Source organism: Albimonas donghaensis, assembly GCF_900106695.1.
GTDB lineage: Bacteria > Pseudomonadota > Alphaproteobacteria > Rhodobacterales > Rhodobacteraceae > Albimonas > Albimonas donghaensis.
The window spans coordinates 738701-852600 of sequence record NZ_FNMZ01000001.1; the positions used below are offsets into that span (position 1 = coordinate 738701).

96 protein-coding genes, 1 tRNA gene and 1 pseudogene (1 of these 98 cut by a window edge) are annotated in these 113900 nt (G+C 71.7%); 68 read left to right on the forward strand and 30 right to left on the reverse strand.

The annotated features are described in order from the left end of the window. Positions 1 to 12: 12 nt before the first annotated feature. Positions 13 to 2151, reverse strand: coding sequence for a tetratricopeptide repeat protein (locus BLV24_RS03080; RefSeq protein WP_176954600.1), 2139 nt, complete (start codon positions 2149 to 2151; stop codon positions 13 to 15). Between the two features lie 285 nt (positions 2152 to 2436). Here BLV24_RS03080 and BLV24_RS03085 point away from each other — a divergent pair, with 285 nt between their 5' ends. After that, entirely contained in the window at positions 2437 to 4500 is a 2064-nt protein-coding gene (locus BLV24_RS03085; protein WP_092679651.1) for a M3 family metallopeptidase, read from the forward strand. Positions 4501 to 4659: 159 nt separating this feature from the next. Here BLV24_RS03085 and BLV24_RS03090 read toward each other — a convergent pair whose 3' ends face one another. Beyond that, the gene (locus BLV24_RS03090; protein ID WP_092679652.1) at positions 4660 to 5931 is read right to left on the reverse strand and encodes an MFS transporter; all 1272 of its coding nucleotides are present in this window, start codon (positions 5929 to 5931) and stop codon (positions 4660 to 4662) included. 362 nt (positions 5932 to 6293) lie between these two features. On the opposite strand from BLV24_RS03090, the gene rpiA reads away from it, so the two are divergent. The 7 genes from rpiA (at position 6294) to BLV24_RS03125 (ending at position 14609) form a co-directional block, all read left to right on the forward strand. Beyond that, entirely contained in the window at positions 6294 to 7040 is a 747-nt protein-coding gene (gene rpiA, locus BLV24_RS03095) for a ribose-5-phosphate isomerase RpiA (RefSeq protein WP_092679653.1), read from the forward strand. Positions 7041 to 7321: 281 nt separating this feature from the next. Further along, positions 7322 to 8713 carry a glutathione-disulfide reductase gene (gene gor, locus BLV24_RS03100; RefSeq protein ID WP_092679654.1) on the forward strand — a complete coding sequence of 464 codons (1392 nt, stop codon included), beginning with the start codon at positions 7322 to 7324 and terminating at the stop codon, positions 8711 to 8713. Between the two features lie 216 nt (positions 8714 to 8929). Further along, positions 8930 to 10129, forward strand: a complete 1200-nt coding sequence (hflK, locus tag BLV24_RS03105; protein WP_092679655.1) for an FtsH protease activity modulator HflK — start codon at positions 8930 to 8932, stop codon at positions 10127 to 10129. Continuing rightward, the gene (gene hflC / locus BLV24_RS03110; protein ID WP_092679656.1) at positions 10129 to 11022 is read left to right on the forward strand and encodes a protease modulator HflC; all 894 of its coding nucleotides are present in this window, start codon (positions 10129 to 10131) and stop codon (positions 11020 to 11022) included. Before hflK ends, hflC begins: the two co-directional genes overlap by 1 nt. A 15-nt stretch (positions 11023 to 11037) precedes the next feature. Next, positions 11038 to 11220, forward strand: coding sequence for a DUF2065 domain-containing protein (locus BLV24_RS03115; protein WP_092679657.1), 183 nt, complete (start codon positions 11038 to 11040; stop codon positions 11218 to 11220). 309 nt (positions 11221 to 11529) lie between these two features. Further along, a complete protein-coding gene (locus BLV24_RS03120) occupies positions 11530 to 13065 on the forward strand; it encodes a DegQ family serine endoprotease (protein WP_245710356.1) in 1536 nt (511 codons plus the stop codon). Between the two features lie 158 nt (positions 13066 to 13223). Then, the gene (locus tag BLV24_RS03125; protein WP_092679658.1) at positions 13224 to 14609 is read left to right on the forward strand and encodes a CoA transferase; all 1386 of its coding nucleotides are present in this window, start codon (positions 13224 to 13226) and stop codon (positions 14607 to 14609) included. Positions 14610 to 14784: 175 nt separating this feature from the next. On the opposite strand, the gene accC is transcribed toward BLV24_RS03125, so the two are convergent. The 4 genes from accC to BLV24_RS03145 form a co-directional block, all read right to left on the reverse strand. Further along, on the reverse strand, positions 14785 to 16131 hold the full coding sequence (gene accC / locus BLV24_RS03130; protein WP_092679659.1) for an acetyl-CoA carboxylase biotin carboxylase subunit: 1347 nt from the start codon (positions 16129 to 16131) through the stop codon (positions 14785 to 14787). Positions 16132 to 16170: 39 nt separating this feature from the next. Next, positions 16171 to 16662 (reverse strand): acetyl-CoA carboxylase biotin carboxyl carrier protein, encoded by a 492-nt coding sequence (gene accB / locus BLV24_RS03135; RefSeq protein ID WP_092679660.1) that lies wholly within the window; start codon positions 16660 to 16662, stop codon positions 16171 to 16173. 187 nt (positions 16663 to 16849) lie between these two features. Then, on the reverse strand, positions 16850 to 17686 hold the full coding sequence (locus BLV24_RS03140) for a DsbA family protein (protein WP_176954601.1): 837 nt from the start codon (positions 17684 to 17686) through the stop codon (positions 16850 to 16852). Positions 17687 to 17853: 167 nt separating this feature from the next. Continuing rightward, the gene (locus tag BLV24_RS03145; protein ID WP_092679662.1) at positions 17854 to 19326 is read right to left on the reverse strand and encodes a M48 family metalloprotease; all 1473 of its coding nucleotides are present in this window, start codon (positions 19324 to 19326) and stop codon (positions 17854 to 17856) included. Between the two features lie 286 nt (positions 19327 to 19612). On the opposite strand from BLV24_RS03145, the gene BLV24_RS03150 reads away from it, so the two are divergent. Then, positions 19613 to 20767 (forward strand): pyridoxal phosphate-dependent aminotransferase, encoded by a 1155-nt coding sequence (locus BLV24_RS03150; protein ID WP_092679663.1) that lies wholly within the window; start codon positions 19613 to 19615, stop codon positions 20765 to 20767. A 95-nt stretch (positions 20768 to 20862) separates the two neighbouring features. Continuing rightward, positions 20863 to 21633: a choice-of-anchor E domain-containing protein gene (locus BLV24_RS03155; protein WP_094030688.1), complete on the forward strand. Its 771-nt coding sequence runs from the start codon at positions 20863 to 20865 to the stop codon at positions 21631 to 21633. Positions 21634 to 22048: 415 nt separating this feature from the next. Here the strand turns inward: BLV24_RS03155 and BLV24_RS03160 are convergent, their stop codons facing one another. Further along, complete coding sequence (locus BLV24_RS03160; RefSeq protein WP_245710357.1) at positions 22049 to 25624, reverse strand: Rne/Rng family ribonuclease; 3576 nt, start codon at positions 25622 to 25624, stop codon at positions 22049 to 22051. Between the two features lie 534 nt (positions 25625 to 26158). Here BLV24_RS03160 and BLV24_RS03170 point away from each other — a divergent pair. From BLV24_RS03170 to BLV24_RS03185, 4 genes are all read left to right on the forward strand, one after another. Then, a complete protein-coding gene (locus BLV24_RS03170; protein ID WP_143040198.1) occupies positions 26159 to 27649 on the forward strand; it encodes an N-acetylmuramoyl-L-alanine amidase in 1491 nt (496 codons plus the stop codon). Positions 27650 to 27942: 293 nt separating this feature from the next. Beyond that, complete coding sequence (locus BLV24_RS03175) at positions 27943 to 30579, forward strand: penicillin-binding protein 1A (protein WP_245710358.1); 2637 nt, start codon at positions 27943 to 27945, stop codon at positions 30577 to 30579. Positions 30580 to 30761: 182 nt separating this feature from the next. Next, positions 30762 to 31889, forward strand: coding sequence for a peptide chain release factor 2 (gene prfB / locus BLV24_RS03180; protein WP_092679666.1), 1128 nt, complete (start codon positions 30762 to 30764; stop codon positions 31887 to 31889). 304 nt (positions 31890 to 32193) lie between these two features. After that, complete coding sequence (locus tag BLV24_RS03185; RefSeq protein WP_092679667.1) at positions 32194 to 32529, forward strand: hypothetical protein; 336 nt, start codon at positions 32194 to 32196, stop codon at positions 32527 to 32529. A 306-nt stretch (positions 32530 to 32835) separates the two neighbouring features. On the opposite strand, the gene BLV24_RS03190 is transcribed toward BLV24_RS03185, so the two are convergent. The 3 genes from BLV24_RS03190 to bcp all read right to left on the reverse strand — a co-directional run bounded on the left by BLV24_RS03190 (position 32836) and on the right by bcp (position 35692). Beyond that, on the reverse strand, positions 32836 to 33357 hold the full coding sequence (locus BLV24_RS03190; protein WP_092679668.1) for a bactofilin family protein: 522 nt from the start codon (positions 33355 to 33357) through the stop codon (positions 32836 to 32838). Next, positions 33347 to 34738, reverse strand: a complete 1392-nt coding sequence (locus BLV24_RS03195) for a M23 family metallopeptidase (protein ID WP_092679669.1) — start codon at positions 34736 to 34738, stop codon at positions 33347 to 33349. The genes BLV24_RS03190 and BLV24_RS03195 overlap by 11 nt, the downstream gene beginning before the upstream one ends. A 465-nt stretch (positions 34739 to 35203) precedes the next feature. Then, positions 35204 to 35692, reverse strand: a complete 489-nt coding sequence (bcp, locus tag BLV24_RS03200; RefSeq protein WP_092679670.1) for a thioredoxin-dependent thiol peroxidase — start codon at positions 35690 to 35692, stop codon at positions 35204 to 35206. Between the two features lie 312 nt (positions 35693 to 36004). Between bcp and BLV24_RS22755 the strand changes: the two genes are divergently transcribed. Beyond that, positions 36005 to 40006 (forward strand): AsmA-like C-terminal region-containing protein, encoded by a 4002-nt coding sequence (locus tag BLV24_RS22755; protein WP_092679671.1) that lies wholly within the window; start codon positions 36005 to 36007, stop codon positions 40004 to 40006. A gap of 136 nt (positions 40007 to 40142) precedes the next feature. Here BLV24_RS22755 and tyrS read toward each other — a convergent pair whose 3' ends face one another. After that, a complete protein-coding gene (gene tyrS, locus BLV24_RS03210; protein ID WP_092679672.1) occupies positions 40143 to 41396 on the reverse strand; it encodes a tyrosine--tRNA ligase in 1254 nt (417 codons plus the stop codon). A gap of 195 nt (positions 41397 to 41591) precedes the next feature. On the opposite strand from tyrS, the gene BLV24_RS03215 reads away from it, so the two are divergent. After that, on the forward strand, positions 41592 to 42722 hold the full coding sequence (locus BLV24_RS03215) for an anhydro-N-acetylmuramic acid kinase (protein ID WP_245710359.1): 1131 nt from the start codon (positions 41592 to 41594) through the stop codon (positions 42720 to 42722). On the opposite strand, the gene map is transcribed toward BLV24_RS03215, so the two are convergent. Beyond that, positions 42719 to 43465 (reverse strand): type I methionyl aminopeptidase, encoded by a 747-nt coding sequence (gene map, locus BLV24_RS03220; protein ID WP_092679674.1) that lies wholly within the window; start codon positions 43463 to 43465, stop codon positions 42719 to 42721. The genes BLV24_RS03215 and map overlap by 4 nt on opposite strands. Next, the gene (locus BLV24_RS03225) at positions 43462 to 44115 is read right to left on the reverse strand and encodes an alpha/beta hydrolase (protein WP_092679675.1); all 654 of its coding nucleotides are present in this window, start codon (positions 44113 to 44115) and stop codon (positions 43462 to 43464) included. The genes map and BLV24_RS03225 overlap by 4 nt, the downstream gene beginning before the upstream one ends. A 408-nt stretch (positions 44116 to 44523) precedes the next feature. Between BLV24_RS03225 and BLV24_RS03230 the strand changes: the two genes are divergently transcribed. The 11 genes from BLV24_RS03230 (at position 44524) to BLV24_RS03280 (ending at position 53634) form a co-directional block, all read left to right on the forward strand. Beyond that, entirely contained in the window at positions 44524 to 44997 is a 474-nt protein-coding gene (locus BLV24_RS03230; protein WP_092679676.1) for an Rrf2 family transcriptional regulator, read from the forward strand. Continuing rightward, positions 44994 to 46061, forward strand: coding sequence for a cysteine desulfurase family protein (locus BLV24_RS03235; protein ID WP_092679677.1), 1068 nt, complete (start codon positions 44994 to 44996; stop codon positions 46059 to 46061). The genes BLV24_RS03230 and BLV24_RS03235 overlap by 4 nt, the downstream gene beginning before the upstream one ends. A 49-nt stretch (positions 46062 to 46110) precedes the next feature. Further along, entirely contained in the window at positions 46111 to 47646 is a 1536-nt protein-coding gene (sufB, locus tag BLV24_RS03240; protein ID WP_092679678.1) for a Fe-S cluster assembly protein SufB, read from the forward strand. Positions 47647 to 47683: 37 nt separating this feature from the next. Continuing rightward, the gene (locus BLV24_RS03245) at positions 47684 to 48010 is read left to right on the forward strand and encodes a heavy metal-binding domain-containing protein (protein ID WP_092679679.1); all 327 of its coding nucleotides are present in this window, start codon (positions 47684 to 47686) and stop codon (positions 48008 to 48010) included. A gap of 111 nt (positions 48011 to 48121) precedes the next feature. Beyond that, on the forward strand, positions 48122 to 48877 hold the full coding sequence (sufC, locus tag BLV24_RS03250) for a Fe-S cluster assembly ATPase SufC (RefSeq protein ID WP_092679680.1): 756 nt from the start codon (positions 48122 to 48124) through the stop codon (positions 48875 to 48877). Then, positions 48878 to 50155 carry a SufB/SufD family protein gene (locus BLV24_RS03255; RefSeq protein ID WP_092679681.1) on the forward strand — a complete coding sequence of 426 codons (1278 nt, stop codon included), beginning with the start codon at positions 48878 to 48880 and terminating at the stop codon, positions 50153 to 50155. It abuts the gene before it with no gap. Between the two features lie 74 nt (positions 50156 to 50229). Then, positions 50230 to 50769, forward strand: coding sequence for a YIP1 family protein (locus BLV24_RS03260; RefSeq protein ID WP_092679682.1), 540 nt, complete (start codon positions 50230 to 50232; stop codon positions 50767 to 50769). Between the two features lie 87 nt (positions 50770 to 50856). Further along, positions 50857 to 51489 carry a hypothetical protein gene (locus BLV24_RS03265; RefSeq protein WP_143040199.1) on the forward strand — a complete coding sequence of 211 codons (633 nt, stop codon included), beginning with the start codon at positions 50857 to 50859 and terminating at the stop codon, positions 51487 to 51489. A 67-nt stretch (positions 51490 to 51556) separates the two neighbouring features. Then, on the forward strand, positions 51557 to 52153 hold the full coding sequence (locus tag BLV24_RS03270; RefSeq protein ID WP_092679684.1) for a YIP1 family protein: 597 nt from the start codon (positions 51557 to 51559) through the stop codon (positions 52151 to 52153). A 40-nt stretch (positions 52154 to 52193) separates the two neighbouring features. Then, entirely contained in the window at positions 52194 to 53414 is a 1221-nt protein-coding gene (locus tag BLV24_RS03275) for a cysteine desulfurase (RefSeq protein WP_092679685.1), read from the forward strand. Between the two features lie 37 nt (positions 53415 to 53451). Beyond that, the gene (locus BLV24_RS03280; RefSeq protein WP_092679686.1) at positions 53452 to 53634 is read left to right on the forward strand and encodes a hypothetical protein; all 183 of its coding nucleotides are present in this window, start codon (positions 53452 to 53454) and stop codon (positions 53632 to 53634) included. A gap of 146 nt (positions 53635 to 53780) precedes the next feature. On the opposite strand, the gene BLV24_RS03285 is transcribed toward BLV24_RS03280, so the two are convergent. Continuing rightward, positions 53781 to 54311 carry a MarR family winged helix-turn-helix transcriptional regulator gene (locus BLV24_RS03285; RefSeq protein WP_218133329.1) on the reverse strand — a complete coding sequence of 177 codons (531 nt, stop codon included), beginning with the start codon at positions 54309 to 54311 and terminating at the stop codon, positions 53781 to 53783. Positions 54312 to 54725: 414 nt separating this feature from the next. On the opposite strand from BLV24_RS03285, the gene BLV24_RS03290 reads away from it, so the two are divergent. From BLV24_RS03290 to BLV24_RS03310, 5 genes are all read left to right on the forward strand, one after another. Further along, on the forward strand, positions 54726 to 55922 hold the full coding sequence (locus tag BLV24_RS03290; RefSeq protein WP_092679687.1) for an ABC transporter substrate-binding protein: 1197 nt from the start codon (positions 54726 to 54728) through the stop codon (positions 55920 to 55922). A gap of 107 nt (positions 55923 to 56029) precedes the next feature. Then, complete coding sequence (locus BLV24_RS03295) at positions 56030 to 56818, forward strand: ABC transporter ATP-binding protein (RefSeq protein ID WP_092679688.1); 789 nt, start codon at positions 56030 to 56032, stop codon at positions 56816 to 56818. Continuing rightward, positions 56815 to 57540 carry an ABC transporter ATP-binding protein gene (locus BLV24_RS03300; RefSeq protein WP_092679689.1) on the forward strand — a complete coding sequence of 242 codons (726 nt, stop codon included), beginning with the start codon at positions 56815 to 56817 and terminating at the stop codon, positions 57538 to 57540. The genes BLV24_RS03295 and BLV24_RS03300 overlap by 4 nt, the downstream gene beginning before the upstream one ends. 4 nt (positions 57541 to 57544) lie before the next feature. Further along, positions 57545 to 58558, forward strand: coding sequence for a branched-chain amino acid ABC transporter permease (locus tag BLV24_RS03305; RefSeq protein ID WP_092679690.1), 1014 nt, complete (start codon positions 57545 to 57547; stop codon positions 58556 to 58558). A 65-nt stretch (positions 58559 to 58623) separates the two neighbouring features. Beyond that, entirely contained in the window at positions 58624 to 59898 is a 1275-nt protein-coding gene (locus tag BLV24_RS03310; protein WP_092680250.1) for a branched-chain amino acid ABC transporter permease, read from the forward strand. 28 nt (positions 59899 to 59926) lie between these two features. Here BLV24_RS03310 and BLV24_RS03315 read toward each other — a convergent pair whose 3' ends face one another. Then, positions 59927 to 60799 (reverse strand): methyltransferase domain-containing protein, encoded by an 873-nt coding sequence (locus BLV24_RS03315; RefSeq protein WP_092679691.1) that lies wholly within the window; start codon positions 60797 to 60799, stop codon positions 59927 to 59929. Positions 60800 to 61591: 792 nt separating this feature from the next. Here BLV24_RS03315 and BLV24_RS22345 point away from each other — a divergent pair. The 15 genes from BLV24_RS22345 to BLV24_RS03390 all read left to right on the forward strand — a co-directional run bounded on the left by BLV24_RS22345 (position 61592) and on the right by BLV24_RS03390 (position 76491). Continuing rightward, the gene (locus BLV24_RS22345) at positions 61592 to 62674 is read left to right on the forward strand and encodes a ComF family protein (protein ID WP_245710361.1); all 1083 of its coding nucleotides are present in this window, start codon (positions 61592 to 61594) and stop codon (positions 62672 to 62674) included. Then, a complete protein-coding gene (gene grxC / locus BLV24_RS03330; protein WP_092679693.1) occupies positions 62674 to 62931 on the forward strand; it encodes a glutaredoxin 3 in 258 nt (85 codons plus the stop codon). The genes BLV24_RS22345 and grxC overlap by 1 nt, the downstream gene beginning before the upstream one ends. Positions 62932 to 62936: 5 nt before the next feature. After that, positions 62937 to 63788, forward strand: a complete 852-nt coding sequence (locus tag BLV24_RS03335) for a carbon-nitrogen hydrolase family protein (protein WP_092680252.1) — start codon at positions 62937 to 62939, stop codon at positions 63786 to 63788. Between the two features lie 507 nt (positions 63789 to 64295). Then, positions 64296 to 66788 (forward strand): heavy metal translocating P-type ATPase, encoded by a 2493-nt coding sequence (locus BLV24_RS03340; protein ID WP_245710363.1) that lies wholly within the window; start codon positions 64296 to 64298, stop codon positions 66786 to 66788. Continuing rightward, positions 66785 to 67186: a Cu(I)-responsive transcriptional regulator gene (cueR, locus tag BLV24_RS03345; protein WP_092679695.1), complete on the forward strand. Its 402-nt coding sequence runs from the start codon at positions 66785 to 66787 to the stop codon at positions 67184 to 67186. Before BLV24_RS03340 ends, cueR begins: the two co-directional genes overlap by 4 nt. A gap of 222 nt (positions 67187 to 67408) precedes the next feature. Further along, positions 67409 to 68896 (forward strand): alkaline phosphatase, encoded by a 1488-nt coding sequence (locus BLV24_RS03350; RefSeq protein ID WP_092679696.1) that lies wholly within the window; start codon positions 67409 to 67411, stop codon positions 68894 to 68896. An 85-nt stretch (positions 68897 to 68981) separates the two neighbouring features. Beyond that, a complete protein-coding gene (locus BLV24_RS03355) occupies positions 68982 to 69410 on the forward strand; it encodes a hypothetical protein (RefSeq protein WP_092679697.1) in 429 nt (142 codons plus the stop codon). Continuing rightward, on the forward strand, positions 69407 to 70123 hold the full coding sequence (locus BLV24_RS03360; protein ID WP_092679698.1) for an ABC transporter ATP-binding protein: 717 nt from the start codon (positions 69407 to 69409) through the stop codon (positions 70121 to 70123). The genes BLV24_RS03355 and BLV24_RS03360 overlap by 4 nt, the downstream gene beginning before the upstream one ends. After that, complete coding sequence (locus tag BLV24_RS03365) at positions 70120 to 71442, forward strand: ABC transporter permease (RefSeq protein WP_176954602.1); 1323 nt, start codon at positions 70120 to 70122, stop codon at positions 71440 to 71442. Before BLV24_RS03360 ends, BLV24_RS03365 begins: the two co-directional genes overlap by 4 nt. 230 nt (positions 71443 to 71672) lie before the next feature. Further along, positions 71673 to 72761, forward strand: a complete 1089-nt coding sequence (gene hemH / locus BLV24_RS03370) for a ferrochelatase (protein ID WP_092679699.1) — start codon at positions 71673 to 71675, stop codon at positions 72759 to 72761. 341 nt (positions 72762 to 73102) lie between these two features. Next, on the forward strand, positions 73103 to 73270 hold the full coding sequence (locus BLV24_RS21870; protein ID WP_176954603.1) for a hypothetical protein: 168 nt from the start codon (positions 73103 to 73105) through the stop codon (positions 73268 to 73270). Positions 73271 to 73440: 170 nt separating this feature from the next. Beyond that, positions 73441 to 73860, forward strand: a complete 420-nt coding sequence (locus BLV24_RS03375) for an MAPEG family protein (protein WP_092679700.1) — start codon at positions 73441 to 73443, stop codon at positions 73858 to 73860. Between the two features lie 8 nt (positions 73861 to 73868). Continuing rightward, positions 73869 to 75236, forward strand: a complete 1368-nt coding sequence (locus BLV24_RS03380) for a TldD/PmbA family protein (protein WP_092679701.1) — start codon at positions 73869 to 73871, stop codon at positions 75234 to 75236. Then, on the forward strand, positions 75223 to 76062 hold the full coding sequence (locus tag BLV24_RS03385) for a 3'(2'),5'-bisphosphate nucleotidase CysQ (RefSeq protein ID WP_281242869.1): 840 nt from the start codon (positions 75223 to 75225) through the stop codon (positions 76060 to 76062). The genes BLV24_RS03380 and BLV24_RS03385 overlap by 14 nt, the downstream gene beginning before the upstream one ends. A gap of 114 nt (positions 76063 to 76176) precedes the next feature. Beyond that, positions 76177 to 76491: a hypothetical protein gene (locus BLV24_RS03390; RefSeq protein ID WP_092679702.1), complete on the forward strand. Its 315-nt coding sequence runs from the start codon at positions 76177 to 76179 to the stop codon at positions 76489 to 76491. A gap of 335 nt (positions 76492 to 76826) precedes the next feature. On the opposite strand, the gene BLV24_RS03395 is transcribed toward BLV24_RS03390, so the two are convergent. Both BLV24_RS03395 and BLV24_RS03400 read right to left on the reverse strand, forming a co-directional pair. Then, a complete protein-coding gene (locus BLV24_RS03395) occupies positions 76827 to 78236 on the reverse strand; it encodes a M20/M25/M40 family metallo-hydrolase (RefSeq protein WP_092679703.1) in 1410 nt (469 codons plus the stop codon). A 459-nt stretch (positions 78237 to 78695) separates the two neighbouring features. Next, on the reverse strand, positions 78696 to 79136 hold the full coding sequence (locus BLV24_RS03400; RefSeq protein WP_092679704.1) for a tellurite resistance TerB family protein: 441 nt from the start codon (positions 79134 to 79136) through the stop codon (positions 78696 to 78698). A 256-nt stretch (positions 79137 to 79392) separates the two neighbouring features. On the opposite strand from BLV24_RS03400, the gene BLV24_RS03405 reads away from it, so the two are divergent. From BLV24_RS03405 to BLV24_RS03505, 21 genes and pseudogenes are all read left to right on the forward strand, one after another. Beyond that, a tRNA-Asp gene (locus tag BLV24_RS03405) sits at positions 79393 to 79469 on the forward strand. A 703-nt stretch (positions 79470 to 80172) separates the two neighbouring features. Then, entirely contained in the window at positions 80173 to 80538 is a 366-nt protein-coding gene (locus tag BLV24_RS03410; protein ID WP_092679705.1) for an NADH-quinone oxidoreductase subunit A, read from the forward strand. 50 nt (positions 80539 to 80588) lie between these two features. Continuing rightward, positions 80589 to 81149, forward strand: a complete 561-nt coding sequence (locus tag BLV24_RS03415) for a NuoB/complex I 20 kDa subunit family protein (RefSeq protein ID WP_092680255.1) — start codon at positions 80589 to 80591, stop codon at positions 81147 to 81149. Positions 81150 to 81187: 38 nt separating this feature from the next. Beyond that, positions 81188 to 81793 (forward strand): NADH-quinone oxidoreductase subunit C, encoded by a 606-nt coding sequence (locus BLV24_RS03420; protein WP_092679706.1) that lies wholly within the window; start codon positions 81188 to 81190, stop codon positions 81791 to 81793. Beyond that, the gene (locus tag BLV24_RS03425; RefSeq protein WP_092679707.1) at positions 81793 to 82998 is read left to right on the forward strand and encodes an NADH-quinone oxidoreductase subunit D; all 1206 of its coding nucleotides are present in this window, start codon (positions 81793 to 81795) and stop codon (positions 82996 to 82998) included. Before BLV24_RS03420 ends, BLV24_RS03425 begins: the two co-directional genes overlap by 1 nt. Continuing rightward, positions 82998 to 83672, forward strand: a pseudogene (gene nuoE, locus BLV24_RS03430) (NADH-quinone oxidoreductase subunit NuoE); the annotation flags it as partial. The gene BLV24_RS03425 and the pseudogene nuoE, both read left to right, overlap by 1 nt. A 77-nt stretch (positions 83673 to 83749) precedes the next feature. After that, positions 83750 to 83962 (forward strand): DUF5337 family protein, encoded by a 213-nt coding sequence (locus BLV24_RS03435; protein ID WP_245710365.1) that lies wholly within the window; start codon positions 83750 to 83752, stop codon positions 83960 to 83962. A 5-nt stretch (positions 83963 to 83967) separates the two neighbouring features. Then, positions 83968 to 85266: an NADH-quinone oxidoreductase subunit NuoF gene (nuoF, locus tag BLV24_RS03440; protein WP_092679710.1), complete on the forward strand. Its 1299-nt coding sequence runs from the start codon at positions 83968 to 83970 to the stop codon at positions 85264 to 85266. Next, positions 85263 to 85769, forward strand: a complete 507-nt coding sequence (locus tag BLV24_RS03445; protein WP_092679711.1) for a DUF3291 domain-containing protein — start codon at positions 85263 to 85265, stop codon at positions 85767 to 85769. The genes nuoF and BLV24_RS03445 overlap by 4 nt, the downstream gene beginning before the upstream one ends. 2 nt (positions 85770 to 85771) lie before the next feature. After that, the gene (nuoG, locus tag BLV24_RS03450) at positions 85772 to 87796 is read left to right on the forward strand and encodes an NADH-quinone oxidoreductase subunit NuoG (protein ID WP_092679712.1); all 2025 of its coding nucleotides are present in this window, start codon (positions 85772 to 85774) and stop codon (positions 87794 to 87796) included. Positions 87797 to 87801: 5 nt separating this feature from the next. Continuing rightward, positions 87802 to 88824 carry an NADH-quinone oxidoreductase subunit NuoH gene (gene nuoH, locus BLV24_RS03455; RefSeq protein ID WP_092679713.1) on the forward strand — a complete coding sequence of 341 codons (1023 nt, stop codon included), beginning with the start codon at positions 87802 to 87804 and terminating at the stop codon, positions 88822 to 88824. Between the two features lie 12 nt (positions 88825 to 88836). Next, the gene (gene nuoI, locus BLV24_RS03460; protein ID WP_092679714.1) at positions 88837 to 89328 is read left to right on the forward strand and encodes an NADH-quinone oxidoreductase subunit NuoI; all 492 of its coding nucleotides are present in this window, start codon (positions 88837 to 88839) and stop codon (positions 89326 to 89328) included. A gap of 76 nt (positions 89329 to 89404) precedes the next feature. Next, positions 89405 to 89827 carry a hypothetical protein gene (locus BLV24_RS03465; RefSeq protein WP_092679715.1) on the forward strand — a complete coding sequence of 141 codons (423 nt, stop codon included), beginning with the start codon at positions 89405 to 89407 and terminating at the stop codon, positions 89825 to 89827. A 34-nt stretch (positions 89828 to 89861) separates the two neighbouring features. Further along, a complete protein-coding gene (locus BLV24_RS03470) occupies positions 89862 to 90476 on the forward strand; it encodes an NADH-quinone oxidoreductase subunit J (protein ID WP_092679716.1) in 615 nt (204 codons plus the stop codon). Between the two features lie 22 nt (positions 90477 to 90498). Beyond that, positions 90499 to 90819: an NADH-quinone oxidoreductase subunit NuoK gene (gene nuoK, locus BLV24_RS03475; protein ID WP_092679717.1), complete on the forward strand. Its 321-nt coding sequence runs from the start codon at positions 90499 to 90501 to the stop codon at positions 90817 to 90819. A 4-nt stretch (positions 90820 to 90823) separates the two neighbouring features. After that, entirely contained in the window at positions 90824 to 92800 is a 1977-nt protein-coding gene (gene nuoL / locus BLV24_RS03480; RefSeq protein WP_092679718.1) for an NADH-quinone oxidoreductase subunit L, read from the forward strand. Beyond that, positions 92800 to 94371 (forward strand): NADH-quinone oxidoreductase subunit M, encoded by a 1572-nt coding sequence (locus BLV24_RS03485; protein WP_092679719.1) that lies wholly within the window; start codon positions 92800 to 92802, stop codon positions 94369 to 94371. The genes nuoL and BLV24_RS03485 overlap by 1 nt, the downstream gene beginning before the upstream one ends. Before the next feature lies 1 nt (position 94372). Further along, positions 94373 to 95815, forward strand: a complete 1443-nt coding sequence (gene nuoN / locus BLV24_RS03490; RefSeq protein WP_092679720.1) for an NADH-quinone oxidoreductase subunit NuoN — start codon at positions 94373 to 94375, stop codon at positions 95813 to 95815. A gap of 5 nt (positions 95816 to 95820) precedes the next feature. Next, positions 95821 to 96582, forward strand: a complete 762-nt coding sequence (locus BLV24_RS03495) for a biotin--[acetyl-CoA-carboxylase] ligase (RefSeq protein ID WP_092679721.1) — start codon at positions 95821 to 95823, stop codon at positions 96580 to 96582. Positions 96583 to 96615: 33 nt separating this feature from the next. Then, positions 96616 to 97395, forward strand: coding sequence for a type III pantothenate kinase (locus BLV24_RS03500; RefSeq protein ID WP_092679722.1), 780 nt, complete (start codon positions 96616 to 96618; stop codon positions 97393 to 97395). 5 nt (positions 97396 to 97400) lie between these two features. Beyond that, positions 97401 to 99086 carry a ribonuclease J gene (locus BLV24_RS03505; protein WP_092679723.1) on the forward strand — a complete coding sequence of 562 codons (1686 nt, stop codon included), beginning with the start codon at positions 97401 to 97403 and terminating at the stop codon, positions 99084 to 99086. A 109-nt stretch (positions 99087 to 99195) separates the two neighbouring features. On the opposite strand, the gene BLV24_RS03510 is transcribed toward BLV24_RS03505, so the two are convergent. The 13 genes from BLV24_RS03510 to ribD all read right to left on the reverse strand — a co-directional run. Continuing rightward, the gene (locus BLV24_RS03510) at positions 99196 to 99987 is read right to left on the reverse strand and encodes a hydroxypyruvate isomerase family protein (protein ID WP_092679724.1); all 792 of its coding nucleotides are present in this window, start codon (positions 99985 to 99987) and stop codon (positions 99196 to 99198) included. 20 nt (positions 99988 to 100007) lie between these two features. Further along, positions 100008 to 101297 (reverse strand): guanine deaminase, encoded by a 1290-nt coding sequence (gene guaD, locus BLV24_RS03515; RefSeq protein WP_092679725.1) that lies wholly within the window; start codon positions 101295 to 101297, stop codon positions 100008 to 100010. 513 nt (positions 101298 to 101810) lie between these two features. Beyond that, positions 101811 to 102881 (reverse strand): BMP family ABC transporter substrate-binding protein, encoded by a 1071-nt coding sequence (locus tag BLV24_RS03520; protein WP_092679726.1) that lies wholly within the window; start codon positions 102879 to 102881, stop codon positions 101811 to 101813. 132 nt (positions 102882 to 103013) lie between these two features. Next, positions 103014 to 103946 carry an ABC transporter permease gene (locus BLV24_RS03525; protein WP_092679727.1) on the reverse strand — a complete coding sequence of 311 codons (933 nt, stop codon included), beginning with the start codon at positions 103944 to 103946 and terminating at the stop codon, positions 103014 to 103016. After that, positions 103946 to 105037 carry an ABC transporter permease gene (locus BLV24_RS03530; RefSeq protein WP_092679728.1) on the reverse strand — a complete coding sequence of 364 codons (1092 nt, stop codon included), beginning with the start codon at positions 105035 to 105037 and terminating at the stop codon, positions 103946 to 103948. Before BLV24_RS03530 ends, BLV24_RS03525 begins: the two co-directional genes overlap by 1 nt. Then, positions 105024 to 106529 carry an ABC transporter ATP-binding protein gene (locus BLV24_RS03535; RefSeq protein ID WP_092679729.1) on the reverse strand — a complete coding sequence of 502 codons (1506 nt, stop codon included), beginning with the start codon at positions 106527 to 106529 and terminating at the stop codon, positions 105024 to 105026. The genes BLV24_RS03530 and BLV24_RS03535 overlap by 14 nt, the downstream gene beginning before the upstream one ends. Continuing rightward, positions 106526 to 107497: a xanthine dehydrogenase accessory protein XdhC gene (gene xdhC, locus BLV24_RS03540; protein ID WP_092679730.1), complete on the reverse strand. Its 972-nt coding sequence runs from the start codon at positions 107495 to 107497 to the stop codon at positions 106526 to 106528. The genes BLV24_RS03535 and xdhC overlap by 4 nt, the downstream gene beginning before the upstream one ends. Beyond that, positions 107494 to 109824: a xanthine dehydrogenase molybdopterin binding subunit gene (xdhB, locus tag BLV24_RS03545; protein ID WP_092679731.1), complete on the reverse strand. Its 2331-nt coding sequence runs from the start codon at positions 109822 to 109824 to the stop codon at positions 107494 to 107496. Before xdhB ends, xdhC begins: the two co-directional genes overlap by 4 nt. After that, positions 109821 to 111260 carry a xanthine dehydrogenase small subunit gene (gene xdhA, locus BLV24_RS03550; protein ID WP_092679732.1) on the reverse strand — a complete coding sequence of 480 codons (1440 nt, stop codon included), beginning with the start codon at positions 111258 to 111260 and terminating at the stop codon, positions 109821 to 109823. The genes xdhB and xdhA overlap by 4 nt, the downstream gene beginning before the upstream one ends. Then, positions 111260 to 111628: a hydroxyisourate hydrolase gene (gene uraH, locus BLV24_RS03555; RefSeq protein ID WP_245710367.1), complete on the reverse strand. Its 369-nt coding sequence runs from the start codon at positions 111626 to 111628 to the stop codon at positions 111260 to 111262. The genes xdhA and uraH overlap by 1 nt, the downstream gene beginning before the upstream one ends. A 136-nt stretch (positions 111629 to 111764) precedes the next feature. Beyond that, entirely contained in the window at positions 111765 to 112112 is a 348-nt protein-coding gene (locus BLV24_RS03560) for a lipid-A-disaccharide synthase N-terminal domain-containing protein (protein ID WP_092679734.1), read from the reverse strand. After that, entirely contained in the window at positions 112112 to 112843 is a 732-nt protein-coding gene (locus BLV24_RS03565) for a glycosyltransferase family 2 protein (RefSeq protein WP_092679735.1), read from the reverse strand. The genes BLV24_RS03560 and BLV24_RS03565 overlap by 1 nt, the downstream gene beginning before the upstream one ends. Before the next feature lie 71 nt (positions 112844 to 112914). Then, positions 112915 to 113900 carry the 3' portion of a bifunctional diaminohydroxyphosphoribosylaminopyrimidine deaminase/5-amino-6-(5-phosphoribosylamino)uracil reductase RibD gene (gene ribD / locus BLV24_RS03570; protein WP_245710368.1) on the reverse strand. Its footprint extends 127 nt past the window's final position, so 986 of the gene's 1113 nt are visible here — the last part of the coding sequence; its start codon lies beyond the right edge, outside the window — the gene reads right to left on this strand; the stop codon is at positions 112915 to 112917.

Here is a 113900-nt window from a genome sequence, read left to right on the forward strand (position 1 = left end):
CCGAAAGCCGGATCAGGCCCCCGCGGTCAGCTCCGCGAACGGGGCGAGGATCGCCTCGGTCAACGAGGGGTCGTCGAAGGCGTGAACCAGGCGCGCCGACTCGGGAGACATCCGCGACAGGGTGGGGGAGAGGGGGGCGAGGGTCGCCTCCGCCTCCGCCCCTCGTCCCAGCGCGCGCAGGCAGGCCGCGCGCAGCAGCCGCGTATGCGCCCAGTCGGGGCGGGCGGCGAGCGCGCGGTCGCAGGCCGCCAGCGCCGCCGCGGGCTGGCCCTGCGCGAACCGGGCCAGCGCCGGCGCCAGCAGCCATTGCGCCGCCTCCGCCGCGCCGGGGGCGGTGGCCAGCGCCCGTTCGGCCCAGGCCACGGCCTCCTCCGCGTCGCCGGACAGGGCCAGCAGGCGGGCCATCTCGCCCAGGGCCGGGGCGAAGCCGGGGGCGAGGGTCAGGGCGCGCAGCTGGTGGGCGCGGGCGGCGGCGGGGTCCTCCATCAACGCCGCGGCGATGCCCAGCGCGTGCTGGGCCCAGGCGTCGCCCGGGGCGCGGCGCAGGGCGCGCAGGGCGAGCTCGCGGCCCCGGAACAGCGCCTCGCGCGGGGCGGGGGACCAGCCGGACCAGCCTTCTTCGAGATGCGAGAAGGCCAGCACCACCAGCTCCGCCGCATCGGCGTCGCCGGCGCGGGCCAGCGGCTCCAGCAGGGCGCGCGCGGCCTCCGCCGCCGCGGGGCCGCCCTGCATGACCAGGCCGCGGGCGCGCATCAGGCGGGTCCAGGAACAGGGCGGCGGGGCGCCCTTGCGGGGGGGCGCGGCGGGCTCCGTCCGGGGCAGGGCGAGGGCGCGGGCGGTCTCGGCCTCCATCAGGTCGGAGGCGAGCGCGCCGGCGAGCATCCGGCCCAGCCCCGCGGCGCGCCCGATCTCTCCGCCCTCCGGCCAGGCGAGCCGGCGCGTGGCGATGGCGGCGGCGTCGCCGGAGCGGGCGGCGGTGACGATCTCGGCGCAGGCGTCGGGGCCGGTCTCTGCGCGCAGGGTGACGGCGTAGTCGGCGGCGCGGGTGAGGGCGGAGAGCCCGATGCCCGCGGCCTCCAGCGCCGCGGGGCCCTGCACGCGCATCCAGCCGATGCGGGCGAATTGCGCGATGGCGGCGTCGGCGGCGGCCTCGGCCAGCGCGCGCGCGGCCGGGTCGGCGCCGTAGGGCACGATGGCGACCAGCGGGCGCGGGTCAGGAGCGGGCGCGCGGGCGACGGTTGCCGGGGGGCGCGCGGCGGAGGGGCGGGGCGCGGCGCCGGGCCTGGCCCGCGCGGCGGGGGCCGAGGGGGCGGGGCCAGTCGGGACGGGGCCAGTCGGGGCGGGGCCGGGCGCCTCGGCCGCGGCCGCCAGGGAGGCCGCGGCGGCGCGGCGGGCCGGGATCAGCGCGTCGAGATCGGTCTCCGGCGGCTCGCCCAGTTCCGCGATGAAGACCGCGCGGGCGGCGTCGGCCTGCCGCTGGGCCTGCGGAACGCGCCCGCCCGCCACATGGATGCGGATCAGGGAGGCGTGCACGTCCTCCTGCAACGGATCGATATCCAGCAGCTTGCGGGCCGCCGCCGCCGCCCGGTCGAGCCGCCCGGCGCTTTCGTCCAGCAGCATCAGGCGCAGCAGGCCGTCGGTGACGGTGGCTTCCAGCTGCGAGTTGCGCGCCGCGATCCAGTCCTGGAAAGGCGCCTCGGCCACGGCCAGAGGGGCCAGCAGGGCGCCTCCGTAGCAGTCCAGCAGGGCCGAGAGCCCGACCGTCTCGCGCGCCGCGCAGGCCGCGTCGACCTGCTCCGCATCGGTGATCACGGCGCCCGGGCGAAGGGCGATCTGGCCGCCCGGCGTCTCCACCGCCGCCTCGAACAGCGGGCCCATCGCGCGCTTCATGCGCCGCAGCTCCTGGCGCAGGGAGGCGCGCCCCTGGTCGGGCGAGCCCTGGGACCACAGCAGGTCCACCAGCACGTCGCGGGTGGCCGTGCGGCCGGGCTGAAGCGCCACGAAGGCCAGCAGCGCCATGCCCTTGGCGCCCAGCGCGGTCAGCGCGGCGCCGCCGGGCGGGCGGGCCAGCGCCGCGCCCAGCATGCGCAGTTCCAGCACCGGCCCGGCCGGGACGGCGGCCGTCTTCGCGTTCTTCCCGTCGCCACCCACGCCTACCGTCCCCATTCCCGTTCGCCCCGCCGCGGCAATGCCGCGCGGTCTTCCGTTTCGCCCGTCGCGCGCCCCGGTTCCAGGTCTCCGCGGCGCGGGTCATCTGGTCGGCCCGGCGCCGAAAGGCTATATGCAGCCGGAGCCCGGAACGCCGACCGCGTTCCCGCACGACATTCCGCGGCGCGCGACGGCTTGGCAAGGCCCAGCTGCGCCCGCGCCGCTCCCGCTTCGACGCCGCTCCGCCGCCCTCCGCCACGGCCCGCGCGTCTTTCGAAAGGACCCTTCATGACCCAGACCGCCGCGACCGAGACCGCGCTCGACGCGCCCTGGACCGGGGCCTGGGGCCTGCCGCCCTTCGCCGCCGCGACGCCCGAGGCGATCCGCGCCGGCTTCGACCGGGCGCTGGCGGCCAACCTGGCCGAGATCGCGGCGATCCGGGACGCCGACGCCGCGCCGACCTTCGCCAACACCGTCGAGGCGCTGGAAGCCGCGGGCCGGGCCATCGGCCGGGTGGCGACGGTGTTCTACACGCTGGCCTCCACCAATTCCGACGACGCCATAAGGGGGATCGAGCGCGAGATGGCCCCGCGCCTCGCCCGCCATTCCGCCGCCGTGTGGATGGACCCCGCGCTCGCCGCCCGGGTCGACGCGGTTCCGACCGAGGGCCTGAGCCCGGAGGAGGCCCGCCTGCTGGAGCAGCTGCTGCGCGCCTTCGAACGCTCCGGCGCGCGCCTCGCGCCCGAGGGCCGCGCCCGGATGGCGGAGATCATGGAGGCGCTGTCGAATCTCTCCACCGCCTTCTCCCAGAACGTGCTCGCGGATGAGAGCGGCTGGACCCTGCCGCTGGACGAAGGCGACCTCGCCGACCTGCCCGAAAGCCTGGTCGCCTCCGCCGCCCGCGCCGCCGCCGACCGGGGCGCGGAGGGGCATCTGGTGACGCTGGCCCGGTCCTCGGTCGAGCCCTTCCTGCGGCTCTGCCCGCGCCGCGACCTGCGGGAGAAGGCCTGGCGGGCCTGGACCGCGCGCGGCGCCAATGGCGGCGACACCGACAACCGCGCCCTGATCGCGCGCATCGTGGCGCTGCGGATCGAGCGGGCGAACCTGCTGGGCCACGCGACCTTCGCCGACTTCAAGCTGGCCCCGGAGATGGCCAAGACGCCCGATGCCGTGCGCGACCTGCTGCTGCGGGTCTGGACGCCGGCCAGGGCGAAGGCGGAGGCCGAGGCCGCGCGCCTGCTGGCCGAGGCGACCGCCGCCGGGGAGGCCGGGGCCAACGACGTGCTGGAGCCCTGGGACTGGCGCTACTGGGCCGAGAAGGTCCGCGCCCGCGACCACGCCGTGTCCGACGCCGAGCTGAAGCCCTATTTCCCGCTGGAGAACATGATCGAGGCGGCCTTCGACTGCGCGCACCGCCTGTTCGGGCTGGAATTCCGGGAGGTCGAGGGCCTGGACCTGCACCATCCCGACGCCCGCGCCTGGGAAGTGACCCGGGGCGGGGCGCCGGTGGCGCTGTTCATCGGGGACTATTTCGCGCGGGCCTCCAAGCGTTCGGGCGCGTGGATGAGCCAGATGATCTCGCAGGAGGATTTCGACCCGGCGGTGGGCGCGGTGCGCCCGGTGATCCTCAACGTGATGAACTTCGCGCAGGGGGCCGGGCGGGGCGACACGCTGCTGAGTTTCGACGACGCGGCGACCCTGTTCCACGAATTCGGCCACGCCCTTCACGGGATGCTGTCGAAGGTGCGCTATCCGTCGCTGGCCGGAACCTCGGTGGCGCGGGACTTCGTGGAACTGCCCTCGCAGCTTTACGAGCACTGGCTGGAAGCGCCGGAGGTGCTGGGCAAGCACGCCCGCCACTACCAGACCGGCGCGCCCATCCCGGCGGCGCTGATGGAGAAGATGCTCGCGGCCCGCAATTTCGGGCAGGGGTTCTCGACGGCCGAATACATCGGCTCCGCGCTGACCGATCACGAACTGCACCGTCTGACCGAAACCGCGGCGGATTTCGACGCGGTGGCCTTCGAGGCGGCGCTGCTGGCGCGGATCGGGATGCCGCACGCGATCCGGGCCAGGCATTCCGCCCCGCATTTCCTGCACGTCTTCTCGGGCGACGGCTACTCGGCGGGCTATTACAGCTACATGTGGTCCGAGGTGATGGACGCCGACGCCTTCGCCGCCTTCGAGGAGACCGGCGACGTCTTCGACCCGGGCGTCGCGGCGCGGCTGGAGGAGACCATCCTTTCGGCCGGCGGGCGCGAGGACGCGATGGAGGCCTGGCTGGGTTTCCGCGGCCGCGCGCCCGATCCGCAGGCGTTGCTGAAGGGCCGGGGGCTCGACGCGGCGGTCTGATCCGGGGGCGTCGCAGGGGTCTCCGGGCGAAGGCCGCCCGGAGACCTGCTTCAAATGAAATCACATTCCGGGGCGGGGCCGGTGCGAATCCGGCCCCGGAACGGGCGGGAACCCGTCATTTCGTCGTTCGATCGCTTTTGAAACCGTTCGCGCGCCGGCTTATTTCCGGCGGAACAGCGGGACCAGCAGCGTCGCCCCGAGGGCGGGCAGGCAGGCGGCGGCGAGCAGGGTGATCTCGGGCCCCGCCAACGCCCGCAGGCCGGCCCCCAGCGCGGGGGCGACCGCCATGCCCAGCATCAGCACCATGGCCACGGCGCCCGAAACCGCGCCGAAATCCTCGGTGCCGGCGGCCTCGACCAGCGTCGTGGGGCGCAGGATGGTCATGGCGCCGACCGCGCCGCCCTGCAGGAACACGAAGCCCGCGGCGGCCCATGGTCCGGCGGCGACGAAGATCAGGGCCGTGGCGGCCAGCGCCATCATCGACAGCGTCACGCAGGACAGCGCCGCCGCCGGCCAACGCGAGGGCGCGAGCGTCAGCGCGATGCGCGAGACCACCTGCATCGGCCCCATGGCCGAGGCCGCGGCGATGGCCACGGACTCGGCCGCGCCCAGTTCGGTCATCAGCGGCAGGACGTTGGAGGCGATCAGCCCGTGACAGATCGAGGCCCCCCCGAAGGCGACCGCCACCCGCGCGGCGCCCGGCCGGCGCAGGGCGGCGCGGAAGCTCGGGCCGCGGCGGCGGGGGCCGGGGGGACGGGGCGGGGCCTCGGCCTCGGCCATGCGGGCGCCGAAGGCGAGCAGGGGGGCGGAGACCAGCCCGGCCAGCGCCGCCATGCCCAGCGTCGCGCCGCGCCAGCCGAAGGCCGCGTCCAGCGCGGACACGGTGGGGAAGGCGACCAGCGTGGCGAAGCCCGCGACCAGCGTCACCGCGGTGATCGCCTTGCGCGCGCCCATGCCGCGGGCGCGGGTCAGCAGGGCGAAGCAGGGCTCGTAGAGGCAGAAGGACGAGGCCGCGCCGACCAGCGCCCAGAGCGCGAAAAAGCTCCACAGGTTCTCGACCCGGCTCAGCATCGCCAGCGCCGCCGCGCCGACCAGCGCGCCGGCGGGCATCATCCAGGGCGCGCGGCCCCGGTCGATCCAGGCGCCCGAGGTCGGCGCGCAGAGCGCGGTGGCGGCGAGGCACAGGCTCAGCCCCAGCGCCGGCGAGGGGCCCTGGCCGGCGAAGGCGTCCTCGTAGCGGGCGAGCTGGGCGGGGAAGGTGTAGAACAGCGCCGACCAGCCCGCGACCTGCCCGAAGGCCAGCAGCATCACCGAGCGGAACCGCGGCGGCCGGCCGGAGGGCGGGCCGGAAGCCGGCGCGGAAGCCGGGTTGGGGGAGGGGTTGGCGGACGGGATGGGGGACGGGCCCGCCGCGGGCGGCGATCCGGTCATGTGCGCGCGCCCGAAGCGCAGGGCGCCCGCCCCGCCCGCCCCGTCCGCCCCGCCCGCCCCGTCCGCCCGGCCTGCGCAGCCTCCGCCGCCGCGCCGACGCGCCCGCGCGCCCGTTTCCGGTGATGCCCGACATCCATGATCCGCGTCCCTCCCGACCGCGCCGCTCTCCGGCGTCTTCGCGCCGTGCGCCCCCCTGCTTGTCCGGGGGCGGCGGCGTGGCGCGGACGGTGGTCTCGCGCTCCGAACCGTATTAAACGGAACCCGAGTCGGCCAAGGGCCGCTCCCGCCCCCGGACCGGTCCGCGCTGTCGCGCCCCGGACCGCACCGCCAGGGCGGCGCGAGGCGTCAGGAGGAGCCCGGCCATGAGTCTCGATCGCAAGGAAATCGCCAAGCGCGCGGCCGCCGCGGCCGCCGTGGCGCTGGTGGAGGACGGCCACCGGCTGGGCCTCGGCACCGGCTCCACCGCCAAGTGGTTCGTCGAACTGCTGGCCGAGCGCGCCAAGGCCGAGGGGCTGGACCTGGTCTGCGTGCCGACCTCGCTGCGCACCGCGCGCCAGGCGCAGGCGGCGGGCCTCAAGGTGGTGACGCTGGACGAGGCCGGCTGGCTCGACCTCACCATCGACGGCGCCGACGAATTCGACCCCGACCTGAACCTGATCAAGGGCGGCGGCGGCGCGCTCCTGCAGGAGAAGATCGTGGCCACCGCCTCGGACCGGATGGTGGTGATCTCCGACGCCTCCAAGCAGGTCGAGCATCTGGGCGTGTTCCCGCTGCCGGTGGAGATCGCGACCTTCGGCTGGGAGACCACCAAGGCCATCGTCGAGGAAACGCTCGAGGACATGGACGTGGAGGGCAAGATCGCCACCCTGCGCATGGACAAGGACGAGCCCTACATCACCGATAACGGTAATTTCATCATCGACTGCCACCTGCGTCGTCTCGGCGATGCGGAGGAGCTGGCGCTGGCGCTGAACATGATCCCCGGCGTGGTGGAGACGGGGCTGTTCGTCGACATCGCCGACAGCGTGATCATAGGCTACGAGGATGGAACCACGGAAATCCTGTCGCTGGACGACGAGGATGACGAGGACGAGGCCGGCTTCGACTGAGGCCTCCCCTGGGCGGGCCGGGGGCGGGCCGGGCGCCCGCCCCCGGCCGCAGAAGCGGGCGCCAAGACGGCGCGTCGGCGCCGAAATCGCGGCGCCTCGGGTGACAATCGCGGCCCCGCGCCCCATGTGGGACGGGAGACGCGCTCCCCCCGATCGCGCAGGCCCCCGCGCGGGTCCACGGGTTCGGGAGCCGGGGTTCCGGGGCCGGGGTCTCGGGCTCCGGGCCGCAGGGCGCGAGGTTGAGGGGAGCCGCCCCGCAAGCCGCCAACAGGAGAGGGCGCATGACCTACGACTACGACCTTTTCGTGATCGGCGGAGGCTCCGGCGGGGTCCGCGCCGCGCGCATGGCCGCCCAGACCGGCGCCCGGGTGGCCTCGGCCGAGGAGCACCGCTTCGGCGGCACCTGCGTGATCCGCGGCTGCGTGCCGAAAAAGCTGATGGTCTACGCCTCGGCCTTCTCCGAGGCCTTCGAGGACGCCGCCGGCTTCGGCTGGACGGTGGGCGAGCGGTCCTTCGACTGGTCCGCCTTCATGGCCGCCAAGAACGCCGAGATCGCCCGGCTGGAGGGCATCTACGCCCGTAACCTGGAGGGCGCGGGGGTCGAGCTGCACCGCACCCGCGCCACCGTCGCCGGCCCGCATTCGGTGCGGCTGGAGGATCACGGCCGGGAGGTCACCGCGAAGCACATCCTGATCGCGGTCGGCGGCGCGCCCTTCGTGCCGGATTTCCCCGGCTCCCAGCACGCCATCACCTCGAACGAGCTGTTCGAGCTTCAGACCATGCCCCGACGGGTGGTGATCGTGGGCGGCGGCTACATCGCCTCCGAGTTCGCCGGCATCCTCAACGGGCTGGGCGCGCAGGTCACCCAGCTTTACCGCGGCGCGCGCATCCTGCGCGGCTTCGACGGGGAGACCGCGCAGTTCGTCCAGGACGAGATGATCCGCAAGGGCGTGGAGATCCGGCTCAACGCCGATGTCGCCGCCATTGAAAAGCCCGAGGTCGGCGGCCTGGTCGCGCTGCTCGACAGCGGCGAGCGGATCGAGGCCGACGCCGTGCTCTACGCCACCGGGCGCTGGCCCAACACCACGGGCCTGGGGCTGGAGACGGCGGGGGTCGAGCTCGGCCCCAAGGGCGAGGTGAAGGTGGACCGGTATTCGGCCACGTCCTGCCCCTCGATCCACGCGGTGGGCGACGTGACCGACCGGGTGGCGCTGACCCCCGTGGCGATCCGCGAGGGCGCGGCCTTCGTGCGCACGGTGTTCGAGGGCGAGCCGACCGCGGCGGACCATGAGCAGATCCCCACGGCGGTGTTCACCCAGCCCGAGATCGGCACCTGCGGCGAGAGCGAGGAAGCGGCCGCGGCGCGCGAGACGGTGGAGATCTACCGCGCCGCCTTCCGCCCGACCCTGCACACCCTGTCGGGCCGGGACGAGAAGATGCTGATGAAGCTCGTGGTCTCCAAGTCGAGCCGCAAGGTGCTGGGCTGCCATGTCGTGGGGCACGCGGCGGGGGAGATGATCCAGCTCGCCGGCGTGGCCATCAAGATGGGCGCGACCAAGGAGGATTTCGACCGCACCGTCGCCGTCCATCCCACCGCGGCGGAGGAGCTGGTGACGATGCGCGAGCCGTCGCGCACGGTCGGGCCCAGGGCCTCGATGGCCGCCGGGTCTTGACCGCGGCGCCCTGACGCGCATGGTTCGTAGGCCGCCGACGCCCGAGGGCGCAGGCGCTGAATTTCCGGGGGCGCGGGACGCGCCGCCGACGAGATGAGGTCCGGGGGCGCACGCGCCGCGGACCAGGGAACGTCCGGCGGCGCGCGGCGCCCCGGACAAGCGATGATCGGCGGCGCTTCGCGCGGTCGAGACCAATCCGGGAGGACGATCAAAGATATGCCCTTCAGCAACAACTCCGGCGGCCCGTGGGGCGGTGGGGGCAAGGACAAGAATTCGGGCTCGGGCGACCGCGGTCCCTGGGGCGGCGGCGGCAGAGGCGGCGGCGGCGGCGGGAATGGCGGCGGCGATCAGGGTCCGGACATGGACGAGCTCCTGCGCCAGGGCCGCGATCGGCTGAAGGTCATCTTCGGCGGCGGCGGTCAGGGCGGCGGCGGCAATCGCGGCGGCGGCGGGGGCTCCGGCCTTCCCGAGGGCATCGGCCGCGGCGGCTGGATCATCGCGATCATCGCCGCCACCGGCGCCTGGCTCGCGGCCTCGCTCTACACCGTCGACACCTCCGAGCAGTCGGTGGAGCTGCGGCTCGGCGAATTCGCCGGGATCGGGAACGAGGGCCTGAACCTCGCGCCCTGGCCGCTCTATACCTACGAAGTCCTGCCGGTCACCCGCGAGAACGTCATCAACATCGGCCAGAACGCGGTCCGCTCCTCCGGCGGGTCCCGGCAGTCCGACATGGGGCTGATGCTGACGGGCGACGAGAACATCGTCGACGTCGACTACCAGGTGGTGTGGAACATTGCGGACCCCGCGCGGTTCCTGTTCAACCTGGCCGAGCCTGAGGCGACCATCCGCGCGGTGTCGGAAGCGGCGATGCGCGAGGTCATCGGCAAGTCCGAGCTCGCGCCCATCCTCAACCGCGACCGCGCCATCGTCTCCCAGGACGTGCAGGCGCTGATCCAGTCGACGCTGGAAGGCTACGAGGCCGGCGTGAACATCGTCCGGGTCAACTTCGACAAGGCCGACCCCCCGCGTGAGGTCATCGACGCCTTCCGCGACGTGCAGGCGGCGGGGCAGGACCGGGTCCGGTCCGAGAACACCGCCGAGGCCTACGCCAACCGCGCGCTGGCCGAGGCCCGCGGCCAGTCGGCCCAGCTGGTGCAGGAGGCCGAGGCCTACAACGCCCAGACCGTCAACGACGCGCAGGGCGACGCGGCCCGCTTCCTCGCCATCCTGGCCGAGTACCGCAACGCCGAGGACGTGACCCGCAAGCGTCTCTATCTCGAAACCATGGAGAAGGTGCTGGGCGACGTCGACAAGATCGTGATCGAGGACGGCGTGTCCGGCTCGGGCTCCGGCGGGGGAGGCGGCGTGCTGCCCTATCTGCCGCTCGACCAGCTTCGCAAGGGAGGGAACCAGTGATGCGGAAACTTCCGATCCTGCTCGTCGCCCTCGCGGTGGCGATCTTCGTGCTGATCAATTCGGTGTTCATCGTCGACGAACGTCAGCAGGCCCTGAAGCTCCAGTTCGGCCAGGTGGTCGGCGAGACGCAGGGCTACCGGGAACCCGGGCTCTACTTCAAGATCCCGCTGGTCCAGAACGTGACCTACTACGAGGACCGCATCCTGCCGCTGGAAGGCGGGGAGCTCGAGATCACGCCGATCGACGACCGCCGTCTGGTGGTCGACGCCTTCGCGCGCTGGCGGATCACCGATCCGGTCCGCTTCCGCCAGGCGGTGTCGAACGAGCTGGCCGCGCTGCCGCGGCTGGAGCGCGTGCTCAACGCCTCGCTGCGCGAGGTTCTGGGCTCGGTCACGTCGGACACCATCCTGTCGGACGAGCGTTCCGACCTGATGACCCGGATCCGCGACACGGCGCGGGCGCAGACCCTGAACCTGGGCGTTCAGATCGTCGACGTGCGTCTTCGCCGGGTGGACCTGCCGCAGCAGAACCTGCAGGCCACCTTCCAGCGGATGCAGGCCGAGCGTGAGCGCGAAGCCGCGGACGAGCGGGCCCGAGGCGAGGAAGCCGGCCAGCGGATCCGCGCCAACGCCGACCGTCAGGCGATCGAGCTGGTCTCCCAGGCCCGCAAGGAGAGCGAGATCATCCGAGGCGAGGCCGACGCGGAGCGCAACAAGGTCTTCGCCGAGGCCTTCGGGCAGGACGAGGAGTTCTTCGCCTTCTACCGGAGCCTCCGGGCCTATGAGAGCGCGATGAAGGGGACGAACACCTCGCTGGTGATCTCTCCCAACAGCGAGTTCTTCCGCTACTTCCTGCCCGGCGGCGCCGACGCGCCGGCGGCGGGCGACCAGTAAGGAGGGCGCGCAGGAATGCGCGACCTCATCTTCGCCCTCGGCGCCATCCTGGCCGCCGAGGGCTTTCTGCTCGCCATCGCGCCGGACCGGATGGAACGGCTGATGGAGACCATGCGCCTGATGGGGCCGGAGCGGCTGCGCTATGCGGGCCTGCTCGCCGCGGCGCTCGGCGTCGGGCTGCTCGCCCTGGCGCACTGAGGCTTCGGCCCGCCCCGCGCTCGCCTCCTCCGGCTCGCTCGCGTCGATGTCCCGTCGGTCTCCGGGGGGGATTCCCGGGGGGGTGTTTGCGGGCCGCGCCGCGCCCGACGCGAAAATTCCCATCCCCGCGCTCTCGACGTTGTGACGGCGCTGAAGCGCGCTATGGTTGCGTGGTGGCGAAAACACCACATCTACGGCGCGGACCTGATCGACCGGACGCGCCCCGCGCCCCGCCCCGCCCCCCTCGCGCGTTGCGCGCAGGGACAGGGGCCGCGCAGAGGCCGCCGGACCAGCTGGAGGACCGAAGACTTGCAGATCCAACCCCACACGGACCGCCGGCGCCCGCTGACCGCGACGCTCGCCATGGCCGCCGTCGCGGCGGGCGCCTTGCTCGCGTTTCAGCCGGCGCCGCAGGCCAACGCCCAGCAGGCGCAGCCGCCCTCGACCGGCCAGCAGCTCGGCGGCCCGCAGCCCGCCGGCGCGCCCACCAGCTTCGCCGACCTGGCGGAGCGGCTGAGCCCGGCGGTGGTCAACATCTCGACCACCACCAAGGTCGCCCAGCCCGACCGTCCGCGCGGCCCGAACCTGCCCGAGAACTCGCCGTTCCGCGAACTGTTCCCCGAGCTCTTCGGCGAGAACGGCCCCGGCGGCGGCGGCGGTCCCGCGCGGCCCCGCGGTTCGCTCGGGTCGGGCTTCGTGATCTCGGCGGACGGCTACCTGGTCACCAACAACCACGTCATCGACGGCGCCGACGAGATCAAGGCCAACTTCTCCGACGGCCGCTCGCTGACCGCGGAGCTGATCGGCACCGACCCCAAGACCGACGTCGCCCTGCTGAAGGTCGAGCCCGACCACCCGCTGGATTTCGTGGATTTCGGCGACAGCGACGGCATCCGCGTCGGCGACTGGGTGCTGGCCATCGGCAACCCGTTCGGCCTGGGCGGCTCGGTTTCCGCCGGCATCATCTCGGCGCGCAACCGCGACATCAACGCCGGGCCCTATGACGACTTCCTGCAGACCGACGCCGCCATCAACCGCGGCAATTCGGGCGGGCCGCTGTTCGACATGGCGGGCAACGTGATCGGGGTGAACACCGCGATCATCTCGCCGTCGGGCGGGTCCATCGGCATCGGTTTCGCGGTGCCCTCCACCATCGTCGAGAACGTGGTGGACCAGCTCCGCGAATTTGGCACCACCAAGCGCGGCTGGCTGGGCGTCTCCATCCAGGAGGTCACGCCGGACATCGCCGAGGGGCTGGGGCTCGACAAGCCGGCCGGCGCCCTGATCTCCACCGTCATCGACGAAGGCCCGGCCAAGAAGAGCGGCCTGCGGAACGGCGACGTGATCCTGCGCTTCGACGGCCAGGTGGTGGAGCAGATGCGCGATCTGCCCCGCATGGTCGCCGAGACCAAGGCCGGCAAGGTCGTGCCGGTGGAGGTCTGGCGCAAGGGCGACATCGAGACGGTGGACGTGACGCTGGGCCTGCTGGAGGAGGACGCGCCGGTCATCAACGCCTCCGCCGACGCGCCGTCCGACCCGTCGCCGGCGGCCGAGGCCCTGGGCATGACCCTCAAGGCGATCGATCCGCAGGCGCGCGCCGAATACAGCCTCGGCGATGAGGTCGAGGGCGTGCTGGTCGAAAGCGTCGACGCCGCCGGTCCCGCCGCCGAGAAGGGCATGCGCCCGGGCGACGTGATCGTCGAGGTGGCGCAGGAGAGCGTCTCCACCCCCGCCGAGGTCAAGGACCGGGTGGAAAAGGCCGGCGAGCAGGGCCGCAAGTCGGTGCTGCTGCTGGTCTCGTCGCGCGGGGAGCTGCGTTTCATCGCGGTGAGCCTCGAAGAGTGACGCCCGCCTGAGCCGCCGGGCGCGCCCGGCCCCGCCGCAACGCCGTCCCCGGTCCGCCGGGGGCGGCGTTTCGCGTTCGGGGTGCGTGGCGGCCTGCTTGCCCGGGGCGCGTGTCCGGGGGATGCTCCGCGCCTGACGGACGCAGGGGAGGGGCGGGGATGGCTGGAACGGATGCGGGCGCGCGGGGGTTTCTCCAGGCGATCCGGGCGGCGCTGGGGGGCGACCCGGATGCCGACGCGGCGGTGACGTTCGAGGGGGAAGGGGCGCTGCGCTCCTGCCTTCCGGTGACGGATCTCGCGGCGGGGTCGGTGGCGGCGGCGTGCCTGGCGGCGGCGGAGTATCGCGCAGCTTCGGGCGGGCCCCCGCCGGCGGTCCGGGTGGATCGGCGGCTGGCCTCGCTGTGGTTCCGCGCCTCGGTCCGGCCGGGATGGGATGCGCCGCCGGCCTGGGATTCGCTGGCGGGCGACTACGCGACGGCCGATGGCTGGATCAAGCTGCACACCAACGCCCCCCATCACCGCGCCGCCGCCCTGCGCGCCCTCGGGCTCGGGTCGGAGGGCACGCGCGAGGCGGTGGCGGAGGCGGTCGCCGGCTGGCGGGCCGAGGCGCTGGAGGCGGCGGTGGTCGGGCAGGGCGGCTGCGCGGCGGAGATGCGTGGACTGGAGGCCTGGCGCGCCCATCCGCAGGGCGCGGCGGTGCGGGCCGCGCCGCTGGTCCTGCTGGACCGGGGCGAGGCCGGCCCCGCCTTGCCGCCCATGGCAGACGCCGCGCGCCCGCTGGCGGGGCTGCGGGTGCTGGACCTGACGCGCATTCTCGCCGGTCCGGTCGCCACCCGCTTCCTCGCCGGGCTGGGCGCGGAGGTCCTGCGCATCGATCCGCCGGACTGGGAGGAGCCGTCGCTGGAACCCGAAGTGACGCTGGGCAAGCGCTGCGCCCGGCTCGATCTGCGGACGGAGCCGGGGCGGGCGCGGTTCCTCGCGCTGTTGTCCGGCGCGGACATGATCCTTCACGGCTACCGCCCCGGCGCGCTGGAGGGGCTGGGGCTGGGGCCCGAGGTCCGCGCCGCCGCGCGGCCGGGTCTGGTGGACGTCTCGCTGTGCGCCTACGGGTTTTCCGGGCCCTGGGCGGGGCGGCGGGGCTTCGACAGCCTTGTGCAGCTTTCCTCCGGAATCGCCGCGCTGGAGATGGCGGCGGCGGGGCTGGAGCGGCCCGGCGCGCTTCCGGTGCAGGCGCTGGACCATGCCGCCGGCTATATCCTCGCCGCCGCCGCGCTGCGCGGGCTGACGGGGCGGCGGACGGATGGACGGAGGATGCGGGCGCGGACCTCGCTGGCCCGCTGCGCGGCGCTGCTGACCGAGGGCGGGGCGGGGCCGGTGCGCGGCGACCTGGGCGCGGCGGAGGCGGCGGACCACGCCCCCGCGCCCGAGCGCACGGTCTGGGGAGAGGCCCTGCGTCTGCGCCCGCCGGCCTTGATCGAGGGCGCGCCCCTGGCCTGGGACCGGCCGGCGGGGCCGTTGGGGACGTCGCCGGCCGCATGGCTTTGAGCGCGACGGCGCGGCGCGGATCCAGGGACGGCTAAGCGCCCGGACGCACGACCCGTGGGCTCGCCCTGCGCCTGCGCGGAGCGGGCCAGCGGCCTGAATGTTCGGGGGCGGAGGGAATGTGCGGGGGCGGCGGGAATGGGCGGGCTCCCGTCGCGAGGGACGGAAGCCCGGTCGGTCAGCGCGCGGCGCCGGCCAGCCATTTCTCCAGCCAGTGGATGTCGTAATTCCCGGCTTCCACGTCCGGGTCGCGGGTCAGCGCGTCGAACAGGGGCAGCGTGGTGTCGATGCCGTCCACGATCATCTCCGACAACGCGCGGCGCAGGCGGGCGATGGCGGTGGGACGGTCCTCGGCATGCACGATCAGCTTGCCGATCAGGCTGTCATAGTAAGGCGGGATCCGGTAGCCGCGATAGATGGCGCTGTCCATGCGCACGCCCAGCCCGCCGGGGGCGTGATAGGCGGTGATCTCACCCGGGCAGGGGGCGAAGTCGGGCAGACGCTCGGCGTTCAGGCGGCATTCGATGGCGTGGCCTTCGGGGCGCAGCGTGGCCTGGTCGAAGGACATGGGCAGGCCGGCGGCGACGCGGATCTGCTCCTTCACCAGGTCGACGCGCCAGACGGCCTCGGTCACCGGGTGCTCGACCTGAAGGCGGGTGTTCATTTCGATGAAATAGAACTCCCCGTTCTCCCACAGGAATTCGATGGTGCCGGCGCCGCGGTAGTTCATCGCCGCGATGGCCTCGGCGCAGGTGGCGCCGATGCGGGCGCGGTCGGCCTCCAGCAGCACCGGAGAGGGGCATTCCTCGAACACCTTCTGGTGGCGGCGCTGGAGGGAGCAGTCGCGTTCGCCAAGATGCACCGCGCGGCCCTTGCCGTCGCCGAACACCTGGATCTCGATATGCCGGGGCGCGCCCAGGTATTTCTCCAGGTAGACGGCGTCGTCGCCGAAGGCGGCCCGCGCCTCGGAGCGGGCGGAAGCGAAGGCGTTGGGCAGTTCGGCGGCGGTGCGCGCCACCTTCATGCCGCGGCCGCCGCCCCCCGCGCTGGCCTTGACCAGCACCGGAAAGCCGATGTCGGCGGCGACGTCCATCGCCTCCTCGGCCGTGGTCACGGCGCCGTCGGAGCCGGGCACGCAGGGCACGCCCAGGGCCTTCATGGTGTCCTTGGCGGCGATCTTGTCGCCCATCACCCGGATATGCTCGGCGGTCGGGCCGATGAAGGCGAGCCCGTGATCCTCCACCACCTGCACGAAGGTGGCGTTCTCGGAGAGGAAGCCGTAGCCGGGATGGATCGCCTCTGCCCCGGTGATCTCGCAGGCCGAGATCAGGGCGGGCATGTTGAGATAGGATTGCGTCGCCGAGGGCGGGCCGATGCACACGCTCTCATCGGCCATGCGGACATGCATGGCGTCGGCGTCGGCGGTGGAATGCACCGCGACGGTGGCGATGCCCAGCTCGCGGCACGCGCGGTGGATCCGCAGCGCGATCTCGCCGCGATTGGCGATCAGGACCTTGTTGAACATCCGATTATCCCCGGACCAGCCTTGCAGAGACCCGGCGGGTCACTCGATGATCATCATCGGCGCGCCGAATTCGACCGGCGAGCCGTCTTCGACCAGGATCCGCTTCACCGTCCCGGCCCGCGGGCTGGGGATCTGGTTCATGGTCTTCATCGCCTCGATGATCAGCAGGGTCTGCCCCTCCGTCACCGCGTCGCCGACCTTGACGAAGGCGGGCGAGCCGGGTTCGGCCTGGAGGTAGACGGTGCCGACCATGGGCGAGGCCACCGCGCCGGGATGGCGGGCCAGCGCGTCGGCGGCGTCGCCGGCGTCGGCCTCGGCCGTCGGCATGGCGACGGGGGCCGCGGCGGGGGCGGCGTAGGTCACGGGCGCGGGCGGCGGCGTCGGGGCGGCGAGCTGACGGGTGACGCGCACGCGCAGCTGGTCGTCCTCGCCATATTCGCGCGCGACCTCGATCTCGCTGAGCTCGGTCTCCCGAAGCAGTTCGGCGAGCTGGCGGATGAAGGCGATGTCGGCGTCGTGATGCTTGGTCATTCGGGGTCGCTGCTCTTGCGAGGCCTGACGGTCGCGGCCGATCTGACGGCGCGGGGCCCCCGGGTGCGTCATCGGGGCGTTTACACGTGCGAGGGGGGCGTTGCCAAGGGGCGTCTGCCACGCCGCCGGGTCGGGAGCGTGACAGGAGGCGCGGCAAGCGGGCGGGGAGCGGTCCCCCCGCGCCGGATCAGCCCTTGCGTTCGCGGGTTTCGGCCACGGTTTCGCGCAGACGGTCGAGCGGCACATAGCCCCGCACGATGCTGTCGCCGATCACGAAGGTCGGCGTGCCCTCGATCTTGAGCACCTTGGCCAGCGAATAGGTGGCCTCGATGGCGCGCTGGATGTCGGGGTCCTTCGAATCCGCCTTGAGCCGGGCGATATCCAGCCCGGCCTCGGCGGCCAGCGCCCAGACGTCGCCGTCCGAGAGCCCGCCCTTGTGATTCATCAGCGCGTCGTTGAAGGCCATGTAGCGCCGGCCCTCGTCCTGTTCGCGCGCCGCCAGCGCGGCCCGCGCGGCGGTGACCGAGCTCGGCCCGAGGATCGGGAATTCCTTGACCACGTAGCGCAGGCCGGGATCGGTCTCCACCAGCTTGCGCACGTCGTCATGGGCCTTCTTGCAGTAGCCGCAGTTGTAATCGATGAACTCGACCACGGTCACGTCGCCGTCGGGATTGCCGGCGACATGGGAATAGCCGTCCTCGAACAGCGCCGCGGCGTTGCGGGCCACCAGGTCGCGGCCTTCGGATTCGGAGGCGATGCGGCGGCGATCCTCGAGCACCTGGATCGCCTCCATGATCACCTCGGGATTGTCGAGCAGGTAGCTCCGGATCTCGGCGCGCAGCGCGGCGCGGTCCTCGGGGCTGAACGCGGACGAGGGCGCGGAGAGCGGCGCGGCGGTCTGGGCCGGGGAGGGCGCCGGGATCAGCGCGGGCAGGGCGGCCAGCGCCAGCGCCGGCAGCAGCGCGCGCAGGGCGGCGCGCAGCGGGCGGGCGGCGAGAGGGGCGGGCTGGGGAATCGCGGTCATGTGCGTCTGGGCTCCGTGGTGTGGGGCGCGGGTGTAAGGGGCGCGGGCGCGGAGGCCGTGCCGGGCAAGCGAGGCGCGCGCGGACCCGTCGGGCGCGCGCGGGTTCGAGGCGGACGCGGCGCAGGCGGGGGCGGATGCGGCGCAGGCCGGGGCGGGGGCGGCGCGGGTCATCGCAGGGCCGCCTCGACGCTGGCCACGATGTCGTCGGCGCGCAGCCATTCGGGGCTGCCATGGGGCAGCAGGTCCTTGGCGCGTTCGGCCATGCGGCGGGCGTCGCGGCCCTGGCCGGTCATCGCCAGACGCTCGGCCGTGGTCAGGGCGGCGCGTCCCTCCTGGCCGGTGCGGGCATAGGCGAAGGCGAGGTCGCGCAGCAGGCCCGGGCCGCCGCCGCGGGAATCGCGCGCGCCCCGCTCCAGCGCCGCCAGCGCCTCGCGGTCGCTCTGCGGCGTGCCGATCGACAGCAGCGCCCGCCCCAGCCCGCCGAGGATCAGCGGCTCGTCCGGGGCCAGCGCCACCGCGCGGCGATAGGGGGCCACCGCCTGCGCGCCGCGCCCGCTCTCCAGCAGGATCTGGCCCTTGAGCTCCTCGTAATAGGGGTCGTCGGGGCGGATCGCGAGCAGCCGGTCCACCTCCTTCACCGCCCGGTCCGGATCGGGCGACAGATGCAGCGCCACCGCCCGGCGCAGGGTGGTCAGCTCGGAATGGTCGTCGGGATCGAGCCGGCTCAGCGTGGCCGAGGGCGTGTCGATGAACGCTTCCAGCTTGGCCTTCATCCGCTCGGTCCAGTAGACCAGCTCCCGCTCCGGCCCCTTGCCGAGCGCGGGCGATTTCGCCGCCCGCCGCTCCATCGCCGAGAGCCGGTCCGCCGACATCGGGTGGGTCAGCGTGTAGGGGTCGCGATAGCGGTCGGAGAACACCTCCTGCCCGCGGAACCCCTCCAGCACCCGGCGCATGCCGCTGGGATCGATGCCGGCGCGTTCCAGATAGGTCAGCCCGGCCTGGTCGGCGGCGGATTCCTCGGCGCGGTTGTAGGTGAGGAAGGCGCGCGAGATCGCGCTCTGCCCGCCGATGGCGATCCCCGTGCCCAGCCCCGCCCCGGCGGAGGAGCCCGCGGCCCCGGCGGCGGCGGCGGCGGCGATGCCCAGGATCAGGGCCGCGATGGCCGGGCCCTGCAGGTTGCCGGCCGCGATCTCGCGCCGGGCGAGGTGCCCGCCGGTGATATGGCCTGTCTCATGGGCGATCACGCCGCGCAGTTCGTCGGGCTTGGCGTAGCGGCGCAGCATCCCGGTGGAGAACACCATGTTGCGCCCCGCGAAGACGAAGGCGTTCGGGGCCGGCTGGTCGAGGATCATGATGTTCACGCTGTCGGGCGCGATGCCCGCGGCGCGGAAGATAGGGTTGGAGAGCTTGGCGAGCACGTGCTCGATCTCCGCGTCGCGCACGAAGCCGGCGGCGGCGGCGGGCAGGGGGACGGCCAGGGCCGCGGCCAGCGCCAGCGCGCGGGGGACGAGCGCGAGCGCGCGGCCAAGGGGCGACCGCCCCATGCGGCCCGGCGCAGGCGCGCGGCCCGGCGCCGACATGTCGGGGGCGGCCGCGGAAACGGCGCGGCGGGCGGAGCGGAGGGCGGTTCGCAGGGTCACGGCTGGGATCTCGGCTCGGCTTTCGCAGGGCGCGGCGGGGGCCGCTGTTGCAGGCTCGCGGCCGGGGCCGCTCGATCCGGACGCCCCGCGCCCGGTTCGGAGCGCAGGACGCGAAAGGCGCGGCGCGGACCGGCCGCAAGGTGAGCGCCGCGACGCCCGGGCGCAAGGCCCGTCGGCGCAAGCGCCGCATGGGGGCGCCCGCGCCCGCGCCGGCCTGGCCGCTTGACCGACCGCCGCCCAGCCCCGAGGGTCGCGATCCTCAGCCCCCCGATAGGAGCCGGAACCGATGAAAACTTCAAGGCGAAGCGCCGTCGATCCTTTCATCGTGATGGACGTGATGGAGGCCGCCCGCACGGCCGAGGCCGAGGGCCGCGACATCATTCACATGGAGGTCGGCCAGCCCGCGACCTCCGCCCCCGCCCGCGCGCTGGAGGCCGCCTCCCGCGCCATGCGGGAGGGGCCGATGGGCTACACGGTGGCGCTCGGCCTGCCGGAACTGCGCGAGGGCATCGCCGATCTCTATCGCCGGCGTCACGGGCTGTCGCTGGATCCGCGGCGGGTGGTGGTGACGGCCGGGTCGTCGGGCGCGTTCACGCTGGCTTTCCTCGCCACGCTGGAGGCGGGGGAGCGGATGGCGCTCGGCGATCCCAGCTACCCGTCCTATCGCAACATCCTCAAGGCGCTCGGCGTGGAGACCCTGCGCCTGGAGACCGGGGAGGCGGATCGCTGGCAGCCGACCGCAGCCGCGCTGACCGCGCCGGGAACGCCGGACTGGGGGGCGCTGCTGGTCGCCTCTCCGGCCAATCCCACGGGAGCGATGCTGGACCGCGCCCGGCTGGCGGACCTGGCCGCCGCGTGCCGGAGCCGGGAGGCGTGGCTGATCTCCGACGAGATCTATCACGGCCTGACCTATGGCGCGCCCGCGGTCTCGGCGCTGGAAGTCGATGACGAGGCCATCGTGATCAACTCCTTCTCCAAGTATTGGTCGATGACCGGATGGCGGATCGGCTGGATGGTCGTGCCCGAGCGGATGATCCGCGTAATTGAACGGCTCGCTCAGAACATGTTCATTTGTCCGCCGCATGTGAGCCAGGTCGCGGCGCTGGCCGCATTGGGGGCGGAGGAGGAATGCGAGGCGAATCGTCTTCGATTCGAACGGAACCGCGAAATTCTGCTCGACGCGCTGCCTCGCGCCGGCTTCGACAGGCTCGCGCCGCCGGACGGGGCCTTCTATCTTTACGCGGACGTTGCGGAATTCACCGATGACAGCCGGAATTTCTGCGCCCGGATGCTGTCCGAAGCCGGGGTCGCCGCCACGCCCGGCGTGGATTTCGACCCGGTTCGTGGGGACAATACGGTGCGTTTCAGCTTCGCGAGGTCTGAATCGGAGATTATCGAAGGCGCCCGGCGGCTTGCCGCCTGGGCCGGGGCGGGTATGTGACGCCGCCGGTTCGCCCCAGTGGTGCGTTGCGGAATTTAGTTGGCCGAATGTGAACGTCGCTGTTCCAAACTCTGAAGAAACGCGTTACAAAGAACATGAACGAGATTGACGGGGCGACTCGGGTTCGCCTGCCTTCCGCTTTCGCGGGGCTCCGGTATCTCGGAAATGGGGAAACGAATCTGGAGATGGATATGTTTAGGGTTACATTCGGATCGCTGGCGGCATTGGCGCTGACGACGGTCGCAGCCAGCGCCGCGACGTTCAACGCGGTGGGCACCTCCAGCGGCGCGATCAGTGGCGATGGGACCGTCACTGTCACCGTCTCTGAGTTCGACCCGTCGTGGGGCACGCTGGACAGCGTGTCGCTCCTGGTCTTCTCGACGGCCTCGACCGCGTCGATCGTGATCACGAACAACGGCGGGACCACCGAAACGTCGACCGTGAAGCTCAACAGCTCGCTGACGATCGCCGACAATGACGGCCTGATCGACTCGATCTTCCCGGCCTCGCCGTATGCCTCGTCCGACTCCACCGGTGCGGTTGAGCTCGATCCGAGCGAAAGCTCGGGCTCGCTGCCGCTGTCGACCGCCTCGTCGGTCGGGTCGTCCTACCTCATCTCGCTGGTGGACGAGTCGAACTTCGTGGGCGTCGGCACCTACAGCTTCGGGTTCACCTTCGACACCGGCTTCGAGACTGAGACCGGTTCGAACTTCACCGTCGCCGGTAGCTCGCTGAGCGATGCGAACGTCACGGTGCAGTACAACTACACCGCGCCGCCGTCGGCCGTGCCTGTTCCGGCCGCTCTGCCGCTGCTCGGTGGTGGTCTGGCGCTGATGGGCTTCGTCGCCCGTCGTCGTCGCGGCTGAGACCACTCGGTCAGATCTGAATTCGGGCGGCCTTCGGGCCGCCCTTTTTCGTTTAAGGGGGGGCGTGCGCTTTCGTGGCCCGGACGCTGGCGGGGCTCGGGGCGAGGGGGGCGTGGGGCCTGTCCAGCCATTCGGGTCAGCCAGGCGCCCTCCGGTGTGGTTTTTAAGGGGAAGGGGCGGGTCGAAGCTCGCCGCGATGCGGCGCCGAGGCGACCGCCCGTCAGGTCCGCGGCGTCGGTAGGCCGAGCTTCCCGCCGGAGTAGGCCAGGGCCGTGGCCGCGACGAGATCGTGTCGGTGGCTGAGACGCCGCGCATGGCGGCGACGCAGCTCCGCGGACGAGGTGTCGGCACGGGAATGAAAAAGGCCCCGGACCTTGCGGTCCGGGGCCTTTTCTTCAGGCGAAGTCGCCGCGCGTCAGCGGCTGAAAGCCCACCATCCGCGCTTCTTCGGACGGCCCTCTTCGCCGCTCTGCGGGGTTGCCGCAGGCTGCTCGGCCATCGCGGGGCTGGTCGCGGCCTCCGGCTCGGGCTCGGGTTCCGGCTGAGGCTCGGGTTCCGGCTGCGGGGCAGGGGTCTCGGCCAGCTCGGGCGCCGGTTCGGGCGCGGCCTCGACGGTCGCCTCCGGCTCGGGCTCGGGCTCCGGCTCGGGCTGGGGCGTCGGGACCTCCGCGGCGGCTTCCGGCTCCGGCGCGGGCTCGACGACGGGCGCTTCGGGCGCCGAAACCGGTTCGGCTTCGGGCGTCGCCTGGGCGGCGTCCGCATCCTCGGCCCGCGGCTTGCGCCGGCGGCGGGTGCGCTTGGGCGCGGGGATCGCGGCGTCGACTTCAGGGGAGGCGTCAGCCGTCGCGACGGGCGCCTCCGCTTCCGGAGCCTCCGCCGTCACGGCCTCGGCCTGGCCCTGCTCATCGCCGGCCGCGGCCTCGTCATCCCGTCCGCCTCGCCGGCGGCGACGACCGCCGCGGCGACCGCGACGACGGCGCGACGCGTCGTCGTCATCCTCGGCCCCGTCATCGGGCGCGGCCGCACGGGCGCGCGGCGCGGGCTTTTCGGCCGCCTCCGGGGACGCCGACGCTTCCGCCACGGCGGCGGGCGTCTCCGCCACCGGCTCGATCACCTCGGCCTCTTCGACCTGATCGTAGTCCTCCAGATCCGGCGGCGCGACCGACAGCGCGGTCACCGCGGCCACCTGGGCCGGCCGGCGGGTCTGGGTCTTCACCTTCTCGATATGGAATTCGGGCGAGAACAGCGCCGGGTCGGGCTGCACCCGCACCACCACGTCATGCTGCGCCTCGATCGCCGAGAGGTGATCCCGCTTGTCGTTGAGCAGGTAGGCCGCGGCCCCCATCGGAGCGTGGATCAGCAGCTCCGGCGCGCGGGCGCGGGCCGCCTCGCCTTCCAGCTGACGCAGGATGGCCAGGGCCAGGGAGGAATCCGCCCGCACGATGCCGGTGCCGTGGCAATGGGCGCAGGGGGCGGTCGTCGCCTCCAGCACGCCGGGACGCAGGCGCTGGCGCGACATCTCCATCAGCCCGAAGGCCGAGATGCGGCCGACCTGGATCCGCGCCCGGTCGATCTTCAGCTTCTCCTTCATCCGCTTCTCGACGGCCCGGTTGTTGCGCGGGTCCTCCATGTCGATGAAGTCGATGACGATCAGCCCGGCGAGGTCGCGCAGACGCAGCTGGCGCGAGATCTCGTCCGCCGCCTCCAGGTTGGTCTTCAGGGCGGTGTCCTCGATGGACCCTTCCTTGGTCGACTTGCCGGAGTTGATGTCGATGGCCACCAGCGCCTCGGTGATGCCGATGACGATGTAGCCGCCGGATTTCAGCTGGACCACCGGGTGGATCAGCGAGGTCAGCTCCTGCTCCACGCCATGCTTGGCGAAGAGCGGCGCGCCGCCCTCATGCAGCACCACGTTGCGGGCATGGCCCGGCATCAGCATGGAGATGTAGTCGCGGGCCTCGCGCCAGCCCTCTTCGCCGGCGACGACGATCTGGTCGATGCCGGTGGCGTAGAGGTCGCGGATCACCCGTTTGATGAGCGAACCTTCCTCGTAGATCAGGCTGGGCGCCACCGACTTGAGGGTGATGGAGCGCACCTGCTCCCACTGGCGCAGGAGGTATTCGTAGTCGCGCTCGATCTCCGCGCGGGTGCGCTTGGCGCCGGCGGTGCGGATGATCAGGCCCATGCCCTTGGGCACCTCGAACTCCGAGGCGATGTCCTTGAGCTTCTTGCGATCCGCCGCGTTGGTGATCTTGCGGGAGATGCCGCCGCCGCGGGCGGTGTTGGGCATCAGCACGCAGTAGCGGCCGGCGAGGGAGAGATAGGTGGTCAGCGCGGCGCCCTTGTTGCCGCGCTCCTCCTTAACGACCTGGACCAGCAGGATCTGCCGGACCTTGATCACTTCCTGGATCTTGTAGCGGCGCTGGAAGATGCGACGGACCGAGATTTCGGCCATCTCGTCGCCGCCATCGCCCTGGTCGTCGTCGACATCGCCCGAGACGGTCTCGGCCTGCGGCGCGTCCTCGTCCGACGCGTCCCGGGTGCGGGAGCGCGAGCGGCGGGCGCGACGGGGCCGGGGCTCGGCCTCGGCGTCCGCTTCGGGCTCGGCCGGGTCGGCTTCGGCGGTGGCGTCGCCCTCGGTCTCGGTCTCGTCGGCGCGGGCGCGGCCGCGGCGGGACCGGCGGGACCGGCCGCCGCGACGGGAGCGGCGGCGGCGGCGGTCGCCGTCCTCTTCGCTCTCCTCGGCGGTCGAGTCGCCTTCGGAGGCGGCGTCGCCCTCGGCGGTCGCCGTTTCGGCGGAGGCGGCGTCGGTCGCCTCGGCGGTGGTTTCCGTGGTGGTTTCGGCGCTCGCTTCCGCATTCGCGTCGGAGGCGGCGTCCGTCGCGGTTTCAGCGGGGGCCTCGGCTTCGGAAGCTTCGGTCGCCGGAGCGTCGGTCACGGCCGGCTCGGCGGCCGGGGTTTCGGCGGCGGCTTCCGTCTCCGACGGGGCCTCCGCTTCCGCTTCGGGGGCAGGGGTCTCGGCCTCGGTCACGGTTTCCGCGGTCTCGACTTCCGCGGGGGCGTCGGCTTCGGCCGGGGTTTCGGCGACCGGCTCGGCCTCGGTCCCGGCGTCCGCAGCGGCCTCGGGGGCCGGTTCGGGCGCGGGCTCGGCGGAGGTCTCGTCCTCCTCCCGCTTGCGCTCGGCGGCGGGGGCGTAGTCTTCCTCAACCCGGTCGTCGTCGCCGGTCCCGGCGCTCTCGGCGATGGAGCTCGGCGGCTTGGCGTCGGGATCGACCTCTTCGATATCGGGGTCGGCCGACGGGGCGGCGTCCGTCTCCTCAGGGGTCTTGGCGGTCGTTTCGGCGGGGGTTTCGGGCGCGGCCTCGGCCGTTTCCGGCGCGGTTTCGGTCTCGGCTTCGGGGGCCGCGGCCTGTTCGATCGCGGGGGCGGCTTCGGCTTCGACCTTCTCCGCGTCCGGCTCGGCTTCGGCGGTGTCCGCCGTCGAGGTTTCGCCATCGGCCGCGTCGCTGTCGGCTTCGTCGCCGTCATTGTCGGAGTCGGAATCGTCGACATCCTCGACCATCATCGAGTCGTCGTCGTTCTCCTGATCCTCGTCGCCGGTCTCCTGGTCGTCCTCGACCTCGGCCTCCTCGGCGGCGCGGCGCGCGCCCCGGCCCTTGCGACGGCCACGGCCGCCGTCCTCGGCCGCGGCGCGCTTGCGGGCCTCGGCTTCCTCCTCGGCCATCAGCGCCTCACGGTCGGCCCGCGGGATCTGGTAATAGTCGGGATGGATCTCGGAGAAGGCGAGAAATCCGTGCCGGTTGCCGCCGTATTCGACAAAGGCGGCCTGCAGCGACGGCTCAACGCGCGTCACCTTGGCGAGATAGATGTTGCCGGCGATCTGCTTCTTGGCGATCGACTCGAAATCGAAGTCGTCTACCTTGTTTCCGTCCGCGACGACGACCCGGGTTTCTTCCGGGTGGGTCGCGTCGATGAGCATCTTCTTGGCCATGGTCTCCTGACCCGGCGCGCCGCCTCCGGCGCCGACCGACCCGGAGGGGCGGGCGGATGAAGACGCGCGTCGGTTGATACTGGGGCGAGTGCCGCCGCGGTCCGGGCGCGCGGAAGGGCCGGCGCCGTGGCGCGGTCTCCTTCGTCGCTGAACCGGGTGTGGGCGCGCATCGCGTTCTGATCTCCTGGCAGGTCCGGCGAAGGGCGCCGTCCGGCCGCAGTCGGGGAGGGGCGAGGGCACGTGAGCCTGGCCCCGATCTCGGCGCCGCGCCGGCGGACGAGATCGCTGCACGGGGCGGGCCTTGGCCCTGTCCGCTGCGAGGTCGTCCCTTGGATCCGGGGCGTCGTCCGAAAAACTTTCGGTTCGTCGCTGCGCCGTGGCTCGTGCGCGCAGGGCGCGTCCCGAACTGGCGGCAGCCTTGACACTATAGCCGTCGGGGCGGCCTGTTGACAATCGCTATCGCACTTGCGCGTCGCAATGTATTCGCGCCCGCAGCGACAGGGCGAAACGACAGGGAAACAAGGGGTTATGCGGATGGCCTGGCGGAGCGGCGCGGTGGGGGCCCATGCAATTCGCGGCATTCGCCGGGCGGCCGGCGCGGCGGTGCTGGTCGCGGCGGGGGCCGGCGCGGCGCTGGGGCCGGGGGCGGGGGGCGCGGCGACGCCGCCGCCCGCGCCCCGATCGTCGCCGCCCGGCGTCGATGCGCCGCCGGCGCGCCCGCAGCCGATCTCGCAACTGGACGAGGCCGCCGCCGCCCTGGCGTTGGCCGGCGAGGCCCGTCTGATCGGGATGCGCCACCATGACGGCCGCACCCGGCTGGCGCTGTCGCTGCCCGGGCCGGGGCCGTGGCGGGTGTTCGCGCTGGACGGGCCGCCGCGGCTGATCGTGGACGTCGCGGCCGGAGGCTGGACCGGGCGCCGGGCGCCGCCGCCGCCCGACGGGCTGATCGCGGGCCTGCGCGCCGGGATGGCCGAGGCCGGCCGCGCCCGGCTGGCGCTCGACCTGGCCGGCCCCGCCCGGCTGGAGGAGGCGGTGATGACCCCGCTGGAGGGCGGCGGCGCCCGGTTGCGGGTGATCCTCGGCCCGGAAACGCAGGCGCGCTTCGCCGAGACCGCCGGCTGGCCGCCCGGCGCGCGGGCCTCGGGCGGGCCGGGGCGGTTCTCGGTGGATCTGCGCGGCGCTCCGGACCCGCGGGCCGAAACCCGGCCGCTGGTGATGGTCGACGCCGGTCATGGCGGCTTCGACCCCGGCGCCATCCGCGGCGATGCGGTGGAGAAGACGCTGGCGCTCGACTTCGCCCGCGACCTCGCCCGCGCCTTGCAGGAGACCGGGCGCTGGCGGGCTGAGCTGACCCGCACCGACGACCGCTACCTGGGGCTGGACGCGCGGGTGGAGCTGGCCGAGGCCGCCGGCGCTTCGGCTTTCGTCTCGATCCACGCCAACACCGTGGCGCGGGGGGAGGCGCTGGGGGCCTCGGTGTTCAGCCTCGCCTCGCGCGCCACCGACGCCGAGACCGGGGCGCTCGCCAGTTCCGAGAACCAGGCCGACCTGCGCGGCCCCGAGGGCCATGACGGCGACGCCGATGGGGATGCCGGAGCGGTCGGCGCGGGCCTGCGCGGCGGCGACGACATCGCCGCCATCATCGAGCAGATCGGGCGCGGCCCCGCGACGCTCGCCTCCCGCGGGCTGGCGGAGGCGCTGGCCGACAATCTCGACGCTGTGACGCCGATGCTGCGCGGGCGGGCCCATGCCCAGGCCCGGTTCCGGGTGCTGCGCTCGACCCGCATGGCCTCGACGCTGGTGGAGCTGGGGTTCCTGTCCAACCCCGCCGACCTCGCCCGGATGCGCGACCCGGCCTGGCGGCGGCTGGCGGCGCGGGCGCTGGCCGCGGGGCTCGACGAATGGCGGGAGGCGGGGGCGGCGCGGGCCTACGCCTCGGCGCCGGAGCCGGGATCTGGCGGCGGTCTCCCCTCCGGACCGGATTCGCGCGGACCGGCGCCGGCGTCGGCGTCGGCGGAGAACTGACGGCGCGGGCTCCCGGGATCGCGCCGCGCGGCGCCGGGCGCGGCATGTCGCGCATCCGGATCGGCCTTGTTCATCAGGCGGATGAACGGCTTCGCGCGCGCGCCTGCGCCGGTCCGCGGAGGCGCCGCTTGGGCGCAACGTCGCGGCCTTCGTCGCATTCCGCCGCAAGCTTGCCCTGTCCGCGCCAAGCGCGCCGCACTATGTAGGCGCTCAGGACCGGGATCACCGACCGGCCCGATACCCGGCGCCCCGCCTGCGGGCGCATATTGCACGCAACGGAGCGACCCTACGGCATGATGCGATTTCTCGCCTGGATGTTCAGCATCGCCTCCATCGGCGCGATCTTCGGGCTCGGCGCCATGGCGGCGCTGGTCTGGCATTACGGGCGCGACCTTCCCGATTACGACGCGCTGAAAAGCTACCAGCCGGCGACCATCTCGCGCGTTTACGACCGCGACGGCGCGATCATGGCCGAATACCTGACCGAGCGCCGGGTCTTCGCCCCGATCGACGAGGTGCCGGACCTGGTGAAGAACGCCTTCATCGCCGCCGAGGACCGCAATTTCTACGAACATGCCGGCTTCGACGCGCTGGGCATCGTCGGCGCGGTGGTGGACTACGCCCGCGGCGGGCGGCTGCGCGGGGCCTCGACCATCACCCAGCAGGTGATGAAGAACTTCCTGCTGACCAACGAACGGTCCTTCGAGCGCAAGTTCAAGGAGATCATCCTGGCCACCCGCCTCGAGCAGGTGCTGACCAAGGACCAGATCCTCGAACTCTATCTCAACGAGATCTATCTCGGCGCGCGGGCCTACGGGGTGGCGGCGGCGGCCGACAACTATTTCGGCAAGGCGCTGGAGAACCTGACGCCGGCCGAGGCCGCCTATCTCGCGGCGCTGCCCAAGGCGCCCTCCAACCTGCACCCGGTGCGCGACCACGACATCGCCGTGGCGCGGCGCGGCTACGTGCTGGATCAGATGCTGCGGGCGGGGTTCCTGACCCAGGCCGAGTTCGAGGAGGCCGACGCGGCTCCGCTGGCCACGGTGCTCGACGGCTCGGTGGAGCCGGAGCTGCCGCCGGTGCCGCCGCGGGACTATTTCTCCGAGGAGATCCGCCGCCAGCTGGTCGGCCAGTTCGGTGAAGAGGCGGTCGAAGGCGGGGGGCTGACCATCCGCGCGACGCTCGACCCCGAGCTGCAGCGCGCGGCCGGCGACGCCCTGCGCGCCCGGCTGGTGAAGTGGGACAAGGAGCGTCAGGGCTGGCGCGGACCTCTCACGCGTATAGAGCCGGCGGCGCTGACCGGCGACGACGGGGCCCCGAGCGAGGACGCCTGGCGCGAGGCGCTGGCCGCCACCCGCGCGCCCGGCGACATTCCCGGCTGGCGCCCGGCCGTGGTGCTGAAGGTCGGCGATACGACCGCGCGCATCGGCATCCAGGGCGTGCCCGAGGACGCGGACGGCCATTACATCGGCGTGGGCGACGCCGGCTGGGCCAAGCCCGAGCTGGAGCGCGGCGGCGTCGGGCGCGCCCCGCGCAAGCCCGCCGACATCTTCGCCGTGGGCGACGTGATCATGGTCGCCGGCGAAACCGAGGACGGGTCCGAAATCCGCGATGTCCCCGGCGACGCGCTCGTCGACGCGGGGCTGGCGCGCTGGTCGCTTCGCCAGATCCCCGAATTGCAGGGCGCCTTCATGGCCATGGACCCGGTCACCGGCCGCGTGCTGGCGATGCAGGGCGGCTTCAGCTTCGAGACCTCGGTGTTCAACCGCGCGACCCAGGCCAAACGCCAGCCGGGCTCGGCCTTCAAGCCCTTCGTCTACGCCGCGGCGCTGGACAACGGCTACACGCCCTCCACCGTGATCCTCGACGCCCCGATCTCCATCGACACCGGCGCGGCGGAGCTGTGGCGGCCCACCAACTCGTCCAACAGGTTCTACGGCCCCTCGCCCATGCGGGTCGGCATCGAGCAGTCGCGCAACGTGATGACCGTGCGGCTCGCGCAGGATGTGGGCATGGACCTGGTCGCGGAATACGCCGAGCGCTTCGGGGTCTATTCCGACATGCCGCACCATCTCAGCTACGCGCTGGGGGCGGGAGAGACGACGCTCTACCAGATGGTCGGGGCCTACGCGATGTTCGCCAATGGCGGCTGGCGGGTGTCGCCGACGCTGGTCGACCGGGTGCAGGACCGCTGGGGCGAGACCATTTTCCGCCAGGACGACCGGCTGTGCCCCGACTGCCGCCAGGACTGGCGGTCGGGGGAGCTGGAGCCGGTGCTGCAGCCCAATTCGCAGCTGATCATGGACCCGGTGACGGCGTTCCAGCTGACCTCGATGATGCGCGGCGTGGTGGAGCGGGGGACCGCGACCCGGCTGCAGAGCCTCGGGTTGCCGCTGGCCGGCAAGACCGGCACCACCAACGAGGCCAAGGACGCCTGGTTCATCGGCTTCACCCCCAACATGGTGGCGGGCTGCTTCATCGGCTACGACAACCCGCGCCCGATGGGGCGGGGGGCCTTCGGCGGCACGCTTTGCGCGCCGGTCTTCGAGGACTTCATGGAGATCGCCATGAAGGACCGTCCGAAGCTGGACTTCCCGTTCCCGCCGCATGCGGTGATGGCCAAGATCGACCGCTCCACCGGGCGGCGGCTGTCGGACGACGCGTCGGGCGCCGGCGTGGCGCTTGAGGCGTTCCGCCTGGGCGAGGCGCCGGCCGTCGGCGAATATTCCGGCGGCGCGGTCATCGAAGGCCGGTTCGACATGTTCGCCGGCGGCGATCTGCCGATGCGGCTGGAGCAGGACGAGCCCTCGTCCGGCCCCGCGTCCGGCCCCGCGTCTGGCGGCGCGCCCGCGGATGGCGGGGGGGGAGGCGGCCAGGCCCCGGCCCCGCCCTCGCCTTCGGGCGGCTTCGGGTCCGGCGGACTTTACTGATCCGACGGGGCGGTACGGGGGGCGCGGGGGCCTTCGGACTCCCGCCGCCCCCCGCCGCCGCATCCCTGCTGCGTTCCATCACTTGAGCCGCGCGCCGCGCCGGTCTATGTCCCCCGGATGCGGTTTCGCGCCCCTTCCGGGCGCGTGCGGCCCCCAGACCCGACCAAGGAGCTCCTCGTCCCATGCGTGCGGAGACCCAGAACCTCATCGCCGAAATCGAGAAGTCGGTGACCCTGCTGCGCCAGCGCGTGGGCTGGGAGACCGCGGAGCACCGGTTGGAGGAGCTCAACGCCCGGGTCGAGGACCCGACGCTGTGGGACGACTCCGTCCAGGCGCAGAAGGTGATGCGCGACCGCCAGCAGCTCGCCGACAAATACGAGCAGGCCAAGTCGCTGGGCCAGGAGCTGACCGACAATATCGAGCTGATCGAGATGGGCGAGGCCGAGGGAGACGCCGAGGTGGTGTCCGAGGCCGAGGCCGCGCTGTCGGCCCTGCGCGACCGCGCCGCCCAGGCCGAGATCGAGGCGCTGCTGGACGGGGAGGCCGACGGCTCGGACACCTTCCTGGAGATCAACGCCGGCGCCGGCGGCACCGAGTCCTGCGACTGGGCCCAGATGCTGGCGCGCATGTATACCCGCTGGGCCGAGGCCAAGGGCTACAAGGTCGAGCTGATGTCCGAGAGCGCCGGCGAAGAGGCGGGCATCAAGTCGGCCTCCTACAAGATCACCGGGCCGAACGCCTACGGCTGGCTGAAATCGGAATCGGGCGTGCACCGGCTGGTGCGCATCTCGCCCTTCGACAGCGCGGCGCGGCGGCAGACCTCGTTCTCCTCGGTCTGGGTCTATCCGGTGGTGGATGACTCGATCGAGATCGAGATCAAGCCGAACGAGATCCGGGTGGACACCTACCGGTCCTCGGGCGCGGGCGGGCAGCACGTCAACACCACCGACTCGGCCGTGCGGATCACCCATATCCCGACCAATATCGTGGTGACGTCCTCGGAGAAGTCGCAGCATCAGAACCGGGCCAACGCTATGGCGGCGCTGAAGTCGCGGCTCTACGAGATCGAGCTGCGCAAGCGCACCCAGGCCATCCAGGACGCCCATGACGCCAAGGGCGAGATCGGCTGGGGCAACCAGATCCGCTCCTACGTCCTGCAGCCCTACCAGATGGTCAAGGATCTGCGCACCAACGTGGAGACCTCGGACACCGGCGGCGTGCTGGACGGGGATCTGGACCGGTTCATGGCCGCGGCGCTGGCGATGGAGGTCACCGGCAAGACCCGGGCCGAGGCGATGGCCGAGGACTGATCGCGGGCCCTGCGACGGGGCTTTTCAGGCGACCATGACCAGGACCAGGACCGAAACCGCCGGGCGCAGCGATGCGCCCGGCGGTTCGCGTTCGGGCGCCCGCCGCGCCGCGCTTCCCCCCCCCGCAAGCGGGGAGGGGGGGCGCCCCGAGCCCCGCGCCGGGGGACTATCCTTTCGGATAGGTCGCCGCGCCATCCGCGCCGGCGAACCCGCCCTTCGCTATGTCGCGCGGCGGCTCGGATTTTCGTAGAACTCTCCCTGCAAGCAACGAGGCGCGAAACGGCGCCGCACAGGAGAGCCCGCCATGACCGCCATCGAGATCCACCGGAACGCCCCGTCCCGCGACGACGCCCCCCGCGCCGGTTTCCCGATGGCGCTGCTGTTCTGGGCTCATGCGGCGGGGGTCTCCGCGGGGATCGCGGCCGGGGTCGGGGGGGGCTTCGGCGTCTTCGCCTCGCTGGGCATCGCCTGGGCGACCGCCGTGGCGCTGACCCTGACCCTGCCGTTCCTGCCGCTGATCGGCGCCGGGTTCCGCAACGCCGCCGGCGCGAAGGACGTGGACGCCGACCTGGCCGCCTGGGCCGAGGACCTGGAGGCCGAGCGCGCCGCCGCCGAGGCCCGCAACCGCCGCGCGGCCTGAGATCGCGCCGCTCCTCCCGCCGGAGCGGCGCCCCGAGACGGCCCCGGCCGCGTTGCGGCCGCCCCCTTCGTTCTCACCCCCGAAGCCGGGGCGACGACGACGGCCGGGGCCGGTTCAGGGCGGAGAGGCGACGCCCGCCGACATCGCCGTCGCCCCGAGCGCCCCGGAGCCCCGCTCCGGGGCGTTTCGCATTGCGGAGGCGGGCCGGGCGCCCCCGGAGACGCGAAACGCGGGCCCCGTCGCCGGGACCCGCGTTTCGAATGTCAGGCATGACGGCGGATGGGCCGCCCTGCGCAGGAGGAAAGCTCAGCCCTCGGAGCCGTTGGTGGAACCGGCGGGGGGCGAGGAGATCACCGGGGCCGACTTGCCGCCATCCGACAGCGGGTCGTCGTTGCGCTGGACCGAACCCTCGAAATGGGCGCCGCTCTCGATCGCGATGGTCTTGTGGATGATGTCGCCCTCGACCTTCGCGGAGGAGGTCAGGCGCACCTTCACGCCGCGGACCCGGCCGACGACCCGGCCGTTGACCACCACGTCGTCGGCGACGATTTCGCCGCGGATCGTGGCGCTTTCGCCCACGGTCAGCAGGTGGGCGCGGATGTCGCCGTCCACGGCGCCCTCGACCTGGATGTCGCCGGTGGTCCGCAGGTTGCCGGTCACCGTGAGGTCGGAGCTGAGGATCGACGGCGGCGCCTTGGGCTTCGCAGGGGCCGACGGCGAAGGCGAACCGGTGCGCGGCGGCGCGGCCGGCGCCGGCGCGGCGGGCCGCGACCCGGAGTCTTCGGCCTTGGTGTCGATCGGATCGTTGATCTTCGACTTAGAGAACATTGCGCGCGGCCTCGATGTACTTCATGGGGTTGAGCGGCTTCCCGTTCAGGCGGATCTCGTAGTGGAGATGCGACCCGGTCGAGCGTCCCGAGTTACCCATATCGCCGATCCGGTCATTGCGCGCAACCCGCTGCCCCACCTTGACGCGGGTGGCGTTGAGATGCGCGTAGACCGTCTCGAAGCCGAAGGCGTGGCGGATCTTGATGACCCGGCCGTAGCCCGACTGCCAGCCGGCGAAGGTCACGACCCCGTCGGCGGTGGTGTGGATCGGCGTGCCGCGGGCGGCGGCGAAGTCGGTGCCCGCATGCATGCGCGAGCGGCCGTTCTTGGGATCGCGCCGGACCCCGAAGCCGGAGGTGAAGCGGAAGGCCGCGTGCACCGGCTTGGCCAGCGGCAGCTTGGCGGCGGCGACCTGCATCAGGCTCGCCCGCTCCAGCCCGCCGAGCAGGTTGGCCACCCGCTCCGCATCCTCGGAGACCAGCAGCGGCGAGGCGCTCTCATCCACCGGCAGGAAGGGTCCGCCCTCGCCCGAATAGTCGCGGCGCAGTTCGGCGACGACCTGGTCGGGGTTCACGCCGGCGGCGTCGAGCGCCTTCTCCAGCCCGCCGAGCCCGGCGTCGACCGCGTCCTCAAGCTGGGAGAACAGGCGGGCGCGGGCCTCGGCGGCGCGGCCGCGCTCTGATTCCAGCGTCTCCAGCCGGTCGGCCAGGGCGGCCTGCATCATCACCGCGGCGTCGCGTTCGCGGGTGGTGTCCTCCAGCGCGGCGGTGACGCCTTCGATGGCGGAGGTCCACTCGTCCTCGGCCGCGTCGGCGGCGGCATGGTCGGCGTTCAGCGCCTCCGCCCGGGCGGCGAGCGCCATGCGGGCGCGCTCCGCCTCGTCGCGGGCGGCGACGGCGTCGGCCAGCTTGGCGCGCAGGCTTTCGAGCGCGAGCGTCAGTTCGGATTCCGCGTCCGCGGCCGCGACCAGCGAGGCCTGGCGACGGGCGAGCTCACGGCTCATGACGTCGAGCCGGGCCAGCGCGTCGGAGGCCTGTTCGGCGGCGAGGTCCCGCTGCGCCTCCAGCGCCGCGACCTCGGCGTCGCGGTCCTCGGTCAGCGCGGCGAGCCGGGCGTCGCGATCGGCCTCCAGCGCGGCGAGGTCGGCGACGCGGCGCGCCTCGGCCTCGGCCACCGCGTCGGCGGATCCGCTCTCATAGGCCGCGACGCGGGCGGCGAGCGCCTCGCGTTCGGCATGGTTCAGAAGCAGCGATACCGTGGCGAAGCCGGTCCAGCCCAGGAGGGCCGTGACGCAGGCCGCCGCGAGAAGACCGCCGCGCGTGGAGACGCGGATATGCCGCGCATCGTCGCCTTTCCGGATGGTGAGCCGCCAATCAGGCAAACCACCAACGGCACGCGGTTCCTCCGCGCGGCCATTCGGGCTTGTCATCCGTGTCCCTCGGTGCCTTGCGTCGGGATGTCCTGTCCCTTCGCGTTTTTCGCGTCTTGTTGTGTTTCTGCATCGTTACCCGATGCGCTGCCCGGTGATCAACACGTTTCGAACGGCGGTGATACAGCTGCCCATCGGCAGCCCTGGGCCGAAACGGTCCTGAGGCGACCCCTGCGAGTGGAATCACCCGCTTCTGGAGTGATCGCCGGCTAGAGCCTAAATGGGGAAAGATTAAGGCGGGATTAGCGCGCATCCGGGCCGAGGCGTATCCGCCGTTGGGGAAAGCCGCGCGCTCCGCGTCGCCGCGCCGCGCGGCGATGCTGCGTCAGCGCGCCGCAGACAGGTTCCCGCGTCGCGGGCCGGGGATCGGCGCGCCCCGCCAGGGACTTCGACGGGGCGCGCCGACCGGTCGCAGGATCAGGCGATCTCGCGCAGGGCGGCGAGGACGTCGTCGGCATGGCCCTTCACCTTGACCTTGCGCCATATCCGAACCAGCCGCCCGTCCGCCCCGATCAGGAAGGTGGAGCGGTCGATGCCCATGTATTTCTTGCCGTACATGCTCTTCTCCACCCAGGCGCCGTAGGCCTGGCAGACCGCGCAGTCCTCGTCCGACAGCAGGGTCACGCCGAGATCATGCTTGGCCTTGAACTTGTCGTGGCTGGCGGGGGTGTCCTTGGAGACGCCCAGCACCACGGCCCCGGCGGCGGCGAACTCGGCGCCCAGCGCGGTGAAGTCCAGCGCCTCGGTGGTGCAGCCGGGCGTGTCGTCGCGCGGGTAGAAATAGAGCACGACCGGCTTGCCCTTCAGCTCGGACAGCGACAGCGCGCCGCCGCCGTCGCGGGGGAGGGAGAAGTCGGGGGCCGGGTCGCCGACGGAGATCTCGGGGGCGGTTGCGGGGTCGGTCATGGGCGCGCGTCTCCTGCGAAGTGGAAGGGGGCTGGGGAACGGTCTAGTTTCATCGCGACCGAGGGCAAGTCCGAAACCCGGCCGGGCCCGTCGAAGGACGCCGTGTCGGGGCGCCGTGCCGGGCGCCGTGCCGGGGCGACGTGACGGGCGCCATCACGGGGCGCCCCGCGCCATCGCGCGGCATGGCGGCGGCGGGGCGCCGCGGGGCAAGGTCCGAGGCGGAAGGCGCGCCGGTCGGGCGAGCGACGTTGGCCCGCGGCGGAACGCGGGCGGGGGCAGGGCCTGGCCGGGCGCGACGGGCACGGGAGCGACATGCATCGCAGGCATCTGCACCACCAGCGCGAAGCGGCCGCCGGCCGTCGACGCCACGCGCGCCGCGACGCGCGGCGCGGCGGCGCGGCGGCGCGGCATCTCAACCGGCTGGGCTCGGTCATCGCGGGGGCGCTGCTGCTGACCCTCGCGGCGCTGGCCGTGGGCCATCAGCGCCTGCGCGAGGGGCCGGTGTCGCTCGGGCCCCTGACCACGGTGATCGCGGACCGGCTGGCCGCGGCCTCGGACGGGCTGCGCTTTTCGATCGGGCAGGCGGTGTTCGCGCTGGGCGAGCCGGGGGAGGTCTCGGGCCTGCGGCTGGGCGACGTGCGGGTGGTCGACGCCGAGGGGCTGGAGATCGCGGCGGCGCCCGAGCTGTCCATGCGCTTCCATCTGTGGGACCTGGCCTTCGGGCTGCTGGCCCCGACCGAGATCCACGCGGCCGGCATCTCGGCCGTGATCGAGCGCGACGCGCAGGGCCGCCTGCGGCTGCCGGGCGCGGCGCGGCCGGAAGAGGCGCGGGCGGCGGCCACCCCGGCGGAGCTCGCGGCCCAGGCCAGCGTGAGCCAGAGCGACGCGGCCTCGGCGCTGGTGGCGCTGCTGGCGGGGCAGGGGCCGGGCGACGGCCCGCTGGGCCGCCTGCGCAAGGTCACCGCCGAGAATGTGGACGTCTCCTACCGCGATCATTTCACCGGCCAGAACTGGCGGCTGATCGACGCCGAGCTTTCGGTCGAGCGGCTGGAGGATCGCGATGTGGGCCGGCTCGCCGGTCGGGTGGCGCCGCCGCCGCGGGCGGTGGGCGCGCTGGCCGATCCGGGAGGGGAGCTGGAGGACTGGTCGAATGACGCGGCGGGCCGCGCCGACGACCCGGGCCAGGCGGCCGAGGACTTCGCCGGCCCCGACCTGCTGGCCCTGGAGGCGGAGGGCGACGGCCCCGCCGAGGCGCGCTTCGCGGCGGAGGGCGAGCGGCGCCATGACGACGGCGAGGTGTCGTTCCGCGCCCGGCTCGGCGGCCTGCCGATCGCGCATCTGGCGCTCGCCGCCGGGGCGCCCCTGTCGGAGGCCGCGACTTTCGGCGACCTGCGCGCCGGCGTGCGGGCCCGGGCGAGGCTGTCACGAGAAGGGGCGCCGATCTCCTTCCGCGGCAGCGTGCGCGTCGGCCCCGGCACGCTGGCCGGCGTGCCCGACCCCTTCGGTCGGATCGAGCGGCTGGACCTGCGGCTCGAGGGCGACGAGGGGGCGCCGGGCCAGGTCCGGGTGCGGGGGCTGCGGCTGACCGGCCCGGCGGGCGCGTTGCAGGCCGCCGGCGTGCTGGAGCGGTGGCGGTCGGGGGAGGGCATGTCCCTGTCGCTCGACCTCGACCGGGTGGAGATCAGTCCCGAAGCCGGGTTCGCCAGCGCGCAGACCTATGACGACGGCCGCCTGAGGGCGCATTTCATCCCCGGCGCCGGGCGGATCGAGCTGGAGACGATCCAGCTGGAGAGCGAGGCCGTGACGCTGGCCGCGCAGGGGGCGGCGGAATGGGGGCCGGAGGGGCCGGAACTGGCGGTCGGCTTCGCCACCGGGCCGATGTCGCTGGCCACGCTCCTGGCCGCCTGGCCGGTGACGGCGGGGCCCAACGCCCGGACCTGGGTGGCCGAACATCTGTCGGTTCCTCCGGACCCCGCGGCGGCGGCGGCCGAAGATCAGCCCGATGACGGGGCGGAGGCGGCGGCTCCCGCCGACAGGGGCGTCGAGACGGATCGCGAGGCCCCGGCCGGCGCCGAGGCCGCGCGGGCGGTGGAGGCGTCGCTGGCGCGGGCCGCGTCGCGGGCCGCCGCGGCGAGCAGGGGGACGGGTGGGGAGACGGCCGGCGAGACGGGCGGGGGCGCGGGCGGCGCGTCCGAGGTCGCCGCCGCCTCCGCCATGCCGGGGATCACCGCGGCGCGCGGCCGGTTCTGGACCGCCCCGGGCCAGCCGCCGGAGCTGACCCTCGACTTCGCCTTCCAGGGCCTGCGGGGCGAGGTGCTGGCCGGCATGCCCGCGATCACCGGCGCCGCCGGGCGCGGGCGGGTCGGGCTGGACCGCTTCGACGTGGCGCTGACCCGGGGCGTGACGACGCCGCCCGGAGGGCGGGCCATCGACCTCGCCGGCTCCAGCTTCTCCGCGCCCGACCTGACCGCGAAGATCCCCCACGGCATTCCGGTGGTGCGGGCCGAGGGTCGGGTTTCGGACGTGCTGGCCGTGCTCGACCAGCCGCCGCTGGAGCTGATCCGGAAATTCTCCATGGACCTCAGCTCCGTCACCGGCGAGGCCAGCACCGTGGCGCGCCTGTCCTTCCCGCTGATCCGGGGCCTGCGGCTGGACCAGCTGCAGGTCGGGGCGCGCTCGACGATCCGCGGGGCCTCGGCCCCGGCGCCGGGCGGGCATGGGCGGGTCACCGCGGACAGCCTGTCGCTGGAAGTCGACGCGACCGGCCTGCGCCTCAGCGGGGCGGCCCGGATCGACGGGACCCCGGCGCGGATCTCGTGGCGGGAGCGGTTCGCGGGCGGTGACGCCGCCGATCCGCGCCGGGCGGTGGAGCTGCGCGGGGCGCTGGACGCGGCCATGCTGGAGAAATTCGGCGTCGCCGGCATCGAGATCGGAGAGGCCGCGGCCCCGCTGCGCCTCAGTCTCGGCGCGCAGGGGCCGAACGACCCCGACCGGTTCACGCTCACCGCCGATCTGGGGCCGGCGGCTTTGTCGCTGCCGATCTTCCAGTGGTCCAAGCCGGCGGGATCGCCCGGCGGGATCGAGGTCTCGGGCCGGTTCGCCGATAACGGCGCCATCGAGGTGGAGCGGATGAGCGGCGAGGCCGGGGACCTGTCCTTCGCCGGCGCCGCCCGGATCGGGCCGGAGGGCGACCTGCGCCGCCTCAAGCTCGACCGTCTGGTGCTGGGCGACCTGCTGGATGTCGGCGTGGAGCTGCGCGACCTGCGGGAGGGGCGGATCGTGGCCTCGGTGGAGGGCGCCTTCATCGATCTGGGCGAGCTTTGGCGCCGCGCCGAGGAGGCGGGCGAGGGCGATGACGCGGGGCTGCTGGCCGCTGTCAACGGCGCGGACGACGAGGATGAGGCGCCGGCGCCGGCCGGCGACCCCGCGGGGCCCGGCGGCGCGAGCCGGGACGTGGACCAGAGCCGCGCCTTCGCGCTGGACGTCAAGCTGGCGCAGGCGAGGCTGGTCGACGGGATCGAGCTGACCGCGGTCAACGGGCGCGCCACCCGCGGCGACGGCATCACCCGGGCGACGCTGTCGGGCGAGGTCAATGGCGGGCAGCGGGCCGATCTGCGCTATCGCCGCGGCCGGAGGGGCGGCGGGGGGCTGACGCTGGACAGCGCCGATGCGGGGGCGCTGATCCGCGACCTGGGCCTGTCGGACGAGGTGTCGGGCGGGGTGCTGAAGGTCCGCGGGCGGCTGCCGCCGGGCTCGGACGCGCTGGTCGGCGTGGCCGAAGCCGACGGCATCCGGGTCGGCGGGCGCGAGGCGCTGTCGGGCGTGCTGGACCGCGCCGCGCGCCGCGGGCTGCTCGCCAATCCCGACCCCGCGCGTCCGGGCGTCGAGGGCGCCCCGGCGGTCGAGGGCGGCTATGTCTTCGACACCGTGCGCGCGCCGTTCCGTTACGAGGGGCGGCGGATCCGGCTGACCGATGCGCTCGCCACCGGGCCGATGCTGGCGCTGAAGGTGTCGGGGGACTATGATTTCGGAGCCGGCGCGCTGGACCTGGACGGCGTGCTGACGCCGGCCTACGCGATCAACGGCATCCTCAACGACCTGCCCCTGGTCGGCTTCCTGCTGGGGGGCGAGGGCGAGGGGCTGCTGGCGATGAATTTCTCGGTCGCCGGGAACGCCTCGGACCCGGAAATCTCGATCAATCCGTTCTCGATCCTGACGCCGGGGATCCTGCGGGACCTGTTCTCGGGCTTCGAGTCGCGGGGCGACGCGGCCCCGATCCCGCCGAGCGACCGGCCGGAGGAGCCGGGGCGCTGAGGGGGACTGAGGGGCGCGGGGGGGGGCGCGGGGCGATCCCCGTGGCCCCGCATCCCGACCCCCGCCGCCTGAAACGCGGAAGGGGAGCGGCGCGCCGCTCCCCTTCCCGACTGTCGGCGATGACGGCGGGCCGGGCTCAGCCCAGCCGCACCAGCGCGTGCCGCTTCTTGCCTGCCGAGAGCTTCACGGGACCGCCGGCGAAAGCGTCGGCCCCGATCATCTGGCCCGCATCCGTCACCGGCGCGTCGGCGAGCCGGGCGCCCCCCTCCGCGATCAGCCGCTTGGCGTCCTTGCCGGATTTCGCCAGCCCGGCCCGCACGAATAGCTGGGCGACGGAGACGCCGGCGCCGACTTCCTCGGCGGTGAGGTCGAAACCGGGCAGGTCCTCCCCGGCGCCGCCCTGCTCGAACACCTCGCGGGCGGTGGCCTCGGCCGCCTCGGCGGCGGCGCGGCCGCGGGCGAGCGCGGTGACCTCATTGGCCAGGATGATCTTGGCGGCGTTGACCTCCGACCCCTCCAGCGCGCCGAGCCGCTCGCATTCGTCCAGCGGCAGCTCGGTGAACAGCTTGAGGAACCGGCCCACGTCGGCGTCGGGCACGTTGCGCCAGAACTGCCAGAACTCGAACGCGCCGAGCCGCGCCTCGTTCAGCCACACCGCGCCCGCCGCCGTCTTGCCCATCTTGGAGCCGTCGGCCTTGGTGATCAGCGGCGTGGTGAGCCCGTAGACCTCCTTGCCATGCAGGCGGCGGGTCAGGTCGATGCCGTTGACGATGTTGCCCCACTGGTCGGAGCCGCCCATCTGCAGGCGCACGCCGTGCCGGCCGAACAGCTCCTGGAAGTCATAGGCCTGGAGCAGCATGTAGTTGAATTCGAGGAAGGTCAGCGGCTGCTCGCGGTCAAGCCGCAGGCGCACCGAATCAAAGGTCAGCATCCGGTTGATGGTGAAATGCCGGCCGATGTCGCGCAGGAAGTCGATGTAGCTGAGCGCGTCGAGCCACTCGGCGTTGTTGGGCTGAAGCGCGTCGGTCGGGCCGTCGCCGAAGGTCAGGTAGGCGTCGAAGACGCTGCGGATGCCGGCCATGTTGGCCCCGATGATCTCGGGCGTCAGCAACTGGCGGGCCTCGTCCTTGCCGGACGGGTCGCCGATGCGGGTGGTGCCGCCGCCCATCAGGGCCACGGGCTTGTGCCCGGTCTTCTGCAGCCAGCGCAGCATCATGATCTGGACGAGGCTGCCGACATGCAGGCTGTCCGCCGTGCAGTCGAAGCCGATATAGCCCGGCACGACCCCCGCCATGAGAGCGTCGTCGAGACCCTCCAGGTCGGTGCAGTCCTGCATGAAGCCGCGGGCGATCATGGTGTGCAGGAACTCGGATTTGGGCGCGTAGGTCATGTCCGTGTCCTTGGGCGAGTTTGGTCGGGGCTCTATGCCGCGGGCGGGCGCGGAAGGGAAGGGCGGGGGAGGGATTCGGCGCCCGCGCGGCGGGCATTCCCTCGTCTCCGGGCGCTGGCGCGCCCTTCGCGCCGCCCTTGACCCGGGAGAGCGCGCCCGCCCTGATGCGCGGCGTCTGGCGGAAGGAGCATGCGGATGGAGCCGGTCTGGGCCCTGGGGCTGATGTCGGGGACCTCGTTCGACGGGGTGGACGCGGCATGTCTGCTGACCGATGGGGAGACGGTGTCGGGCTTCGGCCCCGGCGCCGAGTTCCCCTATGCGCCGGGAGAGATGGACGCCGCCCGCGCGGTGCATCGCGACTGGCGGCCGTATCGGGCCGGAACGGGGGAGGCCGCGGCGCTGCTGGCCCGCGCCGAGGCCGAGGTGACCGAGGCCCATGCCGCCGCCGCCGCCCGCCTGCTGGCCCGGGAAGGCGCGCCCGCGGTGGAGATCGCGGGATTTCACGGCCAGACGGTCGCCCATGCGCCGGAGGCGGGCTGGACCTGGCAGCTTGGCCGCGGCGATCTGCTGGCCCGGGGGCTGGGGCGCGAGGTCGCCTGGGACTTCCGCAGCGCCGACATGAAGGCCGGCGGGCAGGGCGCGCCGCTGGTCCCATTCTTCCATCACGCGCTGGCGCGGGGAATGGCGGATGCGGACGGGCCTGTATGCTTTCTCAATCTCGGCGGCGTGGGGAATGTGAGCTGGGTGGACCCCGCGTCCGAGCGCCCCGAGACGCCGGGAACGCTGGTCGGCTTCGACACCGGCCCGGCCAATGCGCCGATCGACGACTGGATGCAGGCGAAGTTCGGGAAGTCCTGCGATTTCAACGGCGAAGCGGCGGCGGCTGGGCGCGTGCATGAAGATCTGCTGGCGCGCAACTCGGTCGCCGAATGGATCTCAAGAAAGCCGCCCAAGTCCCTGGACCGGAACGATTTCGCGCAGGTTTTGGCGGGGATGGAGGGGCTGTCGCCCGAAGACGGCGCGGCGACCCTGACCGCGCTCGCGGCGCGCTGCGCGGCGGGGGCGGCGGCGCATCTGCCCCGGCCCGCGGCGCGCTGGATCCTGTGCGGGGGCGGGCGGCGCAACCCGACGCTCGCGCGCATGATCGCGGAGCGGGTCGAGGCGGAGGTGATCCCGGCCGAGGCCGCCGGGCTCGACGGCGGCCTGATGGAGGCGCAGGCCTTCGCCTGGCTGGCGGTGCGGGTGAAACGGGGGCTGCCGCTGACCTCGCCCGAGACCACGGGCTGCCATGCGCCGACGCCGGGCGGGCGGCTCAGCCGGCCTTAGCCGGGCAGGGTGAGCACTTCGGCCCCGCGGGCGGTGGCGACCACGGTATGTTCGAACTGCACCACCGGGGCGGCGGGAGCGGCGTAGAGGGTCCAGCCGTCGTCGCCTTCCTCGGCCAGGCGGCCGCCGAGCGACAGGAACGGCTCCACCGTCAGGACCAGGCCCTTCTCGATCCGCCGCCGGTCCCGGTTGGGCCAGGTCGCGATCTCCTCGGGATATTCGTGGAGCGAGCGGCCGACGCCGTGGCTGGCGAGGTTCTCGATCAGGGTGTAGCCGCGTTTCGCGGCGAACCGCCCCACCGCCTGTCCGATGCCCGCCAGCGGCCGTCCGGCCGCGACCTGCGCCACGCCGATCCGCGCCGCCTTCTCGCCATCCGCCAGCAGGCGCGCGACCGAGGGCGCGACGGGCCCGAGCCGGAAGCTCGCGCCGGTATCCGCGAAGAAGCCGTTCTTCGACGCCGACACGTCGATATTCACCAGATCGCCCTCCGCCAGCACCCGCGCGCCGGGGATGCCGTGGGCGATCTCCTCGTTCACGGAAATGCAGGTGGCGCCGGGGAAGTCGTAGCAGCTGCGGGGGGCGGAGACCGCGCCCTCGCGCGCCAGCAGCGACTCGCCCAGCGCGTCGAGCTCGGCGGTGGTCATCCCGGGCGCCATGGCCCGGGACATGGCCTGCACGACATTGGCGACGATGCGCCCGATGTCGCGCATCGCCTCCAGCTCGGATTGCCGGGTAAGCGTCAGGACGCGTCCTCGACCGCAGTGCGCGACTGCACGTAGCGCTCCACCTTGCCGGTCATCTCCTCGAGCTGCTTGTCGAAGAAATGGCCCGCGCCGGGGATCACGTCATGGGTGATCTCGATCCCGCGCTGGGTCTTGAGCTTGTCCACCAGCTTGAGCACGTCCGACGGGGGCGCGACGCGGTCGGCCTCGCCGTTGATGACCAGCCCCGAGGACGGGCAGGGCGCGAGGAAGGAGAAGTCATACATGTTGGCCGGCGGGGCGACCGAGACGAAGCCCGAGATCTCCGGCCGCCGCATCAGCAGCTGCATCCCGATCCAGGCCCCGAAGGAGAAGCCGGCCACCCAGCTCTGCCGCGCGTTCGGGTTGAGCACCTGGAGATAGTCGAGCGCCGCGGCGGCGTCCGAAAGCTCCCCGATGCCCTGGTCGAACTCGCCCTGGGAGCGGCCGACGCCGCGGAAGTTGAAGCGCAGCACCGCGAAGCCCAGACGATGAAAGGCGTAGTGCAGGTTATACACCACCTTGTTGTTCATCGTCCCCCCGAACTGGGGGTGAGGGTGCAGGATCAGCGCCAGCGGCGCGTCCTTGGCCTTCTGCGGATGGTAGCGACCTTCCAGACGTCCGTCCGGTCCGGGAAAGATCACTTCTGGCATTCGGGGGGCCCTCGCGCTGGTCGACACAGGCCCGGGATGAGCGGCCGGCGCGTCTTCCCTTCGCAGGGGCGGCCAAGCTTGACTCAATTCCTCGGGCAATCTAGAACTGTTCTAAACTTGCTTCCGGCCGCGGCCGGTTGCGTTGCAGGTAGTCGCCGACAGGTCCCGCGTCAACCGACGGCGGGCGTTTCGCGACGAACGGATGTCCCGAAGGGTCCTCCGTCTCCGCTTTCGGGCGGCCGCCACGACCTCTCGGCAGGTCGCAGCTCCAGGGTTTCGCCGGCCGCGCGTGCGCGGGCGCGGAGCAAGCAGCACCGGGAGGCCGGAGGAGCGGAAGGGACCGCGCCGCCGCTCAGCCCCCCGATCAGGACCATGCAGGCGCATCGCGCGACCGAGGGAGACGAAGGCATGAAGCTCAGCACCAAGGGGCGCTACGCGGTGACCGCGCTGGCCGACATCGCGTTGCAGCCGCGCGAGGCGCTGGTCTCGCTGTCCGAGATCGCCGAGCGTCAGGACATCTCGCTGGCCTATCTGGAGCAGCTCTTCGCCCGCCTGCGCCGCGCCGGACTGGTGGAGAGCGTGCGCGGCCCCGGCGGCGGCTACCGCCTGGCCCGCGCCCCGAGCGAGGTGCCCATCGCCGAGATCATGGCCGCCGTCGACGAACGGCTCAACGCCATGGGCTGCGGCGGGGAGAAGGAGAAGGGCTGCGGCGGCTCCCAGGCGCATTGCCTGACGCATAACCTGTGGGAGCAGCTCTCGGCCCATGTCCACGTGTTCCTCAGCCGGACCACGCTGGCCGACGTGGTGGCCGACAAGATGGTGCCGTGCCCGGCGGTCCCCGATTTCGCGCAGCTTCTGGACGAGGACGCCGCCAGCGCATGAGCCCGCGCCCCAGCGCATATTCGCAGAAGCGCCCCCGCGCCTATCTGGACTGGAACGCCTCGGCCCCCCTGCGGGCGGAGGCGCGCTCCGCCGCGCTCGCGGCGCTGGACCTGGGCGGCAACCCGTCCTCGGTCCATGCCGAAGGGCGGGCGGCGCGGGCGATGCTGGAGCGCGCGCGGGCGCAGGTCGCGGCGCTGGTCGGCTGCGCGGCGGAGGAAGTGGTCTTCGCCTCCGGCGCCACGGAGGCGGCGGGGATCCTCGCGCAGCTGCCCGAAGGGGTGGTGGAGGTCGAGCCGGGTTCGCATCCCTGCCTGCTCGAACAGGCGCGGACGGGCGAGGCGCCGGGGCGGGTGCTGGCCATGACCCCGGGCAACAACGAGACCGGGATGCTGACCCCGATCCCCGCCGCGGCGCCCGGAACCCGGGTGCTGGCCGACGTGACCCAGCTGGTCGGGCGCGCGGAGTTCGACTTCGCCGCCAGCGGCGCGGATTTCGCGATCCTGTCGGGCCACAAGATCGGCGGCCCCAAGGGCGTCGGCGCGCTGATCGTGCGGGGCGCGAGCCTCGACGGCGCCGTGCTCGCCCCCGGCGGCGGGCAGGAGACGCGCCGGCGGGCGGGCACCGAGAACCTGCCCGGCATCGCCGGTTTCGGCGCGGCGGCGGAAGCCGCGGCCGCCGAGCGCGAGGCGGGGGCATGGGACCGGGTCGCCATCCTGCGGGATCGGCTGGAGGGGCGCCTTGAAAGCCTCCCCCATGCGCCCGAGATCGTGGGGCGGGGCGCCCCGCGCCTGCCCAACACCACGCTGATCCTCGCCCGCGGCTGGCGGGGCGAGACGCAGGCCATGCAGATGGACCTCGCCGGCTACGCGGTCAGCTCCGGCTCCGCCTGCGCGTCCGGCAAGACGGCGCCGAGCACCGTGCTCGCCGCGCTGGGTTATTCGCCCGAGGACGCGGCCTGCGGGCTGCGCGTCTCGATCGGGCCCGCGACGACGGAGGCCGAGATCGACGGCTTCGCCGACGCCTGGGCCGAGAAACACGCCCGCGCCACCGCGCGGGCCGCCTGAACCCCCTTCGCGCCGCCCAACGGGGCGCGCGCGCGACAAGGAGACCGACATGGCCGCTCTGGACCACACCGCCCCCGAACTCGTCGCCAAGGACGGGGTGGAGCAGGATACCGTCGACGCCGTCCGCTCGCTGAGCGGGGAATACAAGCACGGCTGGTCGTCCGACATCGAGATGGACTACGCCCCCAAGGGCCTGTCGGAGGACATCGTCCGCCTGATCTCGGCCAAGAAGGACGAGCCGGAATGGCTGCTGGAATGGCGGCTGGCCGCCTACAAGCGCTGGCTGAGCATGGACGAGCCCGAATGGGCCATGGTCCACTACCCCAAGATCGACTTCCAGGATCAGTATTACTACGCGCAGCCCAAGTCCTTCGCCACCAAGCCCAAGTCGCTGGACGAGGTCGACCCGGAGCTGCTGCGCACCTATGAGAAGCTCGGCATTCCGCTGCGCGAGCAGATGATCCTCGCCGGCGTCGAGGGCGCCGACGCCGCCCCCGGGGATGGGCGCAAGGTGGCGGTTGACGCGGTGTTCGACTCGGTCTCCGTGGGCACGACCTTCAAGGATGAGCTGGCCAAGGCCGGCGTCATCTTCTGCTCGATCTCCGAAGCGGTGCAGGAGCATCCGGAGCTGGTGAAGAAGTATCTGGGTTCGGTCGTGCCGTCCTCGGACAACTTCTACGCCACGCTGAACTCGGCGGTCTTCTCGGACGGGTCCTTCGTCTACATCCCCGAGGGCGTGCGCTGCCCGATGGAGCTGTCGACCTATTTCCGCATCAACGCCGAGAACACCGGCCAGTTCGAGCGGACGCTGATCATCGCCGACAAGGGCTCCTACGTGTCCTACCTGGAGGGCTGCACCGCCCCCAAGCGCGACACCAACCAGCTGCACGCCGCGGTGGTGGAGATCGTCGCCCTGGACGACGCGGAGGTGAAATACTCCACCGTCCAGAACTGGTTCCCCGGCGACGCCGAGGGCAAGGGCGGCATCTACAACTTCGTCACCAAGCGCGCCGACTGCCGCGGCGACCGCTCCAAGGTGATGTGGACGCAGGTGGAGACGGGCTCGGCCGTCACCTGGAAATACCCCTCCTGCATCCTGCGCGGCGATGAGAGCCAGGGCGAGTTCTACTCCATCGCCATCGCCAACAACATGCAGCAGGCCGACACCGGCACCAAGATGATCCATCTGGGCAAGAACACCCGCTCGCGCATCGTGTCCAAGGGCATTTCGGCGGGCCGGGCGCAAAACACCTATCGCGGGCTGGTGTCGATGCACCCCAAGGCCACCGACAGCCGCAACTACACCCAGTGCGACAGCCTGCTGATCGGCGACAAGTGCGGGGCGCATACCGTTCCGTATATCGAGGTGAAGAACCACTCCTCGAAGGTCGAACACGAGGCCACCACCTCCAAGATCGCCGACGATCAGCTGTTCTACTGCCGGTCGCGCGGCATGTCCGAAGAGGACGCGGTGGCGCTGGTGGTCAACGGCTTCTGCAAGGAGGTCCTGCAGGCCCTGCCGATGGAATTCGCCATGGAGGCGCAGAGCCTGGTGGCGATCTCCCTCGAAGGCTCGGTGGGCTGAGGCGGGCATGAACCCCTGGGATCGGAAAGGCGCCGGAATGATCGTGAGCACCACCAACAGCCTCGAAGGCCATCGCATCTCCGCCTATCGCGGGGTGGTGGTCGGGGAGGCGATCATGGGCGCGAATTTCGTGCGCGATATCTTCGCCTCGATCACCGACATCGTCGGCGGCCGTTCGGGCGCCTATGAGAGCAAGCTCGCCGACGCCCGCGAGGTCGCCTTCCGCGAGCTGGAGGAGAACGCCGCCCGGCTCGGGGCCAACGCGGTGGTCGGCGTCGACATCGACTATGAGGTCGTGGGCAAGGACGGATCCATGCTCATGGTCTCGGTCTCGGGCACCGCGGTGGTGGTCGAGCAGGGCTGACCCCCAACAATTCCCGGCGCTTGCGCGCCGAACTTCAGACACTGGCGCAACGGCGCCGGACCCGGAACAACGCGGCCGCGCCCGGCGCGCCGCAGAGACAGGAGCCACGACATGCTTGCGATCAAGAACCTCCATGTGAAGCTTGAGGAAGAGGACAAGGTCATCCTCAAGGGCGTCGACCTGACCGTGGAAGCGGGCAAGGTGCACGCCATCATGGGGCCCAACGGCTCGGGCAAGTCCACGCTGAGCTACGTGCTCTCGGGCCGCGACGGCTACGAGGTGACGGAGGGCGAGGCCAGCCTCGACGGCGAGGACCTGCTGGACATGGACCCCGAGGACCGCGCCGCCGCCGGTCTGTTCCTGGCCTTCCAGTATCCGGTGGAGATCCCCGGCGTCGGCAACATGACCTTCCTGCGCACCGCGCTGAACGCCCAGCGCAAGGCGCGCGGCGAGGCGGAGATGTCGGCCGCCGAATTCCTCAAGTTCGTCCGTGAGAAAGCGGCCGATCTCGAGATCTCCCCGGAGATGTTGAAGCGCTCGGTCAACGTCGGCTTCTCGGGCGGTGAGAAGAAGCGCAACGAGATCCTCCAGATGGCGGTTCTGGCGCCGAAAATGTGCATCCTGGACGAGACCGACTCGGGTCTCGACGTGGACGCGATGAAGCTGGTCGCCGATGGCGTGAACGCGCTGCGCGACGCGGGCCGGGGCTTCCTGGTCATCACCCACTATCAGCGCCTGCTGGACCATATCAAACCGGACGTGGTGCACATCATGGCCGATGGCCGGATCATCAAGACCGGCGGTCCCGAGCTCGCCCTGGAAGTTGAGAAGAACGGCTATGCCGACCTTCTCAAGGAGGCCGTGTAAATGGCGGTTCCCGCTCGCAAGATCGACATGGCCGAGGCGCTGCTGGCGGCGCATCCGGCCCCTGGGGGAGAGGCCGGCTGGGCCGCTTCCGCCCGCGCCGCCGCGGCGTCGCGCCTGCGCGCCTCGGGCGCGCCGGTTCGCCGGGACGAATACTGGCGCTGGACCGACCCCGCCTCGCTGACCGCCCCCGCGCCGACCCCCGCGCCGCTGCCCGAGGCGACCGCCCCGGTCTTCGCCGGCGTCGACGCGCTGGAGGTGGTGATCGAGGATGGCCGCATCGTCTCCGCCCCCGAGGGGATGGAGGGCGTGGAGATCGCGACCCTGGCCGACGCCATGTCCAGGGATATCCACTGGGCCAAGGACTTGTTCGGCGTTCTTGAGGCGAACGGGCAGGTTCCGGTGACCCGTCCGCTGGCCGCGCTGAACACCGCCGTGGCCACCGAGGGGCTCGCCATCCGGGTGACCGGCAAGGCCCCGCGCCCGATCCTGCTGCGCGGCCGGCGCAAGAGCGACTCCGCCGACGCGGTGCTGCACCATGTGATCCGGCTGGAGCCCGGCGCCGAGCTGACGGTGCTGGAGGACGGCGGCCCCGGCGCGCGGGTCAACGCGCTGATCGAGGCCGATGTGGCCGACGACGCCGCCCTGCACCTGATCCGCGCCAGCGGACCGGAGGCCGAGCGGCGCGGCGTGTGGCAGCTCTTCGCCCGTCTGGGACGTGAGAGCGCGCTGAAGGCCTTCGCCATCGCCGCCGGCGGCCGGCTGACCCGCACCGAGCAGGTGGTGGAGCTGACCGGCGACGACGCCGCCGTGCATCTCGCGGGCGCCTGCCTGGGCGACGGCGACGACTTCACCCATGACGACACCGTCTTCGTGATCCATGACGCGGAGCGCTGCGAATCCCGCCAGGTGTTCAAGAAGGTGCTGCGCGGGACCGCCAAGGGCGTCTTTCAGGGCAAGATCCTGGTGAAGGAGGGCGCGCAGAAGACCGACGGCTACCAGATCTCCCAGGGTCTGCTGCTGGACGAGCGCGCCGAGTTCCTCGCCAAGCCGGAGCTGGAGATCTACGCCGACGACGTGATCTGCTCGCATGGGTCGACCTGCGGGGCGGCGGACGAGAACGCGCTCTACTACCTGCGCGCCCGCGGCATCCCCAAGCGGGAGGCCGAGTCGCTGCTGGTCCTGTCCTTCCTCGGCGAAGCGATCGAGGAGATCGAGGACGAGGACCTGGCCGAGATCCTGCGCGAGCAGACCGCCGCCTGGGTGAAGGCCGGCGCGTGACGGCCCCCTCGGCCCCTGAAGGCGCGGCGTCCGGCCGTGCGGAGGCCAGCCCTCCGCGCGGCCTGATCGCCCGCATGGCCGAGGCCTACCGGGCCGGCCCGCGGGCCTCGGCGGCGCGGGAGCTGGCCTCGGACGCGCCCGAGAGCCGGATCCTCGCCTACGGGGTCGGGGCCTGCATGGTTCAGGGTCTGGTGACCGCGGCCGGCGACCCGGAGAAGTTCGGGGGCGAGGACGCGGCGGGGCAGGTGGCGGGCGCCATCGTCGCCTCGGTGTTCTTCGCGCCGCTGTTCCTTTACGGCGTCGCGGCGCTGCTGCGGATCGTCCTGCGCGCCGTGGGCGGGACCGGCGGCTGGAAGGCCACGCGGCATGTGGTGTTCTGGGCCTCCTTCGCCGCCACGCCGGTCTACCTGCTGGCCGCGGTCGTCGAGGCCTGGCGCGGCGCCGCCGGGCTGACGGCGATTCCGCCCGGGGCCGCGGGCCTGGCGGCGGGCGCCGTGGCGCTGTGGTTCTGGTGCGGCGGCCTGGCCGAGGCGCATGGCTTCCGCCGGGCCTGGCCGGGCTTCGCGCTCGCCGTGGCGGTGGGGGCGCTGCTGTCGCTCGGAGGCGCGGTATGACCCCGAACCTCCTTCCGCGAAACATCTTGTTCACATTCGCTTCATCCTCCCCTATCCTCTCCCGGATTGCGAGTGGAGTGCAGGCGTATGGCGTATGTTACCGGGTCGAGACTGGACGAGGATCTTCCTCCGTCACTGGGGGAGCGGGTGCTCGAAGGCTGGCGCGACATGCGCGCCTCCACGAAGCGGCTGATCGCCGAGGCCCCGTCGGAGGGGCGCCTGCTGTTCTACGTCGTGATCTCGGACATGGTGTTCTTCCTGTCCTGGACCATGAAGACCGTGCTCGCGCCCACCGCGGCGGCCCAGGGGCAGATGCCGCTGGAGATGGGCGCCTATATGGTGATCGCCTTCCTGATGCGCACCGCCGTGCTCTACGTCTTCGCGGCCGGGGCCTATGCGCTCTGCGCGCTCGTCGGCGGATCGGGAAGCTGGAAGGACACGCGCATCGCGATTTTCTGGGGCACGCTGGTTTCGGCCCCGTTCGGGCTGCTGGCGGCGTCCCTGACCGTGGGGCTCAGCCTGGGCGAGCGGTCGATCCCGGCGCTCGGCGATCCGATTCTGGCGCTGCCGACCTATTACGTGGGGCTGGTGCCGTTCCTGTGGTTCATCTCGGCGGGGCTGGCCGCGGCGCATGGCTGGGTCAAAACCTCGTGGCCCTTCCTGGCGTTGAGCGCGGGGACGGTGGCGTTGAGCGTTCTGGCCGTCTATCTCTCCGCCTGACGGCGTTCCGGCGCGCGCACGGGGCGCGGGCCGCGCGGCGCGCGTCCGACGCCGGAGAGCGCCGCGCATGATCCGCGCCTTCTTGCAGAACCTGGCGGAGGCCTACACGGTCCCCCGTCAGTCGGCCCGCCGCATCCTGGCGGCCGATCCTTCCATGTCCGACTGCGCGCTTATGGTGGTGCTGTCCTTCCTGGTTCAGTCCTGTTTCGGCGTCGCCGCGGGACTGATCGCGGGGGATGTCGCGGGGTTCGCGGCGCTCGGCGCCCGGCTCAGCGAACTGGCCCTGCAATTCGTGCTGTTCGCCGCCCTGACCGCGGGCGCCTTCGCCATCGGCAAGCGGTTCGGCGGCCGGGCCTCGCCCCAGCAGATGGCGCAGGTGATCGGCTGGCACTATCTCGCCACCGCCTTCCTCGCGCCGGCCAACCTGATCGGCGCCTCCTCCATGGGCGACATGACCACGGGCGAGGGGCCGGGGGGGCTGTTCCTGCTGATTCCCCTGTCGCTGGGCGTGTCGATCTGGATGTTCGCCGCCTTCGTGGCCGAGGCCCACGGCTTCAAGCGCATGGGCGGCGTGGTTGCGGCCTCGGTCGCCGGTTTCCTGGCGCTGGGGATGCTGACCATGATCCTGGTCGCCGCCTTCTCGCTGGGGCCGGCGCCCGTTTGATCCGGGCCTGACCCCGTCTCCGCCCTTTGGGAGAGCTCCGATGTACGACGTGATGAAGGTGCGCGAGGATTTCCCCATTCTCTCGCGCGAGGTGAACGGCAAGCCGCTGGTCTACCTGGACAACGGCGCCTCGGCCCAGAAGCCGCAGGCGGTGATCGACGCCGTGACCCGCGCCTACGCCCATGAATACGCCAACGTGCATCGGGGGCTGCACTACCTCTCCAACCTCGCGACCGACCGTTACGAGGCGGTGCGCGAGACGCTGCGCGGCTTCCTGGGCGCGGCGAAGGAGGAGGAGATCCTGTTCACCACCGGCTCCACCCAGGCCTTCAATCTGGTGAGCTACGGCTGGGCCGCCCCGCGGCTGGAGGCGGGGGACGAGATCGTGCTCTCGGTCATGGAGCATCACGCCAACATCGTGCCGTGGCATTTCCTGCGCGAGCGTCAGGGCGTCGTGCTGAAATGGGTGGAGACGGCGGCGGACGGCTCCCTCGACCCGCAGGCGGTGATCGACGCGATGGGGCCGAGGACCCGGCTGGTCGCGGTCACGCACATGTCCAACGTGCTGGGCACGGTGGTGGACGTGAAGACCATCTGCGAGGCCGCCCGCGCGCGCGGGATCGCCACGATGATCGACGGCTCCCAGTCGGCGGTGCACATGCCGGTGAACGTGGCCGATATCGGCTGCGATTTCTACGCGGTGACCGGGCACAAGCTCTACGGCCCGTCGGCCTCCGGCGCGCTTTATGTCCGGGCCGAGCGCTATGCCGAGATGCGCCCCTTCATGGGCGGCGGCGACATGATCCGCGAGGTCGGGCGCGACGTGGTGACCTATAACGACGCCCCCCACAAGTTCGAGGCCGGCACGCCGGGCATCGTGCAGATGATCGGGCTGGGCGCGGCCGTCGAATACATGCAGGGCCTGGGGATGGAGAACATCGCCGCCCATGAGGCCGATCTGCGCGACTACGCGCAGGCGAAGCTGGGCGGGCTCAATTGGCTCGACATCCAGGGGAACGCGCCGGGCAAGGGGGCGATCTTCTCCTTCACGCTGGAGGGGGCGGGGCATCCGCACGACATCTCCACGGTCGTGGACCGCAAGGGCGTGGCGGTGCGCGCCGGGCACCATTGCGCCCAGCCGTTGATGGAGCATCTGGGGGTTTCGGCCACCTGCCGGGCGTCCTTCGGGCTCTACAACACGCGCGAGGAAGTCGACGTCCTGGTTGACGCTCTGGAAACCTGCCACAAGTTATTCGGCTGACAGGTTCGATTTCCGAAGCGATCCGGGGGATGACAGGATGGACGAACGCACGCAGCCGGGGCGCGAGGCGCCGCGCGCCGACGTATTCGGGTTCTCGGCCGGGCATGTCTCGGGGCAGGGGATGCGCAACCTGATGGCGATGATGACGCTGCCCTGGGCGATGATCTGGATGATCCAGTCCGAGATGGTCGCCGAGACCCTGCGCCGGTTCGGCGACTGAGCCGCCGGCCGCCGGGCCCGCGCAGGGCGGCGGCGGTGGGACCGCCGCATGAAAAAGGCCGGGACATGCGTCCCGGCCTTTTTCGTCGCCTGCTTCGGCCCGCAGGTCGCGATCCCGTCGCGCCCTCCGCCCGAGGGCGCGGGGGATCAGCCGTCGCGGCGGGCGTCGGCGAGATTGTCGTGCAGATGCTCCAGCACCCGGCGGAAAGCCAGCACGTCGGCCTCCGACAGGCCTTCGAGCGCCTTGTTGATCGTGTGCCGGGCCATCGGCATGATCGTGCCGATCGCGGCCTCGGCGTCCGGAGTGGGCATGATCCGCTTGGCGCGCTTGTCGTCCGGATGCGGCTGGCGCGACACGAGGCCCCGCTTCTCCAGCCGGTCGACATAGCCGCACAGGGTCATCGGCTCGACGCCCATGCGCTCGGCGATCTCGGTCTGGCGCGCGCCGGCGGCGGCGACGGCGTGGACCAGGGCCCGGGCCTCGCCGGTGGTCAGCTCCAGCCCGGCCTGCGCCACGCGCTTGCCGAATTCGGAGCGCAGAAGCCGGGCGGTGTCCTGCATCAGGAAGCCGAGCGAACGCACGTTCACGCTGGCGTCGTCCGCGGTCGGCGCGCTGTAGGCGGGGGCGTCCCCCTCGCCTGCGGCCGACGGCGACATCGCGCTGTTCGGTCGGTTCATCTGTGCTCCCTCCGCTGATCTGTGATCATGCTTATCATGGGGAGACAGTAAGGGAATCTGATTGATAAGGAAACCCAGTCTCGTTCCGCCACGCGGACCCGGAGACCGCTGTTTTCACCCGGCGCCGGCAGGGGGCGGTCCACCCCGTGTCGAGAGCGCGGGGGCGGCGCGGGGACCGGGCGGGGGCCGCGCCGGGGCGACGCGGATCGCGGGCCATGACGGGCTCCGACGCACTCTTGCACGCCGCGCGCGCGATTGACAGGCCGGGCGTCAGCGGACACGGATAGATCGGGTCGCGCCGGGCGGGCGGCCGCGCCATCCATCCCGGGGCCCATGGCCTCGCGGGGCCTCTCCCATCGAGGCGGATCGGCGCGCATGTCCCCGGCGGCGACTCGGACCGACAGGGAGACGACCATGAGACGAACCCTTCTCGCCTCCGCCGCCATGGCGCTGGGGCTCGCCGCCGCCGCCACCGCAGCCAGGGCCGACGAGATCAAGATCGGCGTGCTGCTGGGCTATACCGGGCCCATCGAGTCGCTGACCCCCGGCATGGCCGACAGCGCCGAACTGGCCATGTCCGAGGTCAACGCCGCGGGCGGCGTGCTGGGCGGCGCCACGCTTACCGGCGTGCGGGCGGATTCGACCTGCGTCGACGCCGCCGCCGCCACCGCCGCCGCCGAGCGGCTGGTGACCTCCGAGGGCGTCGCCGCGATCATGGGCGCCGACTGCTCGGGCGTGACCATCGCCACGCTCAACAACGTCGCCGTGCCCAACGGGCTGGTGATGATCTCGCCCTCGGCGACCTCTCCGGCGCTGACCGACATCGAGGACCAGGGGCTGTTCTTCCGCACCGCCCCCTCCGACGCCCGCCAGGGCGAGGTGCTCGCCTCCATTCTCGCGGACCGGGGCGTGACCGAGATCGCGGTCACCTACACCAACAACGACTATGGCAAGGGCCTGTCCGACAGCTTCCAGGCGGCCTTCGAGGCCAAGGGCGGCGCGGTCCTGATCTCCGCCGCGCATGAGGACGGCAAGGCCGACTATTCGGCCGAGGTCGCGGCGCTGTCGGCCTCGGGCGCCGAGTGGCTGGCGGTGCTGGGCTATGCCGACCAGGGCGGCGTGGGCGTCATCCGCGCCGCGGTCGACACCGGCGGCTTCGAGAAGTTCGCGCTGGGCGACGGCATGTTCGCCGAGAGCCTGATCGACGCCATCGGCTCCGACCTGAACGGGACCGTCGGCTCGGTGCCGTGGTCCGAGGGCGAGGGCGCCGACGCCTTCGTGAAGCTGGCCGAGGATTCGGGCGTGGATCCCGACGGCTCCTTCCGCCGTGAGAGCTACGACGCCGCCGCCCTGATCGCGCTGGCGATCCAGGCCGCGGGCTCGGCCGATCCGGCGGAGTTCAAGGCCAAGGTGCTGGATGTGGCCAACGCGCCGGGCGAGAAGATCCTGCCGGGCGAGCTGGGCAAGGCGCTCAAGATCCTCGCGGATGGCGGCGACGTCGATTATGTCGGCGCCACCAACGTGGAGCTGATCGGCCCGGGCGAGGCCGCCGGCACCTATCGCGAATACGAGGTCAAGGACGGCGCCTACGAGACCGTGACCTTCCGCTGACCCACGCGCCTTCGCGGCCCGGCGCAACCCTTGCGCCGGGCCGTTTTTCGTTTATGCCGCGCGTCGATCGCCATCCCACAGCCCCCTGAACGCCGGAGCCTCCGCGCTTGATCCGAGTCGAGCATCTGACCAAGACCTTCGGGGGCGTGACCGCCGTCGACGATGTCAGCCTGCATCTGCGCGAGGGCGCGATCACCGGGCTGATCGGTCCCAACGGCGCGGGCAAGACCACGCTGTTCAACACCATCGCCGGCGCCTTCGCCCCCGATGCGGGCCGGGTGACGCTGGCGGGCGAGGACATCACCGGCCTGCCGCCGCATGTCCTGTTCTCCCGCGGGGTGCTGCGGACCTTCCAGATCGCCCATGAATTCTCCTCGCTCACCGTGCGGGAGAACCTGATGGCCGTGCCCCCCGACCAGTCGGGGGAGCGCATCTGGAACGCCTGGATCCGTCCCGCCCGCATCCGTGAGGAGGAGGCCGCCAACCGCGCCCGCGCGGAAGAGGTCATCGACTTTCTCCAGATCGGCCACGTGGCGGATGAGCTGGCGGGCAACCTCTCGGGCGGGCAGAAGAAGCTGCTGGAACTGGGCCGCACCATGATGACCGAGGCGCGGATGGTGTTCCTGGACGAGGTCGGCGCCGGGGTGAACCGCACGCTGCTCAACACCATCGGCGACGCGATCCTGCGCCTGAACCGGGAACGCGGCTACACTTTCTGCATGATCGAGCACGACATGGATTTCATCGGCCGGCTCTGCGATCCGGTGATCGTGATGGCCGAGGGCAGGGTGCTGGTCGAGGGCTCGGCCGAGACCGTGAAGAACGACGAGCGGGTGATCGAGGCCTATCTGGGCCGCGGCCTGAAATCCCGTCCCGGGCGGGAGCGCCGGGCATGAGCGGGCAGGACACGGGCGGCCCCCTCCTGTCGGGGCGCGGCATGATCGGCGGCTATGGCGGCGCCGACATCCTGCATGGCGTGAATATCGAGGCCCATGCCGGCGAGATCGTGGTGATCGTCGGCCCCAACGGCGCGGGCAAGTCCACCGCCATGAAGGCGCTGTTCGGCATGATGCCCCTGCGCGAGGGGCGCGTGACCCTGCGCGGCGCGGACATCACCGCGCTGTCTCCGCAGGACCGGGTCAAGGCGGGCATGGGCTTCGTGCCCCAGACCGGCAACGTCTTCGCCTCCATGTCGGTGGAGGAGAACCTGGAGATGGGCGGCTTCCTGCGCGAGGACGACGTGTCGGAGACCATGGAGATGGTGTTCTCCCTGTTCCCGATCCTGAAGGAAAAGCGCCGCCAGCCCGCGGGCGAGCTGTCCGGGGGCCAGCGCCAGCAGGTCGCCGTGGGGCGCGCGCTGATGACCCGGCCCGAGGCGCTGATGCTGGACGAGCCCACGGCGGGGGTCTCTCCGATCGTGATGGACGAGCTGTTCGACAAGATCCTCGACATCGCCGCCACCGGCCCGGCCATCCTGATGGTCGAGCAAAACGCCCGCCAGGCGCTCAACATCGCCGATCGCGGCTATGTGCTGGCGCAGGGCGAAAACCGCTACGAGGGCACGGGGGCCGATCTGATGGCCGACCCGGAGGTCCGCCGATCCTTCCTGGGGGGCTGAGGCGATGACCGACATCCTCAACGCGCTCGTGCTGTTCATGAACTTCGTCGGCGTGCCGGCGCTGGCCTACGGGTCGCAACTGGCGCTGGGGGCGCTGGGGGTGACGCTGATCTTCGGCGTGCTGCGCTTCGCCTTCTTCGCCCATGGCGACCTGATGGCGTTCGGGACCATGGTCACGATCCTCGCCACCTGGGGGCTGCAGGCGATGGGGGTGAGCCTGGGCGTGCTGCCCACCGCGCTGCTGGCGCTGCCCTTCGGGGCCGCCGCCGCGGTGCTGGCGGCGCTGAGCGCGGACAAGGCGGTGTTCGCCTTCTACCGCAAGCAACGCGCGAAGCCGGTCGTGTTCTTCATCGCTTCGGTCGGGGTCATGTTCGTGCTCAACGGGCTGGTGCGCATCATCATAGGGCCCGATGACCAGCGCTTCGCCGACGGGGGGCGGTTCCTGTTCAAGGTCGGCGAGTTCCGCGACTGGTCGGGCCTGTCCGAGGGGCTGGCGATCCGCACCACGCAGGCGTTGACGGTGGTGGCGGCGCTGATCGTCATGGTGGCGCTGTTCCGCTTTCTGGAGCGGACCAAGATGGGCAAGGCCATGCGCGCCTATTCCGACAACGAGGACCTGGCGCTGCTGTCGGGCGTGGACCCGGCGCGGGTGGTGCGCTGGACCTGGGTGATCGCGGCGGTGCTGGCGACGCTGGCCGGCGTGCTCTACGGGCTCGACAAATCCTTCAAGCCCTTCACCTATTTCCAGCTTCTGCTGCCGATCTTCGCCGCCGCGATCCTGGGCGGCATCGGCTCTCCCAAGGGCGCGGTGGTCGGGGCTTACATCGTGGCCTTCTCGGAGGTCATGGTGACCTACGCCTATCGCAAGTTCGCCATGTATCTCGGCCCGCAGGACTGGGCGCCGGAGGGGCTGCTGCAACTGCTGTCCACGGAATACAAGTTCTCGGTCAGCTTCCTGATCCTGGTCGCCGTGCTGGTGACGCGCCCCACGGGCCTGTTCAAGGGGAAGGTGTTTTGAGCGCGGGAACCAGAATCGCCGCCGCCCCGGCCTCTCTCTGGCGGGGGCCGCTGCTTTACGCCGGCATGGCGGCGCTGCTGATCGGCGTGGGCGTGCTGCAGGGCTGGAACGTGGCCCTGTCGATCCTGTGCTTCGGGCTGATCTCGGCGATCATGGCGCTGGGGGTGAACATCGCCTGGGGCTATGCGGGGATCTTCAATGTCGGGGTGATGGGCTTCGCCGCGCTCGGCGGGCTGGCCGCGGTGCTGGTCGCCCAGCCGCCGGTGGCCGAGGCCTGGGCGGCCGGCGGCGCGGGGCTCGGCCTCAGCCTTCTGGCCGTGGCGGTCACGGTCGCGATCATCGTGCTGGTCCGCGCCCGCATGGCGCGGGGCGCGGCGCGGGGCTGGGTGACCGCGGCGCTGATCGGGGCGGGCTACGCCGCCGCGCGCGCGGCCTTCGACCCGGCCGTGGACGCGATCGAGGCGGTGAACCCCGCCTCTCAGGGCTATCTGGGCGGGCTGGCGGCTCCCATCGTGCTGGCCTGGCCGGCGGGCGGGCTGCTCGCGGCCCTCGCCGCCTGGGGGATCGGCAAGACCGCGCTCGGCCTGCGCTCGGACTATCTCGCCATCGCCACGCTGGGGATCTCGGAGATCGTCATCGCGGTCCTGAAGAACGAGGACTGGCTGAGCCGCGGCGTGAAGAACGTCACCGGCCTGCCGCGGCCGGTTCCCTACGAGATCGACCTCCAGGCCTCCGCCGACTTCGTGGCGCGCGCCGCGGCGCTGGGGCTGGACCCGGGCGAGGCTTCGGGGATCGCGGTCAAGGGGCTGTACGCGCTGATGTTCGCCGTTGTGCTGGGCGTGCTGATCTGGCTGGCGGAGCGGGCGCTGAACTCGCCCTGGGGCCGGATGATGCGCGCGATCCGCGATAACGAGACCGCGGCGGCGGCGATGGGCAAGAACATCACCCGCCGGCATCTGGAGACCTTCGTGCTCGGCTCCGCCCTGGTGGGGATCGCCGGGGCGATGATGGTGACCTTCGACGGTCAGTTCACGCCGGCGAGCTACAACCCGCTGCGCTTCACCTTCCTGATCTGGGTGATGGTGATCGTGGGCGGCTCTGGGTCCAACTGGGGCTCGGTGCTGGGCGGGTTCCTGATCTGGTTCGCCTGGGTGGAGGCCGAGCCGCTGGGCCTGTGGCTGGCCGGCGGCGTGGTGGCGCTGCTGCCCGAGGGCTCGGCCGCCGCCGATCACGTGCAGGCGGGCGCGCCGCATATGCGGATGATCTTCATGGGGGTGATCCTGCTGACCGCCATGCGTTTCGCCCCGCGCGGGCTGATCCCCGAACGCACGGGACGCTGAGCGGACGGGACGCCGAGCGGGCGGGCGCCTACTCGCCCGCCTTCTCCCCGGCCCGCAGTTCCGGCACCCCCAGCGCATCGGCGAGCCGCGTGGTGGCCGAGCCCGGTCGCTTGGGCTGCGGCTGGTCGGGGCCGGGCGACCAGCCGGTCAGGGTCACGATTTCGAAGGTCGCGCTGATGCGCTCGGGGTCTCCGGGGGCCGGGAAGCGCGCGGCGTAGATCTCGCAGGCCCGCGCGAGGGTGGCGCGGCGCAGCGGCGTGCGGCGGCGCTGCGCGAGGGCGTTGGTCTCGCCCATGGCGCGCAGGTCGCGCATCAGCGCCAGCGGATCGGCGTAGGTCACTTCCAGACGATCCGAATCGACCACCGGCAGCGCCAGCCCGGCGCGCTGCGCGAGCCCGCCGAGCGCCCGGATCTCGCCCATCGGGGAGACGCGGGGCGACAGCCCTCCCTCCACCTCCGCCTCGGCCTCGGCGAAGGCGGCGCGGAGTTCGGCCAGCGTCTCTCCGCCGAAGCCGCAGGCGATCAGCAGCCCGTCGGGGCGCAGCGCCCGGCGCATCTGGATCAGGGCGCCCACGGGGTCGTCCACCCAGTGCAGGGTCAGGCCGAGGATGGCGAGGTCATGGGCTCCGGGCGCGGCGTCGAGGGTCTCGTCCACGGGGGGCGCGATCTCGGTCAGCCGGCCGATCTTGGGATGGGCGGCGAGGGTCTCGGCCCAGTCCGGCGCGCCGGGCCAGACGAGCAGCGCGTCGGGGAAGTCGCGGGCGACGGCGTCCAGGCGCTCCGCCACGGCCTCGGCGGCGGCGGCGTGCAGGAAGCGGGCGTCGGGCGCGGGCAGCGCGCGGCGGGCGCGACGGGAGAGCCAGAGCGCGCGGTCGAAAAGGCGCGGGGGGGCGTCGGTCATCGGCGGGGCCTCGGCTGGCGGGGGCGTGCGGGCGGAACATCGGGGCGCATCGCGGCGCTGGCGCGGGAGCGCGGGGCCTGTATAGTCGGGGGCGGGACACAGGGGAAGGAGGCCGGCTTTGACCGCGACCCGCATCCTGTTGTCCGTTTGCATCCCGTTTTTCATCCGCCGTTGCGGTTTCCCACCCGCCGCGCCTGCGGGCCGGTCGGAGGCGCCGCGTCGAGGGCGCGAGGGCGGCGCGGTTCCGCCCGCGGCGCGCGGCGATGGCGTGCGGGTGGCCCCGGCCGCCCGGGGGACGGCGCGGGCGGAATTGGCGGGCGGGGCGCGGGCGGAGGCCGTCGGGCCGGGCCTGCGTCAGCGTGAGGCGCGGGAAGCAGGCCGGCGCGCGCAGCTTCCGCGGCCCCGCGCCGCGCCGGAGCGCGAAGACGTCCCGCGGCGCCCATGGAGCGGCGATGCGGGGCAGGGCGGAGGCGCCCGCGAAGCCGCGGGCTTCGTGGTGACGGGGCCGCACGCGGAGACGGCGGGCGCGGCGGGTTCGACCGCGCCCCCGCCGTGTCGCTTCGCCCTGGCGGCGAGCACGACGGCGAGCATGGCGGCGAGCATGGCGGCGGGAGGCCCGGCGGGATGAACTGGTTCGCGAAACGGCGCGCGCAGCCGGACGGCCGGGGCGGGGACCGCGGGGCGGATGCTGTCGGCGAAGGCGGCCGGGCCAAGCCTCCGGACCGATGTCATGCGGGTTCTTCTTGCGGGGGACGCGATGCCGAGGCGGCGTCGGAGGCGGGGGTCCCGGCGATGGCCGGGTTCGTGGCCGGGGACGGGGAGACGTGTCCGCCCGGCGCCCGGTTTCCGCGCGCCGCGGGCGGGACGGCGCAGGCCGCGGGCGCGGGACGCGGCGCCCCCGACGCCTGCGGTCGGGCGGTCGGAGAGGGCTTTCGCGAAACGCAGGCAGCGGCGCCGACCCGGCCGCGGTCTGATGCGGGCGGGCATGGCGATGACGGCGCGCAGGCCGCGCACGCCGACCGCGCCCCCGCCGAACCGGCGCCCGACCCGCTCGCGCCCGACCCTCGCGACACCGATCCGCCCGAGGCGCCGGCCCCCCGCGCCTCCCTCTCCGACCACCTGAGGCGCGTCCGGCTCGCCGCCGCCGACCTGCTCTATCCGCCGCTCTGCACCTGGTGCCGGGCGGAGGTGATGGACCCTCACGCGCTCTGTCCCGCCTGCTGGCGCGAGACCCATTACATCGCCCACCCGCTCTGCGATCGCTGCGGCGCGCCGCTCTCGGGTTCCGAGGACGCGCCGTTCTGCGACCATTGCCTCAACCGTCCGCTCGCCTTCCGCCGCGCCCGCGCCGCGGTGCTGTACGAGGGGGTGGGGCGGGATCTGACGCTGGCCTTCAAGCATGGCGACCGGCTCGACATCGCGCGCCCGGCGTCCACCTGGATGCGCCGCATCGGGCGCGACCTGCTGGACGAGGCCGACTGGGTGACCCCCGTCCCCCTCCACTGGACCCGCCTGCTCAAGCGTCGCTTCAACCAGTCCGCCGAACTCGCCCGCCGCGTGGCCCGCGACGCCGGCCGGCCCTATTGCGGCGACCTCCTGCGCCGGAACCGCGCCACGCCGTCCCAGGGCGGGCTCGGCCGGGACGAACGCCGCGCCAATCTGGAAGGCGCCTTCGCCGTGCGTCGCCCGGACCGGGTGCGCGGCGCGCGCATTCTGCTGGTCGACGACGTCTACACCTCCGGCGCCACGCTCTCGGTCTGCGCCGCGACGCTTCTTGCCGCAGGGGCGCGGCAGGTCGAGGCGCTTTGCCTCGCCCGCGTTGCGCCCGAAGCCGACGGGCCTATATTCTCGCGTATCGAGGAAGAGGATCCGTGATGAAACAGGTGGAGATCTATACCAGCCCGATCTGCGGCTTCTGCGTGCGCGCCAAGCGCCTGCTGGATGCCAAGGGCGTGGCCTATGTGGAGCACGACGTGTTCTCCGAGCCCGGCGCCCGCGCCGAGATGGCCGAGCGCAATCCCGGCGCCCGCACCGTGCCGCAGATCTTCATCGGCGGCGCCGCGATCGGCGGCTGCGACGAGCTGCATGCGCTGGAGAGGACCGGCGAGCTCGACGGGATGCTGGCGGCGTGAGCGTGCTGCGCGCAGGCCTCATCCAGACCTGCGCGGGCGACGTGCCGGCGGAGAACCTCGCGCAGACCTCGGCCCTGATCCGCGAGGCGGCGGCCGAGGGCGCGCAGCTCTGCCTCACGCCCGAAGTGACCAACATCGTCACCTTCTCGCGCAGGCTGCAGGCCGAGATCCTGCGGACCGAGGACGAGGACCCGAGCCTCGCCGCCTATCGCGACCTGGCCGCCGAGCTTGGGCGCTGGCTGCTGATCGGCTCGCTGGCGCTGAAGGCGGAGGACGATCCGGGACAGGCGCGGCCGCGCTTCGTGAACCGGTCCTTTCTCATCGACGCGTCGGGCGGAATCGTCGCGCGCTACGACAAGATCCACATGTTCGACGTGGAGGTGGGGGAGGGCGAGAGCTACCGCGAATCCGCCGCCTACCGTCCCGGCGAACGGGCCGTGGTCGCCGACACCCCCTGGGGGCGGATCGGCATGACCATTTGCTACGACCTGCGCTTCCCCGCGCTCTACCGCGCGCTGGCCGAGGCGGGGGCGGAGATCCTGACCATCCCCTCCGCCTTCACCCGGCCCACCGGCGCCGCGCACTGGCATGCGCTTTTGCGGGCGCGCGCCATCGAGACCGGCTGCTTCGTGCTGGCCCCGGCCTCCACCGGCGAACATCCGGTGATCGCGGCCGCGGGCGGGCGCGTGCGGCAGACCTACGGGCACGCGCTGGCGGTCGATCCCTGGGGGGCGATCCTGTCCGATAGCGGCGAATCGGTCGGGGCGAGTCTGGTCGATCTGGATCTGTCCGAGGTTGCGAAGACCCGGGCGCGCATCCCCTCGCTGGCCAATGCCCGAGGGTTCGCCGCGCCTTGACGCAACGGCCTCAAGGACGGGCGCGGATGTTCCGTTTTGAAACGGAGCCGTTGTCGACAGAAATCCGGATGACGTGAACGGAACCTGCGTTTCGCATGCCGAAATTGTTGACAATGGCGCTTCTGACTCTCATGTTAATCATAAGGCGTTCATAGGAAGGGCGGCATACCCAGCCCCGGCTCCCCAGGCCACATCCCTTCCATTGAGCGTCGTCGCAATCTCCTGGTGTTCAGCCAGGGCTGCGTGGTGCGTAGGGACAGCCGGTTCGCCGGCGCGTGTGTTCAAGTCCCAGACGGTGCAAACCGTTCGGCCGCGGGGGCGCCCCACCCCCGCGGTCTTGCATTTTCGGGGACCCTTCCAGCCGCATCCCTTGACCTGCACGCGTGGACCAGCCGGGCCTCACGCGCCCGCGGGGCGGCGTCGGTATTCCCGCATCGCATCGCTCGGGGCTTGACCTTCCCGTGACTGGAACCCCTATCTCGGGGGCGTCAGTCACAGGAGCGCGCCATGAAGGACGCTGCAATCCACATGCCCCAGGGCCGGTCGGACGGAGGCGCGGACGTCGCCTCGCCGCCGGATCACGCCGCCTTGGGGCTCGAGATCACCGGCATGACCTGCGCGGGATGCGCGGGCCGGGTCGAGCGTGCGCTCTCCGCCGCGCCGGGGGTGGGCGAGGTCTCGGTCAACCTGGCGTTGGAGCGGGCCGAGGCGAGGCCGGCCGTGGGCGCCGCGCCGCTCTCGGCCGCCGCGCTCGCCGCCGCGGTGCGCGAGGCGGGGTTCGGCGTGCGGGAGCGGTCGGCGTCGCTCGACGTCTCGGGCATGACCTGCGCGGGCTGCGCGGGACGGGTGGAGCGGGCCTTGGCGGCGGCGCCCGGAGTGATCTCGGCCGAGGTCAACCTGGCGCTGGAGCAGGCGCGCGTCGCCTATGTCCCGGGCGCGACCGATCCCGCGGCGCTGGCCCGCGCCGCCACCGAAGCCGGCTACCCGGCCCGCCCCGCCGCCGAGGGCGCCGCCCCCGCCGCGCCCGACCGCGACGACGCGCGGCGCGAGCGGGCGGAGCTGATCGCCTCGGCCGCCCTGACCCTTCCTTTCGTGGTGCAGATGATCGCCATGCAAGTCGATCCCGCCCTGCGCATGCCGGGCTGGCTGGAGCCGCTGCTCGCCGCCCCGGTGCTGTTCGGCTTCGGCCGCCGCTTCTTCCGCGGGGCGTGGGGCGCGCTGCGGGCGCGGACCGCCAACATGGATACGCTGGTGGCGCTGGGGGCGAGCGCGGCGTTCTTCTATTCGCTGGTCATGCTGCTGGGCCATGCCGGGCCGGGCCATCCGCACCTGTATTTTGAGGCCGCCGCCGTCATCGTCACCCTGGTGCTGGCCGGCAAGGCGCTGGAGGCGCGGGCCAAGCGCGCCGCCTCCGCCGCATTGCGCGAGCTGATGGCCCTGCGCCCCGACACCGCGCGGGTTCTGCGCGGGGGCGTGGAGACGGACGTGCCCATCGCCGAGGTTTCGGTCGGCGACATGGTGGTCCTGCGCCCCGGCGAACGCGCGCCGGTGGACGGCGTGCTGGCCCGGGGCGAGAGCGAGTTCGACGAAAGCCTGGTGACCGGCGAGCCGATGCCCGTCCCCCGCCGCAAGGGCGACCCGGTGATCGCGGGGTCGGTCAACGGGACCGGCGCGGTGCGCATCCGGGCCGAGCGCATCGGCGCCGACACCACATTGGCGCGCATCGCCGCCATGGTCGCCGGCGCCCAGACCGGCAAGGCCCCGGTGCAGCGGCTGGTGGACCGCATCGCCGCGGTCTTCGTGCCGGGGGTTCTGGCCTTCTCCGCCGCCACGCTGGCGGGATGGCTGATCGCGGGGCAGGGCGCGGACGCGGCGTTTTCGGCCGCGGTCTCGGTGCTGGTCATCGCCTGCCCCTGCGCGCTGGGGCTCGCCACGCCCACCGCGCTGGTGGCGGGGACCGGGGCCGGGGCGCGGGCCGGCGTGCTGATCAAGGACATCGAGGCGCTGGAACGCGCCGCCCATGTGGACCTGGTGGCCTTCGACAAGACCGGCACCCTGACCCTTGGCAAGCCGGAGGTGGCGGAGGTCGCGGTTTTCGACGGCGACGGCGACGGCGACGGCGACGGCGACGGCGATCAGGCCGGGCTCATGGCGCTCGCCGCCGCCGTGCAGCAGGGCTCGGAGCATCCGCTGGGCCGGGCCATGGTCGCCGCCGCCGGCGACGCGCCGCGCGCCGAGGCCGAAGGCTTCCGCGCCGTGGTGGGTGAGGGCGCGGAGGCGCGGGTGGCCGGCGCGCTGATCCGCATCGGCCGCGAGACCTTCGCCGCCCCCGGGGCAAGCCCGGACCAGCAGGCGCGCGCCGCGTCCATGGCCGAGGCCGGCCGCACCGTGGTCTGGATCGCGCGCGACGGCCGCCCGCTGGGCCTGATCGCCCTGACCGACGCCGTAAGGGAGGACGCGGCCGAAGCCGTGGCCGCCCTGAAATCCCGCGGCATCGCCACGCTGATGCTGACCGGCGACGCCCGCCCGGCGGCGCAGGCCGTGGCCGCGCGGCTCGGCATCGACGAGGTTCGCGCCGGCATGACGCCCGAGGGCAAGGCCGCCGCGATCGCCGAGCTCTCCGCCGCGGGCCGCCGGGTCGCGATGGTGGGCGACGGCATCAACGACGCCCCCGCGCTCGCCGCCGCCGAACTGGGGGTGGCCATGGGCGGCGGCGCCGACGTGGCGATGGAGACGGCGGGCGTGGCCCTGATGCGCCCCAGGGCCATGCTGGTCGCCGACGCCATCGACATCGCCCGCGCGACCGGACGCAAGATCCGCCAGAACCTGTTCTGGGCCTTCGCCTGGAACGCCATCTGCCTGCCGGTCGCCGCCGCGGGCCTGCTGGACCCGGCGGTGGCGGGGGCGGCGATGGCGCTCAGCTCGGTCTCGGTCGTGTCGAACTCGCTGCTGCTGGCGCGCTGGACGCCGCAGGCTGCGGGCAGGGGGAGCGTGACATGAACATCAAGGACGCCGCCGCGGCCTCCGGCCTGCCGGCCAAGACCATCCGCTACTACGAGGAGATCGGGCTGATCCGCCCGGTCCGGTCGGAGAACGGATACCGGGATTTCTCGGAGGCCGACGCGCACAAGCTGACCTTCCTGGCCCGGGCCCGCGGCCTCGGCTTCGCCATCGAGGATTGCCGGGCGCTGCTGGCGCTATGGGAGGACCGGGACCGCGCCTCGGCGGATGTGAAGCGGCTGGCGGAGGCGCATCTGGACGAGATCGACCGCAAGATCGCCCAGCTGACCGGCCTGCGCGCCAGCCTCTCGGACCTGGTGAGACGCTGCCATGGCGACGGGCGGCCCGACTGCCCGATTCTCACCGACCTGGCGCGCATGGGGACCGGCGCGTCCTGACCTCGACGGCGTGGGCCGGGGCCGACCCTGGGCGAAATTGCCATTGAACGCGGGTCGCGAGGCGCAATCACAGGTTGATTATCCTGCGCAGGAGGGGCGAAGCTGGGACGATGCGTGCGGACGGTGTAATGTTATACTATCCCATGTCATTGAAATTTCACGCCTCTTCCGGTCGCCTCGCTGCTATCGGAGCCTCATCTTATTCCGGATCGGGAGAGCGAAATGCTCCGCAACACCGCCGCTTTCGCCCTGGCGCTCACCGCGCTCGGCGCCTCCGCCAATGCGCAGACCGCCGATCTGCCCCAGGCCGGCAGCGCCTGGTTCGCCGACGGCAAGTCGGTCATCGACGCGCGCCTGGCCCAGCAGCCGATCGCCAAGCGCGCGAAGAACGTGATCCTCTTCGTCGCCGACGGCATGGGGGTGGGCACCAACTTCGCCATCCGCGTCTTCGACGGCCAGCAGAAGGGCATGCTGGGCGAGGAGAACGTCCTCCCCTATGAGACCTTCCCCAACGTGGCGCTGGTCAAGACCTACAACATCAACGCCCAGACGCCGGATTCCGCCCCCACCGCCGGCGCCATGAACACCGGCGTGAAGCAGCGCTTCAACCTGATCAACCTCGGTGAGAACGCCATCACCAAGGACTGCTCCACCGAGGCCGACAACGCGCTCACCACCTTCGGCGAGATCGTGCACGACATGGACAAGTCGGTGGGCATCATCTCCACCGCCCGTCTGACCCACGCCACCCCCGCCGCGGTCTACGCCAAGACCGCCTATCGCAACTGGGAGGACTCCGCGCCCGAGGGCTGCATGGACATCGCCTCCCAGCTCGCCGCCGCGATGAATTCGGGACTGATCGACGTGGCGCTCGGCGGCGGTCGCCGGCACTTCCTGCCCAAGGAGACCACCGACCCCGAGGGCAAGACCGGCCGCCGCAAGGACGGCAAGGACCTGGTGGCCGAGATCACCGCCGGCGGCGCCCAGTATGTCTATGACGACGAAACCGCCCGGGCCGCGAAGCTCGACGGCACGCCGCTGCTGGGGCTCTTCGAGTCGAGCCACATGAAGTACGAATACGACCGCACCGGCGAGCCCTCGCTGGCCGAGATGACCGAAATGGCCATCACGTCGCTGTCGACCAACGCGAACGGCTATTACCTCGAGATCGAGGGCGGCCGGGTCGATCACGCCAACCACGCCGGCAACGCCTTCCGCACCGTGACCGACGGCGTGGCCTTCGCCGAGGCCGTGGCCAAGGCCATCGAGATGACCGATGAGCAGGAGACCCTGATCATCGTCACCGCCGATCACGAGCATTCGATCGCCTTCAACGGCTATTGCGGCCGCGGCACCCCGATCACCGGCCTGTGCTACGGGGTGGATGACCAGGGCGTGAAGCATTCGGACGAGCTGGTGACGGCCGACGATGGCAAGCCCTATCCGGTGATCGGCTACCTGAACGGCCCGGGCTCGGTGCTGGTGAAGCAGGAAGACGGCTCCTACAAGGGCGAGCGGCCGGACCTGACCCAGGAGCAGGCGATGGACCCGGAATACGTGCAGCAGGCGCTGCTGCCCAAGTCCTCCGAGTCGCATTCGGCCGAGGACGTGGTGGCCTGGGCCAAGGGCCCCTACGCGCACCTGCTGGGCGGCACCATCGAGCAGAACGTGATCTTCCACATCATGATGCACGCCGTCACCGCCGAGTGATCGCGGCCCGACCTGCCGGAGGGCCGCGCCGCGCGGCCCTCCGTTGTCCGTTCCCGGATCCGACCCGACCCCGCCGGAGACCCGCATGATCGACCGCCGCCGCCTTCTCGTCCTGCTCGCCATCGCCGCGGTGTCCCCGGCGTTGCGGGCGCGGGCGGCGGAGACGCTGCGGATGCGGGATCTCTATGAGAAGGACCTCAGTTTCTCCGCCCTGGCGCGGGAGCTGGAGGGGGCGCGGGTCGAGGTCTCGGGCTTCATGGCGCCGCCGCTGAAGGCGCAGAGCCGGTTCTTCGTGCTGACCAAGCGCCCCATGGCCGTCTGCCCCTTCTGCGAGAGCGAGGCCGAGTGGCCCGACGACATCCTCGCGGTCTTCGCCAGCCGGGTTGTGGACGCGATCCCCTTCAACGTGCCGATCCTGAGCGGCGGCGTGCTGCGCCTGGGCGCGCATACCGACGCCGAGACCGGATTCGTCAGCCGCGTGAGGCTGGAGCGCGCGACGGTCGCGCGGGCATGACCCGGCCCTTCGCGCCCGCGCGTTTCGCCCCGGCAAGGGCGGCGGGCGCCTTCGTCCCCGATCTGCTTCTGGAGAATGTCGAGGTGCTCGCCCCCGACGGCCGCCCCATCCTGCGGGTCGCGCGGCTGGAGGCGCCGGCGGGGACCGCGCTGGGCATCCGCGGTCCCTCGGGCGCGGGGAAGTCCACGCTTCTGCATGTGGTCGCGGGACTGCTGCCGGTGGCCTCGGGCCGGGTGATGTGGGGGGACGCGGACCTGGCCGCGATGACCGAGCCCGCCCGCGACGCGTTCCGACGGGCGCGGCTGGGCCTGATCTTTCAGGATTTTCTGCTGTTCGAGGAACTGTCCGCCCAGCAGAACGCCGCCATCGCCGCCGCCTGGGCTCCGGCGCGGGATCGCGCGGCGATCCGGGCGCGGGCCGAGGCGCTGCTGGATCGCTTCGGGGCGCCGGGGGACCGGGACGTGGCCTCCATGTCGGGGGGAGAGCGCCAGCGGGTCTCGGCGGCCCGCGCGCTGGCCTGCGACCCGGCCGCGATTCTCGCCGACGAGCCGACCGCGAGCCTCGACCGCGAGAACGCCGACCGGCTGGCCGGCGATCTGCTGGCCATGGCGCGCGAGGCCGGGCGCACGCTGATCGCGGTCAGTCATGACCCGGCGCTGATCGCGTCCATGGACCAGGTGGTGCAGGTGGTGGACGGCGAGGTGCGGGGATGATCGCGGCGCTGGAAACCGCCTGGCTCGACGCCTCCCCCGCCGTGCAGGACGCGCTGCGGCTGGCGCTGCTCCTGGTCCCCGCGCTGGTCACCGGCGCGCTGGCGCTGCGCGGCCAGGCGCCCGGGCCTTTGGTGCGGGCGCTGCTGCTGCGCTTTCGATGGACCAACCTGCTGTTCGCGGGGCTGATGGCGCTGTCGGTCGGGCTCGGCGTCGCGCTGATCGCGCAGGAACGCGCCATCCGCGAGGGCTCGGCCCGCGCCGCCGATCCGTTCGACATTCTCGTCGCCGCGCCGGGGGACGAGATCGGGCTGATGCTTTCGGCCGTCTATCTGCAACCCGCCTCGGCCCCCTTGCTGGGGGGCGACGTGCTGGATCGGCTGCAACGAGACGACCGTCTCACGCTGATCGCCCCGCTGGCCTTCGGGGACAGTCACGCCGGCGCCCCGGTGGTCGGAACCACCGCGGCTTTCCTCGACCGCATCGGCGGTCCGCTGGCCGAGGGGCGGGTCTGGGAGGCCGCGCATGAGGCGGTGATCGGCGCGCGCTCCCCGCTCGCCCTCGGCGACGAGATCGCGCCCGCCCACGGCGCCGGCTTCTCCGCCGATCCGCAGGCGCATGACGGCGCGCATCTGACCGTGGTCGGGCGTATGGCGCCGACCGGGGGGCCGTGGGACCGGGCCGTGGTGGCGCCGGTGGAATTCGTGTGGGCGGTCCATGGCCTCGCCGACGGCCATGCGCCGGGGGCGGAGCGGCTGGGCCCGCCTTTCGATCCGGACCATTTCCCCGGAACCCCGGCCTTCGTGATCTCGACCCGGACGCTGGCCGGCGCCTATGCCGCGCGGGCGAGGCACACGGACGCGACCTCCATGGCCTTCTTTCCCGGCGCCACCCTGTCGCGGCTGCACCTGCTGCTGGGCGACCTGCGCGAGGCGATGTCGCTGATGGCGCTGGCCGCGCAGGGGCTGGCGGCGGCGGGGGTTCTGGGCGGGCTGGTGGCGCTGACCAGGCTCTTCGCCCGCCGCTTCGCGCTGCTGCGGGCGCTGGGGGCGCCGCGGCGTTTCGTGCTGGCGGTGGTCTGGGCCTATGCGGCGACGCTGATGGGCGCGGGCGCGGTCCTGGGCCTCGCGGTCGGGGCGGTGGGGGCGGAGGCGCTGGCCGGGCTGGTCTCGGCGCGCACCGATCTCGCGCTGTCCGCCGGGATCGGCTGGGCGGAGGCGCATCTGGCGGCCGCCGTGTTCTCGCTGACCACCGTGCTGGCGCTGGTCCCGGCCCTGGCCGCCTATCGGCGCAGCCCCGCCCTGGACCTGCGCGCGGGGTGAGCCCCGCCGGCCCGCGCGCCGCGGCCGCCCCTCCGCCTCCCGCCCACATGCCTCCCCCCCGCGCCTCCGCCCTTGCCCCGCGCAGTCGCGGAGGCCATACCCCCCAAAACCGCGGTCCGCGACGCCGCAGGGGCGTTGACCCGCCCGTCCCTGCGCCTAGCTGACCTTCGCCGACCCGCGAGCGATCCGCGCGCCGCGGGACCCTCGCCGCAGATCCGAAGGGCCGACCCATGCTTCAGCGCGCCTCCCAGACCGCAGCCGAGAAAGACGCCCCCGGCGAGGGCCGCCTCGCCCACGCGCCCGCCGATCATCCGCCCCAGCCGCGGGCGAAGATCGGGGTGATGCTGGTCAATCTCGGCACCCCCGACGCCACCGACTACTGGTCCATGCGCCGCTATCTGGGCGAATTCCTCTCGGACAAGCGGGTCATCGACCTCAACCCGTGGTTCTGGCAGCCGCTGCTGCAGCTGGTGATCCTGACCAAGCGCCCGTTCTCCTCGGGCGAGGCCTATCGGGGGATCTGGAACAACGATCTGGACGAGAGCCCGCTGCTGACCACCACCCGCGCCCAGACCGAGGCGCTGGCCGGGCGGCTGGAGGCGGATCTGGGCGGCCGGGTGCTGGTGGATTTCTGCATGCGCTACGGCAACCCCTCGACCGAGAGCCGGGTGCGGGCGATGCAGGAGGCGGGCTGCGAGAAGATCCTGTTCTTCCCGCTCTATCCCCAATACGCCGGGGCCACGACGGCCACCGCCAACGACGCCTTCTTCGCCGCGCTGATGAAGCTGAACTGGCAGCCGGCGAGCCGCACCGTGCCGCCCTATGCCGATCACCCGCTCTATATCGAGGCGCTGGCCCGGTCGGTGGAGCGCGCCTATGCCGGCATGGACAGGCGGCCGGACGCGCTGGTCACCTCCTATCACGGCCTGCCCAAGCGCTACCTGACCGAGAAGGGCGACCCTTATCACTGCCAGTGCGCCGCCACGACGCGCCGGCTGCGGGAGCGGCTGGGCTTCGCGAAGGAGGAGGTGGTGCTGACCTTCCAGTCCCGCTTCGGGTCGGAGGAATGGCTGCAGCCCTACACGGTCGAGGAAGTCGCGCGGCTGGCCGAGGCCGGCAAGAAGCATATCGCGGTGATGGCGCCGGCCTTCTCCTCCGACTGCGTGGAGACTCTCGAAGAGATCAACGAGGAGATCAAGGAGGCCTTCGTCCATGCCGGCGGCGAGCGCTTCGACTACATCCCCTGCCTGAACGATCATCCCGACCACATGGAGATGATCGAGACCATCGTGCGCAACGAACTCCAGGGCTGGATCTGAGCACGGCTTAGCCCAGGCGGCGCGCATCGGGCCGGAGGGGGGCGCTGGGGGCAGGGGGCGCCGCGCCCGAGCCTGCGCCAGGCCGGACGGTCGCGCCCGCGGCGCAAGGCGAACGCGGCGCGGGCGTCGAGGTCGCCCTGGTCCCGGGCGGGAGGATCCCTCGACGCCCGTCCGACATGTCCCGGCGCCGCGGGCGGACCGGCGCGGCCTGGCGCGCGCCCCGACGCGGCGCCTTCGCCGGCCTGCGCGCGTTCCCGGGCCCCTGGTTTGATCCTCGCCGCGGCGTCGCTACATGAAGAGGCGCAGCCCCGATCCCGCGGGGCGCCGAAAAGGAGCCCGTCATGGAATTTCTCGCCATCCCCTGGATCGTCGCCTTCGGCCTCGTGGTCTGGTGGGCCTCCGTCTGGGGACGCTCCGTGCTCTGGGCGGTGATCGGGGCGATCTTTCTCACCCCGCTCATCTGGGGCATCGTGCTGCTGATCCTGGGTCCCGACCGCGCCGACGCCTGATCCCGCGAGGGGGGGGCGAGGGCGGCGGGCGCGTCCGCGCGGCGCCCGGCGATTGACCTGACCGGCGGCGCCGGTAGGCTGCGCGGCGCAGGCGCGGGATCCGCGCCCGAGCCCGCCCCGAATGCCGGCCGACCCGTTCGCCGGCCCGCCGCACCCCCGCAGGAGCGCCCATGCCCGACACGACCGACTTCGGACCCGCGCTGGCCGCGGCCTGCCTCTATGCCGGGCTCAACGCCCTGATCGCGGTCTGGCTCTCGGTCCGGGTGGTGCGGCTGCGCCGGTCGCGCAGCCTGTCCCTCGGCGACGGCGGGCAGCCCGACGCCCAGCGCGCCATCCGCGCCCATGGCAACTTCGTCGAATACGCGCCGCTCGGCCTGGTGCTGGTCACGCTGACCGCGCTGACCGGGGCGCCGCCGCTCGCCGTGCATCTGCTGGGGCTCTGCCTCACCGCCGGCCGTCTCTGCCACGCCTGGCATTTCGTGTCGGCCAACCCGACGCTGACCACCCGCGCCGCGGGCATGATCCTGACCTATGCCGCGCTGGCTCTCGGAGGCCTCGGCCTCGTGGGCCACGCCCTGACCGAACTGTGAGACCCGAAATGAAGGATGCCGGAGCCGATATCGGACCCGATGGCGCCGCGGTGTGCCACGCGCTGCTCGACGCCGCGAAACGCGCCGGGGCCGAGGCCGCCGACGCCGTGGCCGTCGCCGCCGAGAGCGTCAGCGCCGATGTGCGCGGCGGCAGGCTGGAGCAGGCCGAGCGCGCCGAGGGCGTGGATGTCGGCCTGCGCGTGCTGATCGGGCGGCGGCAGGCGACGGTCTCGGCCTCCGACGCCTCGCCCGAGACGCTGCGGGTGCTGGCCGAGCGCGCCGTCGCCATGGCCCGCGCCGCGCCGGAGGACCCGTGGTGCGGTCTGGCCGAGCCCGGCCAGCTCACCGACCGCCGCGACGCCTCCGGCCTCGATCTGGCGGACCCCGCCGATCCGCCGAGCCCCGCGACGCTGGAAGCCATGGCGCGGGAGGCCGAAGCCGCCGCGCTCGCCGTGAAGGGCGTCGCGCAGGCCGAGGGGGCGGGCGCGTCCTGGGCCCGTCGCCGCCTGCATCTGGCGGCCACCAACGGCTTCGCCGGCAGCCATGAGCGAACCACTTCGGGCCTCTATGTCTCGGCCATCGCCAGCGAGGGCGTGGGGATGGAGCGCGACTACCGGGGCGAGAGCCGCCGCCGCGCCGCGGACCTGCCCGACGCCGCCGGGATCGGGCGGGAGGCCGGCGAACGCGCGGTCTCCCGCCTCAACCCGCGCCGGGCCCCGACGGGCGCCTGGCCGGTGATCTACGACCGGCGGGTGTCGTCGTCGCTGGTCGGGCATCTGATCGGAGCGGCCAACGGGGCCTCGGTGGCGCGCGGGGGCTCCTGGCTCAAGACCCGGATGGGGGGGCAGGTGATCCCGAAGGGGCTGGACATCACCGAGGACCCGCTGCGCCCGATGGGCGCCGCCTCCCGCCCCTTCGACGCCGAGGGGCTGCCCGTCGCCACCCGCGCCTTCGTCGAGGACGGGGTGCTGAAAAGCTGGGTGCTGGACCTGGCCGCCGCCCGCCAGCTGGGCCTCGCCTCCACCGGCAACGCCATGCGGGCGCCGGGCTCCACCCCCTCGCCGGGGACCACCAACCTGCGGCTCACGCAGGGAACCCGCACGCTCCAGGCGCTGATGGCGGAGATGGGGACCGGGCTTCTGGTGACCTCGATGATCGGCGCCTCGATCAACCCCAATACCGGGGATTACAGCCGCGGCGCCTCGGGATTCTGGGTCGAGGGCGGCGAGATCGCCTATCCGGTGAACGAGATCACCATCGCCGGGAACCTGAGCGAGATGCTGGGCTCGATCGTTCCCGCGAACGATGCGGAGGAGGAGCGGGTCTCCGTCGTCCCCTCGCTGCTGGTGGAGGGGCTGACGGTTGCCGGGGCCTGATCGCGGGCAGGGGGGCGCAGGGCCGCAGGCGCAGGACGCGGCGGATCTGGCGCTGCTGGTCTCCGCCGCGCGGGAGGCGGGGCGCATCGCCATGCGCCATTTCCGCTCCGACCCCGAGGCGTGGGAGAAGGACGGCGGGCAGGGGCCGGTGTCGGAGGCCGATCTGGAAGTGGACCGGATGCTGCGGTCCGAGCTGGGCATGTCCCGGCCCGACTATGGCTGGCTGTCGGAGGAGACCGAGGATTCGGGCGAGACCCGCGCCCGCCGCCTCGCCTCGCGCCGCTGCTTCATCGTGGACCCGATCGACGGCACCCGCGCCTTCCTGAAGGGGGAGGAGACCTGGGGCCATGCGCTCGCGGTCTGCGAGGGGGGCGAGATCCGGGCCGGGGTGATGTTCCTGCCGGCGCGGGGCGTGGTCTACGCCGCGGCGCTCGGCGGCGGCGCGACCATGGACGGGGCCCCGATGGCGCATTCGGGGCGCACCGAGATCAAGGGCGCCGACGCGCTGGTCACCCAGGCCGGGATGCGGCCGGAGCGCTGGATCGACGGGCCGCCGCCGGTGAACCGGCATTTCCGCGCCTCGCTGGCCTATCGGCTGTGCCTGGTGGCGGAGGGGCGGTTCGACGCCTCGATCTCCGTGGGCGGGGTCTGGGAATGGGATGCCGCGGCGGGAGACCTGATCCTGGCCGAGGCGGGGGCGGCGGTGTCCGACGCCGCGGGCGCGCGCCCGGTCTACAACCGGCCGGAGCCCCGGCTGGCCGGCCTGATCGCCGCCGCGCCGGGCGTGCATGGCGCGATTCTCGCGCGGCTGGCGCCGGGGGGATAGCGGGGCCGCGCGCCCTGCCTCCGTCCCGCCGGTCCCGCCCCCGAACCGCTTGCGCCGCGCGCCTTTTGGCGCGTAGCTGACGCTGCCGCCGCCTTTCAGTCGAGCCGTTACGCCATGACCGCCGCCTCCCGACCGCCCTCCCCCAAGACCGACGACCCCGACGCCGATCCGCGGGGCCTGATCGCCGAGGCCTACCGGATGCCGGACCTGGTTCCGGAGGCGGCGCGCGCGATCTTCTTCGACTGGGCCCTGGGTCGGTCCGGGGGCGAGGGCCGGACCGAGTCCATCGCCGCCCTGCACGCCCGCTACGCCCCGCTCGCGCCCGATCACCCGATGACCGCGGTGCTGGAGGAGGGGCTGGCGCAGGCCGCGCGTCCCACGGGCCGCCGCGGGGGTCGCCGCGGGGGGCGCGCCGGACGCCGGAACTGAGCGCTTTCCCGCCGGGGCCCCGAAGGCGCCGCGTCCCGGTTGCGCCCACTCGACCGTTCCGCCCGCGGCGCGCGGCGGCGTGGCGCTGACGGGACCGTTTTCAGCGGCCCGGGGCAGGAACAGGGGGCGGGGAAGGGTTCGGAGCCGGGATGTCCGGCTGACCCGTCCCGAGGCGCCTGCGCGGCCGCAGCGACGAAAAAGGGGCGCGGCGGGCGCGCCCCTTGCCAATGGTCCGGCCGCCGCGCCGCCTGCGGCCTCGCAGCCCGCGACCGGGTCCCGCGCGCCGCGGGCGGAGCCGCGCCGCCGGGCGCCCGCGCGACGCGGCGCTTGCGTCCTCAGGCCTTGCGGCTCAGCTCTCCCAGCACCCGCGCCCAGGAGCGCGCGCCCTTCCGGAAGCTCTCCATGTCGTATTTCTCGTTGGGCGAGTGCATGTTGTCGTCGTCGTTGCCGAAGCCGATCAGCAGCGACTCCATGCCCAGCAGCTTCTGGAAATGTCCCGCGATGGGGATCGAGCCGCCGCAGCCCACGAAGGCCGCCTCCGTCTCCCACTCCGCCGAAAGCGCCGTGCGCGCCGCCTCGAACTCCGGGGCCGTCACGTCCATGACCACCGCCTCCGAGGAGCCGTGGCGCTTGAATACCACCTCGCAATCGGCCGGCACGAGGCTGGAGACCAGCTCGCGGAAGCCGGCGCGGATCTTCTCGGGGTCCTGCCGCGACACCAGCCGGCAGGAGACCTTGGCCGAGGCCTCCGCCGCGATCACCGTCTTGAAGCCCTCGCCGGTATAGCCGCCGATGACGCCGTTGAACTCGCAGGTCGGGCGCGACCAGATCTGCTCCAGCGCCGAGCGGTCCTGCTCGCCCGCCGGGATCTCCAGCCCCACCGCCCCGAGGAAACCGGCGGCGGAGAAGGGCAGCGCCTCCCACTGGCGGGCGAGATCGGGGGAGATGTCGTCCACGTCGTCGTAAAAGCCCGGAATGGTCACGCGGCCCGTGTCGTCATGCAGGGCGGCGAGGATCTTCGCCAGCACCCGGATCGGGTTCGAGGCCGGCCCGCCATACATCCCCGAATGCAGATCGCGCGAGGCGGCCTTCACCGTGATCTCCTCGCCCATCATGCCGCGCAGCATGGTCGAGATCGCCGGGGTTTTCGGGTCGAACATGCCGGTGTCGCAGATCAGGGCGAGGTCGCGGGACAGCTCCTCGCGATTCGCCTCCAGGAAGGGGATCAGCGAGGGCGAGCCCGATTCCTCCTCGCCCTCGAACAGGATCGAGATCTTCGCGGGCAGGGTCCCGGTCTCGGCCTTCCAGGCGCGGCAGGCCTCGATGAAGGTCATCAGCTGGCCCTTGTCGTCCACCGCGCCGCGGGCGCGGATCACGCGGCGGCCGTCGGGCAGGGTTTCGACCGCGGGGGCGAAGGGATCGGCGTTCCACAGGTTCAGCGGGTCCACCGGCTGCACGTCGTAGTGGCCGTAGAACAGCAGCGACGGGGCGGCGGAGGCGGGATCCGCCAGCGCGTCGCCATGGGCCACGACCATCGGATGACCGGGGGTGGGGCGCAGCTCGGCCGCGAAGCCGAGGCCGTTGAGCTCGTGGACCAGCCAGGCGGCGGCCTCGGCGCAGGCGGGCTTGTAGGCCGGATCGGTGGAGATCGAGGGGAAGCGCAGCAGGGCGAAGAGCCGTTCGACGGCGGCGTCGAGATCGGCGTCGAGCCGGTCGAGAACGGCGGGCAGGGCGGAATGGGACATGGCGCGCTCCGGGCGGGGTGGCTTTGGGGGGAGGCGGCGGGAAGGCCGGGATCGGGGCGGAGCGTGGCGCCGGGAGCGGGCCTTGGCAACCGGGCGGAGGCGCGCCGGGCTCCGGCCTGTCGCGAGGGAATCGGCGGAGCGAGGCGCCGCGTCGAGGCGGCGCCCGGTGGGACCGGCGCGCCCGCGGCGCGTGGCGACCCTGGTGCGGGTGGCAGCGGGAAAGCGCCGAGGGAAAGCCTTGGGGGGGAAAGCGTCGGGGGAAAGCGCCGAGAGGAGAGCGGCCGTGGGCCCGCGAAGGCGGCGCGGGCCGCCGGGCGCCGAGGCCGGCCATGGCAAGGGGGCGATGGCATGGGATCGGGGCCCAGGCCAGCGGAAACGGCGAGGCCGCGCGAGGACGGCCGCGCGCCGCGGGCGGGCCGGCGCCGCGGGCGGGCGCTCCACGCGGCGCCCCGTGCGCCCTCAGTCCCGCGCGGCGCGGCGGCGGGCGAGGGCGCTGTCCCGGTCCTCCACCCCCAGCAGGGGCGCGAGCTGGCGCAGGAAGGCGTCCTCCTCCGGATCCCGCCGCCCGTCCGCCAGCGCCACCGACCAGATCGCCTCCAGCAGGCCGGCGCGCGCCTCGATCGGCACCGCCCGCTTCAGCGCGCGGGTGAAGCGCACCGTGTCGGGGGCCGCGGCCTCGGCCCGCTCGGCCTCGGCCAGCAGCGACTCCGCGCCGGCGGCGGACAGCCCGTGCCGCTCGGCCAGCGCCGAGAGGATCACCTCGCGCTCGCGGCCCTCGTAGTCGCCATCCGCCCGCGCCGCCCGCACCATCAGCGCCGCCAGCGCCAGGCGCGACTCGTCCTCGGGCAGGGCGGCTTCGGATTCGGGCGCGGACAGGAAAGCCAGCAGGGATCGCAGCATGGTCGGGGTCTCCGGGGACGTGGGGGCGGGCGGCGCGGGCGGAGCGCCTCGCGCTTCATATGGCGCGGTCCGCCGCGCGCGGCCACCCGGCATGCGTCCGTCACAGGTTTCCGCTACGCTTCGTGATCCCGGCGCCGATTTTCTTTCGGGAGCCCTTGACGACCTCCGCCCGCCCGAATATCAACCCGGCACTCCCGACGGGGCGGCGACGCGGAACACTCTGCGAAGCGGCCACATACCGGACGGGACGGCGGCTGCGGTTGTAGCTCAGTTGGTTAGAGTACCGGCCTGTCACGCCGGGGGTCGCGGGTTCGAGCCCCGTCAACCGCGCCATCGCCGCCTTCTTCCGCCTCGGGCGGGAGCGACGTTCTACGAAAATGACTGGAAGTTCCCCGACAGGGGGTCCCCCCGCGTCGTTCATGCGCGCGAGCGCTGCGGCTGCCGCGTCGGCCGGCGGCGGGGCCATGGCGTTCGGCGGACCCTGCAGGCCGCGACCGCGGTGTTCATGGGGCCGGGGCGGGGCGATGCGCCGGCAAGATGCACCGGGGCAAGATGAACCGGGGCGGGGAGCTGGAGCGGGGAACCGGGGCGGGACGATCGCGCGGCCGCGGCGATCCGCGCCGGGACAGGACGTCCCCCGGCCTCGCGACCCTGGTTCCGGCGTGTGTCCCGGCGAGGGTCCCCGACGTCGGATCGCGCCACCGCCATGGGGGCGACGCGCCCGTCCTGCAAGCCTTGCCGAGTCTCCACGCGCGGACCGAACCGCGTCCTGTTTCGATCCGGCGCGGCCTTTCGCACCGCAGCAGAGGCGCGGCATGCAACCGCATACCGACCCCGGCCGTCGATTCGAGCGCATTTTCAGCGTCTTGCCGTTGGGGACCGGGAAAATCGTCCCGATTTCCGCCACGTTCCGACCCCGATACGTTCGTCTCCCTTTGTTGACCTCGCCGCGACCCGGCTATAGACGTGAGCCCGTCTGGAACGCCGGGACGCGCGCCGAGGTCGGCGCCTCTGTCCGCGGCCTGCGGGAGGGCTCATGGACGACCTGCTGCGCGAATATCTTCCGATCCTCATCTTCCTCGCGCTGGCCGTCGGCCTGGGCCTGGTTCTGATCCTCGCCGCCGTGGTGCTGGCGGTGCGCAGACCGGACGCCGAGAAGATCTCGGCCTATGAATGCGGCTTCAACGCCTTCGACGACGCGCGCATGAAATTCGACGTGCGCTTCTACCTCGTCTCGATCCTGTTCATCATCTTCGATCTCGAGATCGCCTTCCTGTTCCCCTGGGCCGTGGCCTTCCAGGATGTCGGGCTGTTCGGCTTCTGGTCGATGATGGTGTTCCTCGCGGTGCTGACCATCGGCTTCGCCTATGAATGGAAGAAGGGAGCGCTGGAATGGCAGTAACCCCGACCGGGCAGGGGACCGAAGCCAAGACCGCCGCGCTCGGCGGCGAGATGGTTCCGGCCGCCCGCGCCTCCCTGGCCCCGTCCTCGGCGCTCGCGACCGGGGCCGGCGCCGACAAGGACATCTTCGCCCGCAACCTGTCGGACGAACTGGCGGACAAGGGCTTCCTGCTCACCACCGCCGACGACGTCATCAACTGGGCGCGCACCGGCTCGCTGTTCTGGATGACCTTCGGGCTGGCCTGCTGCGCGGTGGAGATGATGCACACCTCCATGCCGCGCTACGACGTGGAGCGGTTCGGCTTCGCGCCGCGCGCCTCGCCGCGCCAGTCCGACGTGATGATCGTGGCCGGCACGCTGACCAACAAGATGGCCCCGGCGCTGCGCAAGGTCTACGACCAGATGCCGGAGCCGCGCTACGTCATCTCCATGGGCTCCTGCGCCAATGGCGGCGGTTACTATCACTATTCCTACTCGGTCGTGCGCGGCTGCGACCGGGTCGTGCCGGTCGACATCTACGTGCCCGGCTGCCCCCCGACGGCGGAGGCGCTGCTTTACGGCATCCTCCAGCTTCAGCGAAAGATCAGGCGCACCGGGGTGATCGCCCGCTGAGCGGGCGGACCTCAACGAGCCAGGGAGACGCCCAGCCGATGTCCGAAGCCCTCGCAGAGATCGCCGTGCTCATGGAAGCGCGGCTGCCCGAGGCGGTGATCTCCCATGAGATCGCCGTGGGCGAGCTGACCGTGATGGTCGCGCTCGACAAGATCCCCGACGCGGTGAAGTTCCTGCGCGACGACCCGTCGTGCCAGTTCACCACGATGATCGACATCACCGGGGTCGACTGGCCGGCGCGCGAGCAGCGCTTCGACCTCGTCTATCACTTCCTGTCGATGCGCCAGAACCTGCGCATCCGCCTGAAGGCCCGCGTGCGGGAGGACGAGATCGCGCCCTCCATCACCGACATCCACCCCTGCGCCGACTGGTTCGAGCGCGAGGTGTTCGACATGTATGGCGTGCTGTTCTCGGGCCATCCGGATCTTCGCCGGATCCTGACCGACTACGGCTTCCGCGGGCATCCGCTGCGCAAGGATTTCCCGACCACCGGCTATGTCGAGGTCCGCTATGACGAGGAGGCCAAGCGCGTGGTCTACGAGCCCGTCAAGCTGACCCAGGACTACCGGCAGTTCGACTTCATGAGCCCGTGGGAAGGCGCCGAATACATCCTTCCCGGCGACCAGAAAGCGGAGGCGAAGTGATGGACGGCACCGACTTCCAGACGCCCGAACAGCGCATCCGCAACTTCAACATCAACTTCGGTCCCCAGCATCCGGCGGCCCATGGCGTGCTGCGCATGGTGCTGGAACTGGACGGCGAGGTGGTGGACCGGGTCGACCCCCATATCGGCCTTCTGCATCGCGGCACCGAAAAGCTGATGGAGAGCCGCACCTACCTGCAGAACCTCCCCTATTTCGACCGGCTCGACTACGTGGCCCCGATGAACCAGGAGCACGCCTGGTGCCTGGCCATCGAGAAGCTGGTCGGCGTCGAGGTTCCGCGTCGCGCCCAGCTGATCCGGGTGCTGTTCTGCGAGATCGGGCGCATTCTCAACCACCTGCTCAACGTCACCACGCAGGCCATGGACGTGGGCGCGCTGACGCCGCCGCTCTGGGGTTTCGAGGAGCGCGAGCAGCTCATGGTGTTCTATGAGCGCGCCTGCGGGGCGCGGCTCCACGCCGCCTATTTCCGCCCCGGCGGCGTGCATCAGGACCTGACGCCCGAACTGTGCGAGGACATTCTCGCCTGGTGCGATCCGTTCCTCGGCGTCTGCGACGACCTCGAAGGGCTGCTGACCGACAACCGCATCTTCAAGCAGCGCAATGTCGACATCGCCGTCGTCACCAAGGAGGAGGCCCAGGCCTGGGGCTTCTCGGGCGTGATGGTGCGCGGCTCGGGCCTCGCCTGGGACCTGCGCCGGGCCCAGCCCTACGAATGCTATGACGAGATGGACTTCCAGATCCCGCTCGGCAAGAACGGCGACTGCTACGACCGCTATCTCTGCCGCATGGAAGAGATGCGAGAGAGTGTGAAGATCATCAAGCAGTGCATTGAGAAGCTTGATGAATGCAAGGGTGAGCCGGTGATCCACCGGGGCAAGCTCGCCCCCCCCAAGCGGGCCGAGATGAAGACCTCGATGGAGGCGCTCATCCACCACTTCAAGCTTTATACCGAAGGGTTCCATGTGCCGGCCGGCGAGGTCTACGCCGCGGTCGAGGCGCCCAAGGGCGAATTCGGCGTCTACCTGGTCGCCGACGGCACCAACAAGCCCTACCGCGCCAAGCTGCGCGCGCCGGGCTTTCCGCATCTCGCGGCCATGGACCATATCTGCAGGGGCCACCAGCTGGCCGACGTCTCGGCCATCCTCGGCTCGCTCGACGTGGTGTTCGGGGAGATCGACCGCTAATGCTTCGCCGCCTTCATCACGAACAGCCCGAAAGCTTCGCCTTCACGCAAGCCAACCTGGAATGGGCCGAGGGGCAGATCGCCAAGTATCCCGAGGGGCGTCAGGCCTCCGCGGTGATCCCGCTGCTGTGGCGCGCGCAGGAGCAGGAAGGCTGGATCTCCCGCCCGATCATCGAGGTGGTGGCCGACATGCTCGGCCTCGCCCAGATCCGGGTGCTGGAGGTCGCGTCCTTCTACTTCATGTTCCAGCTCGCCCCCGTCGGCCGCTACCACATCCAGGTCTGCGGAACGCTGTCCTGCATGCTCTGCGGGGCGGAGGATCTGGTGGCGGTGTGCAAGGACAAGATCGGGCCTGAGGCGCACAAGGTCTACCGGGACGGCCTGTTCTCGTGGGAGGAGGTCGAGTGCCTCGGCGCCTGCTCGAACGCGCCCATGGTGCAGATCGGCAAGGATTTCTACGAGGACCTGACCACCGAACGGTTCGCCGAGATCCTCGACGCCTTCGCCAATGGCGAGGTTCCGACGCCGGGTCCGCAGAACGGCCGCTACGGGCCGGAGCCGAAATCGGGCCTGACCTCGCTGATCATCCCCGAGGATGAGCGCAACGGGCTCAACGCCTCGGCGCAGCTGGCCGTCGCGCTCGGCGAAACCGTGGCGCGGATCGACGGCACGCAGCCCGTCGCCTCGGCCCAGGTCATCAACACGCCCCGTTCGGGCGGAAACTGAGGGGCGGTCGAGGGGGAATGGGCGCGATGCGCAGCGACAAGGACAGGGCGACCACGAAGCTGGCGAGCATCGTCATCCTCGTCGCCATGGGTCTGTGGCTGGGGCTCAGCGCCGCCGGCGGCGCGCTAGGGCTTCCGGTGCGTTTCGCCTTTCTCATCGACATGCTCTGCCTCGCGGCGCTCGGCTGGGCGCTGATCAATCTGTTTCTGGTCTGGCGCAAGGGCGCCGGGAAGGAGTGACGCGGATGTTCCTGCGCGACGAAGACCGGATCTTCCAGAACATCTACGGGATGAAGGACCGCACGCTGGCCGGCGCCAAGGCCCGCGGCCTGTGGGACGACACCGCCGGCATCATCGGGCGGGGCCGCGACGCGATCCTGGACGAGATGAAGAAATCGGGCCTGCGCGGCCGGGGCGGGGCGGGCTTTCCGACCGGCCTGAAATGGTCGTTCATGCCCAAGGAATCCGACGGCCGGCCGCATTATCTGGTGGTCAACGCCGACGAATCCGAACCCGGGACCTGCAAGGACCGGGAGATCATGCGCCACGACCCGCACACGCTGGTCGAGGGCTGCCTGGTCGCCGGTTTCGCGATGGGCGCGCATGCCGCCTACATTTACATCCGCGGCGAGTTCATCCGGGAGCGCGAGGCGCTGCAGATCGCCATCGACGAGGCCTATGAAGACGGGCTGCTGGGCCGGAACGCCGCGAAATCCGGCTGGGATTTCGACGTCTACCTGCATCACGGCGCCGGGGCCTATATCTGCGGCGAGGAAACCGCGCTGCTGGAAAGCCTCGAAGGCCGCAAGGGCATGCCGCGCCTGAAGCCGCCGTTCCCGGCGAATACCGGCCTCTACGGCTGCCCGACCACGGTGAACAACGTCGAGTCCATCGCCGTCGCCCCCACCATCCTGCGCCGCGGCGCCGACTGGTTCGCGGGCTTCGGGCGGCAGAACAACGCGGGCACCAAGCTTTTCGCCATCTCGGGCCATGTGAACCAGCCCTGCGTGGTCGAGGAGGCGATGTCGATCCCCCTGCGCGAGCTGCTGGACAAGCATTGCGGCGGCGTGCGCGGCGGCTGGGACAATCTCAAGGCGGTGATCCCCGGCGGGTCGTCGGTGCAGTGTCTGCCCAGCCCGGTCTGCGGCGACGCGATCATGGATTTCGACTGGCTGCGCGAGCAGAAATCCGGTCTCGGCACCGCCGCGGTGATCGTGATGGATCAGTCCACCGACATCATCAAGGCGATCTGGCGGCTGTCGAAATTCTACAAGCACGAGAGCTGCGGCCAGTGCACGCCCTGCCGGGAAGGCACCGGCTGGATGATGCGGGTCATGGACCGGCTGGTGACCGGAGAGGCCGAGATCGAGGAGATCGACATGCTCTTCGACGTCACCAAGCAGGTCGAGGGCCACACCATCTGCGCGCTCGGCGACGCGGCGGCCTGGCCGATCCAGGGCCTGATCCGGCATTACCGCGACGAGATCGAGGACCGCATCAAGGCGAAGAAGACGGGCCGCGTCTCGGCGGTGGCCGCCGAATGAACCAGCCCGCCGGACATCACCTGGCCGAGTTCAACATCGGCGTGCTGCGCTACGACTGGGACGATCCCCGCGTGGCCGACTTCGCGGACAACGAGCCGCGCGTGAACGCTCTGGCCGAGCGGGCGGAGGGGTTCGTCTGGCGGCTGAGCTCCGAAGAGATGGAGCGCGCGCAGCTGGACCCGGACGGGCCGTTGGGCGGGAACCCGCGCACGGCCTCGACGCTGTCGGTCTGGACGGACGCGGCGTCGCTGGAACAATTCGTGTGGAACACGGTGCATCGCAACTTCTACGCCCGGCGGGCGGAGTGGTACGACGCGACGGACAGCCAGCGGCTGGTGATGTGGTGGGTGCCCGAGGGAACCCGCCCCAGCGCGGCGGACGGCATGGCGCGGCTGGCGCGGCTGGAGGCCGAAGGGCCCTCCGAGCACGCGTTCGGCTGGTCGGAACTCAAGGACGCGCGGCTCTGGAAGACCCGGGGCTGCGGCGACGCGGAGGCGGCGTGAGCATGACCGATCTGAAGAAAATCAGCATCGACGGCGAGGTGATCGAGGTCGACGGCGCCATGACGCTGCTGCAGGCCTGCGAGGCCGCCGGGGTCGAGGTGCCGCGCTTCTGTTATCATGAGCGCCTGTCGATCGCCGGCAACTGCCGCATGTGTCTGGTCGAGGTGAAGGGCGGTCCGCCCAAGCCCGCGGCCTCCTGCGCCATGCAGGTGCGCGACCTGCGCCCCGGCCCGGAAGGCCAGGCGCCGGAGGTGTTCACCAACACCCCCATGGTCAAGAAGGCCCGCGAAGGGGTGATGGAGTTCCTGCTCATCAATCACCCGCTGGATTGCCCGATCTGCGACCAGGGCGGCGAATGCGACCTGCAGGATCAGGCCATGGCCTATGGCGTGGACTTCTCCCGCTACCGGGAGCCCAAGCGCGCCGCGGTGGACATGGATCTCGGGCCGCTGGTCGGCACCTGCATGACCCGCTGCATCTCCTGCACCCGCTGCGTGCGCTTCATCACCGAAGTCGCCGGCGTGCCGGAGATGGGGCAGACGGGCCGCGGCGAGGACTCGGAGATCACGTCCTATCTCTCGCAGACCCTGACCTCGGAGATGCAGGGCAACATCATCGACCTGTGCCCCGTGGGCGCGCTGACCTCCAAGCCCTACGCCTTCACGGCGCGTCCGTGGGAGCTGCGCAAGACCGAGACCATCGACGTGATCGACGCGCTCGGATCTTCGATCCGGGTGGATGTGCGCGGCCGCGAGGTGATGCGCATCGTGCCCCGCAACCATGACGGGGTGAACGAGGAATGGCTGGCCGACCGGTCCCGCTTCGTGTGGGACGGGCTGCGCCGGCAGCGGCTGGACAAGCCCTATGTGCGCCGCGACGGCAAGCTGAAGCCGGCGACCTGGGGCGAGGCCTTCGCCGCCATCGCCGAGGCCGCCGAGGGCAAGACGGTGTCCGGCATCGCCGGCGATCTGGCCTCGACCGAGGCGATGTTCGCGCTCAAGGGCCTGGTGGGCAGCCTCGACGGCGTGGCCGAATGCCGGACCGACGGCGTGGCGCTGGAGGCGGGGAACCGCGGGTCCTATGCCGGCACCGCGAAGATCGAGGATCTGGACGACGCCGAGCTGATCCTGCTGGTCGGGACCAATCCGCGCAGCGAGGCGCCGGTGCTCAACGCCCGCATCCGCAAGGCCTGGATGAACGGCGCCAAGGTCGGGCTGATCGGCGAGGCCGTCGACCTGACTTATGACTACGACCATATCGGGACCGGCCCGGACGCGCTGGCCGCGACGGTGAACACGCCGGCCGAGGACTGGACGCCGGTCAAGGGCAAGAAGTCGGTGGTCATCATCGGGCAGGGCGCGCTGGCGCGCGAGGACGGCGCCGCGGCGCTGGCCGCCGCGATGAAGGTCGCCGAACTGGGCGAGAGCGGGTTCCTGGTCCTGCACAACGCCGCGAGCCGCGTCGGCGGGCTGGATCTGGGCCTGGTCGCCGAGGGCGGGATCGCCCGGGCGCTGGAAGCGGACGTGATCCTGAACCTGGGCGCGGACGAGCTCGACATTCCGGCCGGGCCCTTCGTGGTCTACCAGGGCTCCCACGGGGACCGGGGCGCGCATCGCGCCGACGTGATCCTGCCGGGCGCCGCCTGGACCGAGGAATCGGGGATCTTCGTGAACACCGAAGGCCGCCCCCAGCTCGCCAATCGCGCCGGTTTCCCGCCGGGCGAAGCGCGGGAGAACTGGGCGATCCTGCGCGCGCTGTCCGCCGCCATGGGCAAGCCGCTGCCCTATGACGGGCTGGCCGCGCTGCGCAAGGCGATGTTCGAGGACGTGCCGCACCTGGCCCGTCTCGACACGGTTCCCGAGAACGCGCATGAGGCGCTGGAACTCGGGGTGCTCGGTCACGCGCCTTACGCCCCGGCGCTCGCCGACCATTACCTGGTCAACCCGATCTGCCGCGCCTCGACGGTGCTGGCCGACCTCTCCCGCCTCCGCGCCCTGCGCGAAGCGAAACCGATGGCCGCGGAGTAAGCGCGATGGAAACCGGATTCTGGTCCGATTACGGCCTTCCCGGCCTGCTGATCCTGCTGCAGTGCCTGGTGGTCACCGTCTGCCTTCTGGTGAGCCTCGCCTTCCTGCTGTGGATGGACCGCAAGGTCTGGGGCGCGGTGCAGCTGCGCAAGTCGATCAACGTGGTGGGGCCCTTCGGCCTGCTGCAATCCTTCGCGGACTTCCTGAAGTTCGCGATGAAGGAGATCGTGGTGCCGGCGGGCGCGGACAAGACCGTGTTCTTCCTCGCCCCGCTGATCAGCTTCGTGTTGGCGACCATCGCCTGGGCGGTGATCCCGTTCAACGCGGGCTGGGTGGTCTCCGACATCAATGTCGGCATCCTGTTCATCTTCGCCGTGTCCTCGCTGGAGGTCTACGGCGTGATCATGGGCGGCTGGGCCTCGAACTCGAAATACCCGTTCCTGGGCGGGCTGCGCTCGGCGGCGCAGATGATTTCGTATGAGGTCTCGATCGGCCTGATCATCGTGGGCGTGCTGATCTCCACCGGCTCGCTGAACCTGACCGCGATCGTCGAGGCGCAGCGCGGCGCCTACGGGATGTTCTCCTGGTACTGGCTGCCGCATTTCCCGGTGATGATCATGTTCTTCATCTCCGCCCTGGCCGAGACCAACCGCCCGCCCTTCGACCTGCCGGAGGCGGAATCGGAGCTGGTGGCCGGCTACCAGGTCGAATATTCGTCGACCCCGTACCTGCTGTTCATGATCGGCGAGTACATGGCGATCACCCTGATGTGCGCGCTGATGACCACGCTGTTCTTCGGGGGCTGGCTGTCGCCGATCCCCGGCCTGCCGGACGGCGTGTTCTGGTTCGTGCTCAAGGCGGTGTTCTTCTTCTTCATGTTCGCCATGGTGAAGGCCGTCGTGCCGCGCTTCCGCTACGATCAGCTGATGCGCATCGGCTGGAAGGTCTTCCTGCCGCTGTCGCTGGCCTGGGTGGTGATCGCCGCCGGTCTGGCGCAGTACGGCGTCCCCGGCTACGCCCGCTGGTAAGGAGCAACTGACATGGCCTTCTCCTACGCCCGCGCCGCGCACTACTTCGTGCTGGCCGACTTCATCGCCGGCTTCCGGTTGGGCTTCAAATACTTCTTCAAGCCGAAGAAGACGCTCAACTATCCGTTCGAGAAGGGGCCGCTGAGCCCGCGGTTCCGGGGCGAGCACGCCCTGCGCCGCTATCCGAACGGCGAGGAACGCTGCATCGCCTGCAAGCTGTGCGAGGCGATCTGCCCCGCCCAGGCGATCACCATCGAGGCCGAACCGCGCGAGGACGGCAGCCGCCGCACCACGCGCTACGACATCGACATGACGAAGTGCATCTATTGCGGCTTCTGTCAGGAGGCGTGCCCGGTGGACGCCATCGTCGAGGGTCCGAACTTCGAGTTCGCCACCGAAACGCGCGAGGAGCTGTTCTACAACAAGGACAAGCTGCTCGCGAACGGCGATCGCTGGGAGCGGGAGATCGCCCGCAACCTGGAGCTGGACGCGCCTTACCGCTGAGGGCGGGCGTCAGGGACCGCGGGCCGTGAGGCGCCGCTGACCGAGGGTCGGAAGAAGGGGGAAAGGGAGATGGCGAATGCACCGCTTGTCCGCGCTTTTTCTCGCGCCGGCGCTTCTGGCGGCGGCGGGATGCGCGACCACCCAGGGCCCCGAGCGGGCCGAGCGGATGGGCGCCCTGATGGGCCGCACGGAACTGTCGCTGGTGCGCGAATTGGGCGTGCCCGACGCGACCGCGGAGGCCGAGGGCCGTCGCATCCTGCGCTGGTCCAGCGCCACGCTGGAGGTCGTGCCCGAACCCTATCCCTGGGGACCGTTCGGGCCCTGGGGCTACGGATACGGCCGGGGGGGCTACGCCTACGGCTACGGCGCCGGATGGGCGGCGCCGCGGACCTACCGTCGCTGGTGCGACATGGAACTGGAATTCGAGCGGGCGGAAGACGCGCCGGAGGCGCCCTGGAGGGCGGTTTCCTGGCGGACCCGCGGAAACGACTGCCGCTGAGCCTCGGGCCGGCGCGCGACAAGAGGATCTGCGCATGACCGTGGCCACGATCGCCTTCTACCTGTTCGCCTGCTCGGCCATCGCGGCGGGGCTGCTGACCGTCCTGGCCCGCAACCCGGTGCATTCCGTGCTGTGGCTGATCCTGGCCTTCTTCTCCTGCTCTGGCCTGTTCGTGCTGGTGGGGGCGGAGTTCGTGGCCATGCTGCTGGCCATCGTCTATGTGGGCGCGGTCGCGGTGCTGTTCCTGTTCGTGGTGATGATGCTCGACGTCGACTTCGCCGAGCTTCGGGCCGGGTTCTCGGATTATCTGCCGGTGGGCGTGCTGATCGGGCTGGTTCTGCTGATCCAGCTCGGCCTGGTGGCCGGGTCCTGGGTCTTCGCCGACGCGGCGCCCCAGCTTCGGACCGCCGTCGCGCCGATCCCCGCGGATGTGGAGAACACCCGCGCGCTGGGGCGGCTGATCTACACCGACTACGTGCTGCTGTTCCAGCTGGCGGGCATGGTCCTGCTGGTGGCGATGATCGGGGCTATCGTGCTGACCCTGCGCCACAAGCCGGGGGTCAAGCGGCAGAGCGTCATCGACCAGATGCATCGCGAGCGTCACGAGGCGGTCGAGCTTAAAGACATCAAGCCGGGCCAGGGCATCTGAGTTCGGGACGAAGGGGACTGACATGGACAGCGCGGCGGGCATCGGCCTCGAGCACTATCTGACGGTGGGGGCGATCCTTTTCGTCACCGGCATCTTCGGGATCTTCCTGAACCGGAAGAACATCATCATCATCCTGATGTCGATCGAGCTGATGCTGCTCGCGGTCAACATCAATTTCGTGGCGTTCTCGGCGCATCTCGGCGATCTCGCGGGGCAGATCTTCACGCTGTTCGTGCTGACCGTCGCCGCCGCCGAAGCGGCCATCGGCCTGGCCATCCTCGTCTGCTTCTTCCGCAATCGCGGAAGCATCGCGGTCGAGGACGTGAACATGATGAAGGGCTGATCCGATGCTCGAAAGTCTGGTCCTCTTCATCCTGCTCGCGCCGTTCGCGGGTGCGCTGATCGCCGGCTTCGGCTGGCGCTTCACCGGCGAGAAGGGCGCGATGCTGGTCACCACCGGCATCATGATGGTCGCGGCCGTCTTCGCCTGGATCGTGCTGATCGCGCTGCCCGAGGGCGCCGAGAGCCTGTCGCTGTTCCGCTGGATCGACAGCGGCACGCTGGCCATCGACTGGGGCATCCGGCTGGACCGCATGACTTCGGTGATGCTGGTCGTGGTCTGCTCGGTCTCGGCGCTCGTGCATCTCTACTCCATGGGCTACATGGAGGAGGACGAGGCCAAGCCCCGGTTCTTCGCCTATCTGTCCTTCTTCTCCTTCGCCATGCTGGCGCTGGTGACCGGCGACAACCTTCTGCAGCTGTTCTTCGGCTGGGAGGGCGTGGGCGTCGCCTCCTACCTGCTGATCGGGTTCTGGTGGAAGAAGCCCTCGGCCAACGCGGCCGCGATGAAGGCCTTCATCGTCAACCGTGTCGGCGATTTCGGCTTCCTGCTGGGCATCTTCACGCTCTACATGATGACCGACTCGATCGAGCTGGACGTGATCTTCGGGCAGGCCCATCACCTGGCCGAGAGCACGGTGACCTTCCTGTGGACCGACTGGAACGCGGCCGAGCTGGCGTGCTTCCTGCTGTTCATCGGGGCCATGGGCAAGTCGGCGCAGTTCATGCTGCACACCTGGCTGCCCGACGCGATGGAGGGGCCGACCCCGGTCTCCGCCCTGATCCACGCGGCGACGATGGTGACCGCGGGCGTGTTCCTGGTCTGCCGCATGTCGCCGATCATGGAATACGCGCCGATGGCCACCGGCTTCATCACCGTGGTCGGGGGCGTCACCGCCTTCTTCGCGGCGACGGTCGGGCTGGTGCAGACCGACATCAAGCGGGTGATCGCCTACTCCACCTGCTCGCAGCTGGGCTACATGTTCGTGGCGGCGGGCGTCGGCTACTACCAGGCGGCGATGTTCCACCTGTTCACCCACGCCTTCTTCAAGGCGCTGCTGTTCCTCGGGGCCGGCTCGGTCATCCACGCGATGCACCATGAGCAGGACATGCGGAAATACGGCGGGCTGCGGAAGAAGATCCCGGTGACCTTCGCCATGATGATGCTGGGCACGCTGGCCATCACCGGCGTCGGCATCCCGTTCTCCTACGACATCCTGGGCCTGCCGATCGGCTTCGCCGGCTTCGTGTCCAAGGACGCGATCATCGAGGGCGCCTATGCCGCGCACAGCGCAGTCGGCGAGTTCTCCTTCACCCTGCTGGTGATCGCGGCCGCCTTCACCTCCTTCTACTCCTGGCGCCTGATCTTCCTGACCTTCTACGGGGAGACCCGCGACCGGAAGCACTGGGAGCATGCGCATGAGAGCCCGGCGGTGATGATGTGGCCGCTCTACATCCTCGGCGCGGGCGCGGTGCTGGCGGGCATGGTCTTCTTCTCGGGCTTCATCGGCTATTCGTCCGAGGACTGGTTCGGCGCGGCGATCTACGTCAACCACGAGACCAACCATGTCATGCATGACAGCCACTCGGTTCCGGCCTGGGTGAAGCTGTCGCCCTTCGTGGCCATGCTGGGCGGTCTGGCGGTCAGCTACTGGTTCTACATCGCCAATCCGAACCTGCCGCGGGAACTGGCCGAGCGTCATCACGGCGCCTACAAGTTCCTGCTCAACAAGTGGTATTTCGACGAGCTCTACGGCCTGATCTTCGTGCGGCCGGCCATGTGGCTGGGGGCCTTCTTCTGGAAGAAGGGCGACGGCTCGGTCGTCGACGGCGCGATCAACGGGCTGGCCATGGGGGTCATTCCCTGGGTCACCCGGCTCGCGGGCCGCGGGCAGTCGGGATACGTGTTCCACTACGCCTTCGTCATGCTGATCGGCGTCTCGATCCTCGTGACCTGGCTCTCCGTCGGCGGGAGCGCCCACTGATGTCCAACATCCTCACGCTGGTCACCTTCCTGCCGCTGATCGGGGCCCTGGTCCTGATCCTGGTGCTGCGGGGCGAGGACGCGGCCGCCCAGCTCAACGCCAAGGTGGTGGCCCTGATCGCCACCACGGCGACCTTCCTGCTGAGCCTGGTGATCCTGGGCGGCTTCGACGCCTCCGACACCGGCTTCCAGTTCGTGGAGGAGGGCGAGTGGCTGCTCGGCCTCAACTACAAGCTGGGCGTGGACGGGATCTCGGTCCTGTTCGTGATGCTGACCACCTTCCTGATGCCGATCGTGATCGGCGCCTCCTGGGGCGTGACTCACCGGGTGAAGGAATACATGGCGGCGTTCCTGGTGCTGGAGACGCTGATGATCGGCGTCTTCGCCAGCCTCGACATGGTGCTGTTCTACCTGTTCTTCGAGGCCGGCCTGATCCCGATGTTCCTGATCATCGGCATCTGGGGCGGCGCCAACCGCATCTACGCGTCGTTCAAGTTCTTCCTCTACACGCTGCTCGGCTCGCTGCTGATGCTGGTGGCGATGATCTACATGTATGCCGAGGCGGGCACGTCGGACATCCCGACCCTGCTGGCCTACGAGTTCTCGGCCGCGCCGATCACGCTGCTGGGCTGGCACATCGTCGGCGGCGTGCAGACCATGCTGTGGCTGGCCTTCTTCGCCTCTTTCGCGGTGAAGATGCCGATGTGGCCGGTGCACACCTGGCTGCCCGACGCGCATGTGCAGGCCCCGACCGCGGGTTCCGTGGTGCTGGCGGCGATCCTGCTGAAGATGGGCGGCTACGGCTTCCTGCGCTTCTCGTTGCCGATGTTTCCGGTGGCGTCGGAGCTGATGACCGACTTCGTGTTCGCGCTGTCGGTGATCGCGATCATCTACACCTCCCTGGTGGCGATGATGCAGGAGGACATGAAGAAGCTGATCGCCTATTCGTCGGTCGCCCATATGGGCTTCGTGACGCTGGGCATCTTCGCGGCCAACCGGCAGGGCGTCGACGGAGCCATCTTCCAGATGCTCAGCCACGGCTTCATCTCCGGCGCGCTGTTTCTCATCGTCGGCGTGATCTACGACCGGATGCACACCCGTGACATCGCCGCCTATGGCGGGCTCGCGGTGCGGATGCCGGCCTTCGCGCTGATCTTCATGCTGTTCACCATGGGCAATGTCGGCCTGCCGGGCACCTCGGGCTTCATCGGGGAGTTCCTGACCATGGCCGGCGCCTTCCAGGTGTCGACCTGGGCGGCGGCCGGGGCCGCGACCGGCGTGATCCTGTCGGCGGGCTACGCGCTGTGGCTTTATCGCCGCGTGGTGCTGGGCGACCTGATCAAGCAGTCGCTGTCCGCGATCACCGACATGACGGGGCGCGAGCGTCTGCTGTTCGCGCCGCTCGTGGTCGGCACGCTTCTGCTGGGCTTCTATCCCAGCCTGATCACCGACCTGTTCGGCCCCGCGGTCCAGAACCTTGTGAACGGCGTCGACCACGCCGTCGCCGAGGCGACCGCCGACGGCCTGATCCAGTTCGCGGGGGCTGCGCCCGCCGCCGGGGGGACGCACTGACATGCTGAGCCAAGACGTTACGGTCATCCTGCCGGAGATCATGCTGGCGATCTGGGCGATGATCGCCCTGATGGCCGGGGCCTACGGGCCGGGCGACAAGCTGGCGAGCGCGCTGACCTGGGCCACCGCCGGCGTGCTGGCGGTGCTGGGGCTGATCTCGGGGTTCGGGGTCGGGGAGGCCACGGCCTTCAACGGCGGCTTCGTCTCCGACGGGTTCTCGCGCTTCGCCAAGGTGGTGGTCCTGTTCGGCGCGGCGATCATGCTGATCCTGTCGGATGGCTACATGCGCCGCCACGACCTGGCCAAGTTCGAGTATCCGGTGCTGATCGCGCTGGCGACGCTGGGCATGATGGTCATGGTTTCGGCCGGCGACCTGATGGTGCTCTACATGGGGCTGGAGCTGCAGTCGCTGGCGCTCTACGTCATCGCCGCGTTCCGGCGCGACAGCCTGCGCTCGACCGAGGCCGGGTTGAAGTATTTCGTGCTGGGCGCGCTGTCGTCGGGCCTGCTGCTTTACGGCGCCTCGCTGGTCTACGGCTATTCGGGGTCGACCAAGTTCTCCGCGATCGCCGAGGTCGCGGCGGATGGCGGCTCGCTGGGCATGCTGTTCGGCCTGGCCTTCCTCTGCGCGGGGCTGGCCTTCAAGATTTCCGCCGCGCCCTTCCACATGTGGACGCCCGACGTCTACGAGGGCGCGCCGACCCCGGTCACCGGCTTCTTCGCGACCGCGCCCAAGGCGGCGGCGGCGGCGCTGTTCGCCCGGGTGCTCTATGACGGCTTCGGCGGCGCGGTGGCCGACTGGCAGCAGATTCTGGCCTTCCTGGCGGTCGCCTCGATGTTCCTCGGGTCCATCGCGGCCATCGGGCAGACCAACCTGAAGCGGCTGATGGCCTATTCCTCGATCGCCCATATGGGCTTCGCGCTGGTCGGGCTCGCCGCCGGCACCGAGGAAGGGGCGCGGTCGCTGCTGATCTACCTCGCCATCTACGTGTCGATGAATATCGGCGTCTTCGCCTTCATCCTGACGATGGAGCGGGACGGCAAGCCGGTGACCGAGATCTCGGATCTCGCGGGCCTGTCGAAGGCGCGGCCGGGGCAGGCGCTGGCCATGGCGGCGCTGTTCTTCAGCCTCGCCGGCATCCCGCCGCTGGTCGGGTTCTTCGGCAAGTGGTTCGTGTTCATGGCCGCGGTCGAGGCCGGGCTGACGCCGCTGGCCGCGGCCGGCGCGGTGGCCTCGGTGATCGGCGCCTTCTACTATCTGCGCGTCATCAAGATCATGTATTTCGATGAGGCCGGGCAGGGGCTTACCGGCTCGATGCCGCTGGTGCACGGGCTTGCGCTCGGGGTCTCGGCGCTGATCATGGGCGTCGGCTGGCTGCCGGTGGTGAACCTCTTCGGCGTGCCGGTTCTGGCCGAGGCGGCCGCCGCCTCGCTCTTCCACTGACGCGGATGGGCGCGGACTGGCCGCGAGGCTACGGGGTCGAGATCCTGGAGGAGACCGGATCGACCATGGACGAGGCGCGGAGCCGCGCCGCGGCCGGGGTCCCTGGTCCCGTCTGGGTCATGGCGCGTCGCCAGACCTCCGGGCGTGGCCGGCGCGGGAACGTATGGGGCGACCCGGGCGGCAACCTCGCCGCCACCCTGCTCCTGCGCCCGAAGATGGGGGCGAAGGACGCGGCGCGGCTCAGCTTCGTGTCGTCGCTGGCCGTGGCCGACATGCTGGGCGCGCTGGCGCCGGACAAGCGGATCCAGACCAAGTGGCCCAATGACGCGCTGATCGAGGGCGGCAAGGTCTCCGGCATCCTGCTGGAAAGCGAAGGTCAGGGCGATCACCTGGAATGGGTCTCGGTCGGCATCGGCGTGAACCTCGCCCATGCGCCCGAGCCCACGCCCGGCGCGGCCTTTCCGCCGGTGTCGCTCGCCGCCCTTCTGGGCGAGGCCCCGGATGCGGAGGACGCGCTGCGCGAGCTCGCCGCCGCCTTCGCCCGCTGGCTGGACATCTACCGCGCCCAGGGATTCGCGCCCCTGCGCGATTCCTGGCTGGCGCGCGCCGCGCGGCTGGGCGAACGCATCGAGGCGCGGCTTCCGCGCGAAACCCTGTCGGGCGTGTTCGCGGATATCGATTCCGACGGCGCCCTTGTCCTTGAAACGCCGCAAGGCACGCGCAAGATCGCCGCGGCCGAGGTGTTCTTTCCCCAGAACGCCCCCTAACAAGAGCGACCGCTCCCGGAGGAGAGAGCCCCCATGCTTCTGGCCATCGACGTCGGAAACACCAACAGCGTGTTCGCCATCCATGACGGCACGGCCTTCCTGGCCGACTGGCGCTGCGCCACGGACGTGAAGCGCACGGCGGACGAGTATTTCGTCTGGCTCCGTCAGCTGATGAACCATCACGGCATTTCGTCGAGCCAGATCGACGGCGTGGTGATCTCCTCCACCGCCGCGGGCACGCTGTTCAATCTGCGGGTGCTTTCGGACAAGTACTTCGGGCAGCGGCCCTTTATCGTGAACAAGCCGGGCACCGAGATCGGGATCGAGATCCGGGTCGAGCCCAACACCCGCGTCGGCTCCGACCGGCTGGTCAACTCGGTCTCGGCCTTCCGCACCTATGGCGGCGACGTGATCGTGGTGGACTTCGGCACGGCCACGACGCTGGACGTGGTGGGGCTCGACGGCGCTTATGAGGGCGGCATCATCGCGCCCGGCGTGAACCTCGCGCTCAAGGCTCTGGAGAACGCCGCGACGGCGCTTCCCGAGATCGATGTGACCAAACCGGAGAAGGTTATCGGACTGAATACGGTTGCGTGTATGCAGTCAGGCATTTACTGGGGCTACACGTCGCTGGTCGAAGGGCTGTGTCGACGGATCATGGACGAACGCGGAAGGAAGATGCAGGTGATCGCCACCGGTGGTCTTTCGCCCCTGTTCGCCCGTGGCACCGATGTGATCGACGTCGTGGATGGGGATCTGACCCTCCGCGGATTGGCGGCGATCTATGAACTCAACAGACAACAACAAGGCTGAAACGCATGGCAGACGACGCCGAACTGGTCTTCGTGGCGCTGGGGGGCGCTGGCGAGATCGGGATGAACATGTATCTCTACGGCTATGGCCGCGGGGCCGATCGCCGTTGGATCATGGTCGATTGCGGCGTCGGCTTTGGCGACATGGAGACGAGCCCCGGCATCGAGCTGGTGATGGCCGATCCCTCGTTCATCGCCGACAAGGCCGACAAGCTCGACGCGATCTTCGCGACCCACGCCCATGAGGACCATATCGGCGGTCTGGGGCGGCTGTGGCCGATGCTCAAGGCCCCGATCTATGCGCGTCCCTTCACCGGGTCGCACATCAAGCGCAAGCTGGAGGAGGCCGGGGTCAACCCGAACTGCCTCAAGATCGTGGGCACGGACAAGCCGGTGAAGGCCGGCAAGTTCCAGGTCCGCTTCCAGCCGGTGACGCATTCGATCCCCGAGGCCTCCAGCCTCGTGATCGACACGCCCGCCGGCCGCATTGTCCATACCGGCGACTTCAAGGTCGACGAGACGCCCCAGATGGGCGAGGCCTTCGACCTGGAGGCGTTCCGCGCCATCGGGGCCGAGGGCGTGCAGGCGATGATCTGCGACTCGACCAACGTGTTCCTGCCGGGGCATGGCGGCTCCGAGGCCGAGGTGATGGAGCCGCTGAAGGCCCTGATCTCGTCGGCCAAGGGCGCGGTCGCCGCGACCACCTTCGCCTCCAACGTGGCGCGCCTGCGTTCCATCGCGGTGGCGGCGGCGGAGTGCGGGCGGGCCGTGGTGCTGGTCGGCCGGGCGATGGACCGGATGGTGGCCGCGGCCATCGAAACCGGGCAGCTGACCGACTTCCCGCGCACGATCTCGGATTACGACGCCCGCGACGTGCCCTCCGAGCATGTGCTCTACCTCACCACCGGCAGCCAGGGCGAAGGCCGGGCGGCGCTGGCGCGGATCGCCAATGGCTCGCACCCGACGGTGAGCCTGGGCGAGGGCGACATGGTGATCTTCTCGTCCAAGACCATCCCGGGCAACGAGCCCGGCGTGGCGCGCATCTGGAACCAGCTTTCCGAGCGCGGCGTGCATGTGGTGGACGAGGCGACGCCCGGCCTGGGCGGCCGCATCCACGTTTCGGGCCACGCGCGCAAGGAGGACCTGCGGGTGCTCTACGAGGCGCTGAAGCCCCGGATCGCGGTGCCCATGCATGGCGAGCATCGCCACCTGGTCGAGCATTCGGCCTTCGCGGCCTCCCTGCAGGTGCCGGCGATCCCGGCGCCGAACGGGACCGTGGTGGCCATCGACGGGCCCAAGCCGCGGATTCTGGACGAGGTGCAGACCGGGCGTCTCTATCTCGACGGGCAGACGCTGGTCGGGGCGATGGACGGCGTGGTCCGCTCGCGGCTCAAGCTGGCGCGGCAGGGGCATGTCATCATCTCGCTGGTCATCGACGAGAGCGGCGAGCTGCTGGCCGATCCCGAGATCCGGGTGCTGGGCGGGCCGGACAAGTCGCATGGCTGGCCGGCGCCGCTGGCCGACATGATCTACGACGCGGTGGACGACGCCGTGGACGGGCTGCCCAAGAAGAAGCGGTCGGACAAGGACATCGAGGACGCCGCCAACCGCGCCGCCCGCCAGGTCTGCGCCCGCCGCTGGGGCAAGAAGCCGGTGATGACCTGCATCGTGACCCGCCTCGAAGACGAGTGAGGCGGGGCCTTCGGGCCTGACACGCCGGCACGCTGACATGCAGACGCCGGGCGGTGGCCACCGCCCGGCGTCTTTCGTTCCGGATGCCCTGTTGAAGGCCGTGGGCGCTTCAGCCGATGCCGGCGGCTTTCCAGGCCTCGAACCAGCCCAGCGAGCGTTCGGTGTCGGGGCCGGTCACCGGGCCGGTGCGGTATTCGGCCCCGAACCATCCGTCATAGCCCGCCGCCCGCATCGCCGGCAGCACCCGCTCATGCGCCAGGTCGCCCAGATCCGGGCGCAGCCGGCCGGGGGTGGAGGCGAACTGCACATGCCGGATCAGCGGCAGCAGCGGTCCGAAGCGGCGGATCACGTCGCCCTCCATCACCTGCACATGGTAGGTGTCGAACATCAGCCCCAGCTCGGGCCGGTTGATGCGCCGGATGATTTCGGCGGCATGGGTGGTGGTCGACAGGAAGTAGCCCGGGTTGTCGCGGGTGTTCAGCGGCTCCAGCACCAGCCCGACGCCGGCCCTGGCGGCCTGTCCGCAGGCCCACATGAGGTTGGCGTCGAAGGTCGCCGCGGCCTCGGGGCCGGAGGTCTTGCCGGCCAGAACGTGGATATGCGCGGCGCCCAGCGCGCGAGCCCAGTCGATGGCCTCCAGGATCAGGTCCTGGGCTTCGTGCTCGCGGCCGGGCAGGGCGGTGAGGCCGAAGTCGTCGCTGTCCGCGCTATGGGCGCGGCGGGTGTTCACCCCCAGCATCGGGCGGCCGGCGTCGATCAGCGCGGCGCGGATCTCGGCCTGGTCCTGATCGTAGGGCGCGTGGATTTCGAAGGCGCCGAAACCGGCGGCGGCGGCGAGCGGGATGGCCTCGGCCACCGGGCGGTCGGCCCAGAGATAGCCCAGATGGGCGGCGATCTGCATGTCGGTCCTCGTTCGCCGCGTCAACCGCGGGCTTTCTCGCCGGCCACCCACACGGCTTTCACCGCACGGTCGTCGCCCAGCATGATGGTTGCGAACAGCGCCTCGAAGATGTCGCGCGCGCGGGCGGAGCGCTGCGCCAGCACCGGGGTCGCCTTCATGTCGAGCGCGACCATGTCCGCCTCCAGCCCCGGCGCCAGCCGCCCGACCTTGTCCGACAGGCGCATGGCGGCGGCCGAGCCCTCGGTCGCCAGCCACAGCAGTTGCGCCGGGTGGAGCGGCAGGCCGCGCAGCTGCCCGACTTCATAGGCCGCGCGCATGGTGGCGAGCATGGAGAAGCTCGACCCGCCGCCCACATCGGTGGCGAGCCCCAGCGGGATCCCCTGGCCCCGCAGCCCCGCCACATCGCACAGCCCCGAGCCGATGAAGGTATTGGAGGTCGGGCAATGCGCGACGGCCGAGCCGGTCTCCAGGATCGCGGCGCGCTCGCGTTTGCTCAGATGGATGGCGTGGCCCATCAGGGCGCCGGGACCGGCGAGGCCGAAGCGCTCGTAGACCGCGAAATAGTCCTTGTCGTCGGGGAACAGCCGCCGGACCCAGGCGATCTCCTCGGGCTGTTCGGACAGGTGGGTCTGCATCAGGCAGTCCGGATGCTCGGCCCAGAGCGCGCCGGCGGCCTCCAGCTGCTCGGGCGAGGAGGTCGGCGCGAAGCGGGGCGTGACCGCGTAACCGAGCCGGCCGACGCCGCGCCACTTCTCCAGCAGGGCCTTGGAGTCGTCATAGCCCGACTGCGCCGTGTCCTTCAGCCCGTCGATGGCGTTGCGGTCCATCATCACCTTGCCGGTGGTCAGGCGCATGTTGCGCGCCTGCGCGGCTTCGAAGATGGCGTCCACGCTCTCGGGGTGGATGGTGGAGAAGACGCAGGCCGAGGTGATGCCGTTGGCGAGGCACAGGTCCAGGTAAAGCTCCGCCTGGGTCCGGGCATAGGCGGCGTCGCCGAAGCGGGATTCCTCGGGGAAGGTGTAGTTGTTGAGCCAGTCGATCAGGCGGCGGCCCCAGGAGGCGATGATCGCGGTCTGGGGGTAATGCGCGTGGCAGTCGACGAAGCCGGGGACCAGCAGGGCGTCGCCCATGTCCTCGACCTGCGCGTCGGGATGGGCGGCGCGCAGGGCGTCGGCCTCTCCCACCGCGGCGATGCGGTCGCCGTCCATCAGGATCGCGCCATGGGCGGAATGGCGCGCGGCGTCCTCCGGCGGAGTGGAGAACGGGTCGGCGTCGAAGGCCAGGGTCTGGCCCAGGATCAGTCGGGTCATCGAAGGAGGGCTCCGGCCTGGCGGTGCGTGAGAGCGCCATGGGAGCCTGTCGCGCGCCGGCTGTCAAACGGGCGCGGGGCCGCGCCCCCGTCGGATCCGGGGGCGGCGGGGGCGGTCCGGCTCGGGGATCAGTAGGGGACCGGAAGCGGGACCGGGACGGCGGCGCAGAGCGCCACGACGGCGATCGCCGCGAATACGGCGACGGGGGTGAAGAGCGCCTTCATGGGCGACCCTCCTTTCTGTTGTTGCGGCGCGGGGGCCGAGTTGTGGTCCGCGGCGAGTTCGCGCCGGGAGCCGGGATATGGCCCTCCGGCCCGGCGAAGGGAAGTCAGGGGGCGTGACGTTAACGTGGACAAATCGTTGCGCCGTCGCGGTCGCGCCGGATTTCGGGCCGGGTCCATGGCCGCGCCGCCGGCCCGGCCGTGGACCCGGCCATGGAAAAGGGGCCCGGCGTCGCCGCCGGGCCCCTGAAACCGTCGCGCCCGAAGGGGGGCGTCTGGTCGCTTGGTCAGGTCACTTGGGCAGTTCGCCCTCGATCCCCTCCACGTAGAAGTTCATGCCCAGCAGCGTGCCGTCATCCGCCGTCTCGCCCGCGGCGAGCCAGGCCGAGCCGTCCTGCTTGTTGATCGGGCCGGTGAAGGGGTGCAGCTCGCCGGCGATGATCGCCTCCTTGGCCGCGGTGGCCTTGGCGGCGAGATCGGCCGGGATCTTGTCGGAGAACTCGCCGATGCCGACCATGCCCGAGTCGATGCCGCCCCAGGTGTCGGTCGACTCCCAGGTCCCGTCCATCATCGCGCCCACGCGCTCGATGTAATAGGGGGCCCAGTGGTCGATGATCGACGACAGGCGCGCGTTCGGCCCGAACTGCTTCATGTCCGAGGCCTGGCCGAAGGCGAAGATCCCCTTCTCCTCGGCGATGGTCATGGCGGCGGGGCTGTCGGTGTGCTGCATGATCACGTCGGCGCCCTGCTCGATCAGGGCGTTGGCGGCGTCGGCCTCCTTGCCCGGATCGAACCAGGTGTTCACCCAGACGATCTTGAACTTCACGTCCGGGTTCACCGACTTGGCGGCGAGATAGGCGGCGTTGATGCCGCGCACCACCTCGGGGATCGGGAACGAGCCGATATAGCCGATGGTGTTGGTCTTGGTCATCTCGCCGGCGAGCAGGCCGATGACGTGCCGGCCCTCGTAGAAGCGCGAGCCGTAGGTGGAGACGTTGGCGGCGCGCTTGTAGCCGGTGGCGTGCTCGAACTTCACGTCCGGGAACTGCTTGGCCACTTTCAGCGTCGGGTTCATGTAGCCGAAGGAGGTGGTGAAGATCAGGTCGTGACCGGACTGGGCCATCTGGCGCAGGGCGCGCTCGGCGTCCGGGCCTTCGGGGACGGATTCGAGATAGGAGGTCTCGACCTTGTCGCCGTATTCGGCCTCGACGGCCTGGCGGGCCTGGTCATGCTCGTAGGACCAGCCGAAATCGCCGACCGGGCCGACATAGATGAAGCCGACCTTCAGCGGGTCGGCGGCCTGGGCGGCGCCGGCGCCCAGCGCGAAGGCCGCGGCGGCGGCGAGAAGGGAGAGGCGTTTCATCGGGTTCAGGTCTCCTGTCGGGAAAGGTCGGGCCGGTCTGCGCCGGCGGTCCGGGATGAACGATAGCGACCCCCGCCCCGCGCGTCACGGGGGGAATCGCTGCGATGCGGCAAAGGCTTGCGACGCGCCGGGTCACCCCGCCGCGAAGAACGGACGGCCGAGGCAGGCGGGGGCGTTCATGCGGGCCCGCGCCTTGTCGGCGGAGATGATGACCAGCACCACGATGGTCACCAGATAGGGGGTCATGGACAGGTATTGGCTCTCGATCGCCACGCCCATCGCCTGAAGGTTCAGCTGGGCGATGGAGACGCCGCCGAAGATGTAGGCCCCCAGGAAGGCCCGCCACGGCTTCCACGAGGCGAAGACCACGATGGCGAGCGCGATCCAGCCGCGCCCGGCGGTCATGCCCTCGACCCAGAGGGGGGCCGCGACCATGCTCAGATAGGCGCCGCCGACCCCGGCGCAGGCCCCGCCGAACAGGATCGCCGCGGTGCGGATCGCCACCACCCGGTAGCCGATGGCATGGGCCGCGTCGTGGTTCTCGCCCACCGCGCGCAGGATCAGCCCGGCGCGGGAGCGGTTGAGCAGCCACCACACCCCCGCGGTCAGGACCAGCGAGGCGTAGACCAGCCAGTCATGCGCGAACAGCAACGGGCCGATCACGGGCAGGGTGGAAAGGCCGGGGATCGCGAGTTCGGGGAAGGGCGGCGCGGGGATGCCGGAATAGGGCTGCCCGATCATGGCCGCGAGGCCCAGCCCGAACAGCGTCAACGCCAGCCCCGTGGCCACCTGGTTGGACATCAGCACCTGGGTCATGAAGGCGAAAAGCGCGGCCAGCAGCGCCCCCGCGATCAGGGCCGCAAGCACGCCGACGGTGGTCGAGCCGGTCTCCTGCGTGAAGGCGAAGCCGGCGATGGCGCCGACGATCATCATGCCCTCGACGCCGAGGTTCAGGACCCCGGCCTTCTCCACCACCAGCTCGCCGATGGCGGCGAAGACCAGCGGCGTGGCGGCGACGATCAGCGCCACGGCGATGGCGACGGGATTGAGCGCGGACATGTCCATCAGGCGGCCCCTCCCTGGGCGCGGCGGGCGAGGCGGGCCTTGGAGGGCGCGAGCCGGTAGCGGGAGAACACGTCCATCCCCAGCAGGAAGAACAGCAGCATCCCCTGGAAGACCGAGATCGCGGCGGCGGGCAGGCGCATCTCCAACTGCGCGCCCTCGCCCCCGATATAGGTCAGCGCCATCAGCGCGGAGGCCAGCAGCACGCCCCCCGGATGCAGGCGGCCGAGGAAGGCCACGATGATCGCGGTGAAGCCGTAGCCCACCGGCAGAGCGGGGACCAGCTGGCCGACCGGGCCCGCGGCCTCGAAGGTGCCGGCGAGCCCGGCGAGCCCCCCCGACACCGCCATGGACAGCATCACCACCCGCGCCTCGCGGTAGCCGGCGAAGCGCGCGGCGCGCGGGGCCTGGCCGAACAGCTTCAGGGAGAAGCCGTATTCATGCCGTTCCAGCGCGATCCAGGCGAGGACGACGGCGGCGAGCGCGGCCAGCGCGCCCACATGGGCCCGCGTGCCCTCGATCAGGATCGGCAGGGTGGCGCTGTCGTGGAAGATGCGGGATTCGGGAAAGTTGAAGCCGTCCGGGTCGCGCAACGGGCCGGTGACGAGGGCGGACAGCCACAACCCCGCCACGTAGACCAGCATCAGCGAGACGAGGATCTCGTTGGCGTTGAAGCGGATGCGCAGGATGGCGGGGATCAGCGCCCAGGCCGCGCCGGCCGCCGCGCCCGCGAGGCACATCATCGGCAGCACCCAGATCCCGGCGGTGTCATAGACCGCGAGCCCCGCGGCCCCGCCGGCGATGGCGCCGACAATGAACTGGCCCTCGGCCCCGATGTTCCACACGCCGGCGCGGAAACCCAGCGCGAGGCCGACCGCGATCAGGCAAAGCGGCGTGCCCTTGACGAGCAGCTCGGAGCGGGAGAAGTCGTTGGTCAGCGGCTCCCAGAAGATGATGAGGATGGTGCGGACCGGGTCCTTGCCCAGGACCGCGAACAGGATCATGCCGAAGATCATGGTGAGCGCGACCGCCAGCAGCGGCCCCGCCCAGGTCATCACCCGGCTGCGCTCCTTGCGCCGTTCAAGCCGCAGCATCGGCCTTGCCCCCCATCAACAACCCGATCTCCTCCACCGAAGTCTCTCCCGCCGGCCGCGGGGCCGACAGGCGTCCGCCCGCGATAACCGCGAAGCGATTGGAAATCTCCATCAATTCGTCGAGGTCCTGGCTGACCACCATCACCGCGGTTCCCGCGGCGGCGAGGTCGCGCAGGGCCTGGCGGATGGCCTGCGCGGCCCCCGCATCCACGCCCCAGGTGGGCTGCGAGACCACCAGCACGCCGGGCGCCTGAAGGATCTCGCGCCCGATCACGTATTTCTGCAGGTTCCCGCCCGAGAGCGACCCTGCCGGCGCATGGATGCCCGGCGTGCGCACGTCGAACTCCTCGATCACCTTGGCGGCGTAGCCCCGCGCGGCGCCGAGCCGAAGGAACCCGCGGAGCGCCAGCCGCATGCGGGTGCGGGCCGAGAGGAACGTGTTGTCGGTCAGGCTCATTTCGGGGGCGGCGGCATGACCCAGCCGTTCCTCCGGCGCGACGTTGAGGCCGAGGCGGCGGCGCTGGGTGGGGCCGAGCCCGCCGACATGTCTGCCGTCAAGTTGGATCATCGCCGGTGAGACGGGCGTCTCACCCGCCAGAACCGCCACCAGCTCATCCTGCCCGTTGCCCGCGACGCCCGCGACCCCGAGCACCTCGCCGGCCCGCAGCTCCACCGAGATGTCACGCAACGACACCCCGAATTGCGCGGTGGTGATCGCGGTCAGCCCGGTCAGCGTCAGCCGCGCCGCGCCGCTGGTCCCCGAAGGCGCGCCCGGCGGGGCCAGTTCGCGGCCGATCATCATCTCGGCCAGCCCCCGCGCGGTCTCCTCCCGCGGGTCGCAGGCCCCGACCACCTTGCCGCCGCGCAGCACGGTCGCGGCGGTGCAGAGCGCGCGGATCTCCTCCAGCTTGTGGGAGATGTAGAGGATCGCCACCCCCTCCTCCCGCAGCTTTCGGAGCGTCAGGAACAGGGTCTCGACTTCCTGCGGGGTGAGCACGGAGGTCGGCTCGTCCATGATCAGCAGGCGCGGGGATTGCAGCAGGCAGCGCACGATCTCGACCCGCTGCCGCTCCCCGACCGAGAGCTGGCCGACCTGGCGCGCCGGGTCCAGCGGCAACCCGTATTCGGCGGAGACCCTGCGGATGCGCTCGGGCAGGTCGCGGCCCGCCTGCTCCGCGGGCAGGCCGAGGGCCACGTTCTCGGCCACGGTCAGCGCCTCGAACAGCGAGAAATGCTGAAACACGAGGCCGACGCCCGCGGCCCGCGCCTCTCCCGGCGAGCCGGGGGCGAAGGGCGCGCCGTTCCAGAACATGGTCCCTTCGTCGGGGCGCTGCACGCCGTAGATCATCTTGACCAGCGTGGATTTTCCCGCGCCGTTCTCACCCAGCAGGGCGTGGATCTCGCCCGGCTGGACGTCGAAGGACACGTCGGCATTGGCGATCACGCCGGGAAAGCGCTTGGTGACGCCGCGGATCGACAGCAGGGCGGTCATAGCGCCTCCTCGGACCGGCGCGCGACCCCGCGGGAAGCGCGCCATTGCAGGTGATCGGCGGCCACGGACACCGCGATTTCGGCCGGCGCCTTGCCGCCGCGCAGCCCGGCGGATCCCGCCAGCCCGATGGGGCATTCGAGCCGTGAGACGGTCGTCTCGTCATGCCCCAGCGCGCGGAGCCGGGCCCGGAACCGCGCGGACTTGGAGCCCGAGCCGATCAGGCCGAGGCGCGCGAAATCTCCGCGCATCATCAGCCTGTGGCAGATCTCCAGGTCCAGCGCGTGGGAATAGGTCAGCACCAGATGCGCCGCCTGCGCGGGGGCGAGCCCGGTCGCGTCGGCGGGGTCCGGAACCGGCAGGGCGCGGGCATGGCGCGGGATGGGGTCGGGGAAGCGGTCGGCGCCGGCATCGATCCAGGTGAGGTCGAAGGGCAGCCCCTCGAACACCCGCACCAGCGCCCGGCCCACATGCCCCGCGCCCCAGATCCAGAGCGGGGTGAGGCTCGGGGCCATCGGCTCCGCCAGCCAGGGCGGGTCACCGGGGACATAGGTCAGGCCCGGCGCGCCTCCGCGGGCGTCGCGCAGGGCGCGGGCGATGGCGAGCGGCGGGGCGGAGGCGGGCCCGAGGGGGCGAGCGAAAAGCGGGCCCTCCGGGAGGGTCCGGAGGCGGGCGTCGTCCCAACGCTCATAGGCCAGCGTCGCGGCCCCGCCGCAGCATTGCGCAAGCGCCGGACCCAACGGGTAATGCCCGGCGCCGTCGACGCCGCCGGGCAGACGGCGCCGCGCCTCGGCCAGGGCCTCGAATTCCAGCGCGCCGCCGCCGATGGTGCCGTCGAACCCGTGCGCCCAGACGGTCATCGAGGCGCCCGGCTCGCGCGGGGCGGAACCCCGGGCCTCCGCCACCACGACGCGGACCACCGGGCCATGGGCGGCGACCGCACGCGCCAGCGCCGCAAGGTCGAAGCTCATCGACGGGTCTCCCACGGGCGGCCGCGCACATGGTCGACGGCGCGCAGAACCCTTTCCGGGGTCGCGGGGGCGTCGAGCGCCGGGTAGATCGTCCCGTCGCCCGCGGCCGCCACCGCGTCCGACAGCGCAAGAAACGCGGAAATCCCAAGCATCAGAGGGGGTTCGCCAACGGCTTTCGAGCGGAAGATCGTCTCCTCCCGGTTCTCGGTGTCGTAGAGGCGGATGTTCATGTCCGGCCGGTCGGACGCGGTGGGGATCTTGTAGGTGGAGGGGGCATGGGTGCGCAGGCGGCCCGCGTCGTCCCAGACCAGCTCCTCCATGCTCAACCAGCCGAGGCCCTGGATATAGCCGCCCTCGATCTGGCCTATGTCTATGGCCGGGTTCAGAGATTTCCCGCAGTCATGGAGAATGTCGGCCCGGTCGAAGCGGTATTCGCCGGTCAGCGTGTCGATGGTGACTTCGGTGATCGCCGCGCCATAGGCGAAATAGTAGAAGGGCCGGCCGCGGGCCGCGGGCCGGTCCCAATGGATCTTGGGCGTCGCGTAATGGCCCGTGGCGGACAACGAAACGCGGCCCATATAGGCGGCGGCGGCGAGCTCCTCGAAGGTGATCTCCTCGGCCCCCACGACGACGCGGCCGGGCAGGAAACGCACCTGGTCCTCGGTGGTCTGCCAGCGCTCGGCGGCGAAGCGGGTCAGGCGGCCCTTGATCTCGTCGCAGGCGTTCTTCACCGCCATCCCGTTGATATCGCTGCCGGAGCTCGCTGCGGTCGGGGCGGTGTTGGCGGACTTTCCGGTGTTGGTCGCGGTGATCTTCACCCGGTCGAGATCGATCTGGAAGCACTCGGCGGCGACCTGCGCGACCTTGGTGAACAGGCCCTGGCCCATCTCGGTCCCGCCATGGTTCAGATGCACCGAGCCGTCGGTATAGATATGCACCAGCGCCGAGGCCTGGTTCATGTGGGTCAGGGTGAAGGAGATGCCGAATTTCACCGGACTGAAGGCGATGCCTTTCTTCAGAACCGGCGATTGCGCATTGAATTCGTTGATCTTCCTGCGGCGGGCGGCATAGTCGGAGGTCTCCAGCAGCTCGGCGGAGAGCTCGTGGATGATGTTGTCCTCGACCTCCATGAAATAGGGGGTCGTCACACGGTCTCCGCCCGGCCGGTCGTAGTAGTTGAGCGCCCGGATCGCGGTGGGATCGGCCTTCAGCTCGAAGGCGATATGGTCCAGCACCCGCTCGATCGCCACCATGCCCTGAGGGCCGCCGAACCCTCGGAAAGCCGTGTTGGAGCAGGTGTTTGTGCGGCAACGGTAAGAGCGGATGCGAACCGCGGGCAGGTAGTAGGCGTTGTCCGCGTGGAACATGGCGCGGTCGGATACGGGCATGGACAGGTCCAGCGACCAGCCGCAGCGCGCCATCTGCTCGAAGGCGATGCCCCGGATGCGGCCGTCGTCGTCGATCCCGACCCTGTAGGCGATGCGGAAGTCATGCCGCTTGCCGGTGATGGTCATGTCATCGTCGCGGTCGTAGCGAATTTTAACCGGGCGTTTCAAGCGCTTGGCGGCGACGGCGCAGATGCAGGCGAGCGCGTTGCCCTGGCTCTCCTTGCCGCCGAAGCCGCCGCCCATGCGCCGCACCTCGACGGTGACGGAGTGGAAGGGTTCGCCCAGCGCTTCCGCAACCTTGTGCTGGATTTCAGTGGGATGCTGGGAGGAGCAGTGGAGGGTGACGTCGCCGTCCTCTCCCGGAACCGCGAGGGCGGCCTGGGATTCCAGATAGAAATGCTCCTGCGCGCCGATCTCCATCACGCCTTCGATGACGCGGGGCGCGGCCTCAAGGGCCGCGTCGGCGTCGCCGCGGGCCATGACATAGGGCGGTTCGTACCAGCTTTCGGCGGCCATGGCGTCGTCGATGGTCAGGATCGCGGGAAGATCCTCCCATTCGATCAGGGCCTTGCGGGCGGCTTTTCGCGCAAGGAGGTGGGTCTCGGCGACCACGGCGAAGATCGGCTGTCCCTGGAAATGGACCTCGCCATCCTCGGCCAGAAGGGGTTCGTGATACGCGTTGGGGGAGACGTCGTTGCGGCCGGGAATGTCCTCGGCGGTCAGCACGGCGATGACGCCGGGGGCGGCGCGGACGGGCGCGAGGTCGAGCGAGACGATGCGCGCGCGCGCCTTGGGGCTGAGGCCGAAAGCGACGGAAAGACAGTCGCTTGGCGTGGGAATGTCATCCACATAGGTCGCCGCGCCGGCGACGTGCTTGTGGCCGCTGTCATGCTGTTGGGGGGCGCGGACGCCGCCCTTGATCGCGCCGGGGGCGGTCATGCCAGCGCTCCCGCGCCGACGAGGCGGGTTTCCGGAGGCGCCTTCGCGCTTTCGTGGAAGACCTTCAGAAGCAGGTTCCGCGCGGCCCGCAGGCGATATTCGGCGGAGGCGCGCATGTCCGACATCGGCTGGAAGTCGTCGGCGAAGGCGGGAAGCGCGGCCTCGACGGTATCCAGCGTCCAGGGGCGTCCCAGCAGCGCGGCCTCGACCGCGGCGGCGCGCTTGGGGATGCCGGCCATGCCGCCGAAGACGATGGAGGCGGAGGCGACCGTCCCGCTCTCGACCCCGATCAGGAAAGCCCCGAGGGTCGCGGTGATGTCCTGGTCGAAACGCTTGGAAATCTTGAAGATCTTCAGCGCCTCGGGTGTCGCGGGACGCGGGATGCGAACCGCGGAGACATATTCGCCGGGCGCACGGTCCTGCTTGCCGTAGTCGAGGAAGAAGGCCTCCAGCGGGATCACCCGCTCGGTCGCGCCCTTGCGCAGCACAAGCTCCGCGCCCAGCGCGATCAGCGGCGGCGGTCCGTCTCCGATCGGCGAGCCGTTGGCGATGTTCGCCCCGACGCAGCCGGAGTTGCGCACCTGGGTCGAGCCCAGCCGGCGTATCAGCTCCCCAAGATCGGGAGACAGCCGCTCCAGCGCCCCGGCGGCGCGGGCGTAGGTGGCGCCGGCGCCGAGCTCGACGCCCGCCTCCGTCTCAACCACCCGATCGAAATCCTTGACCCGGTTGACGAAAATCATCCGTTCGGGCGCATCCAGCCGCTTGGTGATCCACAGGCCGACATCCGTCGCGCCGGCGACGATCACCGCTTCGGGATAGGCCTCGACCAGCTCCGCCAATTCGGGCTCCGTCACCGGAACATGGGCGGTGCAGCCGCCGCCTGTCATCACGACGGAGCCATGTTCCATCCCCGCCAGGCGCGGCGCGGGGTCGACCTCCCAGTCCGGGGCCGGGAGGTCGTGCATGGCCAGACCGGACTCGAGGATCGGGCCGTAACCCGTGCAGCGGCAAAGGTTTCCCGCCACCATGTCGGCGACGTCCGCACGGCTGCCTCGCCCCGCGGGATAGCCCGCCCACATCGACATGACGAAGCCCGGCGTGCAGAAGCCGCATTGCGAGCCGTGCAGCGCCACCATCGCCTCCTGCGCCGGGTGTTGGCGGTCGGGGCCGGCGATGGCCTCCACCGTGGTCACGGCGGCGCCGTCGAGCATCGGCAGAAGTTGGATGCAGGCGTTGACCGCCCGGCGCACCGGCGCGCCGTCCTCCAGCCGGGTCACGCCCACGGTGCAGGCCCCGCAATCGCCCTCGTTGCAGCCCTCCTTCGTACCGGTCAGCCCGCGCGTCTCGCGCAGCCAGTCCAGCAGGGTGGTGCGCGGATCGACGCCCGAAAGCTCGACCGGCTCGCCGTTGAGCAGGAAGCGCAGGCTGTCGCGCATCACGACCCCCGATAGGTCGAATAGCCGAACGGCGAGAGCAGGAGAGGCACATGGTAATGCGCCTCCACATCCGCGATCCCGAAGCGCAGCGGAATGTCCGAGAGGAATTTCGGCGAGGGCAGGCTCGGCGCGGTCTCGTCGAGGTAGGGCCCGGCGTGGAACACCAGCTCGTAGGTCCCGGCGCGGAAGGCGTCCCCCGCCAGCATCGGCGCGTCGGTGCGGCCGTCGGCGTTGGTCACCGCCTCCGCGATCAGGTCGCGGCTGTCCAGCGACAGGCGGAAGAGCTCGATCTTAAGGCCCGCGGCCGGGCGCCCCAGCGCGGTGTCGAGCACATGCGTGGTCAGCCGTCCCATAAGTCCCCCTGTCATCAGGTTCCGACGCGGTTGATCCGCGCTGCTGCAACGCATCAAAGACCGGCGCGGCGGTCTGCGCAAGCGTCGTCAGGACATGAACGTCGGGTTAAGCGTCGGGAAGGCGCGGGCGGGCTCAGCGCGGGGGGCGGGCTCAGCGCGGGGGGGCGCCGGGGTTCTCGCCCTCGGGGTCGGGCATCAGGGCCTCGCGCCGCTCGGAGCGGATCAGCCAGAGGTTCCGGGTGTAGATGAAAAAGCCCAGCGACTGCCCGATGATGAAGACCGGGTCGGCGCGGTAGACGGCATAGGCGAGCAGCACCGCCGCGCCGCCGATGGAGAACCACCAGAAGGCCACGGGCACGACCGAGCGGCGGGCGCGCTCGGACGCGATCCACTGCACGAGGAAGCGCCCCATGAACAGCGCCTGGCCGCCGAGGCCGACGAGGATCCAGGCCAGCTCCAGCCGGTCCTGCGCCCCCAGCACGCCGGCGAGCCAGTCCATCACGCGTCCTCCGACACGACCACGGCGACCTTGCGCCGACGGATCAGCCACCAGACGCCGACCAGGTCGAGCGCGCCGACCATCGCGCGGCCGATATTGGTGTAGTTGGACGCGCCCGCATCCCGCGCCCGGTGCGAGACGTCGACCAGCGCCACCTCGCGTCCCTCGCGCTTGACCAGCGCGGGCAGGTAGCGGTGGATGTGGTCGAAGAAGGGGAGCTGCAGGAACAGCTCGCGCGGAAAGGCCTTCAGCCCGCAGCCGGTGTCGCGGGTGTCGTCATGCAGCAGGGTCCGGCGCAGGGCGTTGGCGAAGCGCGAGGCGAGCTTCTTGGACGCGGTGTCCTGCCGGTCCACGCGCTGCCCGGCGACCAGCCCGATGCGGCCGGTGGCGTCGGCCAGCAGGGGGGCGGCGAGCCTGGGGATCTCGGAGGGCGGGTTCTGGCCGTCGCCGTCCAGCGTGCAGCAGATCGGAGCGCGCGCGGCCCGCACGCCCGAGAGCACCGCCGCGGACTGGCCGCAGGACGCCGCGTGGCGCACCTCGCGCAGCCAGGGATGACGTTGGCGCGCCGCGGCGATGGCGCCGGAGGTGTCGTCGCTGGAGCCGTCGTTGACGAAGATGCATTCGAAGGGCGCGAGCGGCGCGCAGGCCTCGGCGATCTCGTCGGCGAGCCGGCCGACGTTCTCCGCCTCGTTCTTCATGGGCGCGATGACGGTGATCCGCGGGGTCTGCATGGGGCGCGCCGTGTCCTGGTGCGGGGGAAAGGGTTCAGCCCGTATAGCGAAGCCCCGCCGGGCGGCCAACCCTAAGCGGCGGGCGTCGGATCGGCGCGGCGCCACAGGCTGAAGGCGTCGGGGCCCAGACGCGCGCTCTGCACGCAGCGATAACGGCGCGCTTCGGCGAGCCGCGACAGGCCGAGGGGGCCGAGCGCGGGCATGCCCTCCGAGCCGATGGCGGCGCCTCCGGTGAACCAGGCGATCTCGTCGACCAGGTCCGCCTCGATCAGGGCCGCGGCGAGCCGGCCGCCCCCTTCGCAGAAGGCGCGGGTCAGGCCGCGGGCGCCGAGCGCGGCGAGGCAGGCCTCGGGCGAGAGGCCGCCGGGCGCGGCGGCGACCTCGACCAGCTCCGCGCCCAGCCCGCGCAGGGTTTTCGCGCGGGGGGCGTCGACGCCCGGGGCGTGCAGGATCAGCGTGGGGCGGCCGGTGGACAGCAGGCGCGCGGAGGGGGGCGTGCTCAGCCGGGGGTCGAGCAGGACGGGCAGGGGGGAGCGGTCCTCCAGCCCCGCCAGCCGCACGTCGAGCCGGGGATCGTCGGCGCGCAGCGTGCCCATGCCGACGAGGATGGCGTCGGCCTCGGCCCGTATCAGGTGGACGCGGGCGCGGGCGGCGGGTCCGGTGATCCAGCGGCTGTCGCCCGAAGCGGTGGCGATGCGCCCGTCGATGGAGCCCGCCAGCTTGAGCGTCAGCCAGGGCCGGCCCAGCGCGTGGCGGGTGAGAAAGCCTGCGTTGATCTCGCGCGCCTCGGCTTCCAGCAGGCCGGTGGCGACGGCGATTCCGGCCGCACGCAGGCGGGACAGGCCGCGGCCGTCCACCCGAGGGTCGGGATCGCCGGCGGCGGCGACCACGCGGGCGATCCCGGCGGCGATCAGCGCATCCGCGCAGGGCGGCGTGCGGCCGTGATGGGCGCAGGGCTCCAGCGTCACATAGGCGGCGGCGCCGCGGGCGGCCTCTCCGGCCTGGGCGAGGGCCATGGTCTCGGCATGGGGGCGGCCGCCGGGCTGGGTCCAGCCGC

What these genes read in the sequence shown, in the direction of transcription:
- accB (WP_092679660.1), bottom strand. Translation starts at nt 16,662, where the DNA reads ATGACCAAGCATCACGACGCCGACATCGCCTTCATCCGCCAGCTCGCC.
- BLV24_RS03520 (WP_092679726.1), bottom strand. Translation starts at nt 102,881, where the DNA reads ATGAAACGCCTCTCCCTTCTCGCCGCCGCCGCGGCCTTCGCGCTGGGC.
- BLV24_RS03265 (WP_143040199.1), top strand. Translation starts at nt 50,857, where the DNA reads ATGGCGTATGTTACCGGGTCGAGACTGGACGAGGATCTTCCTCCGTCA.
- BLV24_RS03230 (WP_092679676.1), top strand. Translation starts at nt 44,524, where the DNA reads ATGAAGCTCAGCACCAAGGGGCGCTACGCGGTGACCGCGCTGGCCGAC.
- BLV24_RS03085 (WP_092679651.1), top strand. Translation starts at nt 2,437, where the DNA reads ATGACCCAGACCGCCGCGACCGAGACCGCGCTCGACGCGCCCTGGACC.
- hemH (WP_092679699.1), top strand. Translation starts at nt 71,673, where the DNA reads ATGCTTCAGCGCGCCTCCCAGACCGCAGCCGAGAAAGACGCCCCCGGC.
- nuoI (WP_092679714.1), top strand. Translation starts at nt 88,837, where the DNA reads ATGGCCTTCTCCTACGCCCGCGCCGCGCACTACTTCGTGCTGGCCGAC.
- BLV24_RS03390 (WP_092679702.1), top strand. Translation starts at nt 76,177, where the DNA reads ATGACCGCCGCCTCCCGACCGCCCTCCCCCAAGACCGACGACCCCGAC.
- BLV24_RS03565 (WP_092679735.1), bottom strand. Translation starts at nt 112,843, where the DNA reads ATGCAGACCCCGCGGATCACCGTCATCGCGCCCATGAAGAACGAGGCG.
- BLV24_RS03340 (WP_245710363.1), top strand. Translation starts at nt 64,296, where the DNA reads ATGAAGGACGCTGCAATCCACATGCCCCAGGGCCGGTCGGACGGAGGC.
- BLV24_RS03510 (WP_092679724.1), bottom strand. Translation starts at nt 99,987, where the DNA reads ATGCAGATCGCCGCCCATCTGGGCTATCTCTGGGCCGACCGCCCGGTG.
- prfB (WP_092679666.1), top strand. Translation starts at nt 30,762, where the DNA reads ATGCGTGCGGAGACCCAGAACCTCATCGCCGAAATCGAGAAGTCGGTG.
- BLV24_RS03285 (WP_218133329.1), bottom strand. Translation starts at nt 54,311, where the DNA reads ATGAACCGACCGAACAGCGCGATGTCGCCGTCGGCCGCAGGCGAGGGG.
- cueR (WP_092679695.1), top strand. Translation starts at nt 66,785, where the DNA reads ATGAACATCAAGGACGCCGCCGCGGCCTCCGGCCTGCCGGCCAAGACC.
- BLV24_RS03375 (WP_092679700.1), top strand. Translation starts at nt 73,441, where the DNA reads ATGCCCGACACGACCGACTTCGGACCCGCGCTGGCCGCGGCCTGCCTC.
- BLV24_RS03260 (WP_092679682.1), top strand. Translation starts at nt 50,230, where the DNA reads ATGGCCGAGGCCTACCGGGCCGGCCCGCGGGCCTCGGCGGCGCGGGAG.
- accC (WP_092679659.1), bottom strand. Translation starts at nt 16,131, where the DNA reads ATGTTCAACAAGGTCCTGATCGCCAATCGCGGCGAGATCGCGCTGCGG.
- BLV24_RS03425 (WP_092679707.1), top strand. Translation starts at nt 81,793, where the DNA reads ATGGACGGCACCGACTTCCAGACGCCCGAACAGCGCATCCGCAACTTC.
- BLV24_RS03270 (WP_092679684.1), top strand. Translation starts at nt 51,557, where the DNA reads ATGATCCGCGCCTTCTTGCAGAACCTGGCGGAGGCCTACACGGTCCCC.
- BLV24_RS03235 (WP_092679677.1), top strand. Translation starts at nt 44,994, where the DNA reads ATGAGCCCGCGCCCCAGCGCATATTCGCAGAAGCGCCCCCGCGCCTAT.
- guaD (WP_092679725.1), bottom strand. Translation starts at nt 101,297, where the DNA reads ATGACCCGACTGATCCTGGGCCAGACCCTGGCCTTCGACGCCGACCCG.
- BLV24_RS03090 (WP_092679652.1), bottom strand. Translation starts at nt 5,931, where the DNA reads ATGACCGGATCGCCGCCCGCGGCGGGCCCGTCCCCCATCCCGTCCGCC.
- BLV24_RS03300 (WP_092679689.1), top strand. Translation starts at nt 56,815, where the DNA reads ATGAGCGGGCAGGACACGGGCGGCCCCCTCCTGTCGGGGCGCGGCATG.
- hflK (WP_092679655.1), top strand. Translation starts at nt 8,930, where the DNA reads ATGCCCTTCAGCAACAACTCCGGCGGCCCGTGGGGCGGTGGGGGCAAG.
- BLV24_RS03500 (WP_092679722.1), top strand. Translation starts at nt 96,616, where the DNA reads ATGCTTCTGGCCATCGACGTCGGAAACACCAACAGCGTGTTCGCCATC.
- nuoF (WP_092679710.1), top strand. Translation starts at nt 83,968, where the DNA reads ATGTTCCTGCGCGACGAAGACCGGATCTTCCAGAACATCTACGGGATG.
- BLV24_RS03465 (WP_092679715.1), top strand. Translation starts at nt 89,405, where the DNA reads ATGCACCGCTTGTCCGCGCTTTTTCTCGCGCCGGCGCTTCTGGCGGCG.
- BLV24_RS03150 (WP_092679663.1), top strand. Translation starts at nt 19,613, where the DNA reads ATGAAAACTTCAAGGCGAAGCGCCGTCGATCCTTTCATCGTGATGGAC.
- xdhB (WP_092679731.1), bottom strand. Translation starts at nt 109,824, where the DNA reads ATGACCGCCCCCGGCGCGATCAAGGGCGGCGTCCGCGCCCCCCAACAG.
- xdhC (WP_092679730.1), bottom strand. Translation starts at nt 107,497, where the DNA reads ATGAGCTTCGACCTTGCGGCGCTGGCGCGTGCGGTCGCCGCCCATGGC.
- BLV24_RS03315 (WP_092679691.1), bottom strand. Translation starts at nt 60,799, where the DNA reads ATGACCGACGCCCCCCCGCGCCTTTTCGACCGCGCGCTCTGGCTCTCC.
- nuoN (WP_092679720.1), top strand. Translation starts at nt 94,373, where the DNA reads ATGCTGAGCCAAGACGTTACGGTCATCCTGCCGGAGATCATGCTGGCG.
- BLV24_RS03225 (WP_092679675.1), bottom strand. Translation starts at nt 44,115, where the DNA reads ATGCCAGAAGTGATCTTTCCCGGACCGGACGGACGTCTGGAAGGTCGC.
- BLV24_RS03435 (WP_245710365.1), top strand. Translation starts at nt 83,750, where the DNA reads ATGCGCAGCGACAAGGACAGGGCGACCACGAAGCTGGCGAGCATCGTC.
- BLV24_RS03185 (WP_092679667.1), top strand. Translation starts at nt 32,194, where the DNA reads ATGACCGCCATCGAGATCCACCGGAACGCCCCGTCCCGCGACGACGCC.
- BLV24_RS03400 (WP_092679704.1), bottom strand. Translation starts at nt 79,136, where the DNA reads ATGCTGCGATCCCTGCTGGCTTTCCTGTCCGCGCCCGAATCCGAAGCC.
- BLV24_RS03485 (WP_092679719.1), top strand. Translation starts at nt 92,800, where the DNA reads ATGTCCAACATCCTCACGCTGGTCACCTTCCTGCCGCTGATCGGGGCC.
- bcp (WP_092679670.1), bottom strand. Translation starts at nt 35,692, where the DNA reads ATGACCGACCCCGCAACCGCCCCCGAGATCTCCGTCGGCGACCCGGCC.
- BLV24_RS03355 (WP_092679697.1), top strand. Translation starts at nt 68,982, where the DNA reads ATGATCGACCGCCGCCGCCTTCTCGTCCTGCTCGCCATCGCCGCGGTG.
- uraH (WP_245710367.1), bottom strand. Translation starts at nt 111,628, where the DNA reads ATGACAGGGGGACTTATGGGACGGCTGACCACGCATGTGCTCGACACC.
- BLV24_RS03280 (WP_092679686.1), top strand. Translation starts at nt 53,452, where the DNA reads ATGGACGAACGCACGCAGCCGGGGCGCGAGGCGCCGCGCGCCGACGTA.
- BLV24_RS21870 (WP_176954603.1), top strand. Translation starts at nt 73,103, where the DNA reads ATGGAATTTCTCGCCATCCCCTGGATCGTCGCCTTCGGCCTCGTGGTC.
- nuoK (WP_092679717.1), top strand. Translation starts at nt 90,499, where the DNA reads ATGGACAGCGCGGCGGGCATCGGCCTCGAGCACTATCTGACGGTGGGG.
- BLV24_RS03360 (WP_092679698.1), top strand. Translation starts at nt 69,407, where the DNA reads ATGACCCGGCCCTTCGCGCCCGCGCGTTTCGCCCCGGCAAGGGCGGCG.
- nuoH (WP_092679713.1), top strand. Translation starts at nt 87,802, where the DNA reads ATGGAAACCGGATTCTGGTCCGATTACGGCCTTCCCGGCCTGCTGATC.
- BLV24_RS03395 (WP_092679703.1), bottom strand. Translation starts at nt 78,236, where the DNA reads ATGTCCCATTCCGCCCTGCCCGCCGTTCTCGACCGGCTCGACGCCGAT.
- BLV24_RS03310 (WP_092680250.1), top strand. Translation starts at nt 58,624, where the DNA reads ATGGCGGCGCTGCTGATCGGCGTGGGCGTGCTGCAGGGCTGGAACGTG.
- BLV24_RS03415 (WP_092680255.1), top strand. Translation starts at nt 80,589, where the DNA reads ATGGTTCCGGCCGCCCGCGCCTCCCTGGCCCCGTCCTCGGCGCTCGCG.
- xdhA (WP_092679732.1), bottom strand. Translation starts at nt 111,260, where the DNA reads ATGCGCGACAGCCTGCGCTTCCTGCTCAACGGCGAGCCGGTCGAGCTT.
- BLV24_RS03190 (WP_092679668.1), bottom strand. Translation starts at nt 33,357, where the DNA reads ATGTTCTCTAAGTCGAAGATCAACGATCCGATCGACACCAAGGCCGAA.
- BLV24_RS03305 (WP_092679690.1), top strand. Translation starts at nt 57,545, where the DNA reads ATGACCGACATCCTCAACGCGCTCGTGCTGTTCATGAACTTCGTCGGC.
- BLV24_RS03170 (WP_143040198.1), top strand. Translation starts at nt 26,159, where the DNA reads ATGGCCTGGCGGAGCGGCGCGGTGGGGGCCCATGCAATTCGCGGCATT.
- BLV24_RS03290 (WP_092679687.1), top strand. Translation starts at nt 54,726, where the DNA reads ATGAGACGAACCCTTCTCGCCTCCGCCGCCATGGCGCTGGGGCTCGCC.
- BLV24_RS03175 (WP_245710358.1), top strand. Translation starts at nt 27,943, where the DNA reads ATGATGCGATTTCTCGCCTGGATGTTCAGCATCGCCTCCATCGGCGCG.
- BLV24_RS03560 (WP_092679734.1), bottom strand. Translation starts at nt 112,112, where the DNA reads ATGGACTGGCTCGCCGGCGTGCTGGGGGCGCAGGACCGGCTGGAGCTG.
- BLV24_RS03125 (WP_092679658.1), top strand. Translation starts at nt 13,224, where the DNA reads ATGGCTGGAACGGATGCGGGCGCGCGGGGGTTTCTCCAGGCGATCCGG.
- BLV24_RS03410 (WP_092679705.1), top strand. Translation starts at nt 80,173, where the DNA reads ATGGACGACCTGCTGCGCGAATATCTTCCGATCCTCATCTTCCTCGCG.
- BLV24_RS03155 (WP_094030688.1), top strand. Translation starts at nt 20,863, where the DNA reads ATGAACGAGATTGACGGGGCGACTCGGGTTCGCCTGCCTTCCGCTTTC.
- BLV24_RS03255 (WP_092679681.1), top strand. Translation starts at nt 48,878, where the DNA reads ATGGCGGTTCCCGCTCGCAAGATCGACATGGCCGAGGCGCTGCTGGCG.
- BLV24_RS03535 (WP_092679729.1), bottom strand. Translation starts at nt 106,529, where the DNA reads ATGACCGCCCTGCTGTCGATCCGCGGCGTCACCAAGCGCTTTCCCGGC.
- BLV24_RS03245 (WP_092679679.1), top strand. Translation starts at nt 47,684, where the DNA reads ATGATCGTGAGCACCACCAACAGCCTCGAAGGCCATCGCATCTCCGCC.
- nuoG (WP_092679712.1), top strand. Translation starts at nt 85,772, where the DNA reads ATGACCGATCTGAAGAAAATCAGCATCGACGGCGAGGTGATCGAGGTC.
- BLV24_RS03420 (WP_092679706.1), top strand. Translation starts at nt 81,188, where the DNA reads ATGTCCGAAGCCCTCGCAGAGATCGCCGTGCTCATGGAAGCGCGGCTG.
- BLV24_RS03350 (WP_092679696.1), top strand. Translation starts at nt 67,409, where the DNA reads ATGCTCCGCAACACCGCCGCTTTCGCCCTGGCGCTCACCGCGCTCGGC.
- tyrS (WP_092679672.1), bottom strand. Translation starts at nt 41,396, where the DNA reads ATGACCTACGCGCCCAAATCCGAGTTCCTGCACACCATGATCGCCCGC.
- sufC (WP_092679680.1), top strand. Translation starts at nt 48,122, where the DNA reads ATGCTTGCGATCAAGAACCTCCATGTGAAGCTTGAGGAAGAGGACAAG.
- BLV24_RS03140 (WP_176954601.1), bottom strand. Translation starts at nt 17,686, where the DNA reads ATGACCGCGATTCCCCAGCCCGCCCCTCTCGCCGCCCGCCCGCTGCGC.
- hflC (WP_092679656.1), top strand. Translation starts at nt 10,129, where the DNA reads ATGCGGAAACTTCCGATCCTGCTCGTCGCCCTCGCGGTGGCGATCTTC.
- BLV24_RS03530 (WP_092679728.1), bottom strand. Translation starts at nt 105,037, where the DNA reads ATGCTGCGGCTTGAACGGCGCAAGGAGCGCAGCCGGGTGATGACCTGG.
- gor (WP_092679654.1), top strand. Translation starts at nt 7,322, where the DNA reads ATGACCTACGACTACGACCTTTTCGTGATCGGCGGAGGCTCCGGCGGG.
- BLV24_RS03115 (WP_092679657.1), top strand. Translation starts at nt 11,038, where the DNA reads ATGCGCGACCTCATCTTCGCCCTCGGCGCCATCCTGGCCGCCGAGGGC.
- nuoL (WP_092679718.1), top strand. Translation starts at nt 90,824, where the DNA reads ATGCTCGAAAGTCTGGTCCTCTTCATCCTGCTCGCGCCGTTCGCGGGT.
- BLV24_RS03160 (WP_245710357.1), bottom strand. Translation starts at nt 25,624, where the DNA reads ATGGCCAAGAAGATGCTCATCGACGCGACCCACCCGGAAGAAACCCGG.
- BLV24_RS03525 (WP_092679727.1), bottom strand. Translation starts at nt 103,946, where the DNA reads ATGGACATGTCCGCGCTCAATCCCGTCGCCATCGCCGTGGCGCTGATC.
- BLV24_RS22345 (WP_245710361.1), top strand. Translation starts at nt 61,592, where the DNA reads ATGGCCGGGTTCGTGGCCGGGGACGGGGAGACGTGTCCGCCCGGCGCC.
- BLV24_RS03380 (WP_092679701.1), top strand. Translation starts at nt 73,869, where the DNA reads ATGAAGGATGCCGGAGCCGATATCGGACCCGATGGCGCCGCGGTGTGC.
- BLV24_RS03505 (WP_092679723.1), top strand. Translation starts at nt 97,401, where the DNA reads ATGGCAGACGACGCCGAACTGGTCTTCGTGGCGCTGGGGGGCGCTGGC.
- BLV24_RS03470 (WP_092679716.1), top strand. Translation starts at nt 89,862, where the DNA reads ATGACCGTGGCCACGATCGCCTTCTACCTGTTCGCCTGCTCGGCCATC.
- BLV24_RS03365 (WP_176954602.1), top strand. Translation starts at nt 70,120, where the DNA reads ATGATCGCGGCGCTGGAAACCGCCTGGCTCGACGCCTCCCCCGCCGTG.
- sufB (WP_092679678.1), top strand. Translation starts at nt 46,111, where the DNA reads ATGGCCGCTCTGGACCACACCGCCCCCGAACTCGTCGCCAAGGACGGG.
- BLV24_RS03445 (WP_092679711.1), top strand. Translation starts at nt 85,263, where the DNA reads ATGAACCAGCCCGCCGGACATCACCTGGCCGAGTTCAACATCGGCGTG.
- BLV24_RS03495 (WP_092679721.1), top strand. Translation starts at nt 95,821, where the DNA reads ATGGGCGCGGACTGGCCGCGAGGCTACGGGGTCGAGATCCTGGAGGAG.
- BLV24_RS03215 (WP_245710359.1), top strand. Translation starts at nt 41,592, where the DNA reads ATGGAGCCGGTCTGGGCCCTGGGGCTGATGTCGGGGACCTCGTTCGAC.
- grxC (WP_092679693.1), top strand. Translation starts at nt 62,674, where the DNA reads ATGAAACAGGTGGAGATCTATACCAGCCCGATCTGCGGCTTCTGCGTG.
- BLV24_RS22755 (WP_092679671.1), top strand. Translation starts at nt 36,005, where the DNA reads ATGCATCGCAGGCATCTGCACCACCAGCGCGAAGCGGCCGCCGGCCGT.
- BLV24_RS03275 (WP_092679685.1), top strand. Translation starts at nt 52,194, where the DNA reads ATGTACGACGTGATGAAGGTGCGCGAGGATTTCCCCATTCTCTCGCGC.
- rpiA (WP_092679653.1), top strand. Translation starts at nt 6,294, where the DNA reads ATGAGTCTCGATCGCAAGGAAATCGCCAAGCGCGCGGCCGCCGCGGCC.